Raw genomic sequence first — 94,277 nt, forward strand, 5'->3', positions numbered from 1 at the left:
TCGCTGCGCACAAGGCGCAACTGCTGGAACTGGTCGCCAGCTATGGGGGGGACTGGCTGAGCCCGGCGTTCCGGATCACGCCGGACATGCTGCCGCTGGTGACGCTGGATCAGGACAGCCTCGACCGCATCATCGCCACGGTGCCGGGCGGCGCGGCGAATCTGCAGGACATTTACCCGTTGGCGCCGTTGCAGGAGGGCATGCTGTACCTGCACCTGTCGGCACCCGCAGGCGATCCGTATGTGTCGCAAGCGCGATTCGCTTTCGACAACCGTGAACGACTGGATGCGTTCGCCCAAGCGCTGCAATGGATGATCGGACGCCATGACATCCTGCGTACTTCTTTCATCTGGGAGCGGCTGGACGAGCCGCTGCAAGTGGTTCAGCGCAAGGCTTCGCTGAGCTGTGAAGAGGACGAGTTGCAGGGCCGCGGTGATGTGCTGCAGCAGTTGCTGGATCGCTATGACCCGAAGTTCTTCCGCCTTGACGTGCAGCAGGCACCGCTGTTGCGGCTGGTGTTCGCGCAAGATCCGGCGAACGGGCGAGTGGTCGCGCTCCTGCTGTTTCACCACTTGATCATGGATCACATCGCACTGGACGTGGTGCGCCGCGAAGCGCAGGCGTATTTGCTCGGGCAGACCGCTCAGGTCGCCGCGCCCGTGCCTTACCGTGACCACTTGGCGCGGGCGCGTATGGGCGCCAGTGAACAGGCGCATGAGGCGTTTTTCCGCGAGATGCTTGCTGACATTGACGAGCCGACGCTGCCTTGCGGTTTGCAGGACGTTCAAGGCGACGGGCAGGCCATCGAGGAAACCTGGTTGATGCTCGACAGTGACTTGAGCCGAGCACTGCGTGCGCGTGCGCGGCAATTGGGCGTGAGCGTGGCAAGCCTGATGCACCTGGCGCTGGCGCGGGTGTTGGGCCAATTGTCCGGGCGTACGGCGGTGGTGTTCGGCACCGTGTTGCTCGGGCGGATGGAGGCGGGCGAGGGCGGTGAGCAGGCGTTGGGAATGTTCATCAATACGTTGCCGCTGCGGGTGGATGTCGGTGAGGAGAGTGTTCACGCCGCCGTGCTGAAGACCCACCGTCGCCTGACTGCGTTGCTCGCCCATGAGCAGGCCTCGCTGGCGCTGGCCCAACGTTGCAGTGCGGTGGCAGTGCCGACGCCGTTGTTCAGCGCAATCCTCAACTACCGTCACAGCGCCGTCGAAGAAGTCGCCGAGGTGATTGATATCGCGCCCGGCGTTCAGGTGTTGGGCGCCCGGGAACGCACCAACTACCCGTTGACCGTCAACATCGATGACCTCGGCGAGGATTTGCGCATTACCGCGCTGGCGGACGCCAGCCTCGGCGCCGAGCGTATTGCCCGTTACTTGCACACGGCGCTGGAAGGCTTGGTTGAAGCGTTGCAAGCCGATCCGCAAAAGTCGCTGCACAGCCTGAATATTTTGCCGGCCAAGGAACGTGAACAACTGCTGCACGGCATTAACGCGCCGCTGGCACAGTTCCCCGATACGCCACTGATCCATCAACAATTTGAAGCCCATGCGCAGGCCCGGCCGGACGCCACTGCGTTGATCTTCGGTGAACAAACCCTGAGCTATGGCGAACTGAATCGTCGCGCCAATCAGGTTGCACATCACTTGCTGGCGCTGGGCATTCGCGCGGACGACCGTGTCGCCATCTGCGTCGAGCGCGGCCCGCAAATGATCATCGGCTTGCTTGGCGTACTGAAGGCTGGCGCCGGTTATGTGCCGATCGATCCGGCGTATCCACTGGATCGAATCGCTTTCACGCTGCAGGACAGCGCGCCGGTCGCGGTGTTGATGCAAGCGGCGACGCGCGACCGCGTGGCGGATCTCGACGTGCCGACAGTTGATCTCGACAGCGCTCATTTACGCGCCGAATTCGCCACTGACCCGCAGATCCCGGAACTGACCCCGGCGCACTTGGCGTATGTGATCTACACCTCCGGATCCACCGGTTTGCCCAAAGGCGTGATGGTCGAACACCGCAACGTCTCGCGACTGTTTTCGTCCACTCATGACTGGTTTCAATTCAACCCGCAGGACATCTGGGCGCTGTTCCACTCTTTTGCCTTCGATTTCTCGGTATGGGAAATCTGGGGCGCGCTGAGTTTTGGTGGGCAGTTGCTGCTGGTGCCGCAAGCCGTCAGCCGTTCACCGGACGACTGCTATGCGCTGCTGTGCCGTACCGGCGTCACCGTGCTTAACCAGACGCCGAGCGCGTTCCGGCAAATGGTCGCCGCACAGGCCCGCAGCCCGTTGCAGCATTCCTTGCGAGAAGTGATTTTTGGTGGCGAGGCGCTGGAGCCGGGCCTGCTTAAACCGTGGTACGCGCGAGTTGGCAATGCCGGTACGCGGTTGGTGAACATGTACGGCATCACCGAAACCACGGTGCACGTGACCTACCGACCGCTGGTCGCGGCGGACGCGCAATTGATGGGCGTAAGCCCGATTGGTGTACGCATACCCGACCTGCAACTGTACGTGCTCGACGCGCAACGCGAACCGGTGCCGGTCGGTGTGACCGGCGAGTTGTACGTCGGCGGCGCCGGGGTTGCCCGTGGCTATCTCAACCGCCCGGACCTGACCGCCGAACGCTTTATTGCCGACCCGTTCAGCGGCCATGCCGAGGCGCGTTTGTACAAGACCGGCGATCTTGCTCGCTGGGCCGCAGACGGCAGTCTTCAATACCTGGGGCGTAACGACGACCAGGTGAAAGTCCGCGGTTTCCGAATCGAACTCGGCGAGATTGAAGCACGCCTGGCCGCTTGCGCAGGCGTGCGCGAAGCGGTGGTGATTGCACGTGAAGACAGCCCCGGCGAGCAGCGTCTGGTGGCGTACTGGCTGGCTGACGAGGGCGTTGAGCCCAGTGCTGCGCAGTTGCGCGATCACCTGCAGGCTTCGTTGGCCGAGTACATGGTGCCGAGCGCCTTCGTGCGCCTCGATGCCTATCCGCTGACCCCCAACGGCAAACTTGATCGCAAGGCCTTGCCGCCACCGGACAGCGATGCGTTCGCCCGGCGTGGTTTCGAGGCGCCGGTGGGTGAGGTGGAAGCGCTCATCGCTGGAATCTGGCAGATCCTGCTCGGCGTCGAACAGGTCGGCCGGCATGACAACTTCTTCGAACTCGGTGGTCATTCACTGCTGGCGGTGAAGCTGATCGAGCGTATGCGCCAACACGAAATGCATTGCGACGTGCGCGTGCTGTTCGGCCAGCCGAGCGTGGCGGCGCTGGCGGCGACCTTGAGCACAGCCAGTGTCAGCGTGGTGCCGGGCAATCTGATCGAGCCCGGTTGCACGCACATCACCCCCGACATGCTGCCGTTGGCCACACTGGATCAGATCGGCATCGACCGGGTCATCGCCAGTGTGCCCGGCGGCGTCGCCAATGTGCAGGACATCTATGGGCTGGCGCCGTTGCAGGCGGGGATTCTCTATCACCACCTGGCAACCAGCGCCGGCGATCCCTATGTGTTGCAGGCGCAATTCGCGTTTGACGGTCTGGCGCAGATCAAAACCTTTGTCCGCGCCTTGAATGAGGTGATTGGCCGTCACGATATTCTGCGCACCAGTGTGGTCTGGGAAGGGCTGGAAGAACCGGTACAGGTGGTGTGGCGCGAGGCACCGCTGGCGCTGGAACGGGTCGATTCCGACGAACTCGACGGCGAAGTACTGGAGCAAATGCAGGCACGCTTCGATCCGCGTATTGCGACAAAAACAGCACGCCTGAATCTCAACCAAGCACCGCTGATGCGCTTTGCCTATACCGAAGATCAGCCGCATAACCGGTGGATCGGGATACTTTTGCTGCATCACATCGTGCTCGACCACACGGCACTGGAGGTGCTGGTAGCGGAAGTGAACGACGTCATGCACGGCCGGACAATCGATGTACCGGCGCCGGTGCAATATCGTAATTACGTAGCGCAGGCGCGGCTTGGCGCAAGCGAAGCAGTCCATGAGGCGTTCTTTCGCGACATGCTCGGCGATATCGACGAACCGACCCTGGCGTTCGGTTTGCAGGACGTGCACGGCGACGGCAGCGATATTCTCGACAGTCATGCAGCTCTGGACGCCGGCCTCGGCGAGCGTCTGCGCGAGCAGTCGCGTCGGCTCGGCATCAGTATTGCGAGTCTGGTGCATCAGGCGTGGGCGCAGGTGTTGGCGAAAGTCTCCGGTCAGCAGGATGTGGTGTTCGGCACCGTGTTGCTGGGCCGGATGCAGGGCGGCGAGGGCGCCGACCGTGCGCTGGGCATGTTCATCAATACGTTGCCGCTGCGCGTCAGCGTGGCCGCCGCGTCGGTGCAGGACAGCGTGCGCGCCACTCATCAATGCCTGGCGCAATTGCTCGGGCACGAGCAGGCATCGTTGGCGCTGGCTCAGCGTTGCAGCGGCGTATCGGCTGCACTGCCGCTGTTCAGCACCTTGCTCAACTATCGTCACAGTGCGGCGGATTCGGCGGCGCTGGCGTGGCAGGGCATTGAGATTCTCAGCTCTCGCGAACGCAGCAACTACCCGTTGGTGGTCAGCGTCGACGACCTTGGTAACGCTTTCCGACTGAGCGTGCAGGCAGTGCCACAAGTGGATGGCGCGCAGGTATGCGATTACTTGCAAACGGCGTTGCACGGTCTGGTGACAGCGCTCGAACACACGCCTGACGCGCCGCTGCAGAAGCTGTCAATCTTGTCGCCGAGTGAGCGCCAACGGGTCTTGGTGGGCTTCAACATCACCGGCCGTGACTACCCGAGTGGGCAGCCCATCCAGCGTTTGTTCGAAGCGCAAGTTGCGGCGCACCCCGATGCATGGGCGGCGGTGCAGGGTGAGCAGCGCCTGAGCTATCGCGAACTGAACCAGCGTGCCAACCGCGTGGCGCACCACCTGATCGGCCTCGGTGTGCAACCGGATGATCGTGTCGCCGTTTGCTTGCGTCGCGGCCCGGACATGCTAGTGGCGCTGCTGGCGATTCTCAAGGCTGGCGCCTGTTATGTGCCGGTCGATCCGACCCATCCGCGCGAGCGTATCGCTTATCTGTTGCAGGACAGCGAGCCGGTGGCGGTGCTCGCCCAGCCTTCGACGCGCGATCTCCCGGGAAGCGTGCCGGTGATCGACCTGCACGGTGATGACTGGCAGCGCTTCCCGCAGACCAATCCTCAGTTGCCGGCACTGAATCCGGGGCATCTCGCCTATGTGATCTACACCTCCGGCTCCACCGGCCAGCCCAAAGGCGTGATGGTCGAACACCGTACTCTGGAAAACCTCGTGCACTGGCACGCTCAAGCCTTCGACCTGCACGCCGGTAGCCACACCGCGAGTGTCGCCGGCTTCGGTTTTGATGCGATGGCGTGGGAAGTCTGGCCGGCGTTGTGTGTCGGCGCGACCTTGCACCTGCCGCCCGAATCCATTGGCAATGAACACCTTGATGAACTGCTCGACTGGTGGCGTGCGCAGCCATTGCAGGTGAGTTTCCTGCCGACGCCGGTGGCCGACTATGCGTTCAGTCGCCATCTGGGGCATCCGACGTTGCGCACGCTGTTGATCGGCGGCGACAAGCTGCGGCAGTTCCCGCGTGATCAGTCCTTCGACGTGATCAATAACTACGGCCCGACCGAGGCCACGGTGGTGGCGACGTCGGGGCGGATCGAATGCGGGCAGGTGCTGCATATCGGGCGGCCGATTGCCAATGCCCGAGTCTATCTGCTGGACAGCCAGCAGCAGCCGGTGCCGGTGGGTGTGCAAGGTGAACTGTATGTCGGCGGCGCCGGTGTCGCACGGGGTTATCTGAATCGCCCGCAATTGACTGCCGCGCAGTTCCTTGACGATCCATTCAGTGACGAGCCGAACGCCCGGATGTACCGTACCGGCGACCAGGCACGCTGGCTGGCCGACGGCAACATCGAATACCTGGGCCGCAATGACGATCAGGTCAAACTGCGCGGCGTGCGTGTCGAACTCGGTGAAATCGAAGCCGCACTCAGTGCTCACAATGCGGTGCAGGATGTCGTGGTGCTGGTGCGCGACGGGCGGCTGGTCGCGTGGTTCACCGAACGCGAATCTGTCGAAATTGCCGGACTGCTTACCCATTTGCAGGCCCGATTGCCGGACGCCCTGATCCCTGCAGCCTATGTGCGTCTGGACGCTTTGCCGTTGACGGCCAACGGCAAACTCGATCGCAAGGCGCTGCCCGAACCCGATGAAAGTGCGTGGCTCAGCCGCGCCTATGAAGCACCGCAAGGCCCGGTGGAAACCGCGTTGGCGCAGATCTGGGCGACTGTACTCAAGGTTGATCAAGTCGGCCGTCACGACAACTTCTTTGAACTCGGTGGCCATTCGCTGTTGGCGGTGAGCCTGATCGAATGCATGCGCCAGATCGGCCTGAGCGCCGATGTGCGCGTGCTGTTCAACCAGCCGACCCTGGCGGCGCTGGCCGCAGCCGTGGGGCGCGGGCGCGAAATCGATGTACCGGCCAATCGCATCCCAGCCAATTGCACGTGCATCACCCCTGACATGCTGACCCTGACCGATCTGGATCAGGCCAGCATCGAACGCATCGTCGCCACTGTGCCCGGTGGTGCGGCCAATGTGCAGGAGATTTACCCGCTGGCACCGTTGCAGGAAGGCATTCTCTATCACCACATCAGCGCCGCAGACGGTGATCCTTACTTGCTGCAGTCACGTCTGGCATTCGCTGACATCGGGCATTTGCACGCCTTTGCCGAGGCGTTGCAAAGCGTGATCGCACGTCACGACATCCTGCGCACCAGCGTGGTTTGGGAAGGGCTGTCGAACCCGCAGCAAGTGGTCTGGCGTCAGGCGCCGATGAGCGTGCAAGCCGTTGCGCTGGAGCCAACCGGCGGTGACATCCTCGGGCAGTTGCACGGGCGATTCGATGCCCGCCACTTCCGTCTCGACCTTGGCCAGGCGCCACTGTTGCGTCTGGTGTATGCCCACGACCCGGCCCATGACCGAGTGGTGGGGATGTTGCTGTTTCACCATATCGCCCTCGATCACACGGCGCTGGAGGTAGTGCGCCACGAGATGCAGGCCAGTCTGCTGGGCAGCACCGAACCGCTGCCTGCCGCGGCACCGTATCGCAACTACGTGGCCCAGGCTCGCCATGGCGTCAGCGAGCACGAACACGAAAACTTCTTCCGCGAGATGCTCGGCGATATCGACGAACCGACCCTGCCATTCGGCTTGCGCGACGTACAGGGTGATGGCCGTGATATCGAGGAGCATGTGCTGGCGCTGCCGGCCGGGCTGAGCCAGCGTTTGCGTGTTCAGGCCCGGTTGTTCGGCGTCAGTGCGGCCAGCCTGTTCCATTTGGCCTGGGCGCAAGTACTGGCAGCGACAGCCGCTCAGCAACACGTTGTTTTCGGCACCGTGTTGCTGGGACGGATGCAAGCAGGTGAGGGCGCTGACCGGGCGCTTGGGGTGTTCATCAATACCTTGCCTTTGCGCATGGACATTGATGACCGCAGCGTCGGCGACGCGGTTCTGAGTTTGCACAAGCGGCTGGCCGCGCTGCTGGGGCATGAGCACGCGTCCCTCGCCCTGGCGCAACGTTGCAGTGGTGTGGCGGCACCGTTGCCGCTGTTCAGTTCGGTACTCAACTATCGACACAGCGTCGAGCGATCAGCGTCGGCACAGGCCTGGCAAGGCATCGAATTCCTCGCCCATGACGGGCGCACCAATTATCCGCTGACCCTCAGCGTCAATGACTTGGGCGAGGGGTTCAACCTGGCGGTCCTGACCCCGAGCCACGTCGGCGCGCAGCGGGTTTGCGATCTGATGCATACCGCTATCGCGTCGCTGGTGATGGCGCTGGAACACAACCCCGAACAGCCACTGAGTCGCCTTTCAGTCCTGCCCGCGTTTGAGCGCGATCGGGTGCTGCACGATTTCAACGCCAGTAGCGCCGATTACCCTGTCAGTCAGACCGTGCACGGATTGTTCGAAGCGCAGGTTCTGCGCACACCCCATGCGTTGGCTGTGCAGGCGGGTGAGCAGCGATTGAGCTTCTTGCAACTCAACCAACAGGCCAATCGCCTGGCGCATTACCTTGTCGGGATGGGTGTGGGGCCGGATACGCGAGTGGCGATCTGTCTCAAGCGCGGCCCGCAGATGCTGGTCGGGTTGTTGGCGATCCTCAAGGCCGGCGCTGCCTATGTGCCGATCGACCCGGCTTATCCGGCGGAGCGCATCACTTACCTGCTGAGCGACAGTGCGCCATTGGCGGTGCTGGTACTGGACACGCGGTTGCCGGGTGAGGTGACGGTGCCCTTGATCGATCTTGGCGAAGACCACTGGCAGGATTTATCGGCGGACAATCCCCGGATCAACGGCTTGACCACGCACAACCTCGCCTACGTGATCTACACCTCCGGCTCCACCGGCCAGCCCAAAGGCGTGATGGTCGAACACCGGACCCTGGAAAACCTCGTGCACTGGCACGCTCAAGCCTTCGACCTGCATACCGGCAGCCACACTTCGAGTGTCGCCGGCTTCGGTTTTGATGCGATGGCGTGGGAGGTTTGGCCGGCGTTGTGTGTCGGTGCGACCTTGCACCTGCCGCCCGAATCCATTGGCAATGAACACCTTGATGAACTGCTCGACTGGTGGCGGTCGCAGCCGTTACAGGTCAGTTTTTTGCCGACGCCGGTGGCCGAATATGCGTTCAGCCGCGAGTTGGGCCACCCGACCTTGCGCACGCTGTTGATTGGCGGCGACAAGTTGCGGCAGTTCCCGCGTGATCAGACCTTCGACGTGATCAATAACTACGGCCCGACCGAGGCCACGGTGGTGGCGACATCGGGGCGGATCGAATGCGGGCAGGTTCTGCCCATCGGGCGGCCGATTGCCAATGCCAGGGCCTATGTACTCGATGCGCAACAGCGTCCGGTGCCAGTTGGCGTCGCGGGTGAGTTGTACGTCGGTGGTGCGGGCGTCGCGCGGGGTTATCTGAACCGTGACGATTTGACTGCCGAGCGGTTCATCAACGACCCGTTCGGCCCCCAGGGTGCGCGTATGTACCGCACCGGAGACCTGGTGCGCTGGCTGGCCGACGGCAATATCGAATACCTGGGCCGCAACGACGATCAGGTCAAACTGCGCGGTGTACGGATCGAACCGGGCGAAATCGATGCGGCGCTCGCCAGCCATCCAGCGGTGCAGGAAGCGGTAACGCTGGTGCGCGACGGGCAATTGCTGGCCTGGTTTACCGAGCGCACGTCAGTCGCTATCGAGGACTTGCGCAAGCATCTGCAAAACCGCTTGCCACAAGCCTTGGTGCCGGCGGCCTACGTGCGACTGGACGCTTTGCCGCTGACCGCCAACGGCAAACTCGATCGCAAGGCTCTGCCCGAACCGGATCAAAGTGCATGGCTCAGCCGCGCCTATGAGGCACCGCAAGGCCCGGTGGAAACCGCGCTGGCGCGGATCTGGGCCGAGGTCTTGAAAGTCGAACAGGTTGGCCGCCACGACAACTTCTTTGAACTCGGTGGGCATTCGTTGCTGGCAGTGAGTGTTATCGAACGCATGCGCCAGATCGGCCTGAGCAGCGATGTGCGCGTGCTGTTCAACCAGCCGACCCTCGCGGCGTTGGCTGCTGCGGTGGGCAGTGGTCGCGAAATCGACGTACCGGCCAATCGCATTCCAGCCGATTGCACGCGCATCACCCCGGACATGCTGACCCTGACCGATCTGGATCAGGCCAGTATCGATCGGGTCGTCGCCACGGTGCCGGGTGGCGCGGCCAACGTGCAGGATATTTACCCGCTGGCGCCGTTGCAGGAAGGCATTCTTTACCACCACATCACTGCCGCCGAACGCGACCCGTACGTGCTGCAATCGCGAATGGCATTCGCCAGCGTCGAGCGCGTCGAGGCCTTCGCCAACGCGCTGCGGCAAATCATGCAGCGCCACGATATTTTGCGTACGGCCATCGTCTGGCAGGGCTTGGCCGCGCCGCTTCAGGTGGTGTGGCGTCATGCCGAGTTACTGGTGCAGGAGGTTGCGATCGAGCAACTGCTGGAACAGCGCCTGGATCTCAGTCAGGCGCCGTTGATTCGGCTGCTGTATGCCCGCGATCCGGCCAATGACCGCGTGGCGGGGCTGTTGTTGTTCCATCACATCGCCCTGGATCACACCGCGCTGGAAGTGGTGCGTCACGAGATGCAGGCGAGTCTGCTGGGGCTGACCGAGCCGTTACCGGCGGCGGTGCCGTATCGCAACTACGTGGCACAGGCCCGATTGGGCATCAGTGAACAGGAGCACGAGGCGTTTTTCCGCGACATGCTCGGTGACATCAATGAGCCGACCTTGCCGTTCGGTTTAAGTGAGGTGAACGGCTCGGCCAGTGCTTTTGAGGAAACCGCTCTGGCTTTGCCCGAGGCATTGGCGCAACGCTTGCGCAGTCAGGCGCGACAAGGGGGCATCAGCGTTGCAAGTCTGTTTCACCTGGCATGGGCGCAGGTACTGGCGGCCACCTCCGGGCAAGAACGCGTGGTCTTCGGCACCGTGCTGATGGGGCGGATGCAGGGTGGGGCGGGGGCCGATCGCGGGCTGGGGATGTTCATCAACACCTTGCCACTGCGCGTGGATGTCGGCGACCAACCGGTGCGTGTCGCGCTCAAGGCGACGCATGCGCGACTCACCGGACTGCTTGGACACGAGCACGCTTCGCTGGCTCTGGCCCAGCGTTGTAGCGGTGTCGCTGCGCCGGCGCCGCTGTTCAGCGCGATGCTCAACTATCGGCACAGCAACGCAACCCAAACGCAAGCGCACCCGGCCTGGCAGGGCATCGAGACGCTGGCGGGCGAAGAACGCACCAACTATCCGCTGAGCCTCAATGTCGACGATTTGGGCGCGGGTTTCAGAATCACTGCGATTACCTCGGTAGAGGTCAGCTCGCAACGGATCTGTGCTTACGTGCAAACGGCGTTGAGCGTGCTGGTGGAGGCACTGGAGCAGGCGCCGCAAAAACCGCTCAATCGCCTGTCGATCCTGCCCGATCAGGAGCGCCAGCGACTGCTGTTCGACTTTAACGCCACCACGGTTGACTACAACCTGGAGCAAACCCTGCACGGCATGTTCGAGGCGCAAGTGCTGCGAACCCCGCAAGCGCCAGCGGTGCAAGTCGGTGACCAGCGCTTGAGCTTCGAGCAATTGAACGAGCGCGCCAACCGCTTGGCCCATCACCTGCGCGATCTTGGCGTACAGCCGGATTCGCGGGTGGCGATCGGCGTCGAGCGCAGTGTGCAAATGGTCATTGGCTTGCTGGCGATTCTCAAGGCGGGTGGCGGGTATGTGCCACTCGATCCGGATTATCCACCGGAACGCATCGCTTACATGCTCGCCGACAGCGCTCCCGTGGTGCTGCTGGTGCAGAGCGCTACGGCCGGGTTGGCGGCTGAAGTGGCTGTGCCGGTGATCAATCTGGATCAGGAAACCTGGCAGGACTTGTCGGCGGACAATCCGCCAGTCGCCGGGCTGACCCCCAACCATCTGGCCTACGTGATCTACACCTCCGGTTCTACCGGCCAGCCCAAAGGTGTGGCCAACGAGCACTCGGCAGTGGTGAACCGCCTGCTGTGGATGCAGGACGCTTACGCGCTGACACCGGCGGACGCGGTGCTGCAAAAAACGCCGTTCAGCTTCGACGTGTCGGTCTGGGAGTTTTTCTGGCCGCTGATGACCGGTGCGCGGCTGGTGCTGGCCCGTCCCGGCGGACACAAGGAGCCGGCCTACCTGAGTGAAGTGATCGAAAGCGAGAACATCACCACCGTGCATTTCGTGCCATCGATGCTCGATGTGTTTCTCGCCCACGGCCAGACCGAGCGTTGCACAGGGCTGCGTCAGGTCATGTGCAGCGGCGAAGCGTTGCCCGGCAGTCTGGTGCGGCGTTTCAAACAACAATTGCCGGCCAGCGAACTGCACAACCTATACGGCCCGACCGAAGCGGCGGTGGATGTCACGGCCTGGCATTGCACCGGATCTTGCGAAGACATTCCAGACAACACGCCGATCGGCAAACCGATCGCCAATACCCGGATGTACATCCTCGATGCGTGGCAACAACCAGTGCCGCAAGGCGTGGTCGGCGAGTTGTACATCGGCGGTGTGCAAGTGGCGCGGGGGTATTTGAACCGTGCCGAGCTGAGCGCCGAACGGTTCCTCAACGATCCGTTCAGTGATCAGATGCACGCGCGGATGTACCGCACCGGCGACATTGCCCGCTACCGTGCCGACGGCAATATCGAGTACCTGGGGCGCAACGACGACCAGGTGAAAATCCGTGGGCTGCGCATCGAGCTTGGCGAGATTCAGGCAGGCCTGACACAGATCGGCGGCTTGCAGGAAGCGGTCGTGGTTGCTCGCGAAGATGTTCCAGGGGACAAACGCCTGGTGGCCTATTACACCGGCGCACGGCTGGACGTCGACATTCTGCGTGCGGCGTTGCTGCAGCATCTGCCGGACTACATGGTCCCGGCGATTTTCGTCCATCTCGACCGCTTGCCGCTCAGCCCCAACGGCAAACTTGATCGCAAGGCGTTGCCTGTAGCGAATCAGCACTCGGTGAGCAGCCGCGAATACGAAGCGCCGGTCGGTGAGCTGGAAATCATCCTGGCGCGGCTCTGGTGCGAGTTGCTCAACGTCGAGCGGGTAGGGCGTCACGACCATTTCTTCGAATTGGGTGGGCATTCGTTGCTGGCGGTGAGTCTGGTCGGACGCCTGCAACAGGAAGGCATGGAAGCTGACGTCAGGGCGTTGTTTGAACACCCGACCCTGGCCGGTTACGCGGCAATCACGGAAAGAATGGAGATCGTCCTGTGAACGTGAACGAACTGTTGGTGACGTTGAAGGAAAAAGACATCCAGTTGGCGGTCACCGATGACCAGTTACGGGTCAACGGCAACAAACAGGCGTTGAGCGAGCCGGCCCTGCTGGCGTTGCTGCGCGAGCACAAGCCGGCGCTGATCGAATTGATCAAGGCCGGGACGTACTCGGCAGCGAGAGCGGGGCAAGTCGAGGTGCCGGTCAATGGCATCGTCCCAGGCACCACGCGAATCACGTCGGCGATGCTGACGCTCGCCGAGTTGAGTCAGGACCGTCTCGATCAATTGGTCGACACCGTCCCCGGTGGCGCCGCCAATGTGCAGGACATCTATCCGCTGACACCGTTGCAGGAAGGCATCCTCTACCACCATGTCAGTGCCACCCATGGCGATCCGTACGTCATGCAGGCGCATTTTGCGTTCAGCGGGCGCGAGCGCTTGCAGGCGTTCGTCCAGGCCTTGCAGACCGTGATCGACCGTCACGACATTTTGCGCACGGCGGTGTTCTGGGAGGGCCTGGATACGCCGTTGCAAGTGGTCTTGAGAACCGCCGAGCTGCCGCTGGAAGAGGTGCCGTTGGAAGTGGCCGACGGTGACGTGCTGACGCAGTTGCACAAGCGTTTCGACGCCCGGCATTTTCGCCTCGATGTCACCCGTGCGCCGCTGTTGCGTCTGGTCCACGCGTGGGATCCGCGCGAGGAGCGCATCGTCGCCATGTTGCTGTTTCATCACATGGCGATGGACCATTCCGCGCTCGCGGTGGTCAGCGAAGAGCTGCAAGCCTGTCTGTCCGGATTCGCTGCTCGATTGGGGCCGCCCGTGCCGTTTCGCAACTACGTGGCACACGCTCGATTGGGGATCAGCGAGCAGGAACATGAAGCCTTTTTCCGCGACATGCTCGGTGACATTGACGAGCCGACATTGCCGTTTGGTTTGCAAGGCGTCCACGGTGACGGCAGCGATATCGAGGAGCTCAGTCTGGCGATTGATCCGCTACTCGGTCAGCGTTTGCGGGCACAGGCACGGTTGCTGGGGGTGAGTGTCGCGAGCCTGTTTCATCTCGGTTGGGCGCAGGTCTTGAGCGCGCTGACCGGTAAATCGAATGTGGTATTTGGCACCGTGCTGATGGGGCGGATGCAAGGCGCTGAATCCACCGACCGCGCCTTGGGGATTTTCATCAACACGTTGCCGTTGCGGGTCGATGCAGGGGCGCAAGCGGCGGGCGAGGCAGTGAAGGCCACCCATGCGCGCCTGACCACCCTGATGCGCCACGAACACGCGCCGCTGGCGCTGGCCCAGCGTTGCAGTGGCGTGGTGGCGTCTTCGCCGTTGTTCAGCACGCTGCTCAATTACCGGCACAGCGCGTCGAGTGCCAATGCCAGCGCCGAGGCGCTCGCAGCCTGGGAGGGCATCAGCGTTTTGCGTTCGGAAGAACGTACCAACTACCCGCTGACCCTGAGCATCGACGATTTTGCTGACCGCTTCAGCCTGACGTTACTCGCCAGTACCGAGGTCGACCCCCACCGAATCTGCACCTACATGCTGTGCGCGGTGGAAAATCTGCTGCTGGCCCTGGAGCGCGCATCAGACACCCCGTTGAATCAATTGCCGGTGTTGCCGCCGGCCGAGCGCGAGCAGGTTGTGTCGGGGTTCAACGCCACTCACGTCGAGTACCCGCCGGCGCAGCCCCTTCATCATCGTTTTGAGGCTCAGGTTGTCGCCCGGCCCGACGCGTTGGCGGCGGTGTATCTGGGTGAGCCATTGACGTTCGCCGAGTTGAACCATAAGGCCAACGCCCTGGCCCACTATCTGATCGGGCTGGGCGTGAAACCCGACGATCGGGTGGCGATTGTCGCCCGACGCGGCCTGCAAACCCTGGTCGGATTGCTGGCGATTCTCAAGGCCGGGGCCGCTTACGTACCGGTGGACCCGGCGCACCCCGCCGAGCGCTTGAGCTACCTGCTCAGCGACAGTGCGCCGGTGGCTGTGCTGACATCCAGTGATCTTGCGCAACGCCTGCCCGTTCTGGACGTGCCGGTGATCGATCTTGACCCATGCACCTGGCCGCTGGGCACTACCCACAATCCCCAGGTGCCCGGCCTGAATCCCTCGCATCTGGCCTATGTGATTTACACCTCCGGCTCCACCGGACTGCCCAAAGGGGTGATGGTCGAGCACCACACGCTGTGCAATCTGGTTGACTGGCACTGTGCGGCCTTCGATTTATGCGCCGGTCGCCACACCTCAAGTCTGGCCGGGTTCGGTTTCGATGCCATGGCATGGGAAATCTGGCCGGCGCTGTGTGCAGGCGCGACCTTGCATATCGCGCCGGCTCACGAGGGCAGTGAAGACATTGATGCCTTGCTCGCCTGGTGGCGTGCGCAGCCGTTGGACGTGAGTTTTCTGCCGACGCCGGTTGCCGAGTACGCCTTCAGCCAGAACCTGGAACATCCGACCCTGCGCACGCTGCTGATCGGTGGCGACCGGTTGCGGCAGTTTTCGCGCAATCAGCACTTCGACGTGATCAACAACTACGGCCCGACCGAGACCACCGTGGTGGCAACGTCCGGGCGCATCGAGGCTGGCGATGGGTTGCACATCGGTAAACCGGTGAGCAATGCGACGGTGTATCTGCTCGATGCTCAACAGCGTCCGGTACCGATTGGTGTGACGGGAGAGTTGTATGTCGGCGGCAGCGGTGTTGCCCGCGGCTATCTGAATCGGCCGGACCTGAGCGCCGAACGCTTCCTGCGCGATCCATTCAGCCGCGTACCTCAAGCGCGGATGTACCGAACTGGCGACCTGGCACGCTGGCGGGTCGACGGCACCCTCGAATACCTGGGGCGCAACGATGATCAAGTGAAGATCCGTGGCGTGCGCATCGAGTTGGGGGAAATCGAGAACCGCCTCAACCAACTCCCCGGCATTCAGGAGGCGGTGTTGCTGGCTCGCGAGGATGAACCGGGGCAGACACGACTGGTGGCGTATTTCACCGAGCAGGCGCAGGTTCAGCCATTGGCCGTGGCTGAACTGCGCGCGCAGCTTCTGACGCAGTTGCCCGAGTACATGGTGCCGTCAGCCTTCGTGAAACTTGATGCGCTGCCGCTGACCGCCAACGGCAAACTCGACCGCAAGGCCTTGCCCAAACCTGAGCGCTCGGCGCTGTTCACCCGGGCATACGAGGCGCCGCTGGGTGAAGTGGAAACCACGTTGGCGCAGATCTGGGCCGAGGTGCTGCAGGTTGAACGGGTCGGGCGTCGGGATCACTTTTTCGAGTCGGGAGGCCATTCGTTGCTGGCCATGCGCATGGTCGCGCAAGTACGACAGCGCCTGGGCGTCGAGCTTGCGCTAGGCGAGTTGTTCGCCAATGCCGAACTGGCGGCGGTGGCGCAAGCGTTGACCCAGGCTGGGCGCTGTACACAGCCGCCGATTCTGGCCGTGCCGCGCGAAGGGGCGCTGCCGCTGTCATTTTCCCAGCAGCGATTCTGGTTTCTGGCGCAGATGGAAGGTGCCAACACGGCGTACAACATCCCGATCGGCCTGCGCTTGCGAGGCGTGCTTGACGACAATGCGCTGCAACGGGCGCTGGCCCGCATCGTCGCGCGCCACGAGACCCTGCGCAGTCGTTTTGCCCCGTTCAACGGCGACGCACAGGTGCGGATTACACCGGTGGACAGCGGTTTGCTGTTGCGCGTCGAGGATTTGCGTCTGCACCCGGCGGCTGACGAGGCTTTGCTCGCGCTGATTCAGGGCGAGGCATCGGGGCCGTTCGATCTGGAGGGCGATCCATTGATTCGCGGACGGCTGGTGCGGTTGGCGGACGATCACCATGTGCTGTTGATTACTCTGCACCACATCATCTCGGACGGCTGGTCGATGGGCGTGCTGACCCGCGAACTGATGGCGCTGTATCAGGCGTTCAGGCATGGCGAGGACGATCCGTTGCCGCCGCTGGCGTTGCAGTACACCGACTACGCGCTGTGGCAACGCCGCTGGTTGAGCGGCGACGTATTGCAGCGCCAGAGTGAATACTGGCAACGCACGCTGGCCGACGCGCCGGCCTTGCTCACGCTGCCCACCGACCGTCCGCGCCCGGCGCAACAGGACTATGCCGGCAGCAGCGTCGAGGTGCGCCTGGACGAGCGCTTGAGCGCTGCGCTCAAAGCCTTGAGTCAGCGTCATGGCGTGACCTTTTACATGACGGTGATGAGTGCCTGGGCGATGGTGCTCAGTCGCTTGTCCGGGCAGGCTGATGTGGTGATTGGCTCACCGGTGGCCAACCGCTCGCGAGCCGAAATCGAAGGTTTGATCGGCCTGTTCGTCAACACCCTCGCATTGCGCATCGATACCTCGGGAGCGCTGAGCGTCGAAGCGTTGCTGTCGCGGGTCAAGGCGCTGACGCTGCAAGCCCAGGCGCATCAGGATCTGCCGTTCGAACAAGTGGTGGAAATCACCCGGCCGGTGCGCAGTCTGGCGCACAGCCCGCTGTTCCAGACCATGCTCAACTGGCGTAACAGCGATGGCCCGGCGCTGGCCTTGGGTGAGCTCACGCTGGAGGCCGTCGCGGAGCCAAGCCACTTCGCCAAGTTCGACCTGACGCTGACCCTGGGCGACGCGCAGGGCGTTATCGGCGGCTGGCTGGAGTACGCCACGGCACTGTTCGATGAAGCAACGGCGCAGCGGTTTGTCGGTTACTTCCAGCAGTTGCTGCAGGCGATGGTCAGCAATGATCAAGCGGTGCTGGAACACGTGCCACTTGTCGATGACGAGGAACGCCAGCGATTGCTGGTCGACTTCAACGCCACTGAACGGGAGTATCCGCAAACCTTGACCGTTCACCGCGTGTTTGAACAGCACGCGGCGGCGCGGGGCGAAGCCGTTGCGGCGGTGCATGGCGCGCAAGCGTTGAGTTACGCCGAGTTGAACCGCAAGGCCAACCAACTGGCCCATTACTTGATGGCTCAGGGCGTAAGTCCCGGCGACCCTGTGGCGATTCTGTTGCCGCGCTCGCTGGATCTGTTGATCGCGCAACTGGCGATCATCAAATGCGCGGCGGCGTACCTGCCGCTGGACATCAACGCGCCTGCCGACCGTCAGGCGTTCATGGTTCAGGACTGTCAGGCGGCGGCCTTGCTGACGGCGACCGGTGCCGTATTCGATGACCCGGTGCTCCGGATTGATCTGGATGCCCTGGCACTCGACGGGCAACCGTCGCACAACCCGCAACTGCCGCAGTCGGCAGAGTCTTTGGCGTACATCATGTACACCTCCGGCTCAACCGGTACACCGAAGGGCGTGATGGTGCCACACAGGGCGATCACCCGGCTGGTGATCAATAACGGCTACGCCGATTTCAATCCGCTTGATCGGGTGGCCTTCGCTTCCAACCCGGCATTCGATGCCAGCACGATGGATGTCTGGGGGGCGCTGCTCAACGGTGCTCAGGTTGCAGTGATCGACCCTGCCACCTTGCTCGACCCGCAGGCGTTCGGGCACGAGTTGCGCCGCTGCGGGGTGACCATCCTGTTTGTCACCACCGCGCTGTTCAACCAGTACGTGCAACTGATTCCCGAGGCACTCAAAGGTCTGCGAATCCTGCTGTGCGGTGGTGAACGGGGTGATCCGGCGGCGTTTCGCGCTTTGTTGGCGCAGGCGCCGGATCTGCGTCTGGTGCACTGCTACGGCCCGACGGAAACCACGACCTACGCCACTACTTTTGAAGTGCGCTCTGTTGCGAACGATGCCGACAGCGTGTCGATCGGTGGCCCGATTTCCAACACCCGTGCGTATGTGCTCGATGCCCATCAGCAACCGGTGCCGTTTGGTGTAATCGGTGAGCTGTATATCGGCGGGCAGGGCGTTGCGTTGGGTTACTTGAATCGACCTGAACTGACTGCCGAGAAATTCCTCCGCGATCCGTTCAGCGCCAAGCCTGAGGCAATGATGTACCGCACCGGAGATCTGGTGCGCTGGTTGGCGCCGGGGCAACTGGAGTGCATCGGGCGCAACGACGATCAGGTGAAGATTCGCGGCTTCCGCATCGAGTTGGGTGAAATCGAAAACCGCCTGTTGAGCTGTCCGGGCGTCAAGGAAGCGGTGGTACTGGCCCGGCGCGACGGACAGGAACCGATTCGCCTGGTGGCCTATTACACGGCGCATGATGCCAGTCTGCAAAGCGCCACCCTGCGTGCGCTGCTGCAAGCACGCCTGCCGGAGTACATGGTGCCTGCGGCCTGGGTGCGCCTCGACACGCTGCCGCTGAACAACAATGGCAAGGTCGATCGCAAGGCGTTGCCGGAGCCGACACCGCAAGCCTTGCTCAGTCGCGTTTACGAACCGCCGACCAATCCCGTGGAGGCGAATCTTGCACGGCTTTGGGCTGAGGTGTTGCAGGTCGAGCGCGTCGGCCGCCACGACAACTTCTTTGAACTGGGCGGGCATTCATTGTTGGCGGTGCGTCTGGTCAGCCTGCTGCAACAGAACAACCAGACGATCACTCTGGCCGAACTGTTCCAGCATCCGACTGTGGAGTCTGCGGCAACGCTGCTCAGCTCGCGCACCGGTGTTGCCGAGCCGCAAAACGGTCTGGTCGTGGTGCGTGCCGGCCGTCATGGCACACCGTTGTTCCTGGTGCATGAATTCAGCGGCCGGGACGTGTATTTCCCGGCGCTGGGCACGCACATCGCCGGTGAGTTCCCCATCTATGGCTTGCCGGGCATCGACCTCGGGCAACCCCAATTACGCACGATGGAATGCCTCGCGGCGCGACTGGTCGGGATTATCCGTGCGCAGCAGCCTAGTGGGCCGTATCGGTTGGCCGGCTGGTCGTTCGGTGGCGTATTGGCGTATGAAATTGCCCTGCAGTTGCTCGGCATGGATGAGTGGGTGGAATTCCTCGGCTTGATCGATACCTATGTGCCGCGTCTGGCCGACCCGGATAAGGCACGCTGGAACGATGCCCATGTGCACAAGCGCCAATTGTTGCTGCACTGTACGGCGCATTGGGCCGGGCAGGGTGCCGAGGGGCAGCAAGCCCTGGCTCGCCTGGCCCTGCTGCAGACCGAGCTGGAGCCGATGGCGTTCGGAGAGCTGTTCGAGCGCTGCCGGGAACAACAATTGTTGCGTCCGGAACTGGCGGCGATCGCTTCGACGGACGCCTGGCACTACCTCGACCGGGAAGTGGCCCACGGGCATGCGCTGGCGCACTACCGGATTGCTCCGATTCCGCTACCACTGCATTTACTGCGCGCTCAGGAGCGCTCGGCGCAAATGTCACTGTTCAGCCCGACGCGGGGTTGGGCCGAAGAGCTGCCTGCGGGTTTGCTGCATTGCATCGACGTACCCGGGGATCACCAGAGCATGATGAAGGCGCCGCATATCGGTGCCCTGGGACAAGCGCTGGGTCAGGCACTGGACGGGGCGAAGGTTCCTGCGCCCGTCACTTATCAGCCGTTGTTGACGGTGCAGACCGGCCACCCCGGGCATGCACCGATCTTTTGCGTACCCGGCGCGGGTGACAGCGTCACCGGGTTTATCCACCTGACCGAGGCGCTCGGGCCGGAGTGGCCGATTCACGGTCTGCAACCGCGCGGTCTCGACGGCGCCACGGTGCCGCACAGTCAGGTCGAGGCCGCCGCCAGGTTTTATCTGCAAGCCATCGAGCAACTCTACCCGCAAGGTCCGGTGCACCTGATCGGCCATTCATTCGGTGGTTGGGTCGCCCACGCCATGGCCGCGCAATTGCAGGATGCCGGGCGCAAGGTCGCCTCGTTGACCCTGATCGACAGCGAAGCACCCGGGGGTAAAGGTGTGGTGGGTAAACCGTACACGACCACTGCTGCGCTACAGCGCTTGATCGAGGCGTTGCAGCTGTCTTCCGGTAAATCGCTGGGTATCGATGCGAAGGCGTTTGCCGAGGCTGACGACGCTTTGCAAATGCGCCTGTTGCACCAAGGCATGGTGCGTGCCGGCGTACTGTCCGCACGCTCATCCGAACAGGCGATGCATGGCCCGGTGCGCACCTTTGCCACTGCGCTGCGCACTGTTTACCAGCCACGCCAGGCTTACACCGGCCTGGTGCGGCTGGCGCTGGTCGACGACCCGACGCTGGACGCGGCGGGCAATCAGCGCGAGCAAGCGGCGATGGTCGAAGGCTGGCAGCGCCAAGTGACGGATCTGGCGGTGTGGTACGGGCCGGGCAACCACTTCACGATTCTCAAAGCGCCCAACGCCTTCAGTCTTGCGGCGTGGTGGCATGACGGCTTGTCGGTGCCGGTTAACGAAGTGCTGTCCTGAGTGTTGTTTATCTACCAGAGCCCGGCCGCTGGCCGGGTTCAATCCTGAACGGACTTGTGGTCATTTATGGAAAATTCGAAGTTGCGCAAAGTCGGTATGGGATTGGCGTTGGTGGCGCTGGCCGGGTTGGTGTTCTATGCGGTAAAGGCGCCGGCCGAGGCGCCGCAGTACCTGACTGCCACGGTTGAACGCAGTGATATCGAAAATGCGGTGCTGGCCACCGGGTTGCTCGAAGGTATCAAGCAGGTGGACGTCGGTGCGCAAGTGTCCGGCCAGTTGAAGTCGCTCAAGGTCAAGGTGGGCGACAAGGTGAAAAAGGGCCAGTGGCTGGCAGAAATCGATCCGCTGGTGTTGCAGAACACCCTGCGTCAGGCCCAGGTCGATGAGGAAAACCTGCAAGCGCAAAAACGCGCCACGCAGGCCCAACTCAGGCAGACCAAGGCGATTTACGAACGCTACAAGAACTTGCAGGACGACGCATCGATCTCGCGCCAGGACTTCGAAACCGCGCAGTCTGACTACGAAGTGCAGCAGGCCAATCTGATGTCACTGGACGCGCAGATCAAGAGTGCGCACATCCAGATCGACACCGCCAAGGTCAACCTGGCCTACACACGAATCGTCGCGCCGATCGATGGCGACGTGGTCGGCATCGTTACTCAAGAAGGCCAGACCGTTATCGCAAACCAGTTGGCGCCGATCCTGCTGAAATTGGCGGATCTGGACACCATGACCGTCAAGGCGCAGGTTTCCGAGGCCGACGTGATTCATATCATGCCGGGGCAGGAGGTGTATTTCACCATTCTCGGCGAGGACAAACGCTATTACGGCAAGCTGCGCGGCACTGAACCGGCACCGCAGAACTTTCTCGAAACGCCGCCCGCCGGCACGCCAAAACAGAACACGGCGGTGTTCTATAACGCACTGTTCGAGGTGCCCAACCCGGATCATCGCTTGCGCATCTCGATGACCGCGCAGGTGCGGGTGGTGCTGGATACCGCCAAATCCGTGTTGACCATTCCGGTAGCAGCGCTGGGGCCGCGCAACAGCGACGGCAGTTTTCCAGTGCGCGTGCTGGACGCCAAGGGCCAGGCACAGGCGCGCAATGTGCAGACCGGGATCAACAACAACGTCAAGGTGCAGGTCAATGATGGTCTGGCCGAGGGCGACCGCGTGGTGATCGGAGATCCGGTGTCGACCGTGGCGGGGTCCTGACGATGAACGAGCCCTTGCTGCAACTCAGCGGGATTACCCGCAGCTTTACCGCCGGCGACCGTGAGTTTCTCGCGTTGAAGGACATCAGCCTGACGATCCATGCCGGAGAGATGGTCGCGATCATTGGCGCCTCCGGCTCCGGTAAGTCGACGTTGATGAACATTCTTGGCTGCCTCGATTACGCCACCGCCGGCAGTTACAGGATCAACGGTCAGGAAACCCGTGACCTCGATAACGAGGCCCTGGCGGCATTGCGTCGCGACTACTTCGGCTTCATCTTCCAGCGCTATCACCTGCTGCCGCACCTGAGTGCCATGCATAACGTCGAGATGCCCGCGATCTACGCGGGCATCCCGGAGCTGCAACGTCATGCCCGCGCTCGGGAATTGTTGGCGCGATTGGGTCTGCAAGGGCACCTGAGCCACCGACCGAGTCAGCTGTCCGGCGGGCAGCAGCAGCGGGTGAGTATCGCTCGGGCCTTGATGAACGGCGGTGATGTGATCCTTGCCGATGAGCCAACGGGGGCTCTCGATACCACCAGCGGCAAAGAGGTCATGCGCATTCTGCTGGAATTGCACGCTGCCGGGCATACGGTGATCCTGGTGACCCACGACCCGAAAGTCGCGGCCAACGCCGAGCGCATCATCGAGGTCAGTGACGGTGAGATCCTCAGCGACCGACGCAACGAGCGCGACACGGCGCAGCTGTCAGGCGACGAAGCGGTCCCTGCCAAATCCACCGCTGGACGACGCCTGGTCGCCAGCCTCGGTTTGTTCAAGGAAGCGTTCAGCATGGCCTGGGTCGCGCTGGTTTCGCACCGCATGCGCACCTTGCTGACCATGCTTGGCATCGTAATCGGCATTACGTCGGTGGTGTCGATCTCGGCAATCGGCGAGGGTGCCAAACGTTACGTGTTGAAGGACATTCAGGCGATCGGCAGTAACACCATCGATATCTATTCCGGCACCAGTTTTGGCGACAGCCGCTCGACGGCCATCGAAACCCTGGTGCCCGCTGACGTTGCCGCCCTCAATCAGCTGTATTACGTCGACAGCGCCACGCCGGTGGTCGGCCGAAACCTGCTGCTGCGTTATCGCAATATCGATCTGGATGCGCAGGTCAATGGTGTCGGCGACCTGTACTTTCAGGTACGCGGTATCAAGATGGAGGCCGGTATCCCGTTCAGTGAAAGCGACGCCCGGCGCCAGGCACAGGTGGCGGTGATCGATCACAAAACCCGGCTTCGGCTGTTCGGCGAACATGTCGACCCGTTGGGACAAGTGATCCTGATCGGCAACTTGCCTTGTACGGTGATCGGTGTGGCCGCCGAGAACAAAAACCTGTTCGCTGCGAGCAAGTCGCTCAACGTCTGGGTGCCGTACGAAACTGCTGCCGGGCGCCTGTTGGGCCAGCGCTACCTGGACAGCATCAGCGTGCGGCTCAAGGACGGCCAACCCAGCAACGTGGTGGATGAACACGTCAACAAACTGATGCTGCAACGCCACGGCACCAAGGATTTCTTCACCAATAACCTCGACAGCATCATGCAGACCGTGCAGAAAACCAGTCGCTCGCTGGCGTTGCTGCTGTCGTTGATTGCGGTGATTTCGCTGGTGGTCGGCGGTATCGGGGTAATGAACATCATGCTGGTGTCCGTGACCGAGCGTACTCGCGAGATCGGGATTCGCATGGCGGTCGGCGCCCGGCAATCGGATATTCGTCAGCAGTTTCTGGTGGAGGCGGTGATGGTCTGTCTGTTGGGCGGGGCGATCGGGATTTCGCTGTCCTACGCCATCGGCCATCTGTTTTCAGTGTTTATCAAAGAGTGGGAGATGGTGTTCTCGCTGGCTTCGGTGCTGACAGCGGTGGTTTGCTCGACGCTGATCGGCATCGTGTTTGGATTCGTGCCGGCACGGAATGCTTCGCGGCTTGATCCGATCGAGGCGTTGGCCCGCGACTGATGGTACTCACCGAATTCCTGTAGGCGCAGCCTTCGGCAGCTCCTACAGGTGGGATTTTTGTCAGGCCGCCGTGGAAGCCGAAGTTTCCTGCGGCGAATACATCCAGCGCATCAACGAATGCCGCCCGCTGATCCCCAACTTGATCGCCGCGCGCTTGAGATAGCTCTCTACCGTGTTGACCTTCAACTGCAATTGCTCGGCCAGCTCCGGCGCAGTACGTCCTGCAAGCAGGCCGATGCACACTTCGGTTTCACGATTGGACAGACTCAACCCCAATTGCTGCAAGCGTTCATTGAAGCGCGCCCGCAGGGTTTCCAGTCCCGTGCCCTCGGCAGCTTCGCCCGGGTTTTCTGCACAAGGGTTGGCTGGCTGGAGTGCATCGATGTGCTTTTCCACCATCGGCAACAGAACCGGGGAGATGTCCTGCAACAGGCTGCGCTCCTGCGCGGAGAAGCGTTGCGACTGGCCGTTGCGGTATACCGAAATCACGTAGCGGTAACCGTCCTTGCGCCGGGTCAGGTGCAGTTGCGAAGCCTCGGCGGCGGTCGATGATTCTGGATTAGGCAAATCGTCGACCGCCGCGACACTGTGGTCGAAAAATACCGTTTCGGCCAACAACGCTGGCTCTTTCATGGGTTCCGGTTCACTGCGGGTCGCGGTGCGGCCCACCGGTTCAACACGCATCTGGCGGATGTGCGTGGCATCGACTGCCAGTTGAGTGAGGATCAGGTCATGCAGCATGCGCGGGAAATGACGGCTGCCGGTGCTGGCGATGACTTTGCCGATGTGAGGGAACAGGTATGAATTCATTTACATCATCCATGAGTTTGCGGGGGCTAACACTCCTGCGGCTTTGTCGACGATGTCCTTGAGCGACGAAAATTGCAGAAATTGGTTCTTATCCTAGTACAACGTTTGAGCGACGGTTTAATGAAGGCGTTATTAGCTCATAACCGGAGCCGTTGAGCACCAACGGTTTCTGCCCTGTTGCTTGGCCTGATACAGGCAGGTGTCCGCCGATTTCAGCAAGGTGGCAGGCGTGACCGTGTCATCGACCGGATGACGCGTGGTAATCCCGGCACTGGCCGTGACATAGCCCAAAGGGTGCCCGGCGTGTTCCATTCTGAGCGAGCGTATGGTTTGCAGAATATCTTCGGTCACCTGAATCGCTCCATCGCTATCGGTATTGGGTAACAGCACGGTGAACTCCTCGCCGCCGTAGCGCACGGCCAAGTCACCCGGACGCTTGACCGCTTGTTGGATCGCGCGTCCGACCGCGCTCAGGCAGTCATCTCCGGCGGCATGTCCGTATTGGTCGTTGTAGCGTTTGAAGTAGTCGACATCGAGCATGATCAGCGAGAGTGCCGAGCCTTGGCGCCGGGCCAGACGGACTTCATCGGCCAGCGCATTGTCCAGTCGGCGCCGGTTGCCAAGTCCGGTGAGGCTGTCGGTCAGCGCCATGTCGCGCAAGGTCTGGTGGGCGTGGCGGATTTCCCGCTCCATCGCCATGCGCTGGCGCAGCTGGCTCAGTACGATGAGGCCGAAGCAAGTCAGCACCAGGATCAGAAACACCAGCACGAAGCCGTTTTTCAGCAAGTCCTGGCGCCATGGTTCGATGATCGATTCCTGGGAAAGCCCGGCCTCCACCACCAGCGGATAAGTGCTGAGGGCGCGATAGCCGTACAGACGTTCGGTGTCGTCGATGACGGCGCGCACTTGCGCGATGCCCACATTGGAGTTGGGCAGGTAGGTCTTGAATATCTCGCTGTTGGCCAGGCTCTTGCCGATCACTGACGCAATGAACGGGCGGCGCACGAGGATTGTGCCGTCACGTTTGGCCAACACCAGCGCGCCTTTGTCGTCGATCCTGAAGTCGCCGTAGTAATCGACGAAATAGCTCACTTTGATCGTGCCCAGCAGCACACCGGCGAACGAGCCATCGGGAGTATTCAGGCGGCGCGAGATGGGAATGATCAGGTCGTGGGTGGAGCGGCTTTCGACCACCTCGCCAATGCGCACTTGCCGATCGTCATGGGTGCGGTGGTACTGGAAATAATCGCGGTCGGCGTTATTAGCAGTCTCGGGCGTGACCTCCTTGTCGGTCACGATCCACTGTCCGTCAGGCCCGTAGATAAACAAACCGTGCAACTGCGGCATGATTGTCGATTGCTGCACCAGCAGTTTGTGAATGCGCAGCACATCGAGGTTTTGCAGACCATCGCCTTCGATCCGCTCGCTGAGGGCCGCCGTCAGCACATCCATTTGCCGAATGGTGTCTTCGGCATGTTGAGCCGTCGCGCGGGTCAGGTTGGTAACTGAGTCGCGCGCGGAGGCGAAGGCGGCGCGATAGTCGCGCCATGTCCGCCAGCTCTCGACTGCCAGAAAGGCAACGACCACCACCAGCATGAAACTGACCGTGAGTCGAAAAGTCGATCCCGCCCTCACGGCTTTCAGGGCAGCGGGGGAGGTGAGCTTGTCAGCGTTCCGCTCTGGCGGGTGGCGTCCGAGCATGAACATCTCCTTGGTTTCGATTCAACGTAATGCATGGCAACAGTATGACAAGGATCGCCATAAAGGTCGGGTTGTTGTCGGAGCAAGATTCAGTATGAATTGATTGTCCCTTCTGAGTTGACGGAGAAACGCTTTTCAGCCGATTTATCCCGTTTCAGTGTCTCAGTAATCTGTGCCCATCTTGAACGCAAACGAACTTCCACAATTACAAAGGGACGCACAGATGAACACTCCAACCTACAACCGCCTCAACAAAGACGACGCCTTAGTTCTGCTGGTCGACCACCAGACTGGTCTGATTTCTCTGGTGCAGGACTTCTCGCCGAACGAGTTCAAGAACAATGTGCTGGCGCTGGCCGATCTGGCCAAGTTCTTCGAACTGCCGACCATCCTCACCACCAGTTTCGAACAAGGCCCGAACGGCCCGCTGGTACCGGAGCTGAAAGAGATGTTCCCCGATGCGCCGTACATCGCTCGCCCCGGCCAGATCAACGCATGGGACAACGAAGACTTCGTCAAGGCAATCAAGGCCACCGGCCGCAAGCAGATCATCATTGCCGGTGTAGTGACGGATGTGTGCGTAGCGTTCCCGACCCTGTCGGCGCTGGCGGAAGGTTTTGATGTGTTCGTGGTGACCGATGCCTCCGGCACCTTCAACACCACCGTGCAACAAGCCGCGTGGAACCGCATGACCCAGGCCGGCGCACAGATGATGAACTGGTTCTCGGTGGCCTGTGAGCTGCACCGCGACTGGCGCAATGACATCGAAGGGCTGGGTAACTTGCTGTCGCAGCGAATTCCGAACTACCGCAATTTGATGAATGGCTATGCGGCGCTGACCGCTCAGCAGAAGTAAGCCAACGCTGCAATGCCAGAAGCCTGCCCTTAAAAGCAGGCTTTGGTTTTTTCTGCAGTTTGAAAGTGCAATCCTGGCGGTGACCCCGAAGTGCAATATCGGGCGCAGCCATGCCTGCGAGTCGTTGCCTGAGGCAGCCTCAATCCAGTTTGGCGGACATCAAGTTGCCGACGCGCGAAACCAGTGTGTCAACGGCAAAGGGCTTGGTCAGCACTTGCATGCCCGGCCCGAGTTGGCCGCTGCCGATAACGGCGTTTTCGGCGTAGCCGGTAATGAACAAGGTCTTCAGTTTTGGGCGGATTTCCCGGCCCGCATCGGCCATCTGTCGCCCGTTCATACCGCCGGGCAATCCGACATCAGTGATGAGCAAATCGATGTGTGCGCTGGAGCGTAATGCTTCCAGTCCCTCGACGCTGTCGGCCGCTTCCAGGAGGGTGTAGCCGAGTTCGCTGAGCACGTCTTTGAGCAACATCCGCACTGTCGGCTCGTCGTCGACAATCAGGATGGTTTCCCCCGCTTTTGCCAGAGGTGTTGTCGTGCTGTGAGTGGCATCGTGATTTTGCAGCGCCTCCCCGCGGTACCGAGGCAAGTAGATGCACATCGTGGTGCCTTGGCCTACTTTCGAATGCACCCGCACCTGACCGCCGGATTGCTTGGTGAACCCGTAGATCATCGACAGCCCCAGGCCGGTGCCTTGGCCGAGCGGCTTGGTGGTGAAAAACGGGTCGAAGGCTTTCGCGATGACGTCAGCGCTCATGCCAGTGCCGGTGTCAGTGACACATAGACAAAGGTATTCCCCCTCGGGCATGTCCAGAGCACGGGCGGTCTCGAACACCATTGTTCGATTGGCCGTCTCGACTGTGATTCTTCCGCCATCGGGCATGGCATCGCGGGCGTTGATGCACAAATTCAGCAGGGCGTTTTCCAGTTGGCTGGCGTCGACAAGGGCCGGCCAGAGATCGGGTGCGGCGACGGTATTCAAGCGTATGCTCGGGCCGACGGTGCGCTGGATCAGTTCGGTCACCCCGGCGATCAGGGTGTTCACATCCGTTGGCCGTGGATCGAGGGTCTGGCGTCGGGAGAAGGCCAGCAGGCGATGGGTCAGGGCCGCGGCGCGTTTAGTCGCGCCCTGGGCGGTGACCAAATACTTGTCGACCTCCTTCAGGCGGCCTTGAGCGATGCGTTTTTCTATCAGTTCCAGGGCGGCCGAGATGCCGGCGAGAAGATTGTTGAAGTCATGGGCCAGGCCGCCGGTCAGTTGGCCGACCGCTTCCATTTTTTGTGATTGGCGCAGTTTCTCTTCGGCTTGCATGAGATCGGCTGTGCGTGCCAATACACGCTGTTCCAGAGTTTCGTTGAGCGCGCGCAATTCGGCGTTGGCGCGGTCGCGCTCCGCCTCGACATTGCGCCGATCCTCAACATCAATGAGCACACCGGGAAAGCGCAGCGGGGTGCCGTTGTCGGCGCATTCGACGCGACCGTTGGCCTCGATCCAGTTGTATTTTCCATCGGCGCGGCGCACCCGGTATTGATGGGAGTAGGCGCCGCCACGGGCAATCGCTTCATTGATCGCACCGGTGAGCCCCTCTCTGTCATCGGGGTGTACGGTCATCACCACTTGTTCCAGGCTCAGGCCGTCGCGGCCCAATGCGGGATCAAGGTCAAAAACCCTGGCGAAGGACTCATCCACAGTGAAGCGATCGGTCGGCAGATCCCAGTGCCAGGTACCGATAATGGCGCCGGCCGCGAGGGCAAGCTGTACGCGCTCGACGTTTTCCCGCGCGACCGCTTCGCTGATCCGCAAGCGCTCTTCGGCGTCTCGGCGTGCGGTGACGTCGCTGAAGAAAATCGCGATCTGGCGATCGGCAGGGTCACCGACCCGCACTGCACGCACATCGAACCAGCGTTCAAACGTATTGGCGTAATTCTCGAAGTTTGCCGGCTCGCCGGTCTTGGCCACGTGTCCGTAAGTCTCGAACCAGAACTTCTCAAGGTTAGGGGCGAACTCTGTGACCCATTTACCCCGCAGGTTGACGCCGCACTGACGTTCGAACGCCGGGTTGGCCTCGACGAAACAATAATCCACGGGGTGGTCGTCGGCGTCGAATTTGACTTTGACGATGGCGAATGCGGCCTCGATGGTTTCCAGAATGGTACTGAAGCGCGCCTCACTATTGGCGAGCGCCACTCGGCTGGCTGCAAGCTGCTGGGCCATATCCGGTGTTGCTACTGCGCTGCTCTCCAGAGCCAGGCGCAGGCGCATCACCTCTGCCTCAAGCTCCTCGCGAGTAAGATGCTTCAGAATTTCCACCACAGGGGCCTTCTTGATTTTTGTTTGAATTGATTCAACGCGGTTCAATCGAACACTGGGAATCCTCACATTGACACGCCGTCTGATGGTTAAGTTGCACCCGCACAGGAGGGGGAAGCCCGTTTTATAACGCCTCGCCGGCATCCAGTGTGGCGAGCAGCTTCTCGCCTCGCTGCCAAAGCGCCTGCTGCTTGGCCTCAGGCATGCGGTCGAGGTTTTTGTACATCATGCCCATACGTTGATTGCTGCGTAAAAGATCGCCATGGCGCATCAGAAAATGCCAGTACAACGCATTGAAAGGGCATGCGTTGTCAGCAGTGCTTTCGCTGACCTTGTAAGCACAGCCGCGACAGTAGTCAGACATTCGATTGATGTATTGGCCGCTGGCGCAGTAAGGCTTGGAACCGAGATAACCTCCGTCAGCGTGCATGACCATGCCCAAGGTATTGGGCAATTCCACCCAATCAAACGCATCCATATAGATGGCCAGATACCACTCGCAGATCTGGCTCGGCGCGATGCCGGCGAGCAACGCAAAATTCCCCGTGACCATCAGCCGCTGGATATGGTGAGCATAGGCGTGTTTCAGGCTTTGGCCGATTGCCTGACGCATGCAGTTCATTTTCGTTTCGCCAGTCCAGTAGAATTCCGGCAAGAGGCGCTTGTTACCAAATGAATTGCCTTGGGCATAGTCAGGCATCTTCAGCCAGTAAACACCACGTACGTATTCGCGCCAGCCGATCAGTTGACGAATGAATCCCTCGGCGGCATTCAGCGCAACGCTGCCTGACCAGTAAGCCGACTCCACGTCACTGCACATTTGACGCAAATCCAGCAGTCCGATATTGAGCGCAGCGCTGATGCGCGCATGGAACAGAAAGGGTTCATCGCTGGCCATGGCATCCTGATAATCGCCGAACCCGGCCAGGCCATAATCGAGGAAGTAACGCCACAGTGATTGAGCGTCGGCGTGGGTCACTGGATAGTTGAAATCGTCCAGAGAACCGTAGTGGTGGCTGAAACGTGCTTTGACCAGCGCAAGGACTTCGAGGGTGATGGCGTCGTTGGAAAAACCCGCCGGGTAGGGCGCTTTCACTCCCTTGGGCAGGGCTTTGCGGTTTTCGGCGTCAAAGTTCCAGGCGCCGCCGACCGGCGTACCGTCGCCATTGATCAACAGCCCGCTCTTGCGGCGCATCTCGCGGTAGAAAAACTCCATACGCAGCTGCTTTTTGCCGGCCGCCCACGCACTGAATTCCGTTCGACTGCACAGAAAACGCGTATCGGCATGCCAATGAATGGCTGGATCACAGTCCCTGAGAGACTGCTCCAGACGCCAGTCGCCACATTCAGTGACGTGCAGCTCTTCCGGTTGCAGAATTGCCTGCCAGCGACCTAGTTCACCTGGCACTGATCCGCTGTTGTGCGGATCATCAAGGGTGACGTACTCCACACGTACGCCTCTGGCTTGCAACGCCTTGGCGAAATGACGCATGGCGCTAAAGATCAGGGCAATCTTTTGTGGGTGATGAGGCACATGGCTGGCTTCTTCCATCACCTCGACCATGAGCACCGCATCCCGTTCGGGATCGAGCCCCTGTAATGAGGCCAGGTCAAACGAAAGCTGATCACCGAGGATCAGGCACAGGCGATTGACCTTGCTCATTCGGAACAGTCCAGCAGCGTCCGCTTCATCAAGTTGCTGTCAGCGAAAAAGGCAGCCGCAACTCTTCGACCGGGCCTGAATCCCGGCCGCACATTTCGTCGTGGACACATTGCTGCACCAACACGCAGGGAAACGCCGGAACGGTTTGCAGCAAGTCCCGCAGATGACTGATTGAGCGCAGTCGCATGGGTTTTGCCGCATCGTCGAGCAAGGTGAAATGGCCGTGATCCATGCGGATGCGCGCCAGATAAAAGCCACCTTCGAGCGACAGCAGTTCCAGTTCACGTATTTCGCTGTTGGCTGCGCGTTCGGTGAGGGTTTGCAGATTCATCAATCACTCCTTGCCTACCAGGGTAGGCGTTCTCCGTCGTAGGCAAAGAAATGGCCGCTGTCTGACGGCGTCAGCCGGTCGATCAGGGTCAATAATTCGTGGCTGGCAACGCTGGCCGGGCGGGCCGCCGATGCACCGCGAAAAGGTTGCGACAGCGCCGAAACGACTGTGCCTGGATGCAGGCTCAGCAAGCGACTGTGAGGGCGAGTGCGGGCCAGTTCGATGGCCGCGGTTTTGATCAGCATGTTCAGCGCGGCCTTGGAGGCGCGATAGGCGTACCAGCCACCCAAACGGTTATCGTCGATGCTGCCGACCTTGGCCGAAAGCATCGCCATCGCACCATGGGGATCGAGCAGTGGCAGGAAGTGGCGCAAGACCATCGCCGGCCCCAGCGTGTTTACTTGAAACACTGCCTGGAGCGCGTCGTGTTCCATCGCGCTGTAGCTTTTTTCCGGTTTGATCGAGTCGCGATGCAGCAGGCCGGCGGCGTGCACGATCAACTGATACGGCGCTTCTGTCGCCAGTTCCGCGGCAGCGTTGGCAATTGTCCCTGGCCGTTCCAGATCCAGCGGGGGATCCGTTTTACGCCCCAGTTCACGAACACCTGCACATCGAGAGTCCTGCTTCAGCCACTCACAGAACGCAGCGCCGAGTGCGCCACTGGCGCCGATTACCAGGGCGCGGTAGCCATCACCCAGTGAAGTCATCGTGAGCGAGTCGGTCATTGATTGTCTCCCGCACTCTGGCGACGGAAGAACAATGTCACCTGGCCGATCTCGACACCGAACTTGGACATGGTGGTGCGATTGATCAAGGTGTCTTCATCCATCAAGTACATCCAGTCGTCCATGCTCACTTCATAAACGGAGCCATCGACCGGCAGGCTCAGGATGTAGCGCCAACGCAGCGCGTTGCCGGCGACTTCACCCTTCGCCTCACCGATCACATCGCCGGCGCGGCCGCGCCATTTGCCCGCACCTTCCGGGGTCAGGGTCCAGACGCGACGCTCGCGAGTGCCGTCGCTATAGAGAAAACGCTCGTCCAGAATCAGGTTGTTTCCCTCGCGGCGACTCTCGATGTTCACCTCGAAGCGCTTGACGACTTCGCCGGAGCGTTTTTGAAACATCCCCCAGGCTTTGACGGGTTTGCTGAAAAACTTCTCCAGGTTGAAGGCCGGTTGCTGGTCGGCATAGTGGCCGACCTCGACGCTGCCACAGCTCGACAGGCTGAGCACCAGAGCCAGTAAAACCAAAAAACGGGTCATTGTTTTTACTCCCTGAATACACAGGTCAAGGTGGAGGACATTCCACAAAATTGCTTGTACAGCTATCTATGCTTGTACAGGTTTAATGGCGTATTTGACTCGACAAACCGCCAACGAAATCACTTTCATCGGCTGATCAGTTGGAGGAACTCCTGACGCGTGCTAGAGGACTCTCGAAAGGCACCGAGCATGACCGACGACGTCATGACCGAATTCTGCTTTGCCACACCGCGCATCATCATGCACATGTGCCGGGCCTCAATGACCACGGCTACACCCGCAGCATCGGTAATTTGCTGGATCGCATCGGCGATCTGTCTGGTCAGGTTTTCCTGGATCTGCAAGCGGCGCGCGAACATATCGACCACCCGGGCCACTTTCGACAGCCCCAGCACCCGGCCAGTCGGGATGTAGGCCACGTGGGCCTTGCCGATGAAGGGCAGCATGTGGTGTTCGCACAGTGAATAAAGCTCGATGTCGCGAACGATGACCATTTCATCGTTCTGTGACTCGAACAGCGCGCCGTTGATGATGCCTTCCAGGTTCATTGAGTAGCCGTCGCACAGGTACTGCATGGCTTTGGCTGCACGCTTGGGCGTGTCCCGCAGACCTTCGCGGTCGGGGTTTTCACCGACGCCGAGAAGAATTTCACGGTAATGGTTGGCTAATGATTCAGTCATTCGGATTTCTCGCGGCGTTGCGACAGGATAGGAGTGCGGCAACTGCTGTGGCTGTCGTGACAACGACGGCTGCCGTCCGGGTGAGGCAGCCAGGCCAAGTGAGGACGCAGGTGGCAGAACAAGCGATAAGCAATGGCAAACAAAGGCCGGGTCAAACGCCAGCTCAGGGGGGCGACCCAGACGCCAAGCCCTGCTGCTCGCCAGCTCCATAGCGTAGCGTCGAGGCCTTTTACCCAGCGTCCATCGTCGAATCGTGCATGCAGTGAGGATTGCATTTGCTTAAGCGTGAACCCCAGTGCGGCTGGATCGAAGTCCTCATGGCTAAGGTCAACGAAGCACAGGCGTGTTTCGACGGCGTGTTGGCGTAACAGCTTGATTTCTCGCGCACAGAGCGGGCATTCACCGTCAAAGTAAAGCGTCAGCGGCCACGGCTCTAAGTTGTACATTGCAGCATGCCTTGTATAGGTTTTTTATAAAGATAGGCCGAAAAAATCGAGCTGACAATGGAGCGCCACTCTTTTTGTGAAGATAGGAAGTCGTTACATCCAGGCGCCCCACAGAACCGGGAGCGGATTGGGCGGCGCAATGCAGCGCTCCCGCAAGAGCGGGAGCACTGTTTCGGGCTCTTTGCGTCAGGCGAGGTAGGCCGGGTAATCCACGTACCCTTCGGCATTGCCGCCATACACCGTGGCCGGGTTCAGCGCGTTCAGCGGCCAGTCATTGGCGATCCGCGCGGGCAGGTCCGGGTTGGCCATGAACGGGCGGCCGAAGGCGACAAAGTCTGCCAGGCCAGAATCGAGCAACTGCGCACCGGATTGCGCGTTGTAGCGTCCGGCGTAAATGATCGCGCCGCTGAAGGTGTCGCGCACCGCCTGGCGAAAGGTTCGCGGCATGGCGGGTGCATTGTCCCAGTCCGCTTCGGCGATCGACAGATAGGCAATGCCTACCTCTTCCAGCACTTTTATCGCTTCGATGTAAGTGGTGTGCGGATCTTCCTCGACCAGGCCCAGGTAAGTCCGCGCTTCATCGGTGGTGCTGAACAGCGGCGCGAAACGTACGCCGACTTTCTCCTTGCCGATGCACTCGGCAACACCGGCTACCACTTCGCGCAGAAAACGCAGGCGGTTGTGCAACGAGCCACCGTACTGATCGGTGCGCAGGTTGCTGTGGGCGGAGATGAACTGGTTGACCAGATAGCCGTTGGCGCAGTGCAGTTCGATGCCGTCGAACCCGGCGTCCATCGCGTTGCGTGCAGCCTGAATGTAGAGCTGAATCAGTTCCTGCACTTCATCGGTGGTCAACGCGCGAGGAGCGGACGGCGATACCAGCTCACCCGCGCCAGGTGCAGTTTCGATGAACACGCTGACTCGGTCGGTGGACACTGCGGACGCCGACACAGGTGCTGCACCGTCGGGCTGCAACGCGGTGTGGGACACCCGGCCCACATGCCACAACTGGGCGAAGATCACGCCGTCGACGGCATGCACGGCCTCGGTGACTTTGCGCCATCCGGCGATTTGCTCGGGCGTGTGAATGCCCGGGGTCCAGGCGTAACCCTGGCCACGCGGTTCGATCTGTGTGCCTTCGGTGACGAGCAAACCGGCGCCGGCACGCTGCTGGTAATACTCGGCCATCAGCTCGTTGGCGATGTTGCCCGGTTGCGTGCTGCGCTGGCGGGTGAGAGGTGGTAGGACGATGCGGTTTTTCAGGGTGTGAACGCCCAGTTTGGCGGGATTGAAGAAGCTGCTGTTGTTCATGGAGTTGACCTTGATAAATGTCTGCAATCCGGTCGTTTATTAGACCAGTCGACTAGTTGGTGAGCGAAAAAAAACACCGTGCAAGCCGCACACGGTGTCTGGAGTTGTAAAAGACTTAGCCGAGCATTTTCAGCAGCTTTTCGGCCACAGCGGCGGAGCTTGCCGGATTCTGTCCGGTGACCAGTTGCCCGTCAGCTACCACATACACCTGCCAGTCGGCGACTTTGGAGTAACGCCCGCCGAGACGCTGGAACTCGTCTTCGATGAGGAAAGGCACCACCTCCGTCAAACCGACCGCCGCTTCTTCGGCATTGGTGAAGCCCGTCACTTCGCGGTTTTGAATCAGCGGTTTGCCGTCGGCATTCAGGACGTGACGCAGCACACCCGGTGCATGGCAGACAAATCCGTGGGGCTTGTTGGCGCGGTCGAAAGCTTCGATCAACGCGATCGACTGCTTGTCTTCGGCCAGGTCCCACAGCGGGCCGTGGCCACCTGGGTAGAACACGGCATCGAAATCATCAGCGCTGACATCGGCCAGACGCCCGGTGTGGGCCAGTACCTGTTGCGTCGCCGGGTCATTGCGAAAGCGCTCGGTTTCTGCGGTTTGTGCATCCGGCTCGTCGCTTTTCGGATCGAGCGGTGGCTGGCCACCGGCCGGCGAAACCACGGTGATCTGTGCACCGGCATCCTTGAAGGCGTAGTAGGGCGCGGCAAATTCTTCGAGCCAGAAACCGGTTTTCTTGCCGGTGTTGCCGAGTTGATCGTGGGAAGTCAGAACCATCAGGATTTTCATAAAGCACCCTTGCATTGATCAGGTGTTATCGAAGCGCGACGGATTCGCACGTTGGGGACACCCGGTGATGTTTGTCGGGACACAGCATAGATTCCAATTAGACCAGTCGTCTAGTAATTTTTTGCCTGTGGGTTTTTAGACCTCGGGTGTGGCAAACTCGCATTTCTTCGAAATATACGACTGGTCTATTGTTTGGTATTTAGCGCCCCATGAAAGCGACCTACGACGATACTCGCCAACACTTGCTCGACACGGGTCACCGGATGATGGCCGAGAAGGGCTTCACCAGTGTTGGCCTGAACGAGATCCTGCAAACCGCAGGTGTGCCCAAAGGCTCGTTCTATCACTACTTCAAATCCAAGGAACTCTACGGACAGGCTTTGCTTGAGGATTACTTTGTCTGTTATCTCGCCGACATGGAGCAGCGCCTGACTCTGCCAGGGCTGAACGCCTATGAGCGGCTGATGGATTACTGGCAGGGCTGGCAGAACCGTTGCACTCTCGAAGGGCATGGCGACGAATGTCTGGTGGTCAAGCTCAGTGCCGAAGTGGCCGACTTGTCCGAGTCCATGCGCCTCACATTGCGAGATGGCGCCGAACGGGTGGTGGCCCGCATTACCCAGTGCATCGAGCAGGGCCAGGCTGAAAAAAGCCTGCCTGCGGGAGACGCCCGGCACTTGGCGGAAACCCTGTATCAACTGTGGTTGGGCGCCAGCCTGTTAAACAAACTGCAGCGCACGGGGCAGTCGCTGAACACCTCGATGGCGACGACCAAGCAGCTGCTGGGTGTTTGACGCGGTGTTCACGGTTAAATCACCGCCCATTCATCGCGATATTGCAGGAGGAAATCCACGAACGCCCGCACGCGTTGGGGAACGTAGCGACCGTGCGGGTACAGCAAGGTGTATGGCCGGGAACGACCCTTATAGGGCTGAAGAACCTCGACGAGACGGCCGTCTGCCAGTTCCTGTTCGACAATGAACTTGTAGGTCTGGAACAGTCCCGCGCCGTTTCTGGCCAGCGTCACACCGCCGAGCACATCGTCAGAACAGGAGTAGCCTCCGTCGGAGTACACCTCACGATCCGTGCCATCCTCCAGAAACAGCCACGAAATTTTCCGCCCGCTGCTGGGCAACTCAAACTGGATGCACTCGTGCTGATTCAGGTCTTCCAGGGTTTTCGGCATGCCGGCCTTGTGCAGATAGTCGGGCGAGGCGACCACCACCAGCTTCGCGTCTTCCAGCAAGCGCGCGATCATGGTCGAGTCCGGTTGCGCCCGAACCCGGATCGCCAGATCGTAGCCTTCCGCGACGAAGTCGATGTTGCGATTGCCCAAGTGAATATCCACGGAGACTTCGGGATAGAGCGCGCGAAACTTTGGCAACAGCGGCAGAATGCGGTGATGCCCGTAAGTGGTCGGCACACTGATGCGTAACTGCCCCGAAGGTGTCGTCTGCGCGCCCATGACTTCTTGCTGGGCTTCAACCAGTTGCGTCAGTGCCTGACTGCATTGCTCGAAAAACTTTCTTCCCGCTTCGGTCAATCGAATGCTGCGCGTCGTTCGGGTAAACAGGCGCGAACCCAGCCTCTGCTCCATGCGCAGAATCGACCGGCTCACCGCTGCCGGTGTTACTCCGGCCAGTTGTGCGGCAGCCGTGAAGCTACCGGCCTCGGCGGCGAGGCAAAAGAGCTCGATACTGCCCAACTGCAAGTCATCAAAGTGGCGCTTCATAATCGATTACACCGAGAATCAACGGACATTTCATTCGGGTGTGTACCACATGAAAAGGCACCGCCGGTATAGGCCGGCGGTGCTTTTTCATGTCGTAATCAAAACGTCTGGATCAATGACCTGCACTCTGGCCCCCGTCGACGTGAAGGATTTCGCCGGTCACGAAGTTCGCGGTGTCCAGATAAAGGATCGCTTGAACGATGTCATCAATCTCGCCCATGTGGCCAACCGGGTGCAGGTTGCCCAGCGCTTCGTGAGTCTCGACACCATGCATCGGCGTCTTGATGATGCCTGGTGACACGGCGTTGACCCGAATGCCGCGCTTGGCGTACTCGATGGCCAGCGATTTGGTCGCAGCGTTGATGCCACCCTTGGTCAGCGAGGCCAGCACCGACGGTACGCCGTCAATTGCATGATCCACCAGGCTGGTGGTGACGCTGACGATGTGTCCGCTGCTGTGCTTCTCCATCTCGGCAATGGCCAGTTGGGAGATGTGGAAGAAGCCGCTCATGTTGGTGGCCACGACCTGAGCGTAATCTGCTTTGCTGTACTCGGTGAACGGTTTCGCCACGAAGATACCGGCATTGTTGACCAGCGTATCGATACGGCCGAAGCGTGCAACGGCTTCGCGGATAACGCGCTCGGCGGTTTCAGGGTCAGCAATGTCGCCAGCGACGGTCAGAATATCCGGGTCTGTAGACGGTTTGATGGAGCGGGAAGTGGCGACCACCTGATAGCCGCGATCACGAAAACCCTTTACCAGACCTGCGCCAATGCCTTGGGATGCGCCAGTAATCACTACTACTTTATTGGACGTGCTCATGATGAATCCTCATTGAATCGAAGTTAATTGAGTAAACAAATTTTCAACTGTCAGACGTGAGCCACGGCCTGCGCTGCCTGACGTAGCGCTTGTTCGTATTCGGCGACCGATTGCGATCCGGACATGAGTTGCCGATCATTCAGAACCATCGCCGGAACCGAGTTGATGCCGCGCTGCTGGTAAAACGCTTCAAGTTCACGGACTTCGCGACTCAACTCATCGGATGTCAGCACTGCCTGCGCACGTTCGGTATCAAGGCCAACTTCGCCAGCCAGCGTCACCAGCGTGTCACGGTCATTCGGGTTCTTTCCGTCCGTGAAGTAAGCCCGTAACAGGACTTTCTTCAGTTCGCGTTGGAGCCCCTGTGTCGATGCCCAAAACAACAAGCGATGGGCATCGAACGTGTTGTAAAAATGACTGCGTTTTTCCAGGTCAAAGCGAAAACCGATCTGCGCGCCGCGTTCAATGATCATTGCGTTGCGCTCGGCCACTTGCTGAGCCGTGCGGCCGTACTTGCGGATCATGTGGGCGATGGCGTTCTCACCTTCCGCCGGCATGTCCGGATTCAGCTCGAACGGTTTGTAAGTCAGCTCAACCTCGACCTCACCGGCCAGGTTCACGATCGCTTGCTCAAGTGCCGTAGCACCCAGTGCACACCAAGGGCAGACAACATCCGAGACAAAGTCGATTTTTACGGTGCGGCTCATGACTGCGAGTCCGACAACTGTTTGCGGTACTCCGTGGTCGTCATACCGGCATAACCCCAGTTATCGGTGTCAACTTCCTCGATCACGATGTGGGTGAGTTTCGGATCCTTGTTCAGAACCCGTTCCATCGTTTCCGTGATTTCCTTGATCACCTGGGCTTTCTGCTCCCGGGTGACGCCGTCACGGGTGATACGCACGCTGATGAAAGGCATTTGAATATCTCCAGTCGCAGGCCTGTCGGGATGATGGGCTGCTGTTGGAGAGAACTTTAAGAAGTTGCTGGAGATTGATAAATGGGGCTTGAGGTACATCATTTGTGATGCGGTGTATCAAATGTGCGAGGCGCAATGGCCCCGATTGCTGCGCCAACCGGAGCTAAAGCGAGACCGGCGCCAACATCTGCTCAATCCACTTTGCCTGTCGTGCGACCTCTTGCACTTTCGCCTCGGGCAACGCCTGCCGGGCCCGGGAAAAGTGGCTCAGGGTCTTCTGCTTCTGGCGCAGCTTGCGTTGCCACTTGGTCAGAAACGCCGGACTGCGTGCCTGCATCTGTAACGGGCCGAAGTACAGCTCCTGGTCGGTATAGGTCACTGACGCTGCACGCTCGGCAACGATGATTTCGTAGTCGAAACGGTTCTCTCGCAGCACTTCTTCGCTGAGGATGCGGTAGCGGTTATTCATCAGCCATTGGCGCAGTGGCTGCTCGCCGCCGTTGGGTTGCAGGATCAGGCGTTCTTCGCCGCTCAAGTGCGCTTTGCCGCTGTCGAGGATGTCCCGAATGGTCTCGCCGCCCATGCCGCAAACAGTGATGGCGGTGACCCTGTCTTCCGGTTTGATAGCCGCAAGACCATTGGCCAGGCGCACGGTGATTCTGTGGTGCAGGTCGTTCTCGCGCACGGTACGTTCGGCTGCATGAAACGGCGTCAACGCCACCTCACCAGCCACCGCTGCTTCTACGAGACCACGGCGCATCAACGCCACCGGCAGATAGCCGTGATCCGAGCCGATATCGGCCAGCCGTGTGCCGGCTGGCACATGCGCCGCCACACGCTCCAGGCGCGCGGACAATGTCTGTTCGTTCAACGGCAACCCCTGTTCAGCACAAACCTGCGGCGTCTGCGGCCGCAAAAGGGGTGCGACTTTGTCGAGCAACGCGTTGCGTGTCAAATTCCGGCGACAAGAGCACACGACTAATAGCTACGCGACTTCCGCCGAAGTTTGCAGGTAATCTGCCGCTTCGCTGACTAAAACAAACAAAAGCAGGAGTCATTGATGCAACCGATCCGTCTCGGCCTGGTGGGCTACGGCAAAATTGCGCAGGATCAACACGTCCCGGCGATCCTCGCCAATCCCGGATTCCAGTTGGTGTCTGTCGCCACGCAAGGCAAGCCCTGCGACGGTGTAGAGAATTTTCAGTCGTTGAGCGAGTTGCTCGAAAACGGTCCGCCGGTTGATGCGATTGCGTTCTGCACGCCACCGCAAGGTCGCTTCGCTCTGGTGCAACAGGCACTGGCAGCTGGTAAGCATGTGTTGGTGGAAAAACCGCCCTGCGCCACGTTGGGTGAAGCGATGGCGTTGGTGACTCTGGCTGAACAGCAAGGCGTCAGCGCGTTGTTTGCCTGGCATTCACGCTATGCGCCGGGCATTGCAGCCGCCCGCGACTGGCTTGCCACTCGCACCCTGCAAAGCGTACAGATTGACTGGAAGGAAGACGTGCGCAAGTGGCATCCCGGCCAGACCTGGATCTGGCAACCGGGCGGCCTGGGCGTCTTCGATCCGGGCATCAATGCCTTGTCGATCGCGACCCACTTGCTGGCGCTGCCGTTGTTCGTCGAATCGGCCCAATTGCGCGTGCCGAGCAACTGCCAGTCGCCGATTGCCGCGTCGATCAAAATGTCTGACGCGCGCCACCTCGATGTGCGCGCCGAGTTCGATTTCGACCATGGTCATGACGAACTCTGGAGCATCGAGATTCGCTGCGCCGAGGGTGTGCTGCGCCTGGATAACGGGGGCGCGGTGTTGAGTATCGACGGCGTGCGCCAAGCCGTGTCGGAGGAGGGCGAGTACGCGGCGGTGTATCGACATTTCCAGCAGTTGATTGACGACAAGGCCAGTGATCTGGATCTGCAGCCGTTGCGGTTGGTGGCGGATAGTTTCTTTGTGGGGAGTCGGGTGGCGGTTGAGGCGTTTTACGACTAACGACCAGCACAATTGTTTCGCAACAAAAATCGCAATAGCGAGCTTCACATCCCTTTGCGGCTAGTCGACAATGCGCGCTCTGTTCCGGGGTAGTTCAGCGGTAGAACACTTGGCTCTTAACCGGGTGGGCGCTGGTTCGAATCCAGCCCCCGGACCCATTACAACGCAGGTCACAAGGAAGTATGTCCAGGTACGATAGGGAATTCGGCGAGAACAGTGGTGTAAACGCCGGTTACGCGGCGTTTCAGCTCTCTCGAGCCTTAACCGCTTCACCGAATGACGCTGACCCGCAGGCGCGTAATCGAGTCGAGCGCTGGCTGCGGGTTGTCGAACATTTGAAGCAACGCAGCGCACAGTATGGTTCACGCGTGCCGTTCGCCGATTTGCCGGAGTGGGTCACGCTGGAAGTGGCCACAGGCGGTTTTGCGACAGGGCAACTCCTGGCCGGTGGCGATCTGACGGCCTATGAGCGCCAGTTGGCCGCATCGATTCCTGGCATTCGCGCAGGTTATGAACGCTTCGATCTCAATGCCTGGCACCTTTCGGATGCGGGCGTTGCAGCGCTGCAAGAGCGTTTGGCTAAAGGCAGCTATCAGATCGATGTTCCGGAAGAGGCCGCGCTGCTGACAGTGTCCTGGCTTCTGCGGCATCAGCGTACAGACGACGCGCGAATGCTGATCGAGCAGATAGTGCCTTTCTTCGACCGCCTGCGTTTCTTCCCGACCGCCGTTGACGAGCCGCCGCTTTCGACGACGGAGGTGCATGTTTTTGATATCGCCAGTGTCAAGCAAAAGCTGAACCGACAATTGGCTCAACCACGTCTGGCCGTTCAAAAACACGTTGTGGAAAATCGCCTGCCTCTCTACGACGCCGCAGTCTCGCTATTTCTTTTGACGTTTCAGGAGGGTTGGCCTTGCAGGCACTATCCCGAAGGCTGGTTCGAACGCGCTACGGCACTCGGCACGCAGATCGCTAAAATTTGTGACACCGAACTTAACAGCACCAGTCCATTCAGGACTCGAGCGGCGGAGCTGTTTGCATTACTCGGGCAGTGTTCCCGTGATCATGCATCGCTGACGGGCCGGCAAGTCGGGCGGATCCGGCGAATTGTCGATGACTTTGTCGTCAAACATGGTCATCCCGAATCCGATGCGCATGTCATTAAACGAGCAGAGCAGCGCAATCACGTGGCGGCCCCCGGGCATCATCTGATCGCCCAAGCTGTCGCGGCACGTATGACAAAATATCCGGGTTCGGATGGCGTCAGTGACTTTTCGCCACTGCTGAAATCCATCACCGATGAAGAAGCCCAGCGTTACGCGCTGATCGTCGGGGCGACTATTCCGCCTGCTGTTCGCCAACGTCTCGAACGATGCCGCAAGGGCACAGTCGCCGAGTTGATTGACCATGGTTTGATCTCATCCGGAGACATCGTGGCGCAGGTTCTGCCAGTGATGACGGCAGAAATCTGTAGCGCCGGATATCGGGACAGGACGCTGCAGACGTTGGTCGGCGCTACGTATCGCGCCTTCCGCCGTCGGCGGTCATTGTTGCTGCTCAACCTGCAGAGCCAGATCAAAATCGCAGAGCTGCCTTGGGTTTCGGCGCTAGAAGGTGAGCGAGAGGCAAACGTTAACTCTACTGAAGGCGCCAAGCAGGCATTGATTGAAGCCTCTGCATTGACTCTTTCAGCGTTTCCCCAGGCGATTCTTCCGAACAAGCTGTTGCAGGAGTTCGTTTCGCTGGCTGAAACGGCGAAGCTGGATCTTCCGTTCGTCGAAGAGGTGGCAGCGGACATTTTCATGGGGACTTTCACCAACAAGTTCACGAGAGCAGCCAGGCAGTCGGCCAGACTGATGGCCGGAACGCTGTACAGCCGCTATTACAATATTGATACCGACGGGCTGGCGAGACTTCCCGATCAGCGCGGATCGCAGCGCGGAAGTGATCACTGGCATCAGTCAAGCAAGAGTGATGCGTTTGCGAAGCTGTGCGCGCAGCGTGCAAACGCCACCATCGGAACGTGGCAATCAGCGGTCAACGGGACGATCCTCGAACAACAACAGATCCTGACAACGCAAAACCTCGCATTGCTATTTGGCGAATTGAATCTGAAAACACTGCTGAATCACCGTTTGAGTGGGTTGGCCCTGGCGTGCTTCGAGTGGATTTGCAGGCGGCAACAGATGCAAATCAAGCTTTACCATGCACGTCTGGTGATGTTGAAAAACACGGCATATGCCTGGCGCCAGATGCTGTTTTATCTGTCGATGCTGGATGGCGAGCTGTTGCGTTCTGCGCTCGATTCTCTTGAATCGCATTTTGCAGCTCAATCCAGCGAATTCCGGGAAAGATTTCTACCCGCGATGATCGGGCTGCGTATCGCCGCAGCCGGGCATCAATTGACCTCGGGTCGTCAGAAACACGAGGGAGCTAAGGTTTTTCTCGGGTGGACCACCGAACGACACTGGCTGATGCCTTCGTAACGTCTGAATCAATCCTGCCAAAAGCCTGCAATGCAAAGCAGGCTTTTGGATGGAGCGAGTCCGTTCAGAAACGACTCAGTCGGTAAGGCTCGATACTCCGCAAACCGATTGATGGGTTCAGCGCTGTCGCAGAGGCCATCCCCACAACCATCTCCGCCGTCACCGCCGCCTGCGTCAGCCCCAGATGCTGATGCCCAAAAGCAAGCAGCACTTTGCCCCCGCACACCTGATCAATCACTGGCAGCGAATCCGGCAACGACGGCCGAAACCCCATCCACGGGGACGCCGCCTCAGCACTCAGATCCTTGCGAAACAAACCCTTGCTCAACCGATGCAATTGCCACGCGCGCTCCATGCTCGGTGGCCGCTCCAGCCCGGCGAACTCGACGGTGCCCGCCAATCTCAAGCCATCGGACATTGGCGTCATGATGAACTTGCGTTCCAGCGAGGTGACAGGGAAGGGCAGGCGGTTGTGTTCGGCGGGCAGCATCAGGTGATAACCGCGTTCTGTGTCCAGCGGCACTTTCTTGCCCGTGAGCGCGGCGGTGAGTTTTGCCGAGTGCGCACCGCAGGCGATCAATACGCGGCTCGCGGTCAGATCGCCGGTTTTGGTGATAAGGGAAACACCGCTGGCCTGCACATACCCGCCCTGAACCTGTTCCTTCACAAAGCTCACGCCGCTGGCCTTTGCTGCCTCGACCAGCTCGCACACCACGCGATACGGATCGATGAAATGCCCGGTGCTCGGAAAGAACAGGCCGCCCTGAATCTGTTCGCTAAGTTGCGGCGCGGTTTCCTGTACAGCGCCGGCCTGCCAGAAATCGACAGGCACTCGCTGCTGACGCAAGCGAGCCTGCAGCGTTTCGATGGTCTGACGCGATTCGGCGCGTTCGAATACCAGCAATGAACCGTCGACTTTCAGCAGTTCGGGGCGCTGGATATCCGCGAGTAAACGATGCCAGGCATCGAGGCTGCTTTCATTCAGCGCGCGCAATCCCGCGACGGTTTGGCGGAAAGGTTCCGAGCGCAGATTCAGCAGCAGCCGCGTGAACCAGGGCAGCGCACGAGGCAGGTATTTCCAGTCCAGTCGCAGCGGGCCCATCGGGTCCATCAGCATGGCCGGCAAGCGCTTGAGAATCGACACGTCGGCAATCGGAAATACCTGCTCGGTCGCCAGATGCCCGGCATTGCCGAACGAGGCGCCGTGGCCGGGTTCCTGTTGATCGATGACGATTACTCGCAGGCCTTGGCGAGCCAGACGCAGGGCGCAAGCGACGCCGATGATGCCGGCGCCGACCACAGCGATGTCGTGCACGGGATTATTCGACATTTTTCAGTTTTCCCTTTGCCCATCGAACAGGCGACCGGCCTTGCGCTCCAGCGTTGGCAGCAATGCGCCGGCTAGCTCAAAGTCTTTCCAGATCAGGCGAAGTTCTGCTCTGCCGACCAGTTCTCGTACCAGTGACGGAACAGCGCGTATTGGTTCTCCGCGTAACGACGCTGCGAGTCACTCAACGCATCGGTCTCGTTGAAGTGCAGGGTGTATTCCTTGTCACCGTTGAGCACCATCAGGTGTTTGTAATACAACACCAGATCGCAACCCTCGTCGAAGGACGACAACACCGCCAGCGCCGATTCCAGCTCCTGCGCCTGACGTCGGGCTTTGGCGTCTCCCTTGGCCGCTTGCTTGCTCAGCGCCACCAGTTGCAGCACTTCGCGAGGCAGGGCGTTGCCGATACCGGTAATGGCTCCGGTGGCGTTGCAGTTGACGAAGCCGTGCACCACTTGGGTGTCAACGCCGACCATGAGGGTCACGTCGTCATCCTTGGAGGTGATGTTTTCCGCCGCGTAGCGCAAGTCGGCACCGCCGCCGAACTCCTTGAAGCCGATCAGGTTCGGGTGTTCGCGACGCAGGTCGAAGAATAGATCGGCGCGGGTGGCGAAGCCGTAGTAAGGGCTGTTGTAGATAACCGCCGGCAGCCCGGGAGCTGCTTTGAGAATTGCAGCGAAGTGAGCCTTCTGCGCGGCGGCCGAAGCACCCCGGGACAGTACTCGTGGAATTACCATCAAACCCTGCGCGCCGACTTTCGCGGCGTGGGCGGCATGGGACACCGCTTCGCGGCTATTCACCGCCCCGGTGCCGACGATGGTTGGAATGCCCGCCGCGACCAGCCGCGCCACGCCTTCCTGACGCTCGGCCTCCGTGAGCAGCGGCCAGTCGCCCATGGAACCGCAATACACCACCGCGCTCATGCCGATATCGATCAGCTCGCGACCCTTGGTCACCAATGCGTCGAAGTCCGGTTTGCGCTGGGCGGTGCACGGGGTCATCAGGGCCGGCATGCAACCAGTGAAGACGTTGTCGCTCATTGTTTTAACTCCTTGGCACATCATTCGGATTGGCTTGAAAAGTCAGCGCAGCAGCTCAGATACCCCACGCGAACGGGTCTTCTTCGTCGATCAGCAACGTGCTGTCGGCGGTCATGTAGGCGCGTCCAGTGATGTAAGGGCGAATGCGTTCGCCTGCCCATTCGAAGCGGCCTTCGAACTGGCTGCCCGTGATGCTCGCCTGCACCCAGCGCTCGCCGGGTCGCAGCTTGTCGTCGGCGGCAAGGCAGGCGAGTTTGGCGCTGGTGCCGGTACCGCAGGGTGAGCGGTCATAGGCTTTGCCGGGGCACATGACGAAGTTGCGGCTGTCGGCATTGGCGTCGTCAGCGAACAGCTCGATGTGGTCGATCACGGCACCGTCCTCGCCATGGATGCCTTGATCTTCGAGAGCCTTGAGCATCGCCCAGGTGTACGCGGTGAGGTGTTCAACGTTGTCCATGCTCAGCGTTTGCCCGTGCTCGGAGACGAGGAAAAACCAGTTGCCGCCATAAGCGATATCGCCGGACACACGGCCGTAACCCGGCACTTCCACCGGCACCTGTTTGCGATAACGCCAGGACAGCACGTTCCCCAGGGTCACGCTGCTGTCTTCATGCAATGTCGCGGTCACCGCGCCGACGGGCGTGTCGATCTTGTGCTCGCCCGGCGCGATCAGTCCCAGGTAGTGCAACGAATTGATCAGGCCGATGGTGCCGTGGCCGCACATGCCGAGATACCCGGCATTGTTAAAGAAAATCACCCCACACGTGGCGTCCGCCGATACCGGCTCGCAGTACAGCGCACCGACCAACACATCGTTGCCGCGCGGTTCCAGCAGGCAGGCGCGGCGCCATGGATCATGCTGAGTGCGCAGGGCATCGCGTTTTTCGGCCATGGTGCCGCCGGGCAGTTCGGGGAAGCCGTTCATCACCAGGCGCGTGGGTTCACCGCCGGTGTGGGAATCGATGACGTGTACTCGTTTCATGGACGTGCGCCGTTGAGTGATTTCAGTAGGCGCCGGCAGGGCGTGTGTTCACGGTGCTGGCAGTTGTGTCACTGGGACGGGCAAACTTTGAACTCATCGACAGGGCGGTGATTGATGTTTTTCAGCGGGATCGATGACGAAATCGGCACAGTTGCGCCGATGAAACGCGGCCCTCGACACGACTTGAACGATGCTGCAATCTGCTCGCGACTGCCGCAGCACGGGCACTTGGCATATCCACGAACAGGGAGGGATCTTCAATGAAGAGCGCGTTTTCGATGCTGTCTCAGAGCCGCCCGCAAACCTTGGACGAGCTATTGGCCGGCGCCGCGCTGCTGTTGCCGATGCTCGATGTGATCCCCAACGCAGCGATATTCATCAAGGATGTTCAGGCCCGTTACGTCCTCGCTAACCGCACACTGGTGCAGCGCTGTGGTTTGAAGGACTTGCGTCCGTTGCTCGGCAAAACCAGCGTGCAGGTGTTCCCCGCGCAATTGGGGCCGGGCTACACCGAACAGGATCGCAAAGTGCTGGAAGAGGGCTTTGTGCTGGAGGATCAGCTGGAGCTGCATCTGTACGGCAGTCGCGAACCGGGTTGGTGCCTGACTCATAAACAACCGCTGTACAACCGCGAGGGGCAGATCATCGGGTTGGCGGGCATCTCCGTCGATCTGCAATCAGCCAGCGAAACTCACCCGGCGTTTGAGCGGCTGGCCGCTGTCGACGAACACATCCGCACGCACTTCAACCGCCGCGTCACATTGGGCGAACTGACGCGCATTGCCGGTATTTCCGTGGCGCAACTGGAACGCTACTGCAAACGGGTGTTCCACCTGACGCCACGGCAGATGATCCAGAAGGTGCGGCTGGAACGTGCGCATCGTCTGCTGCATACCGATTTACCGATCACCGACGTTGCGCTGCAATGCGGTTACACCGATCACAGTGCGTTTACCCGGCAGTTCAAGGCTTCGACCGGGTTTACGCCCCGGGAGTATCGTCAGGCGACGGAGCAGTGAGAGGCCGCTGCGCATACCGACTAGACTCAATACGTCACGACCCGATTGCGGCAGGAGAAACGCGATGAGGGGAATACTCAGACGCCGATGCTCGCTGTGGCCCTTGTCCATCCTGATCGCCCTCAGCCTGGCGCTGAGCGGCGGCTGCTCAAACCGAAAACACTATCCGCCATCAGGCGTCGGCGACAGCTGCTATGCCAAGGCGCTGCCGACGGTTGGGGAGGGCGGTCTCGCCTGGGGTTCCAGCCTGAACATGGCTCGGCAAAAATCCATGACCAATTGCATGCGCTACGCCGGGCGGTCGGGGGGCACGCCGAATACTTGTCAGGTGGTGTTGGCCAAGTGCAAATGACTGTCCACCCTGGCAGTTTGTCGTTTTGATGGGCAAGCAGCATGCGTTTGCGCGTGCGGACGAGCTTTCTGCCAACGCTCACCTGAAATCTGCTGGTGGTACCACGCTCGATGCGATCACCCTGACCCTTTCTTGACGCTATGCATACCGGTACTAGAATTCATTCGATTTGTTTGGCTTTCTATGCCGATGGAGGCAGGGAAGGCTATCTGAAACGCGCGCAATAGCGTTGATGTTCGTGTGCGCTCTCAAGGCAAGGACGCGTCATGGCATTCCAGATTGGCAATACAGTCATCACGCCCTATCACCTGATGGCCCAATACCGTGTTCAGTTGGGGAATCACAAAGACACGGTACAGAAGTTCATCACGTTTACGGGCTGCATCCGCTTTGCCACGGTCGACGCGGCGAAGGCCGCGCTGGATGCGCCCGATACTGCGGTGGCGATGGTGTGGGATGCGGCCAATGCCAACCCCTTGCAGAGTACGCCAACCGTCCAGCGCACCATCAGCCAGTGCCTGTCAGATGTGGATACGCACGTGGCACAACAGCGTGAGAGGGAAAGGGCGGCAGCCAAGCAGGCGCGAGAGCCGGACAAGGTCAAGTACAACGCGCTACGCGATACGGCAAAGGCTTTGGGCGGCGAGCTGATGACAGCTGCAGCGGACAACGACCCCGTGGCATTTGCCGGTCACTACGTTACTTTTTACTATCAGGCGGCCTACATGGGGGGCGACCAGTTCGCGGTGGGGGCTGCTCTGAAGAGCAAACCGACGTCGCGGTTGATCCTGTTCTACAGCGACAATCCTCAGGAGACAGGCAGTGCCAAAAGTCTGATCTCGTTCTACGGGGTATCTTGCGGCTTGACCCGCGACCGCTTGCTGCCCGTGAAAGTGGCCGATTCCAAGGCGGCCTGTAAAGTCGCTACAGATGTCGTGGATGCGCGTTTGAACAAGACAGCCAACCCTGCCATGGCCGGACTTGATTTTTTGGGCCTCATACCCAGGATCAGCGGAGCGACGCTGAACCCGGTAGGCGGCGCGACGACCCATGTCGCCGCCTCAGTCATGGCAGGTGACGGCAAAGGCAATGTGTCCGGTTGGACAGACGTTGACCCGGCCAGCAATTCCTACTGGGCCTACCGTGTCGATAAATTCCTGGGGCGCAAAGGGATCGTGCGAAGCGCGAAGTACGTCATCGTCTGGACGCGATTCAGTGGGCAGGACGGTGGCGCTCACCCAGAACTGGACGATACCTGGATGGGTCTTGCCCAAGTCTGTCGCGGTCTGCTCAAAGCCGGAAAAAATATCATTGTGGTGGGCAAGCCCAAAGGGCACGACAGCCTGCCAGAAAAATTGAACGCCAGTATGGATCAACTGGACATCGCGGGTCCGCCAGCCGTATCGCGCAATGGCATGCAGATCTGGGGCGAGTATTGGAAAAACGAAAACGAGGAAACCTTCAACGGCAAAATCATTGGCCCTAACCGTGCTGCCGAGTATGCGATTTTCCTGAGAATGGCCCGTGGCTGGGGCTGTAAACTGGTGCATTTGGGGATGCGCAGTGGTGCGATGGATGCCGCAGCATTGTTGGGTATGCGTGTCAGGTTCATCGAAAACACCGGCAACGAACAGATCGAACGAACTACGAAATGGACCGGAGGCAGCAACACAAACAAATTGTATAAACGCATTCAGGTCTCCCAGACCACACGGATGGCGGCTGCGGGAAAACCTAAAGCGCAGCACGAGGCACAGGGCTATGAGCCTGCCGATCTCAAACTTATCCTCGACAGCGTGACGGCGGCATTGGTCTAGAGGATCAATAGTGTTCGATACACGAAGGATGGCTTGCCGGAGGCAAGGCAGACCTCATCGATGCGCCGAGCCGGGTCGTTCGTTGACGCCGCAGATGTATCGAGACATAAAAGCCGCTTCAGGCACTCGCCGGCGGCTTCGCCAACTCAATTCCCGCCGCCCCCAGCCGCTTGAGAATCTCGAACAACAAATCACTCTTGGTCACCCCGACAATCCTCGGGCTACCCACATAGCCGGTAATCGTCAACGTAATCCCGTCCTGCGACAGCTTGCTGAAACGCACAAACGACGCCGGTTTATCGAGGATGCTTTCGTTCTCTCGATAAGTGTTGAGCAGCAGTTCCTTCACCTCCTCAGGATCGATATCCAGCGGGAATACCAATTCAAGCGATGCCACGCCCTGGGCGCTCCCCCCTAGCGTAACGTTGCGCAAGTTCTGCGAGATCAATTGCGAGTTGGGCACGATCACAATCGAGCGGTCGCTGAGCTGTATCTCCGTAGCTCGCACGTTGATCCGGCGGATATCACCCTCGACGCCACTGATACTGATCAAATCGCCGACCTTCACCGGACGCTCGGTCAGCAGAATCAGACCCGAAACGAAGTTCTTCACAATCTCCTGCAAACCAAAACCGATCCCCACCGACAGCGCACTGACGATCCACGCCAGGTTGGTCCACTGCACCCCCAGCGACGACAGCGTCAACAGGATCACCAGCGCATAACCGATATTGGAAAACAGCGTGCTCAACGACGCGCACATGCCCGGGTCCATATCAGTCTTGGGCAGGAACTCGTTGTCCAGCCAGCGGCGCAGGGCGCGAATCAGGTAGATGCCGATCAACAACGCCAGTACCGCATTGAGCAGATGCCCGGGGACGATGTTCAGTTTGCGTAACCCGGCGCCGCCGAGAATGGCCATGATGTTGCTCAGCAGTTGCCCAAGCGTGGTGCCGATGCCGCCGACAAACAGCGCAATCACGGCCAGCAGCAAAAGCCCGGCGCGGCTGAACCCGGACAATAGAATCGAGATCTGATCCAGCCGCCGATCACCAATCCCGAGCAACTGCTTAAGCGCCTTTCCGCTCGAATGTTTGGGCGAAAACACATATTCGCAGCCGTCCTTGATGAATTGGATCAGCAAGTAAAACCCCGACAGTACGATGTACGCCCAGACCACTTCATAAGTAATGAATCGGGCCAGCGACACATAACCGATGAGCAGCGCAGCTATCGAGACAAACATCGAAACACTGGCGACGGTGTAAATCACCCCGGCGAACACGTTGCCCGCCGCCGATGTGTCGTTGGCAGCAATCATTGCCTTGCGCACTTTGCTGACCCGCAACAGCATTGCCACGATGATCACCATTACAGCAATCGCGATCACGCCCCGCCCGGCGAGCACGATCTGGCTGCTCATACCGGTGGCGTTGCTGACCTGCACCAGTGTCACCAGCACCAGCAACGTGCCGGAAAGAATGCGCGGGTAAGGCTTCAGTGCCAGCGCTACCGGATCGGCAATCGCCGGCAGCCGCCACGACGGATGTCTGGTCGAGAGCAGCGCGCGGCTCAGCCCGGTGATCAACACGCAGGCGTACACAACCTTTTCGAACTCCTCGGAAAACGTATCCAGCACCGGCGGCAAAGGTGCGTGGCGGGTGAGGGCGTAGAACAGCAGTTGCAGGGCAATGCCCGTGGTGACAATGGTCGCCAACGCCGAAGCGAACGCCAATGCACTGCGGCGCACACGCCCCTCCGGCATGCGATGGATGCACACCCACGTCAGCCCACGCTCGGCCAGCCTGCGTCCGAACGTCCAGATCACCAGCGCCAACAACGCCAGCACACTGGTATAAAAACGCTGCCCCGGCGCCCAGACCCTGGCCCACGTATCGCCCACCCGATCTACAAAAAAACTCAAACGCTGCCGATCATCGGGCCGGGGTTTGACCAGTGGCGCCCAGAAATCCGGACTCAACACACTGTTGGTGCGCAGCGTCAGCTCACTCTCCAGCAACGTGCGCCTGATCCCGGCAATCTGCGTGATCAGATCCGCCGCGCTCTGCTTCAACGCCGCCAGATTCTTCAGCGTCGCATCAACCTTGTTCTTTTGTTCTGCCAGCGACGCCCGCTGCGCAATGATATCCGCCTGCTCAGACGCCACCCCGGTATCCGGCGCCGCCCCCAACACACCCAATTGCACCGCCAGTTGCGCCTGCTGCGGCAACAACGACGCCGACAACCGATCAACATCCAGAATGAACGCCTGCACCCGATCCTGCGGCCCTTCGAGCTGGTTGTAATTGTTGGCAGACGAGATTTGTTGCTTGAGCCCGTCGAGGCGTTGTTGCAGGGCTTGCAGATCACTTTGGGAAATCACTGTGACGGGTGCGGCGGCGTTTATGGAAGGCGCCGGCAGATCCGCCGCCCACAACGACGAACCGCCCGGAGCAAGCAACGTGAGCGCGACAAAAAACAATGACTTCAATGTGTTGCGCATGGAGGGGCAGACCCGAATTGATCACACAGTTTATGAGGTTAGGTGATCGGGGCGAGGATTGAGGAAAAGTTTCAGGCGCGGCGCGCGCAGGTGTACTTGCCGCACTCCGAATCACTTGGCGAACGTTAACGTTTTCGACTTCTACAGAACGTTATTTCTTACGAAAAGGCAGCAACATGCCAACGCGCTGTTGGTAATCCAGATATCTCTCGCCGAAAGCTCTGACCAGGTCCTTTTCTTCAAGATGTGCCCCAACAACAATGTACGCCGTACTCGTCAAGGCAAAGACAAGATGACCAACCGTCATGTCCGGCGTCGCCCAGAATGCCAGCAGAAACCCCAGATACATCGGGTGTCTGACAATTCTGTAAAGCGATGGCGTCACGAAATGGGGCGTTTCCGGCGGAGTCTGTCGAAAGGCTTTGATTGCCTGTTTCAAACCGAACAACTCGAAATGGCTGATCAGAAAAGTTGCCAGCAGAGCGAGCCCCCAGCCTGTCCAGAACAGACCTGAAAGCACGACCCTGAGCAGAGGCGATTCAGCACTCCACACCGGCACGGCAATCGGTTGCCACAAATAGAAAAGCAACAAGAGGGTGAGGCTACTGAAGAGAACGTAAGTGGCTCGTTCAATGGCAGCGGGCATCACGTGGGCAAGTCTGTCTTTAAAGCCTTTTCTCGCCATCACACTGTGCTGTAGGCCGAACAGAGTGATGAGGGCAATATCGACAAGTATCGCGAAAACGACATCTTGAGGTTCCCCGGAGTCGATGTGCTTTGGAACCAACCATCTTCCAAGAAAACCGATCAAGTACAGGATTGTGAAGAGAAAAATGGAGTAACACGTCAAGCTGTAAAGCACATACAGCAGCTGAATGGCCGGGTTGCTGGGGCGGGTTTTCGAGACAGGCTGGGTGTTCATGAGCGATGTGTCTTGATCATGGCGTGGACTGCAGACTCGCACCAGGGGAAGAATTGATTGGGTGATCTTTAAACATAGCAGAGGTATCCCGAAACAGCGCTCAGGCACCAGGGTCGAGCAGATGCACCAGTCTTGGTGCGAGGGAATCAGCGCAGACATCCAGCAACGCCAACGTGACCGGTAACTTGAACCGCCGCCGGCCGGCACTGCCCGGATTCAGATAAAGCCGCTCGCCGCGCCACTGGATATCAGGTTTGTGCGAATGACCGGTGATCACCAGTCTGATGTCGCTATCAAGATGGGCCGGGACATCGGCGATATCGTGAACCAGCAGAGCTTTCCAGCCGCTCAGCTCGAAGTTGAGTTTGTCAGGGAGGTCGGCGGCGAAGGGCAGGCTCAAATCGTTGTTACCGCGCACGGCATGGACAGGGGCGATGTCGGCGAGTTGTGCAAGGATGTCCGGACTGCCGATGTCACCGGCATGGATGATGAGGTCGCAGCCTTGGAGGGCGGCGAGGGCTTCGGGGCGCAGGAGGCCGTGGGTGTCGGAGATGATGGCGGTTTTCATGGGGGGAGATTAGCAGGGTTGGGATGGAGACACTTTCGGCAAAAAAACGGACGCTATTTTCGTCATCTCCATGCTCCAAACGACAGTACGCCGCAGTAGAGGACGGTGTTGCAAACGATCACTTGGGCAATCATGAAACCGAGGCCGGAGCCAAGAAACGCAAAACCGGCAACTATCCAAGGCAAGCTCGCATTTACACGAAATCTCAATAACCAAGCCGCCACACTTGCACCGACGAACATGCCTGGAACGGAAAATAAATGCCCCAGCCCAAAGAGACCACCTTCGCGACCCAAGCTGGATACGATTGCCATGTAGATCAATAGAGTAACAAGCGCGGCGGCTGTCGTTCCGGTTAGAAACAGGGCGCGCGTACGGAGCATCAAGCCCGGAAGCAACATCACCACTGGCACTCCCATGAGATACCAAAAGCTCAAATAAAGCGTGTTGCCAGCACTGGATGCGTAAACGAGAACAATAGTGACCAAAACCATTGAACAGACCAGATCTTCCCTAACGCCCATGTTCATCCATTCGATCGCTATCAGAGTCGTCAATATTGAAATAGATTAGCTGATGGCCAAGTCTTCGTTCGGTTGCCCGCTATGGGTCGAAGCCGGGCAATCACGGGAGGCTGTTTCTGGCCGATTGCCGCCTGTCACCAGGGGCAGAAACCGGCCAATAGCGGTCAGTAGAGACTTTGTCTATGCTGCGTTTCTCAAGCGCATCATTGCCGCTGGCGAGATCGCGTAAACCAGCGGCAAATCCAAACGACTACTGATCTTTCTACGGAAGCACTCGCTGCTTCTTGAGGCTATCCAGTGCATCGAAAAGCGAAGCTTTCGAGTCGACCCTTTCAGTAAATCCGTATCGGTAGATTTTGTTCGTATCCGAGATGATGTCCGTCTCGGTGTGAAAGATGAAATCCCCAAACCCCCAGCCGACCAACTTGCCCAGATCAGGCTGGATCAAATTGTGGCATTCGGCGATTTCCCGCCACAGCGCGGCCTTGTCGGGCATGTGGCGTGCAAGCGTCAATGGAACCGGAGACGCCGTTTCCATCCCAAAATTTTTGGCCGTGTCTTGCCACATACGCTCCCAGCGGAAAATGTCGCCGTTGGCGATGTTGAAAGCCTCTCCACCAGCAGACTCGCAGAGTGCGGCCCAGACGCTGGCCCGTGCCAGTAACCCGGCATCGGTGAATTGCAGCAATTGACCGTAGGCTTTATCGGTGCCGGGAAATCGCAACGGGATATCCAGCGCACGGGACAGCTCGGTGAAGACGCCGATGACCAGCGCAATATTCATCGTGTTGCCGTAGATATCCCCGACCACCAGATCGGGACGCAGCGCCACGTAATCCCAGCGGCTGTGTTCGGCACGCTTTCTAAGCTGGGCTTCCTGTGCAAGGTACAGGTTCGGTGGCATATGCCCCGCATCACTCTCCAGTGCGGGCGTGCGAACCTTCGCGCCGAGGTGAGAGCCGTAAATTTTAAAGCCCTGATAGATGACCACTCGCTGAAGAGCGGAATTCGCCTGCTCAAGTCCATCTAGCACGTTGGCCAGCATGTTGGCATTGCGACTTGCTTCCACCGCCAGATCCGGATCGGGACTGAAGGCCGCGTAAAAAACATGAGTCGTGTCTCGGGCAGCATTCACAGCGATGGCCACTGCTTCGGCATCCGTGAGATCCGCCAGTATCGTCTCGGTGCCCACGACGGTTCGGCGATCAAGCGCCCTGACCCGCCAGCCTTCGCGCTTGAGTTCCTCTGCCACGGCATGGCCGATGATGCCGTTCGCGCCGACAACAAGCGCGACTTTTGGATTTGCTGGTGTAGGGTTCATGCAGCATCCCTATTTCGAATTCTGTTCATTTCATTTCTCCTTCCGTACCTTGTGCACGGGGTTGAGAGAGATGATGCCTCCGAGATGATCTGTGATATAGACTGTTATCACGAATGGCTTATATGACATAAATTCACAATGGCACGCTGGGATATCAACCGTCTGGCAGAGATGGAAGTGTTCGTCCGAGTGATTGAACTCGGCAATTTTTCATTGGCGGCGCGGGACTTCCGCATGACACCTTCGGCGGTCAGCAAGTTGTTATCCCGCCTGGAGACTCGCCTTCAGGCACGCTTGCTGAACAGAACCACGCGGCGACTGACGCCCACGCCGGAAGGTCATTCGTTCTATGAACAATGCGTCAGAATTCTTGCGGATGTGGAGGATGCTGAACGCAGCACCTCCGGACAGGGCGATCCGCGGGGGCTTCTCAGGGTCAGTGCCAGTGTGCCTTTTGCCCGAGGAGTTTTATTACCCTTGATCCCCGAATTCCTCTCGCGCTACACAGGTATAGAGCTGGATATCGTACTGACGGATCAAGTGGTGAATCTGATTGAGGAGCGCACCGACGTTGCGATCCGTCACGGCCCGCTGGAAAGTTCGCGCCTGGTGGCGAGAAAGCTGGGCGAAACACGGATGGTCGTCGTCGCAGCTCCCCAGTATCTAGAGCGCCATGGTCTGCCGACCGTGCCAGAAGACTTGACCCGCCATAACCGCTTGGACTTCGGTTACACACGCACACTGAAAGGCTGGCCTTTCATCGTGAATGGCTCGCAATGGATTGTCTCGCCAGTGAGTAATGTGACGGCGAGTGACGGTGAGGCTCTTCGCCAGTTAGCGCTGGCAGGAGTAGGCTTGGCTCGTCTCGATGAGTTCCAAGTGGTTGAGGACATTGAATCAGGAAAACTTCTTCCGATACTGCAAGCCTTCAACCCTGGAGACATTGATCCCGTCCATGCGGTATTTCTCGGCCAAGGCACGCAGATGCCGTTAAGGGTTCGTGTTTTTCTCGATTATTTGAGCGCGAACGTACAACTCAAAAGGCTGGAACATAGTCAGGAGCCTGATGAAAAGCGGATGGGCGAGGCTTGGTAAAACAGGTATTTAGTAAATGCCACCTCGCCACATATGCTCACTTGAGCACCGCTTAGTCCGCAATGGGTCGTTTTCTCCGTCACGACTGGCTGCAAAGGTTCGTTCTCTGCTCTTCGCGACAGGCAACAATCGGCCATAAGCAGTCATTCATGAGTGATCGTCGTTGAGCAAGCTGGACTCTCTGCTTCGAGGTTGCTTATCAGCCACTCGATGAGTTGTTGTGCATTGCTTTCACTGTCACGATGAGTCAACAAAGCCCAGTTCGGGCCGCGAATGGTTTGCTCTACCAGCGGCTGCAACAGCCCGCTATCTCGCGCCCCACGGCTGAGTAATTGGCTGACCAGCGCAATCCCTAAACCGGCACACGCAGCGTCCAGCAACAGGCCCGGATCAGAGAAGTTCAGACCCTGATCCTGCTGACCGACATCGATCCCGGCTTCCACCGCCCAATGGCTCCAGTCCATCTCCCGTTCGCCGTGCAGCGTCGTGCGTTGCTCGGCGGGCTGCGCTAATACGCTCGGGTGGCAGGCCGGGTAGAGGAGGTCGGCATGCAGCACCTTGAAACTGCATTCAGCTTGCGAGCTGATGTCGTCGCGCAGGGCGAGGTCGATTGTCTGGCTGACCATGTCCGGCACTTCGTCTGTGCTGAAAATCCACAGATCGACGTGCGGATGCTGTTGCCGGAAATCCGCCAAACGCGGTAGCAGCCAATGTCGGGCGAACGCCGGCGTGGTGTTGAGCACCAGTTGGTTGGGCTTCTGATATTGCCCGAGGCGACGGATGCCGACCGCCAATTGCTGGAGCATCGCCTGCGTGGTGCTGAGCAGATCGTGGCCGGCGTCGGTCAGGCTGACGCTGCGTCCGCTGCGGAAAAACAGCGGCTGCTCCAGGTACGCCTCAAGGCTGCGGATCTGTTGGCTGATGGCCGACTGCGTGAGGCTCAGTTCCTCGGCGGCCTTGTGGAAACTGCCCAGCCTTGCGGCCGCTTCGAAGCCGCGCAACGAGCTGAGGGGTGGCCAGTGTTTCAGCATGATCGATAAGTTCCTCTAATCAGTTTTCCGCTAAATCCTTCGTTTGTTTGCCCTTCGGGTCGCCATTAGCATGCACATCAACGCCGCCAAGGCTGTTTTCATTGAACACAATGGCTTAACTCAAAGGGCTTTTTACCATGCAGCAGAACAAAAACAACAACAGCGGTTGGATGATGCCGGCAGAGTGGGTGACGCACGCGGCAACCTGGATGGTGTGGCCACACAATCAGGCCCTGTGGGAGTCGGGCTGGCGCGTGACCTTGCCGTTGGTGCAGAAAGATTTCGCCCGCGTCGCCAACGCCATCGCCCGGTTCGAACCGGTGAAAATGGTGGTTGATCCGTCGGCAATCGCCAGCGCCAAAGCTTTGTGCGGGCCGAACATCGAACTGATCCCGCTGGCGGTCAACGACAGCTGGTGCCGCGACTCCGGCCCGAGTTTCGTCGTCCACCCGGAACAAGGTCTGGCCGGGGTGAGCTGGCGCTTCAACGCGTGGGGCGGCAAGTCGGCTCATGAACTGGACGAAAGTCTGGCCCGCCGCGTGCTCAATCACTTGGGCGGCGAGTGCTTCGGCACGGCGCTGAGCAACGAGGGCGGCGCGATCCACGTGGACGGCGAGGGCACGCTGATCACCACCGAATCGGTGCTGCTCAACCCTAATCGCAACCCGGGCGTGAGCAAGGCCGAGATGGAAGAAATCTTCGGTCGTCTGCTCGGCGTGAAAAAAACCATCTGGCTGCCGGGCGATCCGGATTACGTCACCGGCGACATGACCGATGGCCACGTCGATGGCGTCTGCGCTTTCGCTCGTCCCGGCGTGTTGCTGGTGGATGCCACTCATGTTCGCAGTTCGGTGTACGCCGAAGTGGTGCGGGAAAACCGCCGCGCACTGGAACTGGCCACCGATGCTCAGGGCCGCAAATTCAAGTTGATCGAGCTGTACGAAGCCACCGATGCGGTGGACACCGAAGCCGAAGTGTTCTGCGCCTCGTACACCAACTTTTACATCGCTAACGGCGCGATCATCATGCCGGCATACGGCATCGAGGCCGACCATGTGGCGGCAGAGACGCTGGCCAAGGCGTTCCCGGGCCGTGAAGTGGTGCCGGTGCAGATCAATCACCTGGCCCATGGCGGCGGCGGTGTGCATTGCATCACCCAGCAACAGCCAGCCTGGCCGGTGGAGGGTTGATCAATGACGCTGTTGAAAGTCGCCAACACCCAGATGCCTTGCACCTGGGACTTGAAGAGCAACCTGGATCGCGCTGAGCAGCTTGTGAGGGAGGCCGCCACGCAGGGTGCCCAAGTGATCCTGCTGCAGGAGCTGTTCGCCACGCCGTATTTCTGCATCGAACAGAGCCATCAGCACATGGCATTGGCCGCGGAGTTTCGCGACAGTCAGGTGCTGGCGCGCTTCGCCGCGCTGGCCCGTGAGCTCGGCGTGGTGCTGCCGCTGAGCTGGTATGAGAAGGCCGGCAATGCCTACTTCAACTCCCTGAGCGTGGCCGATGCCGACGGGCGTCTGTTGGGCGTGTACCGCAAGACCCACATTCCCAACGCCATCGGCTATCAGGAGAAGGAGTATTTCAGCCCTGGCGACACCGGCTTCAAAGTCTGGGACACCGCGTTCGGCCGTCTCGGCGTCGGTATCTGCTGGGATCAGTGGTTCCCGGAAACCGCCCGCTGCCTGGCGTTGATGGGCGCCGAAGTGCTGCTGTTCCCGACCGCTATCGGCTCGGAGCCGGGATGCGCGGATCTGGATTCGCGGGACCACTGGCAGATGACCATGCGCGGCCACGCCGCTGCCAATCTGTTGCCGGTGATCGCTTCCAACCGCGTTGGCCGTGAAGTGGCGGGCACCGATGCGACGCTGCAAATGAATTTCTACGGCTCGTCGTTCATCTGCAACCACAAGGGAAAAATGCTCGCCGAAGCCGACCGCACCAGCACCGGCGTATTGGTGCAAAGCCTTGATCTGTCGGCCATGCGCGAAGAGCGTCTGAGCTGGGGGATCTACCGCGACCGTCGCCCGGAAATGTACGGCGCATTGTTGAGCCAGGACGGCCGTCACCTTCACGCCCGCTGGGATCCTCAAGGAGTCTGATATGCCTACCTCACACAAGTGGTTGCTGGGCGCTCTGGGCCTGGCGCTGGCCGGTCTGCTACCGGTCGTGCACGCCGAAGACAAGACCTTGCGGCTGTACAACTGGGCGGATTATTTCGCGGAAGACACGTTGACCAAATTCACCGCCGAAACCGGGATCAAGGTGATCTACGACGTGATGGACGGCAGCGAAACCCTGGAAGCCAAGATGCTGTCCGGTGGCAGCGGCTACGACCTGATCTTCCCCGGCGACACTGTGGCCGAACGCCTGATGCGCGCCGGCAGCCTGTTGCCGTTGGATCCTTCGAAGATCACGGCGATGAACGACATCGAACCAGGCCTGCAAAAACTGCGCAGCCATTACGAGCATTCGAACAAGGCCACGGTGCCGTACACCTGGGGCACCATCGGCCTGACCTACAACGCCGAGCAGATCAAACAGCGCATGGCCGACGCCCCGGTCAACAGCCTCGAAATGCTGTTCAAACCGGAATTGGCGGCCAAATTCGCCGATTGCGGCATTTCGATGATCGACTCGCCGGACGAAGTGCTGGCCGTGGTGCTCAACTTTCTCGGCCGCGACCCGCGCAGCGCCAAACCTGCGGATCTGGCAGCGGCTAGTGATCTACTGATGAAGATGCGGCCGTACATCCGCAAGTTCCAGTCGCAACCGGTGACCGATCTGGTCAACGGCAACCTGTGCCTGTCCCTCGGCTACAGCGGCGACATGACCCAGGCCCAGCGCACCTCGGACAGCGCCGGCAAGCAGACCCGCTTCCAGTACCGCGTGCCGCGCGAAGGCACCACGGTGTGGATGGACACCATGGCCATTCCGGTCGATGCCAAACACCCGGAATACGCCTACGAATTCATCAACTTCGTGATGCGCCCGGAGAACATGGCCGCGATCAGCAATTTCACCGGTTACCCGACCTCCAACGCCAAGGCCCGGCCAAGCGTGGACGAGGCGATGCGCAACAACCCGGACATCTACCTCGACGAAGCGACCTATGCTCGTCTGATACCGGGCAAGGATATTCCCCAGGCCGACATGCGCGCCCGCATGCGCACCTGGACAAAGTTCAAGACCGCCACTGCAAAGTGATTTTCCGGGCTGCTTCGGCAGCCCCCTTACACATCAGGAAGTCACACATGCCAACTCGTCGCGAGTTCATCAAACAGGTTACAGTCGCCGCCGGCGTAGGCGCTGCCGTCATGGGCCTCGGCCTGTCACCGGCGCGGGTGCTGGCGGCCAGCGAGGGCCGCTGGTTCATGCCCGACGAGGGCGACAAGCACGAACGCGCCTACATGGCCTTCGGCGCGCAGGACGCGATCTGGGAAGACTTCACCGAAGACGTCCAGGAAGCGCTGGGCCGGATCGCCCGTGCCATCGCCCGTTACGAGCCGCTGACCATCTACTGCCGCAGCGGCGAACGCAGCTTGGCCGAAGAGATTTGCGGCACGTCTAACATCACCTACCAGATCGCCAACCTCGACGACATCTGGATGCGCGACATCAGCGCCAATTTCGTCATCGATGACAAAAGCGGCCTCGGCGCGGTGGACTTCAATTTCAGTGGTTGGGGCAACAAGCAGCAGCATTCGAAAGACGCGAAAATCGCCCAACGCGTGGCGCAAGATGCGCAAGCGACGTACATCCGCAGTGAACTGGTGGGCGAGGGCGGCGGCATCGAAGTCGATGGCCACGGCACCGGGATCATGACCGAAAGCTGCTGGATCAACGAAAACCGCAACCCCGGCTGGAGCAAAGCTGACGTCGAGGCTGAGCTGAAGGCACGTCTCGGTTTGCGCAAGATTATCTGGCTGCCGGGCATCAAGGGCAAGGACATCACCGACGCCCACGTCGATTTCTACGCGCGCTTTGTCACACCCGGCGTGGTGATCGCCAACCTCGACACCGACCCGCGCTCCTATGACAACAAGGTCACCCTGGCGCACCTGGAAATCCTGAAAAAGGCCACCGACGCCGATGGTCGCCCGTTGCAGATCCACACCGTGTCGCCACCGCTGAAACCGCGCAAGACTAAGTTCAACAAGGACAACGACGACTTCGCGGCCGGTTACATCAACTATTTCGTGATCAACGGCGCGGTGATTGCCCCGGAGTTTGGCGACAAGGACGGAGACAAGAAGGCCTACGACCTGCTGAAAAAACTCTATCCGAACCGCGAGGTGGTACAGCTCAACATTGATGCCATCGCCGCCGGTGGTGGCGGGATTCACTGTGTGACCAGTCATCAACCAGCCTAGATAGGGCCACCGCTTTGCCAACCGGAAACGCGGAAGCCCAAAACAGCTTAGGTACGCAGGAAGCCATGTTTGCAGTATTGGCTTGTGCTTGGCTCTGTCTGGTTTCGCGTCGGTTAAAGAGAGCGGTTGACATCCTGTTTGTTGCGGTAAGGACAACCCATCACTATTTTTATTGAGTATTGGGAAGCCCCAAGATTTAACCACAAAGACATGAGCGGACGCGTAGCGATGGAATAAGCGTCATACAAAAAATCGATTCTGGATGACCTTTTTTTTGGCCATTAGCGGTCGCTTCCGAGTGTTCGGTGATGGCGGGAAACACTCGTTCCGGAACTTCCGCTTTTGGCCGGTTAGCGACGGTCAGGGCTCGACCGTCGCTATGCATATTCAAACCTCGGTCTGTTCCGCCATCTCTAGGGCGTCGTCGACTTCAATTCCCAGATATCGAACGGTGCTCTCCAGCTTCGTATGGCCAAGCAGCAGTTGAACCGCTCGCAGATTCTTCGTCCTGCGATAGATCAGCGATGCCTTCGTACGCCTCATTGTGTGAGTGCCATACATAGCTGGATCAAGGCCAATTGCTTCCATCCAGCCTTTGACGATACGTGCGTATTGACGTGTTGATAGATGGTCTGAGGTATGCAGCTGGCTCGGAAAAAGGCAGTCCTCGCTCCGGAGTTGGGCCTGTTGTATCCAGGCCGCGATAGCAAACCGTGTTTGTTCGGTGATCTCGAACTGCACTGGCCGCAGCGTTTTCTGCTGCATCACGATGGCGCGTGGTGATACGTGCTCGCCATGGGCGACGTCACGCACACGAAGCTTGGTTAAGTCGCAGGCCCGAAGCTTGCTGTCGATGGCCAGATCGAAGAGCGCAAGATCACGGGTTCGTTCTGCAATTTGAAGCCTTACCCGGATGGCCCAGATATCTCTCAGTCTGAGTGGAGCTTTCTGCCCGACCAGTTTTCCTTTGTTCCAAGGCTGGCGGCTGCAGGTAGCGAAGATGTTCATGACGAGTCCTCCACGTGTCGAAGGACAAGGATGGCTGACCAGAGAAAGGGTCGCTAACCGGCCAAAAGCGGACACTTAAAAGTGTCTATAAAAACTGGGCAGTTTCACTACGTTGATTTACTCGTTCCGAACTATTATCTGTGTGGCGGAAGCAGATGCTGGCTAGCCCATTCTGCCGATCGATCGAATTGGCGACTCATCCTCCAAACTACTAGCTTACCCATGGGCGCCGACCAATCGCGCATAGCACAGGTGCCAGATGCGCTTGCGCCCCTTCGCCATGCACCTCGTACCAGAGTCACATCGGCGCAGAAGGCTAGCCCAACGTGACCTTATCTTAAATACTTCGCTTCCAGCTCGCGCATATTCGCATCACCTTGCAAAGCAATAATGTCTTTGACTGACGGCAAAGACATTTCAGCATTGGCTATACCTCCTTCGGCCCTGATCGTTGCAAACACCGTGCGCATCGCCCACACCGCTGCTCTGATTGCGTGGTTCCCGTAAATCACAATACCAACCTTACCCAACGCAGCGATATCCGCCTCGGTCAGTTGAGGGTAAGTCGTGGGCACCAATACCAACGGCACGCTGCCGTTCCATGCATCAATAAACTCAAGGACCTCATCAGGTATTTTTTGTTTTGAGTGGATCAGGATCGCGTCGGCGCCAGCCTCTGCATAAGCTTCGGCTCGCTGGATGGCCTGCACCTGGCCCTGACCTGCAATCAGTGCTTCGGTGCGGGCGATCACCACAAAGTCTTTATCGCGACGAGCGTTTGTTGCCGCAGCTACTTTGCCCTGAAATTCTTCTATTCGGACCAGCTCCTGGCGGCCATCAGCACGCAGGCTCGTGTCCTTGGGAAAGGTCTTATCTTCCATGACGATCGCGGACGCACCCGCTGCCTCGTACTGCGGTACGACATAGCTGACGTTGATGGCGTTTCCGAATCCGGTATCGATATCGGCGATCAGTGGAATGGAAACGACAGACGCGATGGCTCTCATCATTTCCAGATGCGTGCCCGCCGACAGGATGTTGGCATCGGGCACGGCATAACTTGCAGACAGCTCAAAGCCGCTACCCCAAATGCCTGAAAAACCAGCTTCCTCCACTAGCTTGGCGGTCAGAGGGTTATGAGCGGCCATTGCCGTGAACAGCTCGCCATTGGCAAGCGCACTACGAAGCTTTTGATTCTTTGTCATGGCTAGAGCTCGACAAAAAATGGGTTGCGGTAAAGGTTACGATCCGCACACTTAAGTTGTCAGCGTCTGATCAATAACGACAACATCGCGCTCGCCGCACAAAGTCCCGCTACAGTCGGAAAAATAATCGACGTATTACCGGTTGAATCGATCATGTGGCCAATGACCGGCTCACCAATGCCAGCGCATATATAGGACATGGTATTGAGTACGCCCGTCGCAGTTCCCGCAACGTGACGTCCAAAGATGTCCGGGCAGAGTGCCCAAAACGACGATGCGGGCCCAAAGACAAAAAATCCACAAAGGAAAAGTAAGCCTATTGCGACCATGCTTCCGTGCGGTACGAACATGATGATAATCGCAGTTGCGGATGCAAGGACCATGTACGAGACGATCGCCAGATAACGCCTTCCCTGAAACACAACATCTGAAATCCAACTGTTCGATAGGGCACCAAGTGCCATCCCTACAGGTAGCGCGACCGTAATCCACTTCGGATCAATAAACGTTGCCGACGTCTTCCAGTCCAGACCAAGAAAATGCACGGGCACCCAGACCACTAACGCGTAGCGCGCAGCATTCTGAAAACCGATTGCAAAACCAGCGATATAAAGTCGCCAGTTGCGCAGCACTATTGCATAGCGCTGCGCACTGGTTAAATCATCCTCAATTGCTAACGGTGGAACATCATTGGCGTGTTCAAGGGCGCGGAGTTTTTTGTCCTCGGGGCGCTCAGAGACAAAAAGCCACAGCACCACCACGCCCAATAGCATGGAGAGTGGCGCCAGTCTGAAAATCCAGATCCAGTCCAGTTGCATCACGCCCAGAATGGCAAGAGGCAGAACATAAGCGAGAACAGAGGAAAACCCAGAGAACCCAACGTACACACCGTACACAAATCCGCGATGTTGATGCCCCCACCAGTTCGACAGTAAACGGCTGCCGGGGGCAAAACCCATGGACTGAAAATAGCCGTTCGCCCCCCAAGCGAGCAGGAAGAACCAGAATGAGTGGCCAAAACTAAACACCCAATTTGCCGCCAGCGAGAGAAGCGCGCCGGCGATCATCATTCGCTTGCCACCGAGCTTATCGCCCAGATTGCCGTTGATGAACTGGCCGGCGGCATAGCACCACAACATCGTTGCGCTGATCCAGCCAATTTCGTACTTCGACAAACCGTAATCATGCTGGATACCGGGGATGGCGAAGCCCAGGGTCTGGCGACCGGTGTAGTAGAAGAGATAGCAGAACGTCACGCCTATCAGTGCGCGCCATTTGTATTGATCAAAGGTGGATATTGGCAATGTCGCTTTGTATTGCAGGCTATCAGCGGTTTTTATAGTCATGCCTTTCTCCGCGTGGCGCGCAGCTTTGCGCTGCGCTGACCAGTTTTTGGATTAAGCGAGGGTGCGCAGTCTTCGCTGCGCTGTATTTGTTTTGGTTTAAGCGAGATGGTTGAGCGCGAGATCGATAATGTCGAAATTGCGCAGACGACCAGGGTTATCGAGCCCGACCAATTTGCGGTTGAACATCAGTGGCACTTTCTGCTCGGACACACCGCCGTGGGAACGCAAGGGCACCGTCAATCCGGACAAATCATGTTTATCGGCAGCGCTTCCAAGGACCGTCAGCCGCTCACCGAGTACCACCAGATCGCCGATTCGATCCTCGGGCAGTTCGAAACGCTGGCATGCCTGGGAACGCGTCAAGACTGCCTCGACACCAGCGATGCCGGCGAGAAAGTCGATGGCATCGCGTTGCGGTACCGCATCGCGCAAGTACACGGTAGCGTAAGACCCCAGCGCACCGTGATGCACCACGTACGGGTCAGTGATCGGCAGCAAAACACGTGTCCGCTGCGCACCGTACTGGACGTCTAGAAGGTCTTGCAAAAACAGGATGTTGGGGCGGCCGACCGAATCGGTCTTGGCATTCATGCCGTGATCCGCCGTGATCGCCACAACCGCGCCGTGCTCGTGATAACGCTTGAAGTAGCTGTCCATCATTGCGTAAAACGCATTGGCTTCTGGCGTGCCCGGTGCATGTTTGTGCTGTACATAATCGGTAGTGGACAGGTACATGAAGTCAGGGCGTTCGTTTGTCAGCAATGAGAGCCCGGCGGCAAACACGAACTCGGAAAGTTCCGCGCTGTAAACTGAAGGCACGGGCATACCAACTCTTGCCAGGATGTTCTCGACACCGTGTTCCTTCAGGTTCACCTGATCGGCTTTTTCAGCGGAGAAACAGATCCCCTTCAGTTGATGCCCAAGCAGGTTGCGCAATTTGTCCTTTGCGGTCACCACGGCGACGAGTTGGCCCGCTTTGGCCATCTCGGCAAGAATGGTCGGCGCGCGAAGGTATTTGGCGTCGTTCATTAACACCTCCTCTTGCGTCTCCTGGTCGAAAAAGAAGTTGCCGCAAATACCATGGACGGATGGCGGTGCGCCGGTAACGATCGATAGATTGTTCGGGTTGGTGAACGACGGCACCACGCAATCGCCCGTCAATACTGTGCCGTAGCCGATAAGCTCGGCGAGAAATGGCGCCTGTCCCGCTTGAATGGCTTGATTAATGTATTCCTGCTCGCACCCATCGATGCAGATAACAATGGTGGGAGCCGAAGGCAGCCGATAGGACCGGGCGTTCACGTTTATTATTTGAGTCATGGATAAATCTTCCCTTCAATGGTTGGGTGCGCCGCGCGATGAGTGACTTGCGCTGTTTGAAACCGGCAATTCACCGTATGCTGAGCGCATTACTCACACAATCGAATTAAAGTAGCGGTACCTGTGCACGGGAATCACACATGAGGCAAAAGCTTCCGCCGCTTCACGCGTTGCGCATCTTCGAAGTGGCCGCTCGGGCGGGCAGTTACTCGGCTGCGGCTCGGGAACTGAACCTGACTCACGGAGCCGTGAGTCGGCAGATAGCGGTCCTGGAGGACTGGCTCGGTCAACCGTTGTTTGTGCGTGATGGGCAGAGCATGGTGGCGTCGCCCCATGCCAGGGCCCTCGCCCGGGAAATAAGCGCCGCGTTCGATCACATCGCAGACGCTGCCGAGCGCTACGGTAAGAAACAACAACTGAAAGTAATCCGTGTCAGTGCACCGGCAACAGTCGCCATGCGCTGGTTGATTCCCCGGTTGCCTCTATTCGCCGAGACGCACCCCGGAGTGGATGTGCGCGTTTCGACCGTGCTCTCGACTCAACCGGCATTCAGCGGCAGTTTCGACGTCGCCATAAGGCGGGGCATTCCGCAGGGTGGTCAATTTCAGGCAATACCCTTGTTTCGCGAATCGAATACGGTGATAGCGAGCCCGTTACTGCTCGCCAGCACGGGTGTTGAAAGGGTCGAGCAACTGGCCGCCGAAACCTGGTTGTCCACCGAAACCCGCCCAGGTGACTGGGAAGCTTGGATGGAAAGTGCGAATCAACCTATGCTTCGAGCGAGTCGGAACCTGCGCTTCGATCATTTCTTCGTGACGTTGCAGGCAGTCGTCGATGGGCTTGGTTTCGGCATAGGGCCCTTTCCAACGCTGGAGGCTGAATGTGCGGCCGGGCGGTTGCAAACACCCTTCCCGACTCTGCGTTCGCTTGGTCCGACTTACTATGCGCTGGTTCCGTTTGACGCCGATAAGCCGGTCTATTTGCGAGCCTTTGTTGATTGGCTGCAATCAATGAGTGCGCAATATGAGGAGTCGCAGTGATGGTAGTCGTGGATGTTCGGGGCGACCATTAAGGCTCGCTGGCTATCACGAATAAAAATGGGTCATCGCTGAATGGTTGCTTCTGGCCGAAAGCGGACGGTTGAAAAGGTCTATAAATATCTGATTTAGAGACGCTTATGCACTTTCATTTACCATGGGCTACTGAACCCGATCACTGGGATTGAGTGGCAGGTATCAAGACGCCATCGATACTCGAAGAAGTAAGCCAGGACTCCAGTTCCGCATTCCCGACAGGAATGCACCACATGAAATCATTGAATTTTTCTTATCCCACACCACGGCGTACCTTGCTGCAAAGACAAGGAGAATCGCCCATTGAACTCATCCGCCCCCAACCCCGTCGATAAATTCGACACCTCCCGCGCCAACGAATACGCCAGGCAAAGCCGCATTGCACTGGCGGGTTATGACGCATGCCACGATCTGGCGGCGTGCATGCTGGCGGCCAGCCTCGGCGCCTCGCCCTCGGCCAAAATACTGGTCGTCGGCGCTGGCGGTACAGCGCAGGAAATCATTGCGATGGCCGCGCTGGAGCCGAGCTGGCGCTTCACGGCGGTTGATCCTTCCGAGCCAATGCTGGAGGCCGCGACGCAGCATTTGCAGGCCAATGATTTGCTGCACAGAACGGATGTGCATCTCGGGCATGTCGATGACTTGCCGGCTGATGAGTCATTCGACGCGGCGACGTTGATCGGCGTGCTCCATCATCTGAATGGCGATGAACCCAAACGAGCAATCCTGCAATCGATTCAGGCTCGCCTGAAACCAGGTGCGCCGCTGATCGTCGCGGGCAACCACTACGCTTATGCCAGCCAACCGTTATTGCTGGCGGCATGGGGGCAGCGGTGGCGGCAGCAGGGTGCCAGTGCGGATGAGGTGCAGGCCAAGCTTGGCAAGATTCTTCAGGGGGCCGATCCGCCGCATTCGGAGGCGGCGGTTCAGGCGCTGTTGTACGAGGCTGGATTTGGTGAGGCGAAACGGTTTTTCAGCAGTCTGTTTTGGGGGGCGTGGCTGGCAGGTAAGACGCTTTGAGAAAGGACGGAGGCGCTCGCCCAATCCCGGGAGTTGTTCATCACTCAAGCAAACGCAGTTTCAATGAACGCTTCCAGTGATTGTTCTTCCAGAATTTCAATAGAGAAGTGACCGAAGCGTTTCGGCAGCCAGATAATCCGTGTCCCGGAAGGGGATTGCAGGTGTCGGCGTGTCAATGGATTGCCATTTTCATCTTCAGGCTGCACACCGGCGATCAGCAGGTCGTCATAAGCTTTCTCGATGTCCGGTGTGGTGTAGCAGTGACGGTAAATCATTCCTTCGCCGACGGTATCGAGCAGCGTCTTCAGATTGCCCTCAAGCGGTTGCACCAGCATGAAACGCTCTTGTCCGATCATCGCGACGGCGTAGCGCACATGCAGGCCACCGCGTTGCCATGTCTGGGTTTTGGAGATATTGGCTTTGAGGATCTGCGCGTAGTAGGCACACGCGTCCTCGAGATGGTTGACCAGCACATCGACGTGACTGAACTTCAGATCCATTGAATGCCTCCCGCTGATGCGGTGTCCGGATTAATCAGTGGTCGCGGGGCTCCCGGTCGAAGTTGCCGCCTCAGCCTCCAGCTTGGCCCGATCAGCCTTGCTGATGTATTTGGGCTTTTTCGGCGCGAGTTTCGCGCTGGCCTTTTTGGCTTTTTCCTTGAACAACTGCTGCAGTTTTTTCTGACGGTTCATGGTGACTACTCGGCTTGTCAGTTGAATATCGACGATCGAAGGGCGTGTCGGTCGCTTGCCCAATGGCCCAAAAGGGATGGAATCCTGACGCATGGGCAGGACGCAGGCAACCTCATTTCCTCACATCGAGATAAAGTCCCGAACAGCCTTGATCGTCGGTGCCGGCGCTTCCTCCATCAGCCAGTGCCCCGCCCCCGGAATCACCACTTCCGTCACCTTGTCCGCCGCGTTACGCATGACGATTGCCTCATTGTTGCCAAAGGACTTCTCGCCGCCCACGGCCAGCACCGGCATGGTCAGGCGTTTCTGCAACACGGGTTCGTTGTCGGTGGCATCCTGGCGAATGCTGCGGAACTGGGCGAACGCGGCGCGCATGGCGCCGGGCCGAGCGTAAAGTTTGGCGTAATGCTGGCGGGTGCCCTCATCGATCTTCGCGGGCGTGCCGGCGAATTCGTTCCAGAAACGGTCGAGGTAGATGCGTTCGCGGCCCGCCACCAGGCGCTCCATGTCGGCACCGCCGAAGTCGAAGTGCCAGAGCATCGGCGAGCGCACGATGTCGTTCCATGGCGTGATGCCGGGGACGGGCGCATCCATCACCACCAAGCGCTCGGTGCGCTCGGGGTAGCGTGCGGCGTAGGCGAAGGCGACCATGGTACCGATGTCGTGACCGATGACCACTGAGTGTTCGATCTTCAGCGCACTCAGAACTGCGCGAATGTCAGCGGCCTGAGTTTTCTTGTCGTAGCCGCCCTCCGGGATCGACGACAAACCCATGCCTCGCAGGTCCGGGACCACCACTGTGTGGTCGCGCGCCAGATCGGCCGCCATCGGCGCCCACATGTCGCCGGTGTCGCCGAAGCCATGCAATAGAACCACCGCAGGGCCTTTGCCACCGATGCGCACGTGCATCGTCGCGCCATCGACCGGGATTTCCTGAACCCGAAAGGCCGCAGGGAAGGGCGTCACGTCAGCGTGGGCCTGATGACTGAGGGCGAGCAAAGTCAGGGCGGCCAGCAGAGTGCGAATCATGTCGGAGTCTCCAATCGTGCCAATGGCAGGGGATGCGATGGAGTGAGCGTAGACGAATTCTTCGTCCGAACCTGTCAGTTCACGCCAGACGCATACCCATCTCGACGGCACGATTCTCAAAACCAAACTCGGCGTACATGCGCGCCGCGCGTTCGTTGAATGGCCAGACCGTCAACCGCAAATCCTGTGCGTCATATTCAATCGCCCAGTCTCTGACGAGCTGGAGCAGCGCGCGACCAATGCCTTTGCCGGAAAACTGCTCGGCTACGCAAACCGATCCGATGCGAACGACCTTTTGCGGCTGCATCAGCGGCCCGGCGCTTGCCGACAGATTGGCCGTGATAAAAGCCGCAGCCTGATCGCCGAAGTGGGCGATGAAGACAATCTGATCCGGCTTTTCGAAAACCCCTGACCAGTGCGGCAGGTCGCGGAGAAAGTCTTCGGTGGCGGCGGCATAGATATCTGGGCGGGCAGCGTGGTGCACCGCGTTGAGCAATTGGCCCAGCTCGCACAGGGTCAGTGCATCGGCGGCGGTTGCGACTCGGTAAGTGATGGTTTCATCCATGATGGGTAGTGTCCTTGAGTGTGATGAGGTTAGTGGAATTGTGGGAGGCAATGGCGAACCATCAGATTGAACTGACTGGCCGCTCGTCCAGACAGCGCAGCGGTCAGCCATTGATTAGCATGCGAATCAACTTGTTCCAGCATGACTTGGCCTCCAATTGGGTGACCATTAATTCTGGTACCAGTGTGTTGCGTTCTAACATGAGGTGTCTTCCGTTACGAGGGGGAGTCCGTTATCTCAGTCTTTCAGTTGAATGTCACAGCGGACGTCAAATCCGCAATCGAGATATTTGCATCAAGCGCCGCTTAAATTTGCAGAAATCGCTCCGGCCGACATGCATCGAGCGCTACACAAACCTTGCCGTCGATGATCTCTTCACTGACAAGACGACCCACAACCGCCTCAAGCGTGATACCCGGGTGGATTGAGCAGACGTAGGCACCCTCGATATTCGGCAGTGAGTGGTAGTGAAATTAACGCAAAAAAAGCCCGGCATATTCAGCCGGGCCTCGGGTGCCTTCAGACATTTACGCCGCCATATTTCCGGCCGCCATGTCCTTCTTGGCCCACAAGCTCAATCATGAGTAAGTGGGAAAGGTCGGCAATATTGTTGCGGCGAGCGCCGACCGCCAAGCGTTTGAGAAGCGCCTGGCGGAGTTTGACGGGATTGGTCCGAGGACCATCGAGATTCTTATGCGTGAAGCCGGCGCGGTGCTTTTTTAGCGACCGGGATGCGATGCCGTATTTTGGCTGATGTGTTTGGGACCAGCGATCGCCCAGGCAATCAGCCCGAACAGCGGCACAAACACAATCAACACGATCCAAACTCCCTTGTTATTCGACTTCCCCTCGCTTTTACGCACCCGATTGATGGCCCAAAGTTCGATCAGCAGAAGAACTGCCGCCAGTACGATCCACACGGTTTCGATTTGCATTGGCTACCTCCTGATGGTCTCTGTTAGGTGTCGCGTGTGACGCTGGGTTCATTTAATTTTGCGCAGATCCTGTAGTTGCTGCGCGCAAATACAACGCGACACGGCCGTCGGCACTGTCGGCGAATAGAATGCGCGCGCCTGACATCGGCGCTGGGGCCGGCACGGGGGAAGGCGATGACAAATCATTCGGTGGATGTAAAAGACGCAACCTGGAAACCCAAAGAACAAGGTCAGGTTATTTGCTGAGATGGGTGTTCAACAATACGATTCCTGCTACTTGCGTTCAGGCTCGCCGACTGTGAACGGTGTTGGTGTCCACATATACACCGGTCAGATTGAATGCACGAATCTGAGGTTTGCCGTCCCAGTATCTGTTCAGGGTGTACATGGCTTCAGCAAAACCATCCTGGCCTTCTCCCAGGTAAGGGGCATGATAGGCGATAGTCCAAGTTTTTATGTGTTCTTTGTATCGCAGAGCGAGCTCAACGATTACTCGGGAACAAACGCGAGAACACGGGCTGGCAGCCGTAATCATGGTGATGTGCTGAGTCGAGTTTCCGTGTGATTTATAGATGGAGTCAAAGTAATTCACCATTCTTTCTTCCCCATCCGACTTGTTATTGTCATCAAAGAAGTTGACCAGTTCGTTACCGCGAAAAAACTCTATATTTGAACCCCGTGGTCGCCATCCTTTGCCAGATGAAAAAACGAATACGTTGCCGTGATCACCAAACTCGACAACGCAAAACAGATTTTTTGGCTCATCTTTACGGATCGCGTTAGCGACATCAGTGATTAACGGCATTTTGCTTCTCCGCTGCACTAAAGGTTGAAGTTGCAAGTTTGTGTTGTCTTGCACCCCTACAACATTGGCCTTCCCTGGACATGATAATGCAACGTTCTGTGCGATGGCCGTCAGCGAAGGATAGCCCATGAGTGTCAATGTGCCAGAGGTGAAAAGAGAAGTCCTGGAACGGTCTTGCGTTCAAATTCGCGCCATGCAGGAAAACTGGTTGCTCAACCAGCTATAGAGTTGCGATACCGCAGGGGTAATCTGCTTGCGATGCGGGCATACCAGGCTCAACGGCGAGGCTTCGCCGGGATAGTCCGGCAGGAGCACAAGCAGACGACCTGCGCTCACATCGGCGCTGACATCCAGCCACGATTTGTAAGCGATACCTTCACCGTCCAGTGCCCAGCGCCGAACCACATCGGCGTCGTCGCTGAACAGCGGGCCGCAGACTTGAATCGTTTGCCTGCCCAGGCACCATTTGTCGTAGACCCGGCCCGCCTGCAGATAGAGCAGGCACGCATGCTGCAACAATTCATCGGGGGTTGCTGGCTGCCCGTGACGTTGCACGTAGTCCGGGGAGGCCACCAGCACTCTGTGGTTCCAGGGCGCGAGAGGCAGTGCCACGTAGTTGGCGTCTTCGTTCGAGCCATACCGAATGGCGACATCCACCGGATCGCGGAACAGATCGGCCATTTGGTCCGACAGGACAAAGCGCAGGGTAAGTTCCGGATGCTGACGACGGAATGCGGTTAACCACGGCAGCAAAATATTGCGCCCCAAGTCAGAAGGCGCGGTGACTTGCAGCACGCCGCGTAGCGTGGCGTTTTCACCCCGCAGGTTTTCCTTGCCTTGCTTCAACGCCTCCAGCACGGCGTGCGCAGTGGGCAGGTATTGCTCGCCCTCGGCGGTCAACCTCAGGCTGCGCGTAGTGCGCGCGAACAGACGAACGTCCAGCTCGCGCTCCAGGCGTTTGATGGCAGCAGCGACCTGACCGGGCAACAGATCAGTCTCCAGCGCCGCGGCGGTAAAGCTGCCCAGCGCTGCGCTGCGGATGAACAAACCAAGATCATCGATGCGGATCATTTTCACTCCTGCAGTGAAAGTGTTGGCGCATTCTGCAGGTTTTTCTTTGTCCGTGGGAAGTCGAAGATGGCGGCATATCAACGTATCAGCCCTTCAGACAGCGAGTTTCCATGAAAGCCATCACCTTCACCCAGCACGCCCTACCCATTGAAGATCCACAGTCATTGCAGGACATCGAGATGCCTGCGCCAGTGCCCGGCCCACGGGATCTGCTGGTCGAAGTGCGGGCGGTTTCAGTCAATCCGGTCGATACCAAGGTGCGGGCAGGCACTTTCACCAAAGAACCGAAAATCCTCGGCTGGGATGCGGCAGGTATCGTCCGCGAGGTCGGTTCTGACGTGACGCTGTTTCAACCCGGTGATGAAGTGTTCTACGCCGGCTCGATTGCCCGCGCCGGCACCTACAGCGAATTGCATGTGGTGGATGAGCGGATTGTCGGGCACAAACCACAATCCTTGAGCGCAGGCGCGGCTGCCGCGTTGCCACTGACCTCGATCACTGCCTGGGAGTTGTTGTTTGAGCGGCTCGGCGTCGTTGAGGGTTCAGGGGAGGGCGAGTGCCTGTTGATCACGGGAGCGGCTGGCGGCGTGGGTTCGATGCTGGTGCAACTGGCCCGGCAGTTGACCCGCCTTACGGTGATTGGCACGGCGTCACGTCCGGAAACGGCGGATTGGGTGAAGCAATTGGGCGCGCACCACGTCATCGATCATCGCCAGCCGATGCTCAGTCAGTTGCAGGCGCTGGGCCTTGCCGAAGTCGACTATGTCGCCAGTCTGACCCACACCGAGCAACACTTTTTACAACTGATTGAAGTCCTCAAGCCGCAAGGGCGTCTGGGCGTGATCGACGATCCCGAGCGTCTTGATGTGATGCCGCTCAAGCGCAAGTCGCTGTCGCTGCATTGGGAACTGATGTTCACCCGTTCGCTGTACGAAACCTCGGACATGATCGAGCAGCATCACTTGCTTGACCGGATCTCGGGCCTGATTGATCAGGGCGTTTTGCAGACCACCGTGGGTGAGCATTTCGGCGCGATCAACGCAGCGAACATGCGACGTGCCCATGCTTTGGTCGAGAGCGGCAAAGCCCGGGGAAAAATTGTCCTCGAAGGGTTCTGATCAGCGCCGTCCCAGACATTCATAGGGGGGCTTCGAAGCCGCCCCAGGAGCACGTTATGCGTATGAAAATGTTGGCCATGGTCTCGGCCGCTGTGTTGTCGACGCCGTTCGCTCATGCGATCAGCGCCATTCCTTTAGCGGCGGATGCACCCGCTGATCGATCCTTCGGCAAACTGGAACAGGTCCATGGGTTTTACGACGCGATGCCAACCGGCGTAACGGTCAGTGAGACCGGGCGGATCTTCGTCAACTTTCCGCGTTGGGGTGACAACGTACCGTTCACCGTGGGCGAGATCCGCAACGGCCAGGTAGTGGCTTATCCGAACGCCTCGATCAACCGGGAAAACCCCAACGATCCGAGCGATGGTCTGATCAGCGTACAGAGTGTAGTTGCTGACGGGCAGGGCCGCGTCTGGCTTCTCGACACGGCCGCCCCGGGCTTCGCTGAGCCGAAGCCGCGTGGCGCGAAGCTGGTGGCGGTAGACCTTGCCAGCAACAAAGTCGTCAAGCGCCTGGTGTTTCCAGAGAACGTCATGTTGCCCAGTACCTACGTCAACGACATGCGTTTCGACTTTCGCACCGGCGCCGAAGGCACGGTCTACCTCACTGACTCATCCTTGCGCGGCCCCGGGGCGATCATCGTCATGGACATTGCCACTGGCCGCGCCGTGCGCCGTTTGAGCGGTGTCCCGGCAACCTCGGTTGATCCGGCTTTTGTACCGGTGGTTGAAGGCTTGGCAGTGACGGTCGAAGGACCTGACGGCAAACGCAAACCGCTGGGCGTGGCATCCGACGGGATCGCGCTGTCGGCGGACGGCAAGACGCTGTATTTCACGCCACTGTCGAGCCGGCATTTGTATGCCGTATCCACAGCGCTGCTGCGTGATACCCGCGTAAGCGAACAGCAACTGGCCGCCGCAGTGCAGGATCTGGGAGAGAAGGGCGCGTCCGATGGCATGGAGGCGGATGCCGAGGGCGCTGTCTATGCCGGGGACTACGAGCACAACGCGATCCGCAAGCGCCTGCCGGATGGCCAATGGCAGACATTGGTGCACGACCCGCGCCTGCTCTGGCCCGACACCTTATCGATCGGTCCCGACGGTTATCTGTATTTCATCGCCAACCAGTTACACCGCCAAGCGGCGTTTCGCGGTGGTCAGGATCAGCGGCAAAAACCCTACAGCCTGCTACGCCTGAAAATCGATGCGGCGCCAGCACCTACCCGTTAATACCTGTTTGGGATTTTGGAGAATTGATGATGACTACATCCGCTGAAGTGTTGGTTTCGATTGCCGTGCTCAAGGCCAGAACGGGTCAGGAGCAGGCATTGAAAGACGGGTTGTTGGCACTGGTTGAGCCCACCCGGGCAGAGCCAGGCAATCTCGACTATGTGTTGTTTGAACTGCGTGACGAGCGCGGCACGTTCTACATGCGTGAGGCATTCAAGGATCAAGCGGCGCTGGACGCGCATTTCGCCACGCCATACTTCCAGCGCTTTGCTGCAGCGGCGAATGATCTGCTCGCTGAGCCGTTGCAGTTGATCTTTCTTGAGCAAGTCTCGATCTGACGTGACCGCACAGGCGCCTTGGATTTGTTGAGTGGCTAGCTGACGCTCGGCTCTATATTCTTCACGCCGGTAGGTCCGTGTCGGAATTGGCTGAGAACAGCCTGTCATTTAGGGAAGCGTTAAATGCCGTTCAGGGTGATGGTGGTCGGTGGCTACGGCAATTTCGGTAGCATCGTTTGCAGGCATTTGGCGGTTATGCCGGGTGTGGAACTTTTGCTCTCGGGGCGTGATGCGCAAAAGTTGCAGCGCAAGCTCGATGAGTTGAACCGCCAGTCCGGCACGGTCGCCGAAGGCTGGTGCGGTGATGCCATGGGCGCGGAGTTCAGCTCGGTTTTGCGTTCATTGAACATCCAGTTGGTGGTTCATACCGGCGGGCCGTTTCAGGGCCAATCCTATGCGGTCGCCGAAAGCTGCATCGCTGCCGGGGTGAATTATTGCGATCTGGCGGACTGCCGAACCTTCGTCAATGCCGTGGGCATTCTCGATGCCAGTGCGAAAGCGGCGGGCGTGGCGATCCTCAGTGGTTGCAGTTCGGTGCCGACACTTTCATCGGCAATCATCGATCAGCAACGCCATCGCTTCGCACGGATCGACTCGATCGAACACGGCATTTCTTCTTCGGCAAAGATGCCGGGGCTGTCGACGATTGAAGGTGTTCTGGCCTACGCAGGCAAACCGATCAAACAACTGAAGGACGGTAAGGTGCATGAGGTATCGGGTTGGCAGGATCTGACCCTGCGCAAGATGCCGCAACTGGGCACCCGTTTGTTGGCCAACGTCGATGTGCCGGACATGGATATTTTTGCCGGCCGCTATGGCGCGCAAACCCTGAGGTTCAAGGCTGGCGCCGGGTTGAAGCTGGGCGGTATCGCCAACGCTCTGTTGGCGCAGGCGCTGAAGATCGGACTGGTTCGCGACCATACCGTTTGGGCCGCAAGACTGCATCGGCTGGGCACCCGGTTCGAACGTTTCGGCGATGGCAAAAGTGCAATGTACATCGACGTTCAGGGCATTGGCGCTGAAGGACAACCGCTATCCATGACTGCGCAACTGACCGCACTCAATGACAAAGGCCCGGAAATCCCAAGCTGCGCGGCTGTGGCGCTGGCGGCAAAAATGGCCCAAGGCTACGTGCCGCAACCCGGGGCCCGACCTTGCGTGGGTGAGGTCAGCGTCGACGAATACCTGGCCGCGATCAATGATCCGGACAACCTGAGTTTGTCCGTGCATTTCTCTGACGGGCAGCACTGAACATGCTCTATCTGGGCCTCAAGTACCTGCACATCATCGCGGCGATTTTCCTGTTCGGCTTCGGCATGGGTTCCTACCTCTATCTGGTCGCCGCGAGCCGCACGGCCAATCCGCAGGTGATCGCCCACGTCGCGCGCATGGTCGTGCGTTTCGATGCCTGGATCACCACACCGGCAGGCTTTGTACAGATCATCACGGGCTATCTGCTGATGAGGCTCTCGGGCCTGCCCATGACTACTGAGTGGGTGCTGACCTCGCTGGTCATTTTCCTTTGTGTCGGGTCGCTTTGGCTGCCGGTGTTGGTCTTGCAGAAACGCCTGTGTGTGATGGCAACGAGTGCGGGGGAGGCCGGGACGGGGCTCAATGAAGATTATCGAGCCGTGTACAGAAAGTGGTTCTGGATGGGCGTCGCCGGTTTTGCCGGGATGTTTGTGATAGTGCTGATGATGGTGACGAAGATGACGCCGGTTCAATTGGTCAGTTTTCTGAATTAGCCACGAACGGCATCGTTATTTTCAAAAAGCGTTGTTCGTGGTCAGGATTCGGCAGCAGGCACGTATCGTACTTGCCGAACAGCCGATAACGATTCAGCGCAATGCGGTCATAAGCCCAATCGCGCAACCTGCGCGGGACGACACGCAGCAATCGCAAGGGTTGCCAACGGGCGGATAACTGGCCGATGACTTCGAAAAAGGCATCGGAACGTTCCCAATATTGCCGATCGCGAATGACTGCCATGGTGTCGAACTGATCCACCGGCAAACCCGCCCACGCCAGCAGTGCCTGGCCTTCGGGTGACTGAACTGCCGCCAAGCGCACACGCCGCTGATGATCATGCCGAATCAGAAACCGTGCCCAGCCATTGCACAGCTTGCACACGCCGTCGAACAGCACCACTGTTTCGCCTGGCTTGAGCAGTGGCGCGGAGGTAGGGCGGGTTTGTGAACTTTGCATCAGCGTGAGTCCATGGAGGCCGGGTGTTCGGGATCATAACCGCGTGACAGGTTTGACGTCTGCTTTTGGACGATTGTTGATCGATGGAAGAAGGTGCGCAGAAACGTCAGCCGTTACTGCCTGAAAACTGCCGGGCAAGTTGTCGCTGTTTCACGGGCGCCGACATCGTCGCCGACGGTGGTTTCACCGCTTGATCCTGTTGGATCGCATCAAGGCGCACCTTCGGGTGCGTTTTTTGTTTTTCCGAATGAAGATTCGAGCCGTTATCTGATGGATACACCGATTTTAATTATCCAACTGGATGGATAGACAAATCGGATTTACCCGGTTTTTCTGTGCAATCGGTAGGCATAGAGTGGATTCACCGGTTCGAAATACCGAACTGAAACCCCACTACGCAGTCACTCGGAGCATTACAGATGAGCAATAAACTGGCAGGTAAAGTTGCACTGGTTACCGGCGGCACCACAGGTATCGGACTGGCCTCCGCGCAGGAGTTTGCAGCACAGGGCGCAACGGTTTTCATCACCGGTCGCCGTCAGGCCGAGCTGGATGCAGCGGTCGCCCTGATTGGCGACAAGGCATTCGGTATCAAGGGCGATATGGCCAATCTGGCTGATCTGGATAACGTTTTCTCGGTCATTGCGGCGCAGGCCGGCCACCTCGATATCGTCTTTGCCAATGCCGGTGGTGGCGACATGTTGCCCCTCGGCTCGATCACCGAAGAGCATTTCGACCGCATCTTCAGCGTTAACGTCAAAGGCCTGCTCTTTACCGTACAGAAGGCGTTGCCGCTGCTCAAAGACGGTGGCTCGGTGATCCTGACGGCGTCGACCACTGCCAGCCAAGGCACCGAAAACTTCAGCGTCTACAGCGCGAGTAAAGCCGCTGTGCGCAACTTCGCCCGCTCTTGGCTGCTGGATCTGAAACCGCGCAACATTCGTGTGAATGCCATCAGCCCTGGCCCGGTCGCCACGCCCGGTCTGGCAGGCCTGGTACCGGCAGAACAGGTTGACGGTCTGCACGCGCATCTGGCCAGCCTGGTGCCGATGGGGCGTCTGGGTGATCCGAAAGAAGTCGCCAAGGCCGTGTTGTTCCTGGCTTCCGATGACAGCAGCTTCATCAACGGTATCGAATTGTTCGTCGACGGTGGTGCTGCACAAATCTGATTGCGCATGGCCTGTGTGGAGCGATCACTGCAACGTGGAAAAGTGCTCCACCAGCCAGTCGATGAACACACGGACCCGGTGGCTGAGGTTGCGGTTCGGCGGATAGGCGACATGAAAGGGGTAGGGGGCTGGACGCCAGTCTTGCAGGATGGCCACCAATGCGCCGGTCTCTATGTAAGACTGCACGGAATAACTGAACGTATGGATCACACCCAGCCCCGCCAGTCCAGCAGCAATGTGCGCGTTGCTTTCATTGACACTCAACGCACTGTTGCCGATCACCTCGATGTTCTCTTCGCCGCGCTGAAACACTGCCGGGACCGCTCGACGGGTGCGCGCCGATTGATAACTGACAAGGCGATGCTCCTTTTCCAGCTCCGACGGGTGAGCAGGCTTACCCAATCGCTGCAAGTAGGTCGGTGAGGCACAGGTGGTCCAAGAAGCCTCGCCCAGGAACCTTGCCGCCAATGACTGCTCCCGGAGGGCGCCACCGCGAATCACACAGTCGACGTTTTCACTGATCAAGTCGACATGCCGGTCGCTCACGCCAAGATCGATCTTGATATCGGGAAACCGCGCAAAAAACGTCGGCAAGGCCGGAATGATCAACGAAGTGGCCACGGAACCACCTACATCGACATGAAGGGTGCCGCCAGGATTGAGTCGCGTGCTTTGAAGGCAGGAATCGATCTCTTCAAGATCGCGAATGATTCGAGCGGTCTGTTCGTAATATTTGGCCCCTTCGACGGTGACGGTCACACTGCGCGTGGTGCGTTGGAGCAGGCGCACCCGCAAAAAACTTTCGAGGTCTTGAATCAACTTGCTTACGGTCGCTTTAGGCATCTCCAAAGAGTCCGCAGCCTTTACAAATGATCCGGCTTCGACGACCCGGGCAAACACACGAATGGCTAACAGTTGGTTCATGTTTGGTGATGCCCAGTGGTTGAGTTCAGTCGCTTGAATATTCGACCGATCAAGAGTGAGTGCTTTTTAAAAGAGGCGCTAGAACTTTGCGCGCAAGCGCTTGAACGACCGCCGTCCCCGCAGAGCCCCCCACGAGAAGGCCAGTCCAGCGCCGCCGGATGCAGCGAATACGGCGATGTCGCGCAGCAGATACAAGCTGAAGCGCCATGGCTGCTCGGCTCGGCATCTCTGCATGAAGGATAGCTTAGCGCTGACCCAGACTGGCATCGCCGCATGCGCGCCTCGGCATCGCTCTCGGCCACGAGGGGCAACAGCAACCATTGGTTTGAACTAGGCTTGAATGAAATAACGCGGGAGAAAACCCATGCCCCTCGCCTCCGGAAACCTATTGGCCCTGACGTTGAGCGCCTTCTTTTGCACCTCCGTGTGCGGAGTAGGGATAGCAAACGCCGATTCTCCACCGGCAATACTGCCATTGGACTCTGAAACTGCGCCGAAACTCATCGCCTACGCGCCGCTTGCCGAGCCACTCGCCCGTGGTGTTGTCATTATTCAATATCAAGCGGATCACGCCAGGATCATGCCGGTATTTGGCAAAGCGGCTGCCGATGTATCACCGCGTCTCGGGCACCTCCATGTGACCGTCGACGACTGGAAGGGCACATGGGCACATACCAGCGAAGGCCCGATTATTCTGGTGGGACTGACGCCCGGCGCTCACAAGGTTCTTCTGGAAGTAGCCGATCCGACTCACAAAATACTCACCAGCACGACAGTGAGTTTTGTGGTTCCGGAGAAGAAATCAATGGCCGTCTCCCACACTGCAGACGATCACGCCTTGAAACCATAACGGGTGAGGATGTTTTTCGCATTGACATATCGAAAAATGTCGATATCCTCGCGGCATGGACTTACTCGAAATATTCAAAGCACTCTCAAACCGTACACGTCTTGAAATCCTGACCGGTTTGAAAGACCCCGAGAAGAACTTCCCTCCACAGGATGAAGGGGACGTTCACACGGTGGGCGTTTGCGTCAGCAGTATTCAAGAAGGCGTCGGGCTTTCGCAGTCGACGGTGTCGTCTTATCTTGCAACGCTGCAACGAGTAGGCCTGGTCGAAGTCACGCGCATTGGTCAGTGGACTTACTACAAACGCAATGAAGCCACCCTCCGTGTGCTTGCCGAGATCATAGGGAAAGATCTTTAGTTTTTTTTGCCCCAATATATCGAGAAATCTCGATATCCCTTTTTGTCGAAATGAGGATTTACAGTGAAAGCGCTGATACTGAAATCATTTGGCGGTCCGGAATCGTTCGAACTTTGCGACGTGCCCAAACCAGTGCCGCAGGCAGGACAGGTCTTGGTTCGGGTACACGCAACCTCCATCAATCCGTTGGATTTCCAGGTTGGACGTGGCGATTATCCCGATCTGGTGCCGCTGCCGGCCATCACCGGGCACGACGTGTCTGGGGTTGTCGAAGCTGTCGGGCCGGGGGTGACAGCGTTCGCTCCGGGAGACGAAGTCTGGTACACCCCGCAAATATTTGAAGGCTCAGGCAGTTATGCCGAATACCACGTGGCGGCCGAAAGCATCATTGGCAAGAAGCCGCCTTCGCTCAGCCATCTTGAAGCGGCAAGTTTGACGCTGGTTGGCGGGACGGCGTGGGAAGCGCTGGTCGGACGAGCGGCGCTCAGAGTGGGGGAAAGCATCCTGGTTCACGGCGGTGCGGGCGGCGTCGGTCATGTCGCGATACAGCTGGCAAAAGCCATGGGCGCCAAGGTGTTCACTACCGTACGCGAGGCAAACTTCGAGTTCGCACGGGGTTTGGGTGCCGACGTGATGATCGACTACGAAAAGGAAGACTACGTCGAGGTCATCCTGCGGGAAACGGCTGGCCACGGCGTCGATGTGGTGTTCGACACCATTGGTGGCAACACATTGTCGCGCAGCCCCGATGTACTCGCGCAACTTGGCCGGGTGGTCTCGATTGTGGACATTGCCCAGCCACAAAACCTCGTTCAGGCCTGGGGCAAGAACGCCAGTTATCACTTCGTATTCACCCGACAAAATCGCGGCAAGCTGGATGAGTTGAGCGCATTGGTGGAGCGCGGTCAGCTACGGCCGCATGTGGGTGCTGTGTATTCGCTTGCCGACATTCCACTTGCTCATGCGCGGCTGGAGAGTCGCAACAACGGTCTTCAGGGAAAAATCGCAATTGCCGTCGCGCCGTAGACTCACCTGATCAGTGCGCATTGTTGACTATTGAAACTCGATTTGGAGAAACGCCATGATTTATGAAATCGCTTTGCTCCCGGTTCACCAGCAACACATTGAAAAATTCAGACATGCATTTGCCGAGGTGGCTCCTTTGCTCAGCCGCGCAAAGGGGTATATCGGTCACACGCTCGCTCAGGGGATCGAAACCCCCCATCAATTCAACCTGATCGTGCAGTGGCAAACACTGGAAGATCACACCCCGGGCTTTGAAGCGAGCGAAGACCATCGGATATTCATGCTGGGCCTGGAGGAATATTTTTCGCAGGAGCCCACGGTCTATCACATAGAGGGGCCGGCTTTTTCTACCGGCGAACAAGGATGAGTCGAACAGCGTCCTGACCTGAATGTGTTTGATCGGCGGTATCATTGACTGTGTCAATAACAGCCATTAACTCAATCAGGTTTTCATATCAGATTTGCGGCGTAAGATCGGCCCCATACCCACTCACTGCACTTCTGGAGCACACCGCCATGAAACGTCAAATTATCCTCGGCATCGCTTTCTCGATCTTTGCACTGAACGCTTTTGCCGCGACTGAAACCGACCCATTGTTCAGCGACGCCGTTGCCGCAACTGAAACCGATCCACTGTTCAGTGACGCCGTTGCGGCAACTGAAACCGATCCATTGTTCAGCGATGCCGTTGCTGCTACTGAAACCGATCCGCTGTTCAGCGACGCCGTTGCCGCCGATGGTTCGGATCGCCTCACAGGCAATCGGGTAGCCGAAGGTGGTTCTGACCGTCTGCTCGAACGCCGTGCAGTCTGAATGCAAGGTTTGACCGCAATACTCGATGAAAGCCCGGCCTCAACCGCCGGGCTTTTTTTTGCCACTTGGTTGCGGCGCTGCTGACGGCCACTGCGCTTTATCAGGGTATCGTCTCGTAGCGGATCAAGTTCATCGGCAAACATCAGCGCCGGCGGGAAATCGCTGAAGTCGCCGTTAATGGACAGATTACGCACCCCACGGCCCAATCGCGCAGCCATTTTCACTCGAACTCAATCTGTCATATTCCGTATCACTTCATTGCACATAGTCACCAGCCCAACGCTTATTCCATGAGGCTGCACTGTGTTCCAACGTCTTCTGTGTTCGCTGTCCGTTCTGAGCCTGTCCATCGCCGCTGCCCACGCTGCCGAGTCCGTTGCGCTCGATACGCCGCGTCTGAGCAGCATCGACAACTTCCGTGACATCGCCGGCCTCAACACCGCGTATTCCACCGCCCACGATGGGACGATGCGTAGTGGCGTGTTCTACCGCTCCAACGCGCTGACCCCGTCGGCGGCGGATCTGACGACGCTCAACAGTCTCGGTATCAACGCCATTTACGACCTGCGCACGCCAAGCGAAATCGCCGCTACGCCGGACACGATGCTTAGCGGCGCGACCTACGAAAACATAGACATCATTGGCAGCACCACTTCCGGCTCGAACATCACCAACGTCTCGTTCACAAGCGCCGCCGACGCCATCGCCATGATGGAACAGACCAACCGCGCGTTCGTCAGCGATGCGGGCATGCGCCGCCAGTTCGGCAAACTGTTCAACGAACTCGCCAGCGTCGACGCCGCCCAGTTGTTCCACTGCACCGCCGGCAAGGATCGCACCGGCTGGACCGCCGCCGTGTTGCAGAGCATCGCCGGCGTCGACGACGCAACCATCATGGCCAACTACCTGGCGACCAACGACTACACCGCCGCCCGCGTCGCTGCCACGTTGAAAGCAATGCCGGCAAGTATGGCGAGCATCTACGCGCCACTGCTCGGCGTGCAGGCCAGCTACTTGCAGGCCGGCCTCGATGAAGTCACCGCCGAATACGGCAGCATGGACAACTACCTCAAACAAGGCCTGGGTCTGTCGCAGGAAACCATCTACGTCCTGCGCGGCAAACTGGTCGAGTACAACAGCCTGCCCGGTCAGGCTGGCCTGATCGGCAACGCGGCTGCCGGCGCCGAGTTTTTGCGCCAGTTGCAGAACACCAACCTGTCCGGCACCTACAGCGCTTACAACTATTACCTGCAATCGGCCATCGACGCCGGCACCCTCGGCGGCGTCGAATCCACGGTAGGCGGCCAAGTTCACGCTGACGCCGCCAGCTACCTGCTCCGCCAGAACGCACTGATTGAACAAGCCGCCGCACCTTTCGCCAGCGGCACCGACCTCAAAGTGGGCCAATACCGTTTGTGGACCACCGCGCTCGCCGGCTACCTCGGCACCGACGGCTCAGCCCATGCCGACAGCAGCAACGAACACAGCCAGGGCCTCATGGTCGGCATCACCCAACGCTTCACCGAACAACTCAGCGCACGCGGCGGCTTCGGCTACAGCAAAGGCACTGTCGGTGGCGCGGGTGGCGAGGCCGATACCGACTTCACCTTCTTCAACATTGGCGCCCGCTACGGTTTCACCAGTCTGGAACGCGGCCTGTTCGTCGATGCCAACGCCAGCGCCGGTTACGTCGATTACGACAGCAAACGCGACCTCGGTAGCGGCCTCGGCACAGCGAAGGGCGACACTCACGGCAACCTCACCGGCGCGACATTGGCGCTGGGTTACCGCGTACCTGTAAGTGGCGTGATTCTGGAGCCGAGTCTCGGCGTGCGTGTCAGTCACCTCGATCTGAAAGGCTTCAAAGAGAAGGGCAGCGAACTGTCGTTGGACGTCGACGACAGCAAACAAACCCGCCGCAGCGCCGTGGCCAATCTCGACATGTCCTTCACCCCGATTGCCATGGGTAACTGGCAACTGGTGCCCGGTGCGCGCGTGGGTTACGAGCATGTTCTCGGCAATCATCAGGTCGACAGTGAAGGTCACTTACTGGGGCTGGATGTCGAACAACGCGCCGCTTTCGACAACCGCGATCAGTTCAGCGGCGGCGTCAACCTGATGGCCAGCCTTGGCCCGGTGAGCGTGGGCGCTGAAGTGGGTGCCAGCGGAGGCGGGGATAGCCACGGTTTCGCCGGTAGCCTGAAGGCCAGTTACCAGTTCTGAAAGCACTCCATTCACAGGCATTCAAGTGCTTGCCCAACTGGCGCCTGAGTATTCGAATGCTTGTGCAGGAACCCATAAAATTGCGCGACGGGCATCGGTCTGGCAAACAGCCAACCCTGCCCGAAGTGCACGCCATGACCACGCAAATACTCGCGCTGCGCCTCGGTCTCTATGCCCTCAGCCACCAGTTTCAAGCGCAGACTCTTGGCCATTTCGATGATGTGAACCGTCACCGAAGACGCCGCCGGATCGACGTCGATGCTGTCGACGAACGACTTGTCGATCTTCAATACATCCAATGGCAACTGCTGCAGATGCTGCAGGCTGGAAAACCCGGTGCCGAAATCGTCGATGGCCGCCACAAAGCCCAACTCTCGCGCCCGATTAATGGTCTGCCGCGCCGCATCAATCTGCAGAAAGCCGCGCTCGGTTGCCTCAAGCCATATCTGACTCGGCCACACATCAGCCTTGCTTATCGCCGCCTGCAGCCGGGGCAGAAAACGCCCGCTGCTGACATCCGCCGCCGCCAGGTTGATCGCCACATGCAGATCACGCTGCTGCACCAGTAGCGGCCCCAGGTCCTCCAGCACATGGTCGATGACCTGATCCGTGATCGGCAGAATCAAGCCACTCTGCTCCGCTAATGGAATAAACGCGTCTGGCGGCACCAGGCTGCCGTCCGGACGCAGCCAGCGCACCAGCGCTTCGGCCCCGACGCAGGCGCCATCGTGCAAATCGATGATCGGCTGATAGTGCACGATGAACTCGTGATTGCGCACCGCCACCTCAAGTTCGGCCAGTGGCGACAAGCGCTGCCGGGTACGCCTGACGAGCATCAACACCAGCATGCCGGCGAGCAGCCCACCCATCGGCAATAACAGCATCTCCCTGCGGATCAGCCCCTGCAGTAACTCATGGCGCGACACGGCGGCAATCGCCACCCAGTCACCGCTGTGCACCAGCGTATAGAGATAGCCATCCTCCAGCGCTGTGGCCGAGCCCAAATGTACCCGGCTAATGAACCGCTCCGCCCCCGGCCGTGATACACCGACCAGTTGCCCGGCGGCGGTGCCGACCATCAGATGCACATCATCCTCCACCATCACCTGCAAAAACTGCTCAGGGTCGACCAGCACGTTAAACGCAGCATATTGCAGCGCCATCATCGGCTTGGCGGGAACAATTCGCGCCTGAACGCCAAGCGACACACGCACACCATCAGCGGTGGTGAAATCTTCCTTCCACGGCGTCACCCGATGGCCCACCGTCCCCCACGAACCGCAGACATAAACCTCTTCCTCGACGTAGCCGATCGACTTCACCGAGAAGGTGTTGATGGTCAGCAGACGCATTTCATCGATGCTGTCCGGGGTGCAAGGGGCGAGTTCGGACGCAGCGATGCTCTTCAGCACGCCGGCCGCTTCATGAAACGTATTGTTGGCGCGATTCGAGGCCACGACGGCCAGCGATTCCAGACGTTGCTGCGTCGCGGTCAGGTTCAACACCCAGGCGACATAGCCCATCAAAAGTACGGGAAGCAAGACACACGGAAGGCCCAGGAGAATGCTCCCCCAGACAATGCGTTTTTTATTCATTTGACGCCACCTTGGCCCACGGCCCGTGACGTGCGGCTGCACGGCTGTTTCTTCAGCAAAACCAGCTTACCCCCGCCGCCCGCCAGCAAACTTGTCGCAGATCAATATTTCCGAGCAACGCTCAACGCCGACCGATCAACTGCGCAGGACTGACCCCATAAGCCTTCTGAAAATACTGACAAAACCGCCCGACGTTACTAAACCCAAACCGCAACGCCACCTCAGTCACTGACCCCGAATGCCGCTGCGCCAACGTCTCATAGGCCCGCTCCAACCGCACCTGCCGCTGATACGCCACAATCGACGTCCCGACAAACCGCCGAAACCCCTCCTGCAATGCGCGCTGACTGACATTACTCAACCGCGCCAGATCCACACCACTCACCAACTGCTCCGGATGCGCCTGAATAAACTCCACCGCCAACTTCACATGCCGCGGCGCAATCAACGGAGCAGGGCGGCGCAAGGCCTCAGTGAAATTGTGCGGCCAGGCTTCCAGCACCGCATCAATCAACATCTCCCGCAACCGCGACGGCATCAACGTGCCGGTGTTGATCAACACATCAAACTCCGTCCCCGTCGCCAAATCGATCAACGCCTTGATCCCCTGAAACGCCGCCGTGTTCAGATCCACCACCGGCTCAAACACAATCTTCTGCAGAACCGGCTTACCCAACAGCATCGACAACCGCTCGGTGAGCTGACCCCGACTAATCGACATCCCATGCTGCGCGTGATTGTCCAGGAAGTGCATCGAGCGAATGTCAGCCTTGTCGATGGCTAAACCGATGTGCGCCATGCCGATGGATTCGGTGGCGTGGTTGAAGATGATCCTGCCGGCAGTGGGGATGACGAAAGTTATCTCGTCCTGCGGGTCTGGGAAGGACACGGTGAAATCGCCGTGGTAATGCATGCGACGAAAACTGACGCCTTCGTGACGGCCATAGACACCGCCGATGATGATGTTGGAGGGTAGAGGCGGGCTGTCGGAATAGCGGTTGCCGAAGAGTTTGGAGAAGAGAGCGCCGAAGTCTTCGGAGTGAAGGTTTTCGGAGCGGAGGATGATTTTTTGGCGGGGTGGGGTTGGGAACACTTTAGGCGGTTCCTTGGATTGGAAGGCATTCGGAGAAGAGGGACGCGTTTTGGCGCGATGAGGCTAGCAATTGGGTGTGACAGGTCTGTGACGGGGGAGGGGGTTACTGTTGTAAGGTCTGCTTTCGGCCATTAGCGGTCAGTTGTCAGCACCGTGAACTGCCTCAGCTAGCTGGTCATCGAAGTATTCCGTGTCATCACGGGGCTCTGAATCCAATCGCCGTTTGGCCTCGGCCAACATTTGAGGAAATGCGATTCGTTGGTTCAGAAAAGTAGCGACCATGAGATCTGACAGCTCTTTAAGAGGCGTGTCCCAGGCATCTCGACAATGCTGTAGTAACGTTGTCGGAGCCTCTCCTTTCCAAGGGCCAATGATGTTGGCTACTGTCGTCGGTTGGACCATTGGCATCAATTCGTACTGGTTGGAAAACGGGATTCTATCGACAGATCGCACGCAGTGCGAAGGGCCGGTTTGGGTCGAAAGCCTTCCTTCGGGATTGACTGCTTATGGTCGAAAGCGGACGCATCATGCAGCTTTGTCCGTAGTTGATCCTTCTGGGGCAACAACCTGTCGCTGCCCCAGAGGATCACGGCTTACTCCACCGGCACAACGTTATCCAACGCCCGATTCACTGCCAATTCCCCCAGCATCACTACCTGCGCAATTCCTTGCAGTGTCTTGCGAGCCGACCCGTCCACCAGTCCAATCACATTCCCAAGCATGACCGAAGCCGAGCCCAGCGATTCACTGGCGTTAACCAGCAATTCCTCAGTCGGGGTTTTTGGGTTTGCGGAGAACATAGTGCTGGTTTTGTAGGGCGTGGCGTTGATGGCGGCTGCGGGTTTCAGGTAGTGGTCGAGGGCGCGTTCGGCGGCTTCGTGGAATTTCTTCGAGTCGGCTGATTCGTAGGGGGAGGCTGGATCGGTTTCTGGTGGGTTGGGTGTAGGTTTGAACATTAGATAGAACTCCTCATGCCGCAATTAATTTAAAGGAGCCATCCAACCTCGCTACCAAACGTGGGTGGTGGCCATGCGCAGGTTGGTAGACCGGGACATGAGGAAACCGGCGCACCCGAAGGTGCCCTGTGCATGGCCACCATAAAGCCGAGACGAATGAACGCCGCGAAAGGTGAAGCCGTGCACCTCATGTACGGGCTACCAAACCCGATCACTGCTTTTCAGTGACCAGCCCACGATAGAACCCGCACTCAAGGCGCACAAGCCGGCGGATTCTGGCGTAGTCGTAGGTAACGGCGCAAGGCGTTGTAGCCTGGGATGACGTAACGATGGGTGTCTTTAAACAGGGTTGGGATTCAGGTTAAACACGGTGAGGTTTTGCGATGTGTTTTGGGGGAGGAGAGCGGGGGGCTGGTTCGCAGCACAGCGGGAGCAAGCTCCCTCGCCACAGGCTGCCTTGGGATTTTGTTGGGTCTCGGTCATAGAACCTGATGGGTTACGCCTCTGCGATGTCTGCGGCGTGTTTTTCAGTCGTTGCCTGCGCGGCGGTGGCAGCGATATCCCACGTCAGCATGATCTGAGTGATCGCCGCGTCGATCACCTCAAGCGGCGTGTCATCCCGGGCGAGGATGGAAATCCCCTGCAAGAAACTATCGAACACCGTCGCCATGGCTGTCGCGACAGTACTCTCGGGTAATTCCCCGACAGCAACCCCACGCTCGACACACGCCACAATCCCCGCACGCGTGTGCGCCCGTGACTCAGTCAGCGCTTCCACCACGCCCGCATTCTCTGGACTCGGCGCGCTCATCACGCCAAGCGTAACCATGCAGCCCTTGGGGTGTCCGTCGTCACACTGCATGCGTGCCGACTGGCGCAATGCAGTTTCAACCGCTTGGCGCGGTGGCAGGTTTTCGTCCCATAGGCATTCAGTGACTTTGGCGAACGTGGCCAGGTAACGCTGCACGCATTCATCGAACAAAGCTTCTTTGGAGCCGAACGCGGCGTAAAAGCTTGGCGCGGAGATTCCGCCGCCCAGTTCTGCTTTGAGCAGGGCGAGGGAGGTCGAGTCATAGCCGTGCTGCCAGAACAGTTGCATGGCCTGTTCGACGGCGTCGTCGCGATCAAAATTGCGGGGGCGGCCCGTTCTTGCCATTTCGAGATTCCTCGGAGAGATGACTTAAATACTAGACGATACATAAATTGTTGACAACGAGCGGTCGCTGCCGCCAGTATTTTATATCGATCGGTATTTAAGTCTGAAAAATCCTAACTTAAGGAATCTCCCGTGACACCTTCAAACACTTTATCGGCTGCGCCGAGAAGCCTGCCCATCGGCGCCTTGCTGGCGCTGGCCATGACCGGTTTCATCTGCATCGTCACCGAAACCTTACCCGCGGGGCTGTTGCCGCTGATCAGCGAAGGCCTGGCGATTTCGCCGTCGATGGCCGGGCAGATGGTCACCGCGTATGCGTTGGGTTCGGTGCTGGCGGTCATTCCGATGACTATCGCCACGCGCGGTTGGCGCCGGCGGAATGTGCTGTTGCTGACTATCCTCGGATTCTTGCTGTTCAATTCGATCACGGCGCTGTCGTCTCATTACGGGGTGACGCTGGTGGCGCGCTTCTTCGCTGGTGTTTCGGCGGGGTTGGCCTGGAGCTTGTTGGCCGGTTATGCCCGGCGCATGGTCGAACCCGATCAACAGGGCAAAGCGTTGGCGCTGGCGATGGTCGGCACGCCGATTGCTCTGTCGTTGGGCGTGCCGCTCGGGACATGGCTGGGCGGGCTGGTGGGCTGGCGCACCGCGTTCGGCATCATGTCGGGGTTGACGTTGATTCTGATCGTGTGGGTGCTGGTGAAAGTGCCTGACTATCCACCGCAACCTGCGCATCAACGCATGTCGTTGCGCAACGTGCTGACCACGCCGGGCGTTCGATCGGTGCTGGCGGTGGTGATCAGTTGGATGCTCGCGCACAACATTCTCTACACCTATATAGCACCGTTCGTGGCGCCGGCTGGGTTGGAGGGTCGGGTCGATCTGGTGTTGTTGGCGTTTGGCATCGCCGCGCTGGCCGGGATCTGGCTGACGGCCAGGCTGGTTGAGCCGCTGCTGCGCACCACCACGCTGGTGAGTCTCGCAGCGTTTGCGGCGGTGTGCGTGGAGCTAGGCTTTTTCGGGCGTATGCCGGAGGTGATCTACATCGGCGTGGCGGTGTGGGGGTTGAGCTTCGGCGGCGCGGCGACGTTACTGCAAACCGCGCTGGCGGATGCGGCTGGCGATGGCGCCGATGTCGCGTTGTCATTGAATGTGGTGGCGTGGAACAGCGCGATTGCCGGCAGTGGCGTGGTCGGTGGGGTGTTGCTGGACAGGTGGGGCGTGGCGTCTTTCCCTTGGGCGATGCTGGTGCTGGTCGCCGTGGGTTTTGCAATTGTCTGGCGGGCGCGGGGGCATGGCTTCAAGTCGGGGCCGCGTGGCGCTGGACGGAAAACGGTGGTTGGGCACTGACTATAGAAGAGGTCGCAGATTCGATGAGGCCTTACCCTGATGCGACGGCACACTGTGGGTTAGTATGCTCGACGGCTGGAATGCACCCTCTCGACTAAAAGGACGCGACACTGATGGTAACTGCCTTCGCTGAAATCACCGAGCGTTTGAACAATCGCCGGTTCTGCGTGGCGGACAACGCCCAGGGGCTATCCGATGCACGTACAGTCTTTCACTACTATGTAGAGGATGAGGCGGTTTGGGGGACTTATCAGGGCGGGCATATCCGGGTGGGCAATCAGGTCGGACGCGTAACGGGGCCGAATACCATTGAGCTGCTATATCAGTGCATCACTCTGGAAGGCGAGATTCGGGCGGGTTGGTCCCGTGGCAGGGTTGGGGTTGATGACACAGGGCGGACTACGTTGAGTTTTGTTTGGGGTTGGTTGTCTGGGGCGAATGGGGGCGGGGAGTCGAGTTACGTTGAGTTGGTAGCGTAGCGCTGA

Annotated in this window: 74 protein-coding genes, 1 tRNA gene and 2 pseudogenes (1 of these 77 running past the window's edge); 34 read left to right on the forward strand and 43 right to left on the reverse strand. The window is 59.2% G+C overall.

Annotated features, from left to right (window positions below; genetic code table 11):
* The 4 genes from ACA074_RS12175 to ACA074_RS12190 all read left to right on the forward strand — a co-directional run.
* Positions 1 to 12,857 carry the 3' portion of an amino acid adenylation domain-containing protein gene (locus ACA074_RS12175; RefSeq protein ID WP_497679097.1) on the forward strand. 118 nt of this gene lie to the left of the window's left edge, so the window shows 12,857 of its 12,975 coding nt (coding positions 119–12,975); its start codon lies off the left edge, out of view; the stop codon is at positions 12,855 to 12,857.
* Positions 12,854 to 21,154, forward strand: a complete 8,301-nt coding sequence (locus ACA074_RS12180; RefSeq protein WP_497679098.1) for an amino acid adenylation domain-containing protein — start codon at positions 12,854 to 12,856, stop codon at positions 21,152 to 21,154. Before ACA074_RS12175 ends, ACA074_RS12180 begins: the two co-directional genes overlap by 4 nt.
* Before the next feature lie 66 nt (positions 21,155 to 21,220).
* Positions 21,221 to 22,369: a macrolide transporter subunit MacA gene (gene macA / locus ACA074_RS12185; protein ID WP_497679099.1), complete on the forward strand. Its 1,149-nt coding sequence runs from the start codon at positions 21,221 to 21,223 to the stop codon at positions 22,367 to 22,369.
* Between the two features lie 2 nt (positions 22,370 to 22,371).
* Positions 22,372 to 24,330 carry a MacB family efflux pump subunit gene (locus ACA074_RS12190; protein WP_497617830.1) on the forward strand — a complete coding sequence of 653 codons (1,959 nt, stop codon included), beginning with the start codon at positions 22,372 to 22,374 and terminating at the stop codon, positions 24,328 to 24,330.
* Positions 24,331 to 24,390: 60 nt separating this feature from the next.
* Here the strand turns inward: ACA074_RS12190 and ACA074_RS12195 are convergent, their stop codons facing one another.
* A complete protein-coding gene (locus tag ACA074_RS12195) occupies positions 24,391 to 25,140 on the reverse strand; it encodes a helix-turn-helix transcriptional regulator (RefSeq protein ID WP_497679100.1) in 750 nt (249 codons plus the stop codon).
* A 132-nt stretch (positions 25,141 to 25,272) separates the two neighbouring features.
* Positions 25,273 to 26,841, reverse strand: coding sequence for a sensor domain-containing diguanylate cyclase (locus ACA074_RS12200; RefSeq protein ID WP_497679101.1), 1,569 nt, complete (start codon positions 26,839 to 26,841; stop codon positions 25,273 to 25,275).
* 223 nt (positions 26,842 to 27,064) lie between these two features.
* Here ACA074_RS12200 and ycaC point away from each other — a divergent pair, with 223 nt between their 5' ends.
* Positions 27,065 to 27,697, forward strand: a complete 633-nt coding sequence (gene ycaC / locus ACA074_RS12205) for an isochorismate family cysteine hydrolase YcaC (RefSeq protein WP_497679102.1) — start codon at positions 27,065 to 27,067, stop codon at positions 27,695 to 27,697.
* A gap of 139 nt (positions 27,698 to 27,836) precedes the next feature.
* Here the strand turns inward: ycaC and ACA074_RS12210 are convergent, their stop codons facing one another.
* The 9 genes from ACA074_RS12210 to ACA074_RS12250 all read right to left on the reverse strand — a co-directional run bounded on the left by ACA074_RS12210 (position 27,837) and on the right by ACA074_RS12250 (position 36,496).
* Entirely contained in the window at positions 27,837 to 30,008 is a 2,172-nt protein-coding gene (locus ACA074_RS12210; protein ID WP_489881228.1) for an ATP-binding protein, read from the reverse strand.
* Positions 30,009 to 30,132: 124 nt separating this feature from the next.
* Positions 30,133 to 31,671 carry a cryptochrome/photolyase family protein gene (locus ACA074_RS12215; protein WP_497679103.1) on the reverse strand — a complete coding sequence of 513 codons (1,539 nt, stop codon included), beginning with the start codon at positions 31,669 to 31,671 and terminating at the stop codon, positions 30,133 to 30,135.
* Positions 31,672 to 31,699: 28 nt separating this feature from the next.
* The gene (locus ACA074_RS12220; protein ID WP_187678726.1) at positions 31,700 to 32,002 is read right to left on the reverse strand and encodes a DUF6482 family protein; all 303 of its coding nucleotides are present in this window, start codon (positions 32,000 to 32,002) and stop codon (positions 31,700 to 31,702) included.
* 14 nt (positions 32,003 to 32,016) lie between these two features.
* Positions 32,017 to 32,727, reverse strand: coding sequence for an SDR family oxidoreductase (locus ACA074_RS12225; RefSeq protein ID WP_497679104.1), 711 nt, complete (start codon positions 32,725 to 32,727; stop codon positions 32,017 to 32,019).
* Positions 32,724 to 33,266 (reverse strand): DUF3833 domain-containing protein, encoded by a 543-nt coding sequence (locus ACA074_RS12230; protein WP_497617840.1) that lies wholly within the window; start codon positions 33,264 to 33,266, stop codon positions 32,724 to 32,726. The genes ACA074_RS12225 and ACA074_RS12230 overlap by 4 nt, the downstream gene beginning before the upstream one ends.
* A 125-nt stretch (positions 33,267 to 33,391) precedes the next feature.
* Positions 33,392 to 33,946 (reverse strand): GTP cyclohydrolase I FolE, encoded by a 555-nt coding sequence (gene folE, locus ACA074_RS12235; RefSeq protein ID WP_187678723.1) that lies wholly within the window; start codon positions 33,944 to 33,946, stop codon positions 33,392 to 33,394.
* Complete coding sequence (locus ACA074_RS12240) at positions 33,943 to 34,392, reverse strand: thiol-disulfide oxidoreductase DCC family protein (protein WP_489881224.1); 450 nt, start codon at positions 34,390 to 34,392, stop codon at positions 33,943 to 33,945. The genes folE and ACA074_RS12240 overlap by 4 nt, the downstream gene beginning before the upstream one ends.
* Positions 34,393 to 34,578: 186 nt before the next feature.
* The gene (locus ACA074_RS12245) at positions 34,579 to 35,703 is read right to left on the reverse strand and encodes an alkene reductase (RefSeq protein WP_497679105.1); all 1,125 of its coding nucleotides are present in this window, start codon (positions 35,701 to 35,703) and stop codon (positions 34,579 to 34,581) included.
* A gap of 115 nt (positions 35,704 to 35,818) precedes the next feature.
* The gene (locus ACA074_RS12250; protein WP_401265185.1) at positions 35,819 to 36,496 is read right to left on the reverse strand and encodes a type 1 glutamine amidotransferase domain-containing protein; all 678 of its coding nucleotides are present in this window, start codon (positions 36,494 to 36,496) and stop codon (positions 35,819 to 35,821) included.
* 209 nt (positions 36,497 to 36,705) lie between these two features.
* On the opposite strand from ACA074_RS12250, the gene curR reads away from it, so the two are divergent.
* Entirely contained in the window at positions 36,706 to 37,290 is a 585-nt protein-coding gene (gene curR, locus ACA074_RS12255; protein ID WP_187678719.1) for a TetR family transcriptional repressor CurR, read from the forward strand.
* Positions 37,291 to 37,304: 14 nt separating this feature from the next.
* On the opposite strand, the gene ACA074_RS12260 is transcribed toward curR, so the two are convergent.
* The 5 genes from ACA074_RS12260 to ACA074_RS12280 form a co-directional block, all read right to left on the reverse strand.
* A complete protein-coding gene (locus ACA074_RS12260; RefSeq protein WP_497617844.1) occupies positions 37,305 to 38,228 on the reverse strand; it encodes a LysR family transcriptional regulator in 924 nt (307 codons plus the stop codon).
* 112 nt (positions 38,229 to 38,340) lie between these two features.
* Positions 38,341 to 39,051, reverse strand: coding sequence for an SDR family NAD(P)-dependent oxidoreductase (locus ACA074_RS12265; protein WP_497679106.1), 711 nt, complete (start codon positions 39,049 to 39,051; stop codon positions 38,341 to 38,343).
* A 50-nt stretch (positions 39,052 to 39,101) separates the two neighbouring features.
* Complete coding sequence (locus tag ACA074_RS12270) at positions 39,102 to 39,758, reverse strand: DsbA family oxidoreductase (protein ID WP_497679107.1); 657 nt, start codon at positions 39,756 to 39,758, stop codon at positions 39,102 to 39,104.
* A complete protein-coding gene (locus ACA074_RS12275; protein ID WP_305443122.1) occupies positions 39,755 to 39,970 on the reverse strand; it encodes a tautomerase family protein in 216 nt (71 codons plus the stop codon). The genes ACA074_RS12270 and ACA074_RS12275 overlap by 4 nt, the downstream gene beginning before the upstream one ends.
* Positions 39,971 to 40,133: 163 nt before the next feature.
* Positions 40,134 to 40,841, reverse strand: coding sequence for a tRNA (adenine(22)-N(1))-methyltransferase (locus ACA074_RS12280; RefSeq protein ID WP_497679108.1), 708 nt, complete (start codon positions 40,839 to 40,841; stop codon positions 40,134 to 40,136).
* Positions 40,842 to 41,030: 189 nt separating this feature from the next.
* Here ACA074_RS12280 and ACA074_RS12285 point away from each other — a divergent pair, with 189 nt between their 5' ends.
* The 3 genes from ACA074_RS12285 (at position 41,031) to ACA074_RS12295 (ending at position 44,443) form a co-directional block, all read left to right on the forward strand.
* The gene (locus ACA074_RS12285; protein WP_497679109.1) at positions 41,031 to 41,957 is read left to right on the forward strand and encodes a Gfo/Idh/MocA family protein; all 927 of its coding nucleotides are present in this window, start codon (positions 41,031 to 41,033) and stop codon (positions 41,955 to 41,957) included.
* An 83-nt stretch (positions 41,958 to 42,040) separates the two neighbouring features.
* A tRNA-Lys gene (locus ACA074_RS12290) sits at positions 42,041 to 42,115 on the forward strand.
* Between the two features lie 24 nt (positions 42,116 to 42,139).
* Complete coding sequence (locus ACA074_RS12295; RefSeq protein WP_497679110.1) at positions 42,140 to 44,443, forward strand: hypothetical protein; 2,304 nt, start codon at positions 42,140 to 42,142, stop codon at positions 44,441 to 44,443.
* A gap of 64 nt (positions 44,444 to 44,507) precedes the next feature.
* Here ACA074_RS12295 and ACA074_RS12300 read toward each other — a convergent pair whose 3' ends face one another.
* From ACA074_RS12300 to ACA074_RS12310, 3 genes are all read right to left on the reverse strand, one after another.
* On the reverse strand, positions 44,508 to 45,773 hold the full coding sequence (locus tag ACA074_RS12300; protein WP_497679111.1) for an NAD(P)/FAD-dependent oxidoreductase: 1,266 nt from the start codon (positions 45,771 to 45,773) through the stop codon (positions 44,508 to 44,510).
* 92 nt (positions 45,774 to 45,865) lie between these two features.
* Positions 45,866 to 46,813 carry a dihydrodipicolinate synthase family protein gene (locus ACA074_RS12305; RefSeq protein ID WP_497679112.1) on the reverse strand — a complete coding sequence of 316 codons (948 nt, stop codon included), beginning with the start codon at positions 46,811 to 46,813 and terminating at the stop codon, positions 45,866 to 45,868.
* 55 nt (positions 46,814 to 46,868) lie between these two features.
* The gene (locus tag ACA074_RS12310; RefSeq protein WP_497679113.1) at positions 46,869 to 47,795 is read right to left on the reverse strand and encodes a 4-hydroxyproline epimerase; all 927 of its coding nucleotides are present in this window, start codon (positions 47,793 to 47,795) and stop codon (positions 46,869 to 46,871) included.
* Positions 47,796 to 48,055: 260 nt separating this feature from the next.
* Here ACA074_RS12310 and ACA074_RS12315 point away from each other — a divergent pair, with 260 nt between their 5' ends.
* The 3 genes from ACA074_RS12315 to ACA074_RS12325 all read left to right on the forward strand — a co-directional run bounded on the left by ACA074_RS12315 (position 48,056) and on the right by ACA074_RS12325 (position 50,983).
* Positions 48,056 to 48,814 (forward strand): PAS domain-containing protein, encoded by a 759-nt coding sequence (locus ACA074_RS12315; protein ID WP_497679114.1) that lies wholly within the window; start codon positions 48,056 to 48,058, stop codon positions 48,812 to 48,814.
* Positions 48,815 to 48,878: 64 nt separating this feature from the next.
* A complete protein-coding gene (locus ACA074_RS12320; RefSeq protein ID WP_262410331.1) occupies positions 48,879 to 49,166 on the forward strand; it encodes a hypothetical protein in 288 nt (95 codons plus the stop codon).
* A gap of 266 nt (positions 49,167 to 49,432) precedes the next feature.
* The gene (locus ACA074_RS12325; RefSeq protein WP_497679115.1) at positions 49,433 to 50,983 is read left to right on the forward strand and encodes a hypothetical protein; all 1,551 of its coding nucleotides are present in this window, start codon (positions 49,433 to 49,435) and stop codon (positions 50,981 to 50,983) included.
* A gap of 118 nt (positions 50,984 to 51,101) precedes the next feature.
* Here the strand turns inward: ACA074_RS12325 and ACA074_RS12330 are convergent, their stop codons facing one another.
* From ACA074_RS12330 to ACA074_RS12350, 5 genes are all read right to left on the reverse strand, one after another.
* Positions 51,102 to 53,486 (reverse strand): DUF3772 domain-containing protein, encoded by a 2,385-nt coding sequence (locus ACA074_RS12330; protein ID WP_497679116.1) that lies wholly within the window; start codon positions 53,484 to 53,486, stop codon positions 51,102 to 51,104.
* A 151-nt stretch (positions 53,487 to 53,637) separates the two neighbouring features.
* On the reverse strand, positions 53,638 to 54,408 hold the full coding sequence (gene mddA / locus ACA074_RS12335) for a methanethiol S-methyltransferase (protein WP_489881212.1): 771 nt from the start codon (positions 54,406 to 54,408) through the stop codon (positions 53,638 to 53,640).
* 100 nt (positions 54,409 to 54,508) lie between these two features.
* Entirely contained in the window at positions 54,509 to 54,976 is a 468-nt protein-coding gene (locus tag ACA074_RS12340) for a metallophosphoesterase family protein (RefSeq protein WP_401265161.1), read from the reverse strand.
* Positions 54,977 to 55,038: 62 nt separating this feature from the next.
* Positions 55,039 to 55,506, reverse strand: coding sequence for a hypothetical protein (locus ACA074_RS12345; protein ID WP_489881211.1), 468 nt, complete (start codon positions 55,504 to 55,506; stop codon positions 55,039 to 55,041).
* A 256-nt stretch (positions 55,507 to 55,762) separates the two neighbouring features.
* Positions 55,763 to 56,821, reverse strand: a complete 1,059-nt coding sequence (locus ACA074_RS12350; protein ID WP_401265156.1) for an SDR family oxidoreductase — start codon at positions 56,819 to 56,821, stop codon at positions 55,763 to 55,765.
* 138 nt (positions 56,822 to 56,959) lie between these two features.
* Between ACA074_RS12350 and ACA074_RS12355 the strand changes: the two genes are divergently transcribed.
* Positions 56,960 to 57,916, forward strand: a complete 957-nt coding sequence (locus ACA074_RS12355; protein ID WP_401265154.1) for a LysR family transcriptional regulator — start codon at positions 56,960 to 56,962, stop codon at positions 57,914 to 57,916.
* 143 nt (positions 57,917 to 58,059) lie between these two features.
* On the opposite strand, the gene ACA074_RS12360 is transcribed toward ACA074_RS12355, so the two are convergent.
* Positions 58,060 to 58,947 carry a LysR substrate-binding domain-containing protein gene (locus tag ACA074_RS12360; RefSeq protein WP_497679117.1) on the reverse strand — a complete coding sequence of 296 codons (888 nt, stop codon included), beginning with the start codon at positions 58,945 to 58,947 and terminating at the stop codon, positions 58,060 to 58,062.
* A gap of 137 nt (positions 58,948 to 59,084) precedes the next feature.
* On the opposite strand from ACA074_RS12360, the gene ACA074_RS12365 reads away from it, so the two are divergent.
* From ACA074_RS12365 to ACA074_RS12380, 4 genes are read left to right on the forward strand one after another with little or no spacing between them, the layout of a single operon-like run.
* Entirely contained in the window at positions 59,085 to 60,137 is a 1,053-nt protein-coding gene (locus ACA074_RS12365) for an agmatine deiminase family protein (protein ID WP_497679118.1), read from the forward strand.
* A gap of 3 nt (positions 60,138 to 60,140) precedes the next feature.
* Positions 60,141 to 61,049 (forward strand): N-carbamoylputrescine amidase, encoded by a 909-nt coding sequence (gene aguB / locus ACA074_RS12370; protein WP_497679119.1) that lies wholly within the window; start codon positions 60,141 to 60,143, stop codon positions 61,047 to 61,049.
* Position 61,050: 1 nt separating this feature from the next.
* Positions 61,051 to 62,154, forward strand: coding sequence for an extracellular solute-binding protein (locus ACA074_RS12375; RefSeq protein ID WP_497679120.1), 1,104 nt, complete (start codon positions 61,051 to 61,053; stop codon positions 62,152 to 62,154).
* 47 nt (positions 62,155 to 62,201) lie between these two features.
* Positions 62,202 to 63,320, forward strand: a complete 1,119-nt coding sequence (locus ACA074_RS12380; protein WP_497679121.1) for an agmatine deiminase family protein — start codon at positions 62,202 to 62,204, stop codon at positions 63,318 to 63,320.
* A gap of 387 nt (positions 63,321 to 63,707) precedes the next feature.
* Here the strand turns inward: ACA074_RS12380 and ACA074_RS12385 are convergent, their stop codons facing one another.
* From ACA074_RS12385 to phnA, 4 genes are all read right to left on the reverse strand, one after another.
* Positions 63,708 to 64,328 carry a tyrosine-type recombinase/integrase gene (locus tag ACA074_RS12385; RefSeq protein WP_497679122.1) on the reverse strand — a complete coding sequence of 207 codons (621 nt, stop codon included), beginning with the start codon at positions 64,326 to 64,328 and terminating at the stop codon, positions 63,708 to 63,710.
* A 332-nt stretch (positions 64,329 to 64,660) separates the two neighbouring features.
* Complete coding sequence (locus tag ACA074_RS12390) at positions 64,661 to 65,533, reverse strand: phosphonopyruvate hydrolase (RefSeq protein WP_123450217.1); 873 nt, start codon at positions 65,531 to 65,533, stop codon at positions 64,661 to 64,663.
* A gap of 59 nt (positions 65,534 to 65,592) precedes the next feature.
* A complete protein-coding gene (locus ACA074_RS12395; protein WP_497679123.1) occupies positions 65,593 to 66,879 on the reverse strand; it encodes an MFS transporter in 1,287 nt (428 codons plus the stop codon).
* Positions 66,880 to 66,975: 96 nt separating this feature from the next.
* Positions 66,976 to 68,199, reverse strand: a complete 1,224-nt coding sequence (gene phnA, locus ACA074_RS12400) for a phosphonoacetate hydrolase (RefSeq protein ID WP_123450221.1) — start codon at positions 68,197 to 68,199, stop codon at positions 66,976 to 66,978.
* 140 nt (positions 68,200 to 68,339) lie between these two features.
* On the opposite strand from phnA, the gene ACA074_RS12405 reads away from it, so the two are divergent.
* Both ACA074_RS12405 and ACA074_RS12410 read left to right on the forward strand, forming a co-directional pair.
* Complete coding sequence (locus ACA074_RS12405; protein ID WP_123450222.1) at positions 68,340 to 69,239, forward strand: LysR substrate-binding domain-containing protein; 900 nt, start codon at positions 68,340 to 68,342, stop codon at positions 69,237 to 69,239.
* 336 nt (positions 69,240 to 69,575) lie between these two features.
* On the forward strand, positions 69,576 to 70,292 hold the full coding sequence (locus ACA074_RS12410) for a class I SAM-dependent methyltransferase (protein WP_497679124.1): 717 nt from the start codon (positions 69,576 to 69,578) through the stop codon (positions 70,290 to 70,292).
* Positions 70,293 to 70,336: 44 nt separating this feature from the next.
* Here the strand turns inward: ACA074_RS12410 and ACA074_RS12415 are convergent, their stop codons facing one another.
* The 5 genes and pseudogenes from ACA074_RS12415 to ACA074_RS12435 form a co-directional block, all read right to left on the reverse strand.
* Positions 70,337 to 70,792, reverse strand: coding sequence for a VOC family protein (locus tag ACA074_RS12415; protein ID WP_497679125.1), 456 nt, complete (start codon positions 70,790 to 70,792; stop codon positions 70,337 to 70,339).
* 30 nt (positions 70,793 to 70,822) lie between these two features.
* On the reverse strand, positions 70,823 to 70,984 hold the full coding sequence (locus ACA074_RS12420) for a DUF2986 domain-containing protein (RefSeq protein ID WP_401265141.1): 162 nt from the start codon (positions 70,982 to 70,984) through the stop codon (positions 70,823 to 70,825).
* A gap of 120 nt (positions 70,985 to 71,104) precedes the next feature.
* Entirely contained in the window at positions 71,105 to 72,013 is a 909-nt protein-coding gene (locus tag ACA074_RS12425) for an alpha/beta fold hydrolase (RefSeq protein WP_497679126.1), read from the reverse strand.
* A 79-nt stretch (positions 72,014 to 72,092) separates the two neighbouring features.
* The gene (locus ACA074_RS12430) at positions 72,093 to 72,578 is read right to left on the reverse strand and encodes a GNAT family N-acetyltransferase (protein ID WP_497679127.1); all 486 of its coding nucleotides are present in this window, start codon (positions 72,576 to 72,578) and stop codon (positions 72,093 to 72,095) included.
* 305 nt (positions 72,579 to 72,883) lie between these two features.
* Positions 72,884 to 73,036: pseudogene (locus ACA074_RS12435) on the reverse strand (FAD-binding oxidoreductase); the annotation flags it as partial.
* A 133-nt stretch (positions 73,037 to 73,169) separates the two neighbouring features.
* On the opposite strand from ACA074_RS12435, the pseudogene ACA074_RS12440 reads away from it, so the two are divergent.
* Positions 73,170 to 73,301: pseudogene (locus ACA074_RS12440) on the forward strand (DNA methylase); the annotation flags it as partial.
* On the opposite strand, the gene ACA074_RS12445 reads toward ACA074_RS12440, so the two are convergent.
* From ACA074_RS12445 to ACA074_RS12455, 3 genes are all read right to left on the reverse strand, one after another.
* On the reverse strand, positions 73,298 to 73,513 hold the full coding sequence (locus tag ACA074_RS12445) for a PLD nuclease N-terminal domain-containing protein (protein ID WP_187678691.1): 216 nt from the start codon (positions 73,511 to 73,513) through the stop codon (positions 73,298 to 73,300). The pseudogene ACA074_RS12440 and the gene ACA074_RS12445 overlap by 4 nt on opposite strands.
* Positions 73,514 to 73,796: 283 nt before the next feature.
* The gene (locus ACA074_RS12450) at positions 73,797 to 74,318 is read right to left on the reverse strand and encodes a hypothetical protein (protein WP_497679128.1); all 522 of its coding nucleotides are present in this window, start codon (positions 74,316 to 74,318) and stop codon (positions 73,797 to 73,799) included.
* Positions 74,319 to 74,498: 180 nt separating this feature from the next.
* The gene (locus ACA074_RS12455) at positions 74,499 to 75,389 is read right to left on the reverse strand and encodes a LysR family transcriptional regulator (RefSeq protein ID WP_497679129.1); all 891 of its coding nucleotides are present in this window, start codon (positions 75,387 to 75,389) and stop codon (positions 74,499 to 74,501) included.
* Between the two features lie 110 nt (positions 75,390 to 75,499).
* On the opposite strand from ACA074_RS12455, the gene ACA074_RS12460 reads away from it, so the two are divergent.
* The 5 genes from ACA074_RS12460 (at position 75,500) to ACA074_RS12480 (ending at position 79,819) form a co-directional block, all read left to right on the forward strand.
* Entirely contained in the window at positions 75,500 to 76,507 is a 1,008-nt protein-coding gene (locus tag ACA074_RS12460) for a zinc-binding alcohol dehydrogenase family protein (protein ID WP_497679130.1), read from the forward strand.
* A gap of 56 nt (positions 76,508 to 76,563) precedes the next feature.
* Positions 76,564 to 77,736 carry an L-dopachrome tautomerase-related protein gene (locus ACA074_RS12465; RefSeq protein WP_497679131.1) on the forward strand — a complete coding sequence of 391 codons (1,173 nt, stop codon included), beginning with the start codon at positions 76,564 to 76,566 and terminating at the stop codon, positions 77,734 to 77,736.
* Between the two features lie 29 nt (positions 77,737 to 77,765).
* The gene (locus ACA074_RS12470) at positions 77,766 to 78,074 is read left to right on the forward strand and encodes a putative quinol monooxygenase (protein ID WP_497679320.1); all 309 of its coding nucleotides are present in this window, start codon (positions 77,766 to 77,768) and stop codon (positions 78,072 to 78,074) included.
* A gap of 123 nt (positions 78,075 to 78,197) precedes the next feature.
* Complete coding sequence (locus ACA074_RS12475) at positions 78,198 to 79,325, forward strand: saccharopine dehydrogenase family protein (protein WP_497679132.1); 1,128 nt, start codon at positions 78,198 to 78,200, stop codon at positions 79,323 to 79,325.
* A gap of 2 nt (positions 79,326 to 79,327) precedes the next feature.
* Positions 79,328 to 79,819 (forward strand): DUF2269 family protein, encoded by a 492-nt coding sequence (locus ACA074_RS12480; protein ID WP_497679133.1) that lies wholly within the window; start codon positions 79,328 to 79,330, stop codon positions 79,817 to 79,819.
* On the opposite strand, the gene ACA074_RS12485 is transcribed toward ACA074_RS12480, so the two are convergent.
* The gene (locus tag ACA074_RS12485) at positions 79,803 to 80,279 is read right to left on the reverse strand and encodes a thiol-disulfide oxidoreductase DCC family protein (RefSeq protein WP_497679134.1); all 477 of its coding nucleotides are present in this window, start codon (positions 80,277 to 80,279) and stop codon (positions 79,803 to 79,805) included. The genes ACA074_RS12480 and ACA074_RS12485 overlap by 17 nt on opposite strands.
* A 419-nt stretch (positions 80,280 to 80,698) precedes the next feature.
* On the opposite strand from ACA074_RS12485, the gene ACA074_RS12490 reads away from it, so the two are divergent.
* Positions 80,699 to 81,448, forward strand: coding sequence for an SDR family NAD(P)-dependent oxidoreductase (locus ACA074_RS12490; protein ID WP_497679135.1), 750 nt, complete (start codon positions 80,699 to 80,701; stop codon positions 81,446 to 81,448).
* Positions 81,449 to 81,472: 24 nt separating this feature from the next.
* On the opposite strand, the gene ACA074_RS12495 is transcribed toward ACA074_RS12490, so the two are convergent.
* A complete protein-coding gene (locus tag ACA074_RS12495; RefSeq protein ID WP_497679136.1) occupies positions 81,473 to 82,372 on the reverse strand; it encodes a LysR family transcriptional regulator in 900 nt (299 codons plus the stop codon).
* 364 nt (positions 82,373 to 82,736) lie between these two features.
* Here ACA074_RS12495 and ACA074_RS12500 point away from each other — a divergent pair, with 364 nt between their 5' ends.
* The 6 genes from ACA074_RS12500 to ACA074_RS12525 all read left to right on the forward strand — a co-directional run bounded on the left by ACA074_RS12500 (position 82,737) and on the right by ACA074_RS12525 (position 87,642).
* The gene (locus ACA074_RS12500; RefSeq protein ID WP_497679137.1) at positions 82,737 to 83,222 is read left to right on the forward strand and encodes a DUF6130 family protein; all 486 of its coding nucleotides are present in this window, start codon (positions 82,737 to 82,739) and stop codon (positions 83,220 to 83,222) included.
* A gap of 55 nt (positions 83,223 to 83,277) precedes the next feature.
* Positions 83,278 to 83,580: an ArsR/SmtB family transcription factor gene (locus ACA074_RS12505; RefSeq protein ID WP_187678678.1), complete on the forward strand. Its 303-nt coding sequence runs from the start codon at positions 83,278 to 83,280 to the stop codon at positions 83,578 to 83,580.
* Between the two features lie 63 nt (positions 83,581 to 83,643).
* The gene (locus ACA074_RS12510; RefSeq protein ID WP_497679138.1) at positions 83,644 to 84,606 is read left to right on the forward strand and encodes a zinc-dependent alcohol dehydrogenase family protein; all 963 of its coding nucleotides are present in this window, start codon (positions 83,644 to 83,646) and stop codon (positions 84,604 to 84,606) included.
* A gap of 55 nt (positions 84,607 to 84,661) precedes the next feature.
* Complete coding sequence (locus ACA074_RS12515; RefSeq protein ID WP_497617919.1) at positions 84,662 to 84,973, forward strand: antibiotic biosynthesis monooxygenase family protein; 312 nt, start codon at positions 84,662 to 84,664, stop codon at positions 84,971 to 84,973.
* A 149-nt stretch (positions 84,974 to 85,122) separates the two neighbouring features.
* Entirely contained in the window at positions 85,123 to 85,419 is a 297-nt protein-coding gene (locus ACA074_RS12520) for a hypothetical protein (protein ID WP_497679139.1), read from the forward strand.
* A 303-nt stretch (positions 85,420 to 85,722) separates the two neighbouring features.
* On the forward strand, positions 85,723 to 87,642 hold the full coding sequence (locus tag ACA074_RS12525) for a tyrosine-protein phosphatase (RefSeq protein ID WP_497679140.1): 1,920 nt from the start codon (positions 85,723 to 85,725) through the stop codon (positions 87,640 to 87,642).
* A gap of 11 nt (positions 87,643 to 87,653) precedes the next feature.
* On the opposite strand, the gene ACA074_RS12530 is transcribed toward ACA074_RS12525, so the two are convergent.
* The 4 genes from ACA074_RS12530 to ACA074_RS12545 form a co-directional block, all read right to left on the reverse strand.
* Positions 87,654 to 89,237 (reverse strand): EAL domain-containing protein, encoded by a 1,584-nt coding sequence (locus ACA074_RS12530; protein WP_497679141.1) that lies wholly within the window; start codon positions 89,235 to 89,237, stop codon positions 87,654 to 87,656.
* Positions 89,238 to 89,358: 121 nt separating this feature from the next.
* A complete protein-coding gene (locus ACA074_RS12535) occupies positions 89,359 to 90,330 on the reverse strand; it encodes a helix-turn-helix transcriptional regulator (RefSeq protein WP_497679142.1) in 972 nt (323 codons plus the stop codon).
* 593 nt (positions 90,331 to 90,923) lie between these two features.
* The gene (locus ACA074_RS12540) at positions 90,924 to 91,286 is read right to left on the reverse strand and encodes a DUF6124 family protein (RefSeq protein WP_497679143.1); all 363 of its coding nucleotides are present in this window, start codon (positions 91,284 to 91,286) and stop codon (positions 90,924 to 90,926) included.
* 496 nt (positions 91,287 to 91,782) lie between these two features.
* A complete protein-coding gene (locus ACA074_RS12545) occupies positions 91,783 to 92,442 on the reverse strand; it encodes a TetR/AcrR family transcriptional regulator (protein WP_497679144.1) in 660 nt (219 codons plus the stop codon).
* Positions 92,443 to 92,574: 132 nt separating this feature from the next.
* Between ACA074_RS12545 and ACA074_RS12550 the strand changes: the two genes are divergently transcribed.
* Positions 92,575 to 93,792: an MFS transporter gene (locus ACA074_RS12550; RefSeq protein WP_497679145.1), complete on the forward strand. Its 1,218-nt coding sequence runs from the start codon at positions 92,575 to 92,577 to the stop codon at positions 93,790 to 93,792.
* A gap of 113 nt (positions 93,793 to 93,905) precedes the next feature.
* Positions 93,906 to 94,271 (forward strand): avidin-fold protein, encoded by a 366-nt coding sequence (locus ACA074_RS12555; RefSeq protein ID WP_497679146.1) that lies wholly within the window; start codon positions 93,906 to 93,908, stop codon positions 94,269 to 94,271.
* Positions 94,272 to 94,277: the final 6 nt, after the last annotated feature.

This window comes from Pseudomonas sp. LBUM1655 (assembly GCF_059716085.1).

Excerpts from the sequence above, each read along its gene's own strand:
- macA (WP_497679099.1), top strand. The coding sequence starts at position 21,221 with ATGGAAAATTCGAAGTTGCGCAAAGTCGGTATGGGATTGGCGTTGGTG.
- ACA074_RS12190 (WP_497617830.1), top strand. The coding sequence starts at position 22,372 with ATGAACGAGCCCTTGCTGCAACTCAGCGGGATTACCCGCAGCTTTACC.
- ACA074_RS12195 (WP_497679100.1), bottom strand. The coding sequence starts at position 25,140 with ATGAATTCATACCTGTTCCCTCACATCGGCAAAGTCATCGCCAGCACC.
- ACA074_RS12200 (WP_497679101.1), bottom strand. The coding sequence starts at position 26,841 with ATGCTCGGACGCCACCCGCCAGAGCGGAACGCTGACAAGCTCACCTCC.
- ycaC (WP_497679102.1), top strand. The coding sequence starts at position 27,065 with ATGAACACTCCAACCTACAACCGCCTCAACAAAGACGACGCCTTAGTT.
- ACA074_RS12215 (WP_497679103.1), bottom strand. The coding sequence starts at position 31,671 with ATGAGCAAGGTCAATCGCCTGTGCCTGATCCTCGGTGATCAGCTTTCG.
- ACA074_RS12220 (WP_187678726.1), bottom strand. The coding sequence starts at position 32,002 with ATGAATCTGCAAACCCTCACCGAACGCGCAGCCAACAGCGAAATACGT.
- ACA074_RS12225 (WP_497679104.1), bottom strand. The coding sequence starts at position 32,727 with ATGACCGACTCGCTCACGATGACTTCACTGGGTGATGGCTACCGCGCC.
- ACA074_RS12230 (WP_497617840.1), bottom strand. The coding sequence starts at position 33,266 with ATGACCCGTTTTTTGGTTTTACTGGCTCTGGTGCTCAGCCTGTCGAGC.
- folE (WP_187678723.1), bottom strand. The coding sequence starts at position 33,946 with ATGACTGAATCATTAGCCAACCATTACCGTGAAATTCTTCTCGGCGTC.
- ACA074_RS12240 (WP_489881224.1), bottom strand. The coding sequence starts at position 34,392 with ATGTACAACTTAGAGCCGTGGCCGCTGACGCTTTACTTTGACGGTGAA.
- ACA074_RS12245 (WP_497679105.1), bottom strand. The coding sequence starts at position 35,703 with ATGAACAACAGCAGCTTCTTCAATCCCGCCAAACTGGGCGTTCACACC.
- ACA074_RS12250 (WP_401265185.1), bottom strand. The coding sequence starts at position 36,496 with ATGAAAATCCTGATGGTTCTGACTTCCCACGATCAACTCGGCAACACC.
- curR (WP_187678719.1), top strand. The coding sequence starts at position 36,706 with ATGAAAGCGACCTACGACGATACTCGCCAACACTTGCTCGACACGGGT.
- ACA074_RS12260 (WP_497617844.1), bottom strand. The coding sequence starts at position 38,228 with ATGAAGCGCCACTTTGATGACTTGCAGTTGGGCAGTATCGAGCTCTTT.
- ACA074_RS12265 (WP_497679106.1), bottom strand. The coding sequence starts at position 39,051 with ATGAGCACGTCCAATAAAGTAGTAGTGATTACTGGCGCATCCCAAGGC.
- ACA074_RS12270 (WP_497679107.1), bottom strand. The coding sequence starts at position 39,758 with ATGAGCCGCACCGTAAAAATCGACTTTGTCTCGGATGTTGTCTGCCCT.
- ACA074_RS12275 (WP_305443122.1), bottom strand. The coding sequence starts at position 39,970 with ATGCCTTTCATCAGCGTGCGTATCACCCGTGACGGCGTCACCCGGGAG.
- ACA074_RS12285 (WP_497679109.1), top strand. The coding sequence starts at position 41,031 with ATGCAACCGATCCGTCTCGGCCTGGTGGGCTACGGCAAAATTGCGCAG.
- ACA074_RS12295 (WP_497679110.1), top strand. The coding sequence starts at position 42,140 with ATGTCCAGGTACGATAGGGAATTCGGCGAGAACAGTGGTGTAAACGCC.
- ACA074_RS12300 (WP_497679111.1), bottom strand. The coding sequence starts at position 45,773 with ATGTCGAATAATCCCGTGCACGACATCGCTGTGGTCGGCGCCGGCATC.
- ACA074_RS12305 (WP_497679112.1), bottom strand. The coding sequence starts at position 46,813 with ATGAGCGACAACGTCTTCACTGGTTGCATGCCGGCCCTGATGACCCCG.
- ACA074_RS12310 (WP_497679113.1), bottom strand. The coding sequence starts at position 47,795 with ATGAAACGAGTACACGTCATCGATTCCCACACCGGCGGTGAACCCACG.
- ACA074_RS12315 (WP_497679114.1), top strand. The coding sequence starts at position 48,056 with ATGAAGAGCGCGTTTTCGATGCTGTCTCAGAGCCGCCCGCAAACCTTG.
- ACA074_RS12320 (WP_262410331.1), top strand. The coding sequence starts at position 48,879 with ATGAGGGGAATACTCAGACGCCGATGCTCGCTGTGGCCCTTGTCCATC.
- ACA074_RS12325 (WP_497679115.1), top strand. The coding sequence starts at position 49,433 with ATGGCATTCCAGATTGGCAATACAGTCATCACGCCCTATCACCTGATG.
- ACA074_RS12330 (WP_497679116.1), bottom strand. The coding sequence starts at position 53,486 with ATGCGCAACACATTGAAGTCATTGTTTTTTGTCGCGCTCACGTTGCTT.
- mddA (WP_489881212.1), bottom strand. The coding sequence starts at position 54,408 with ATGAACACCCAGCCTGTCTCGAAAACCCGCCCCAGCAACCCGGCCATT.
- ACA074_RS12340 (WP_401265161.1), bottom strand. The coding sequence starts at position 54,976 with ATGAAAACCGCCATCATCTCCGACACCCACGGCCTCCTGCGCCCCGAA.
- ACA074_RS12345 (WP_489881211.1), bottom strand. The coding sequence starts at position 55,506 with ATGAACATGGGCGTTAGGGAAGATCTGGTCTGTTCAATGGTTTTGGTC.
- ACA074_RS12350 (WP_401265156.1), bottom strand. The coding sequence starts at position 56,821 with ATGAACCCTACACCAGCAAATCCAAAAGTCGCGCTTGTTGTCGGCGCG.
- ACA074_RS12355 (WP_401265154.1), top strand. The coding sequence starts at position 56,960 with ATGGCACGCTGGGATATCAACCGTCTGGCAGAGATGGAAGTGTTCGTC.
- ACA074_RS12360 (WP_497679117.1), bottom strand. The coding sequence starts at position 58,947 with ATGCTGAAACACTGGCCACCCCTCAGCTCGTTGCGCGGCTTCGAAGCG.
- ACA074_RS12365 (WP_497679118.1), top strand. The coding sequence starts at position 59,085 with ATGCAGCAGAACAAAAACAACAACAGCGGTTGGATGATGCCGGCAGAG.
- aguB (WP_497679119.1), top strand. The coding sequence starts at position 60,141 with ATGACGCTGTTGAAAGTCGCCAACACCCAGATGCCTTGCACCTGGGAC.
- ACA074_RS12375 (WP_497679120.1), top strand. The coding sequence starts at position 61,051 with ATGCCTACCTCACACAAGTGGTTGCTGGGCGCTCTGGGCCTGGCGCTG.
- ACA074_RS12380 (WP_497679121.1), top strand. The coding sequence starts at position 62,202 with ATGCCAACTCGTCGCGAGTTCATCAAACAGGTTACAGTCGCCGCCGGC.
- ACA074_RS12385 (WP_497679122.1), bottom strand. The coding sequence starts at position 64,328 with ATGAACATCTTCGCTACCTGCAGCCGCCAGCCTTGGAACAAAGGAAAA.
- ACA074_RS12390 (WP_123450217.1), bottom strand. The coding sequence starts at position 65,533 with ATGACAAAGAATCAAAAGCTTCGTAGTGCGCTTGCCAATGGCGAGCTG.
- ACA074_RS12395 (WP_497679123.1), bottom strand. The coding sequence starts at position 66,879 with ATGACTATAAAAACCGCTGATAGCCTGCAATACAAAGCGACATTGCCA.
- phnA (WP_123450221.1), bottom strand. The coding sequence starts at position 68,199 with ATGACTCAAATAATAAACGTGAACGCCCGGTCCTATCGGCTGCCTTCG.
- ACA074_RS12405 (WP_123450222.1), top strand. The coding sequence starts at position 68,340 with ATGAGGCAAAAGCTTCCGCCGCTTCACGCGTTGCGCATCTTCGAAGTG.
- ACA074_RS12415 (WP_497679125.1), bottom strand. The coding sequence starts at position 70,792 with ATGGATCTGAAGTTCAGTCACGTCGATGTGCTGGTCAACCATCTCGAG.
- ACA074_RS12420 (WP_401265141.1), bottom strand. The coding sequence starts at position 70,984 with ATGAACCGTCAGAAAAAACTGCAGCAGTTGTTCAAGGAAAAAGCCAAA.
- ACA074_RS12425 (WP_497679126.1), bottom strand. The coding sequence starts at position 72,013 with ATGATTCGCACTCTGCTGGCCGCCCTGACTTTGCTCGCCCTCAGTCAT.
- ACA074_RS12430 (WP_497679127.1), bottom strand. The coding sequence starts at position 72,578 with ATGGATGAAACCATCACTTACCGAGTCGCAACCGCCGCCGATGCACTG.
- ACA074_RS12445 (WP_187678691.1), bottom strand. The coding sequence starts at position 73,513 with ATGCAAATCGAAACCGTGTGGATCGTACTGGCGGCAGTTCTTCTGCTG.
- ACA074_RS12450 (WP_497679128.1), bottom strand. The coding sequence starts at position 74,318 with ATGCCGTTAATCACTGATGTCGCTAACGCGATCCGTAAAGATGAGCCA.
- ACA074_RS12455 (WP_497679129.1), bottom strand. The coding sequence starts at position 75,389 with ATGATCCGCATCGATGATCTTGGTTTGTTCATCCGCAGCGCAGCGCTG.
- ACA074_RS12460 (WP_497679130.1), top strand. The coding sequence starts at position 75,500 with ATGAAAGCCATCACCTTCACCCAGCACGCCCTACCCATTGAAGATCCA.
- ACA074_RS12465 (WP_497679131.1), top strand. The coding sequence starts at position 76,564 with ATGCGTATGAAAATGTTGGCCATGGTCTCGGCCGCTGTGTTGTCGACG.
- ACA074_RS12470 (WP_497679320.1), top strand. The coding sequence starts at position 77,766 with ATGACTACATCCGCTGAAGTGTTGGTTTCGATTGCCGTGCTCAAGGCC.
- ACA074_RS12475 (WP_497679132.1), top strand. The coding sequence starts at position 78,198 with ATGCCGTTCAGGGTGATGGTGGTCGGTGGCTACGGCAATTTCGGTAGC.
- ACA074_RS12480 (WP_497679133.1), top strand. The coding sequence starts at position 79,328 with ATGCTCTATCTGGGCCTCAAGTACCTGCACATCATCGCGGCGATTTTC.
- ACA074_RS12485 (WP_497679134.1), bottom strand. The coding sequence starts at position 80,279 with ATGCAAAGTTCACAAACCCGCCCTACCTCCGCGCCACTGCTCAAGCCA.
- ACA074_RS12490 (WP_497679135.1), top strand. The coding sequence starts at position 80,699 with ATGAGCAATAAACTGGCAGGTAAAGTTGCACTGGTTACCGGCGGCACC.
- ACA074_RS12495 (WP_497679136.1), bottom strand. The coding sequence starts at position 82,372 with ATGAACCAACTGTTAGCCATTCGTGTGTTTGCCCGGGTCGTCGAAGCC.
- ACA074_RS12500 (WP_497679137.1), top strand. The coding sequence starts at position 82,737 with ATGCCCCTCGCCTCCGGAAACCTATTGGCCCTGACGTTGAGCGCCTTC.
- ACA074_RS12505 (WP_187678678.1), top strand. The coding sequence starts at position 83,278 with ATGGACTTACTCGAAATATTCAAAGCACTCTCAAACCGTACACGTCTT.
- ACA074_RS12515 (WP_497617919.1), top strand. The coding sequence starts at position 84,662 with ATGATTTATGAAATCGCTTTGCTCCCGGTTCACCAGCAACACATTGAA.
- ACA074_RS12520 (WP_497679139.1), top strand. The coding sequence starts at position 85,123 with ATGAAACGTCAAATTATCCTCGGCATCGCTTTCTCGATCTTTGCACTG.
- ACA074_RS12530 (WP_497679141.1), bottom strand. The coding sequence starts at position 89,237 with ATGAATAAAAAACGCATTGTCTGGGGGAGCATTCTCCTGGGCCTTCCG.
- ACA074_RS12540 (WP_497679143.1), bottom strand. The coding sequence starts at position 91,286 with ATGTTCAAACCTACACCCAACCCACCAGAAACCGATCCAGCCTCCCCC.
- ACA074_RS12545 (WP_497679144.1), bottom strand. The coding sequence starts at position 92,442 with ATGGCAAGAACGGGCCGCCCCCGCAATTTTGATCGCGACGACGCCGTC.
- ACA074_RS12555 (WP_497679146.1), top strand. The coding sequence starts at position 93,906 with ATGGTAACTGCCTTCGCTGAAATCACCGAGCGTTTGAACAATCGCCGG.